The organism is Mesorhizobium sp. P2_B11, from assembly GCF_056404855.1.
Window position 1 is genome coordinate 1 of record NZ_JBFUDF010000014.1, and the last position, 95,976, is coordinate 95,976.

Annotated in this window: 71 protein-coding genes and 1 riboswitch; of the genes, 25 read left to right on the top strand and 46 right to left on the bottom strand. The window is 64.1% G+C overall.

From position 1 onward, the window contains the following. Window positions 1-2,015 (bottom strand): DUF5801 repeats-in-toxin domain-containing protein (locus AC1DYJ_RS30255; RefSeq protein ID WP_477426355.1); only part of this gene is annotated, 2,015 nt, incomplete at its 3' end. 334 nt (window positions 2,016-2,349) lie between these two features. Next, window positions 2,350-2,874 carry a response regulator transcription factor gene (locus tag AC1DYJ_RS30260; protein ID WP_477288754.1) on the bottom strand — a complete coding sequence of 175 codons (525 nt, stop codon included), beginning with the start codon at window positions 2,872-2,874 and terminating at the stop codon, window positions 2,350-2,352. Window positions 2,875-3,338: 464 nt separating this feature from the next. Here AC1DYJ_RS30260 and AC1DYJ_RS30265 point away from each other — a divergent pair, with 464 nt between their 5' ends. Together AC1DYJ_RS30265 and AC1DYJ_RS30270 are read left to right on the top strand one after the other, a co-directional pair. Further along, on the top strand, window positions 3,339-4,448 hold the full coding sequence (locus AC1DYJ_RS30265; RefSeq protein ID WP_477288657.1) for an OmpA family protein: 1,110 nt from the start codon (window positions 3,339-3,341) through the stop codon (window positions 4,446-4,448). A gap of 40 nt (window positions 4,449-4,488) precedes the next feature. Then, on the top strand, window positions 4,489-5,721 hold the full coding sequence (locus AC1DYJ_RS30270) for a caspase family protein (RefSeq protein WP_477288756.1): 1,233 nt from the start codon (window positions 4,489-4,491) through the stop codon (window positions 5,719-5,721). Window positions 5,722-5,742: 21 nt separating this feature from the next. On the opposite strand, the gene AC1DYJ_RS30275 is transcribed toward AC1DYJ_RS30270, so the two are convergent. Continuing rightward, window positions 5,743-6,315 carry a DUF6931 family protein gene (locus tag AC1DYJ_RS30275; protein WP_477288659.1) on the bottom strand — a complete coding sequence of 191 codons (573 nt, stop codon included), beginning with the start codon at window positions 6,313-6,315 and terminating at the stop codon, window positions 5,743-5,745. Window positions 6,316-6,633: 318 nt separating this feature from the next. On the opposite strand from AC1DYJ_RS30275, the gene AC1DYJ_RS30280 reads away from it, so the two are divergent. Beyond that, window positions 6,634-7,170, top strand: coding sequence for an OmpA family protein (locus AC1DYJ_RS30280; RefSeq protein ID WP_477288661.1), 537 nt, complete (start codon window positions 6,634-6,636; stop codon window positions 7,168-7,170). Between the two features lie 87 nt (window positions 7,171-7,257). On the opposite strand, the gene AC1DYJ_RS30285 is transcribed toward AC1DYJ_RS30280, so the two are convergent. The 8 genes from AC1DYJ_RS30285 to tagH (AC1DYJ_RS30320) form a co-directional block, all read right to left on the bottom strand. Beyond that, window positions 7,258-8,910 (bottom strand): caspase family protein, encoded by a 1,653-nt coding sequence (locus AC1DYJ_RS30285; protein ID WP_477288663.1) that lies wholly within the window; start codon window positions 8,908-8,910, stop codon window positions 7,258-7,260. A gap of 233 nt (window positions 8,911-9,143) precedes the next feature. Then, window positions 9,144-11,540, bottom strand: coding sequence for a M23 family metallopeptidase (locus tag AC1DYJ_RS30290; protein WP_477288665.1), 2,397 nt, complete (start codon window positions 11,538-11,540; stop codon window positions 9,144-9,146). Next, window positions 11,537-11,995: a DUF1036 domain-containing protein gene (locus AC1DYJ_RS30295; RefSeq protein WP_477288667.1), complete on the bottom strand. Its 459-nt coding sequence runs from the start codon at window positions 11,993-11,995 to the stop codon at window positions 11,537-11,539. The genes AC1DYJ_RS30290 and AC1DYJ_RS30295 overlap by 4 nt, the downstream gene beginning before the upstream one ends. Window positions 11,996-12,006: 11 nt before the next feature. After that, window positions 12,007-14,304: a serine/threonine-protein kinase gene (locus AC1DYJ_RS30300; protein WP_477288669.1), complete on the bottom strand. Its 2,298-nt coding sequence runs from the start codon at window positions 14,302-14,304 to the stop codon at window positions 12,007-12,009. Next, window positions 14,301-15,059: a PP2C family protein-serine/threonine phosphatase gene (locus tag AC1DYJ_RS30305; protein ID WP_477288671.1), complete on the bottom strand. Its 759-nt coding sequence runs from the start codon at window positions 15,057-15,059 to the stop codon at window positions 14,301-14,303. The genes AC1DYJ_RS30300 and AC1DYJ_RS30305 overlap by 4 nt, the downstream gene beginning before the upstream one ends. Window positions 15,060-15,210: 151 nt before the next feature. Beyond that, complete coding sequence (gene tssM, locus AC1DYJ_RS30310; RefSeq protein ID WP_477288673.1) at window positions 15,211-18,729, bottom strand: type VI secretion system membrane subunit TssM; 3,519 nt, start codon at window positions 18,727-18,729, stop codon at window positions 15,211-15,213. Then, window positions 18,726-20,258 (bottom strand): type VI secretion system protein TssL, long form, encoded by a 1,533-nt coding sequence (gene tssL, locus AC1DYJ_RS30315; RefSeq protein ID WP_477288675.1) that lies wholly within the window; start codon window positions 20,256-20,258, stop codon window positions 18,726-18,728. The genes tssM (AC1DYJ_RS30310) and tssL overlap by 4 nt, the downstream gene beginning before the upstream one ends. Before the next feature lie 244 nt (window positions 20,259-20,502). Then, the gene (tagH, locus tag AC1DYJ_RS30320; protein ID WP_477288677.1) at window positions 20,503-21,525 is read right to left on the bottom strand and encodes a type VI secretion system-associated FHA domain protein TagH; all 1,023 of its coding nucleotides are present in this window, start codon (window positions 21,523-21,525) and stop codon (window positions 20,503-20,505) included. Between the two features lie 373 nt (window positions 21,526-21,898). Between tagH (AC1DYJ_RS30320) and AC1DYJ_RS30325 the strand changes: the two genes are divergently transcribed. From AC1DYJ_RS30325 to AC1DYJ_RS30335, 3 genes are read left to right on the top strand one after another with little or no spacing between them, the layout of a single operon-like run. Further along, a complete protein-coding gene (locus AC1DYJ_RS30325) occupies window positions 21,899-24,232 on the top strand; it encodes a type VI secretion system Vgr family protein (protein ID WP_477288679.1) in 2,334 nt (777 codons plus the stop codon). A gap of 8 nt (window positions 24,233-24,240) precedes the next feature. Next, window positions 24,241-24,666: a DUF6484 domain-containing protein gene (locus AC1DYJ_RS30330; protein WP_477288681.1), complete on the top strand. Its 426-nt coding sequence runs from the start codon at window positions 24,241-24,243 to the stop codon at window positions 24,664-24,666. Next, a complete protein-coding gene (locus AC1DYJ_RS30335; protein ID WP_477288682.1) occupies window positions 24,666-25,739 on the top strand; it encodes a HEAT repeat domain-containing protein in 1,074 nt (357 codons plus the stop codon). Before AC1DYJ_RS30330 ends, AC1DYJ_RS30335 begins: the two co-directional genes overlap by 1 nt. Window positions 25,740-25,835: 96 nt before the next feature. On the opposite strand, the gene AC1DYJ_RS30340 is transcribed toward AC1DYJ_RS30335, so the two are convergent. From AC1DYJ_RS30340 to tssA, 17 genes are read right to left on the bottom strand one after another with little or no spacing between them, the layout of a single operon-like run. Next, window positions 25,836-26,675: a hypothetical protein gene (locus tag AC1DYJ_RS30340; RefSeq protein WP_477288684.1), complete on the bottom strand. Its 840-nt coding sequence runs from the start codon at window positions 26,673-26,675 to the stop codon at window positions 25,836-25,838. A gap of 16 nt (window positions 26,676-26,691) precedes the next feature. Continuing rightward, window positions 26,692-27,738 (bottom strand): PAAR-like domain-containing protein, encoded by a 1,047-nt coding sequence (locus AC1DYJ_RS30345; protein ID WP_477288686.1) that lies wholly within the window; start codon window positions 27,736-27,738, stop codon window positions 26,692-26,694. 10 nt (window positions 27,739-27,748) lie between these two features. Next, entirely contained in the window at window positions 27,749-28,756 is a 1,008-nt protein-coding gene (locus AC1DYJ_RS30350) for a hypothetical protein (RefSeq protein ID WP_477288688.1), read from the bottom strand. Beyond that, on the bottom strand, window positions 28,753-29,841 hold the full coding sequence (locus tag AC1DYJ_RS30355; RefSeq protein WP_477288690.1) for a DUF2169 family type VI secretion system accessory protein: 1,089 nt from the start codon (window positions 29,839-29,841) through the stop codon (window positions 28,753-28,755). The genes AC1DYJ_RS30350 and AC1DYJ_RS30355 overlap by 4 nt, the downstream gene beginning before the upstream one ends. A gap of 16 nt (window positions 29,842-29,857) precedes the next feature. Then, on the bottom strand, window positions 29,858-30,400 hold the full coding sequence (gene tagF / locus AC1DYJ_RS30360) for a type VI secretion system-associated protein TagF (protein WP_477288692.1): 543 nt from the start codon (window positions 30,398-30,400) through the stop codon (window positions 29,858-29,860). Beyond that, window positions 30,382-33,921, bottom strand: coding sequence for a type VI secretion system membrane subunit TssM (gene tssM, locus AC1DYJ_RS30365; RefSeq protein WP_477288694.1), 3,540 nt, complete (start codon window positions 33,919-33,921; stop codon window positions 30,382-30,384). Before tssM (AC1DYJ_RS30365) ends, tagF begins: the two co-directional genes overlap by 19 nt. 1 nt (window position 33,922) lies before the next feature. Then, entirely contained in the window at window positions 33,923-35,254 is a 1,332-nt protein-coding gene (icmH, locus tag AC1DYJ_RS30370; RefSeq protein WP_477288696.1) for a type IVB secretion system protein IcmH/DotU, read from the bottom strand. A gap of 4 nt (window positions 35,255-35,258) precedes the next feature. Continuing rightward, entirely contained in the window at window positions 35,259-36,593 is a 1,335-nt protein-coding gene (tssK, locus tag AC1DYJ_RS30375) for a type VI secretion system baseplate subunit TssK (RefSeq protein ID WP_477288698.1), read from the bottom strand. A gap of 58 nt (window positions 36,594-36,651) precedes the next feature. Continuing rightward, window positions 36,652-37,104 carry a type VI secretion system lipoprotein TssJ gene (gene tssJ, locus AC1DYJ_RS30380; protein ID WP_477288700.1) on the bottom strand — a complete coding sequence of 151 codons (453 nt, stop codon included), beginning with the start codon at window positions 37,102-37,104 and terminating at the stop codon, window positions 36,652-36,654. A 3-nt stretch (window positions 37,105-37,107) separates the two neighbouring features. Continuing rightward, entirely contained in the window at window positions 37,108-38,592 is a 1,485-nt protein-coding gene (gene tagH / locus AC1DYJ_RS30385; protein ID WP_477288702.1) for a type VI secretion system-associated FHA domain protein TagH, read from the bottom strand. Further along, entirely contained in the window at window positions 38,589-39,632 is a 1,044-nt protein-coding gene (tssG, locus tag AC1DYJ_RS30390) for a type VI secretion system baseplate subunit TssG (protein WP_477288704.1), read from the bottom strand. The genes tagH (AC1DYJ_RS30385) and tssG overlap by 4 nt, the downstream gene beginning before the upstream one ends. Continuing rightward, complete coding sequence (tssF, locus tag AC1DYJ_RS30395; protein ID WP_477288706.1) at window positions 39,596-41,470, bottom strand: type VI secretion system baseplate subunit TssF; 1,875 nt, start codon at window positions 41,468-41,470, stop codon at window positions 39,596-39,598. Before tssF ends, tssG begins: the two co-directional genes overlap by 37 nt. 1 nt (window position 41,471) lies before the next feature. Further along, the gene (gene tssE / locus AC1DYJ_RS30400) at window positions 41,472-42,227 is read right to left on the bottom strand and encodes a type VI secretion system baseplate subunit TssE (RefSeq protein WP_477288758.1); all 756 of its coding nucleotides are present in this window, start codon (window positions 42,225-42,227) and stop codon (window positions 41,472-41,474) included. Then, window positions 42,214-42,663, bottom strand: a complete 450-nt coding sequence (locus tag AC1DYJ_RS30405) for an Hcp family type VI secretion system effector (protein WP_023673716.1) — start codon at window positions 42,661-42,663, stop codon at window positions 42,214-42,216. The genes tssE and AC1DYJ_RS30405 overlap by 14 nt, the downstream gene beginning before the upstream one ends. A gap of 56 nt (window positions 42,664-42,719) precedes the next feature. After that, on the bottom strand, window positions 42,720-44,228 hold the full coding sequence (gene tssC, locus AC1DYJ_RS30410; RefSeq protein WP_477288708.1) for a type VI secretion system contractile sheath large subunit: 1,509 nt from the start codon (window positions 44,226-44,228) through the stop codon (window positions 42,720-42,722). Window positions 44,229-44,231: 3 nt separating this feature from the next. Continuing rightward, window positions 44,232-44,771 (bottom strand): type VI secretion system contractile sheath small subunit, encoded by a 540-nt coding sequence (gene tssB / locus AC1DYJ_RS30415; RefSeq protein WP_477288710.1) that lies wholly within the window; start codon window positions 44,769-44,771, stop codon window positions 44,232-44,234. Window positions 44,772-44,777: 6 nt separating this feature from the next. Continuing rightward, a complete protein-coding gene (gene tssA, locus AC1DYJ_RS30420) occupies window positions 44,778-45,956 on the bottom strand; it encodes a type VI secretion system protein TssA (RefSeq protein ID WP_477288712.1) in 1,179 nt (392 codons plus the stop codon). A gap of 325 nt (window positions 45,957-46,281) precedes the next feature. Between tssA and tssH the strand changes: the two genes are divergently transcribed. Further along, complete coding sequence (tssH, locus tag AC1DYJ_RS30425) at window positions 46,282-49,098, top strand: type VI secretion system ATPase TssH (protein ID WP_477288761.1); 2,817 nt, start codon at window positions 46,282-46,284, stop codon at window positions 49,096-49,098. Here the strand turns inward: tssH and AC1DYJ_RS30430 are convergent, their stop codons facing one another. The 6 genes from AC1DYJ_RS30430 to AC1DYJ_RS30455 form a co-directional block, all read right to left on the bottom strand. Then, the gene (locus AC1DYJ_RS30430) at window positions 49,099-50,334 is read right to left on the bottom strand and encodes a VWA domain-containing protein (RefSeq protein WP_477288714.1); all 1,236 of its coding nucleotides are present in this window, start codon (window positions 50,332-50,334) and stop codon (window positions 49,099-49,101) included. 2 nt (window positions 50,335-50,336) lie between these two features. Continuing rightward, on the bottom strand, window positions 50,337-52,589 hold the full coding sequence (locus tag AC1DYJ_RS30435; protein ID WP_477288716.1) for a DUF5682 family protein: 2,253 nt from the start codon (window positions 52,587-52,589) through the stop codon (window positions 50,337-50,339). A 4-nt stretch (window positions 52,590-52,593) separates the two neighbouring features. Then, window positions 52,594-53,673: an ATP-binding protein gene (locus tag AC1DYJ_RS30440; RefSeq protein ID WP_477288717.1), complete on the bottom strand. Its 1,080-nt coding sequence runs from the start codon at window positions 53,671-53,673 to the stop codon at window positions 52,594-52,596. A gap of 19 nt (window positions 53,674-53,692) precedes the next feature. Then, window positions 53,693-55,132, bottom strand: a complete 1,440-nt coding sequence (locus AC1DYJ_RS30445) for a DUF5691 domain-containing protein (RefSeq protein WP_477288719.1) — start codon at window positions 55,130-55,132, stop codon at window positions 53,693-53,695. After that, the gene (locus AC1DYJ_RS30450) at window positions 55,129-56,538 is read right to left on the bottom strand and encodes an SWIM zinc finger family protein (RefSeq protein WP_477288721.1); all 1,410 of its coding nucleotides are present in this window, start codon (window positions 56,536-56,538) and stop codon (window positions 55,129-55,131) included. Before AC1DYJ_RS30450 ends, AC1DYJ_RS30445 begins: the two co-directional genes overlap by 4 nt. A 95-nt stretch (window positions 56,539-56,633) precedes the next feature. Next, entirely contained in the window at window positions 56,634-57,173 is a 540-nt protein-coding gene (locus tag AC1DYJ_RS30455) for an Lrp/AsnC family transcriptional regulator (RefSeq protein WP_023709951.1), read from the bottom strand. 48 nt (window positions 57,174-57,221) lie between these two features. On the opposite strand from AC1DYJ_RS30455, the gene AC1DYJ_RS30460 reads away from it, so the two are divergent. Together AC1DYJ_RS30460 and AC1DYJ_RS30465 are read left to right on the top strand one after the other, a co-directional pair. After that, on the top strand, window positions 57,222-58,400 hold the full coding sequence (locus AC1DYJ_RS30460; RefSeq protein WP_477288723.1) for an MFS transporter: 1,179 nt from the start codon (window positions 57,222-57,224) through the stop codon (window positions 58,398-58,400). A gap of 73 nt (window positions 58,401-58,473) precedes the next feature. Beyond that, on the top strand, window positions 58,474-58,896 hold the full coding sequence (locus AC1DYJ_RS30465) for a GNAT family N-acetyltransferase (protein ID WP_477288725.1): 423 nt from the start codon (window positions 58,474-58,476) through the stop codon (window positions 58,894-58,896). 58 nt (window positions 58,897-58,954) lie between these two features. On the opposite strand, the gene AC1DYJ_RS30470 is transcribed toward AC1DYJ_RS30465, so the two are convergent. Next, the gene (locus tag AC1DYJ_RS30470) at window positions 58,955-60,070 is read right to left on the bottom strand and encodes an anhydro-N-acetylmuramic acid kinase (protein ID WP_477288727.1); all 1,116 of its coding nucleotides are present in this window, start codon (window positions 60,068-60,070) and stop codon (window positions 58,955-58,957) included. Between the two features lie 212 nt (window positions 60,071-60,282). Here AC1DYJ_RS30470 and AC1DYJ_RS30475 point away from each other — a divergent pair, with 212 nt between their 5' ends. The 6 genes from AC1DYJ_RS30475 (at window position 60,283) to AC1DYJ_RS30500 (ending at window position 66,104) form a co-directional block, all read left to right on the top strand. Then, the gene (locus AC1DYJ_RS30475; protein WP_477288729.1) at window positions 60,283-60,966 is read left to right on the top strand and encodes an SDR family NAD(P)-dependent oxidoreductase; all 684 of its coding nucleotides are present in this window, start codon (window positions 60,283-60,285) and stop codon (window positions 60,964-60,966) included. Between the two features lie 414 nt (window positions 60,967-61,380). Further along, on the top strand, window positions 61,381-62,235 hold the full coding sequence (locus AC1DYJ_RS30480) for a MetQ/NlpA family lipoprotein (protein ID WP_477288731.1): 855 nt from the start codon (window positions 61,381-61,383) through the stop codon (window positions 62,233-62,235). 83 nt (window positions 62,236-62,318) lie between these two features. Next, the gene (locus tag AC1DYJ_RS30485) at window positions 62,319-63,410 is read left to right on the top strand and encodes a methionine ABC transporter ATP-binding protein (protein WP_477288733.1); all 1,092 of its coding nucleotides are present in this window, start codon (window positions 62,319-62,321) and stop codon (window positions 63,408-63,410) included. Next, on the top strand, window positions 63,391-64,047 hold the full coding sequence (locus AC1DYJ_RS30490) for a methionine ABC transporter permease (RefSeq protein WP_477237284.1): 657 nt from the start codon (window positions 63,391-63,393) through the stop codon (window positions 64,045-64,047). The genes AC1DYJ_RS30485 and AC1DYJ_RS30490 overlap by 20 nt, the downstream gene beginning before the upstream one ends. 146 nt (window positions 64,048-64,193) lie before the next feature. Further along, window positions 64,194-65,213 carry an isopenicillin N synthase family dioxygenase gene (locus tag AC1DYJ_RS30495; protein WP_477288735.1) on the top strand — a complete coding sequence of 340 codons (1,020 nt, stop codon included), beginning with the start codon at window positions 64,194-64,196 and terminating at the stop codon, window positions 65,211-65,213. Between the two features lie 489 nt (window positions 65,214-65,702). Then, window positions 65,703-66,104: a hypothetical protein gene (locus AC1DYJ_RS30500; RefSeq protein ID WP_477288737.1), complete on the top strand. Its 402-nt coding sequence runs from the start codon at window positions 65,703-65,705 to the stop codon at window positions 66,102-66,104. Window positions 66,105-66,157: 53 nt separating this feature from the next. Here the strand turns inward: AC1DYJ_RS30500 and AC1DYJ_RS30505 are convergent, their stop codons facing one another. From AC1DYJ_RS30505 to mtnK, 6 genes are all read right to left on the bottom strand, one after another. Further along, window positions 66,158-66,778: a helix-turn-helix domain-containing protein gene (locus AC1DYJ_RS30505; protein WP_477288739.1), complete on the bottom strand. Its 621-nt coding sequence runs from the start codon at window positions 66,776-66,778 to the stop codon at window positions 66,158-66,160. Window positions 66,779-66,785: 7 nt separating this feature from the next. After that, window positions 66,786-66,965, bottom strand: a complete 180-nt coding sequence (locus AC1DYJ_RS30510; RefSeq protein WP_477288741.1) for a hypothetical protein — start codon at window positions 66,963-66,965, stop codon at window positions 66,786-66,788. 200 nt (window positions 66,966-67,165) lie between these two features. After that, on the bottom strand, window positions 67,166-68,230 hold the full coding sequence (gene fba, locus AC1DYJ_RS30515; RefSeq protein WP_013532928.1) for a class II fructose-bisphosphate aldolase: 1,065 nt from the start codon (window positions 68,228-68,230) through the stop codon (window positions 67,166-67,168). A gap of 164 nt (window positions 68,231-68,394) precedes the next feature. Beyond that, entirely contained in the window at window positions 68,395-68,862 is a 468-nt protein-coding gene (locus AC1DYJ_RS30520; RefSeq protein ID WP_477288743.1) for a 6,7-dimethyl-8-ribityllumazine synthase, read from the bottom strand. A gap of 76 nt (window positions 68,863-68,938) precedes the next feature. Next, window positions 68,939-69,083, bottom strand: a riboswitch (FMN riboswitch). A gap of 289 nt (window positions 69,084-69,372) precedes the next feature. Further along, window positions 69,373-70,467, bottom strand: a complete 1,095-nt coding sequence (mtnA, locus tag AC1DYJ_RS30525; RefSeq protein ID WP_477288745.1) for an S-methyl-5-thioribose-1-phosphate isomerase — start codon at window positions 70,465-70,467, stop codon at window positions 69,373-69,375. Further along, complete coding sequence (gene mtnK / locus AC1DYJ_RS30530; RefSeq protein WP_477288747.1) at window positions 70,464-71,738, bottom strand: S-methyl-5-thioribose kinase; 1,275 nt, start codon at window positions 71,736-71,738, stop codon at window positions 70,464-70,466. Before mtnK ends, mtnA begins: the two co-directional genes overlap by 4 nt. A 137-nt stretch (window positions 71,739-71,875) precedes the next feature. Here mtnK and AC1DYJ_RS30535 point away from each other — a divergent pair, with 137 nt between their 5' ends. The 3 genes from AC1DYJ_RS30535 to AC1DYJ_RS30545 all read left to right on the top strand — a co-directional run bounded on the left by AC1DYJ_RS30535 (window position 71,876) and on the right by AC1DYJ_RS30545 (window position 75,550). Continuing rightward, window positions 71,876-73,387, top strand: a complete 1,512-nt coding sequence (locus AC1DYJ_RS30535) for a sugar ABC transporter ATP-binding protein (protein WP_477288749.1) — start codon at window positions 71,876-71,878, stop codon at window positions 73,385-73,387. Window positions 73,388-73,453: 66 nt separating this feature from the next. Further along, a complete protein-coding gene (locus tag AC1DYJ_RS30540) occupies window positions 73,454-74,449 on the top strand; it encodes an ABC transporter permease (RefSeq protein WP_477288751.1) in 996 nt (331 codons plus the stop codon). Between the two features lie 48 nt (window positions 74,450-74,497). Further along, window positions 74,498-75,550, top strand: a complete 1,053-nt coding sequence (locus tag AC1DYJ_RS30545; protein ID WP_477288752.1) for a substrate-binding domain-containing protein — start codon at window positions 74,498-74,500, stop codon at window positions 75,548-75,550. A 258-nt stretch (window positions 75,551-75,808) separates the two neighbouring features. On the opposite strand, the gene AC1DYJ_RS30550 is transcribed toward AC1DYJ_RS30545, so the two are convergent. The 3 genes from AC1DYJ_RS30550 to AC1DYJ_RS30560 all read right to left on the bottom strand — a co-directional run bounded on the left by AC1DYJ_RS30550 (window position 75,809) and on the right by AC1DYJ_RS30560 (window position 80,209). Further along, a complete protein-coding gene (locus AC1DYJ_RS30550; protein WP_477286675.1) occupies window positions 75,809-76,879 on the bottom strand; it encodes a D-alanine--D-alanine ligase family protein in 1,071 nt (356 codons plus the stop codon). Window positions 76,880-77,101: 222 nt separating this feature from the next. Continuing rightward, a complete protein-coding gene (locus AC1DYJ_RS30555) occupies window positions 77,102-79,156 on the bottom strand; it encodes a bifunctional aldolase/short-chain dehydrogenase (RefSeq protein ID WP_477286677.1) in 2,055 nt (684 codons plus the stop codon). Between the two features lie 93 nt (window positions 79,157-79,249). Next, a complete protein-coding gene (locus AC1DYJ_RS30560) occupies window positions 79,250-80,209 on the bottom strand; it encodes a sugar-binding transcriptional regulator (RefSeq protein WP_477286679.1) in 960 nt (319 codons plus the stop codon). A gap of 190 nt (window positions 80,210-80,399) precedes the next feature. On the opposite strand from AC1DYJ_RS30560, the gene AC1DYJ_RS30565 reads away from it, so the two are divergent. From AC1DYJ_RS30565 to AC1DYJ_RS30595, 7 genes are all read left to right on the top strand, one after another. Further along, window positions 80,400-82,040, top strand: a complete 1,641-nt coding sequence (locus AC1DYJ_RS30565) for an acyl-CoA synthetase (RefSeq protein ID WP_477286681.1) — start codon at window positions 80,400-80,402, stop codon at window positions 82,038-82,040. A gap of 471 nt (window positions 82,041-82,511) precedes the next feature. Then, the gene (locus AC1DYJ_RS30570) at window positions 82,512-83,117 is read left to right on the top strand and encodes a TetR/AcrR family transcriptional regulator (protein WP_477286683.1); all 606 of its coding nucleotides are present in this window, start codon (window positions 82,512-82,514) and stop codon (window positions 83,115-83,117) included. A gap of 57 nt (window positions 83,118-83,174) precedes the next feature. Then, window positions 83,175-84,314: an efflux RND transporter periplasmic adaptor subunit gene (locus AC1DYJ_RS30575; protein ID WP_477286685.1), complete on the top strand. Its 1,140-nt coding sequence runs from the start codon at window positions 83,175-83,177 to the stop codon at window positions 84,312-84,314. Between the two features lie 252 nt (window positions 84,315-84,566). Continuing rightward, window positions 84,567-87,707 (top strand): efflux RND transporter permease subunit, encoded by a 3,141-nt coding sequence (locus AC1DYJ_RS30580; protein WP_477286687.1) that lies wholly within the window; start codon window positions 84,567-84,569, stop codon window positions 87,705-87,707. A 113-nt stretch (window positions 87,708-87,820) separates the two neighbouring features. After that, on the top strand, window positions 87,821-88,162 hold the full coding sequence (locus AC1DYJ_RS30585; protein WP_477286689.1) for a DUF2147 domain-containing protein: 342 nt from the start codon (window positions 87,821-87,823) through the stop codon (window positions 88,160-88,162). Between the two features lie 248 nt (window positions 88,163-88,410). Further along, entirely contained in the window at window positions 88,411-89,904 is a 1,494-nt protein-coding gene (locus AC1DYJ_RS30590; RefSeq protein ID WP_477286691.1) for an aldehyde dehydrogenase family protein, read from the top strand. Between the two features lie 130 nt (window positions 89,905-90,034). Continuing rightward, a complete protein-coding gene (locus tag AC1DYJ_RS30595; protein WP_477286692.1) occupies window positions 90,035-91,390 on the top strand; it encodes an LLM class flavin-dependent oxidoreductase in 1,356 nt (451 codons plus the stop codon). Between the two features lie 57 nt (window positions 91,391-91,447). Here AC1DYJ_RS30595 and AC1DYJ_RS30600 read toward each other — a convergent pair whose 3' ends face one another. After that, on the bottom strand, window positions 91,448-93,157 hold the full coding sequence (locus AC1DYJ_RS30600; protein ID WP_477286694.1) for an APC family permease: 1,710 nt from the start codon (window positions 93,155-93,157) through the stop codon (window positions 91,448-91,450). Between the two features lie 253 nt (window positions 93,158-93,410). Then, window positions 93,411-95,780 carry a DUF1989 domain-containing protein gene (locus AC1DYJ_RS30605; RefSeq protein ID WP_477286696.1) on the bottom strand — a complete coding sequence of 790 codons (2,370 nt, stop codon included), beginning with the start codon at window positions 95,778-95,780 and terminating at the stop codon, window positions 93,411-93,413. Between the last annotated feature and the right edge of the window lie 196 nt (window positions 95,781-95,976).

A 95,976-nucleotide genomic window follows, 5' to 3' on the forward strand; every position in this document is an offset into this window, starting at 1 on the left:
TGATCGAGGGTGACGCTGCCCCCAGCGCTGACGGAGACGGTGAACACGAGGAGGTTGGTGGTGGCGGTGCGGCCTTCAACGACGCCGCCAGTGAGCGAGAGGACAACCGCCTCATTGGTCGCGGTGTCGACGAGGCCGGTCGCGCCCGCCGTTATGCCGAGCGCATAGGTCAGCGTGCCGGCGCCGTCGGCGCCGAAGGCCGAGCTGAAGTTTGCGGCGACGCTCTGTGTGTCGTTGGTGGCGAGCACCGACTCGTCGACGGTCAGCGTTGGCTCCACACCGGTCGTGGAGATGCTCGGACCATCATCCCTAAAGTTGAGATTCTGGCCGATGTTGAGCGTGGCCGCCTGGTGGTCGCCGTCCTTGTCGGTGATGGTCGCGGTGAGCCGGACAAGATTGTCGTTGGCGAGCGTCTTGCTTTCGTCCGCGTCGTTGGCGTTCGGGTGGACCACCGCCCGGATCTGGTTGAGGGTGACGTTGCCCGAGGCATCGACGGAGACCGTGAACACCAGGGCGCTGGTGGTGGCGGTGCGGCCTTCAACCACGCCGCTGCCGTTGACCGACAGCACGACCGCCTCATTCGTCGCGGTGTCGACAAGACCGGTCGCACCTGCGGTTATGCCGAGCGCATAGGTCAGCGTTCCGGCGCCGTCGGCGCCGAAAGCCGAGCTGAAGTTGGCGGCGAAGCTCTTGGTATCGTCGGTGGCGAGCACCGACTCGTCGACGGTCAGCGTCGGCTCCGTGCCGGTCGTCGAGATCGATGGCCCGTCATCGTCAAAGTTGATGAAGGAGCCGACCTCTTCGCTGTAGGCGTTGGGGGTCGTCGTCGTGAAATGGAACTCGGTGATGTCGCACCCTTCGTTTGCATCGACCCCCTTGACCGTCATCCGATCCATCGGGCCGCTGGTGGTGATATCCACGGTGGTGATGTTATCGAGCCCGGTGATGGTGACGACGCCGGTGCCGAGCCCGCTGACGATGACGTTGCCGCTCCCCGTGGCATAGGTGCCATTGGCGACGATTGTGGACGCAAATCCCGATGTACCCGTCAACTTGAGGCTGGTGATGTTCACGGCGTTGGTCGCGGTGCCGTCGAAGAAGTCCGTGCCTTGCTCGTTGCCGGTATTGTTGAAGGCGCTGATTTGGACGTCCACCCGCTTGTCCGGATTGGACGGCGTGATCTGGTTGATCGTGAACCCGGCTTGCGTGATGGTCTCGACATGGCTGCCGTACTGGATTTGCGAGGCTGTGCCCGCGGCCAGGTTGCCGCCGGTCACAAAATCGACCTGCAGCGTTTCGTTCGGATTGATGCTTTGGTTGTTGACGCCGAAGCCCTGTGTGCTGACGTTGGCGGTGCCGCCGTTCAAACCGATTACCAGAAGCTGCTTGGAAGCGTCATTGGGCGAATTGATCAGGTAGAAGTCATGATTGCCGGGAGCCGCGTTCTGCCCCGAGAAACTGACCGTGGTGGTCCCCGAGACCGAGGCAAACACCTTGTTGGTCAGGTCGATGCGGTCGTCCGCGTTGTTCGCGTCCGGATGCTGCAGCGGCACATATTCCACCGTGTAGAGATCCGCATTGGTGGTGCTGGTGCTGACCAGCCCAATCGAGAAGGCGAGCGGCCCGTTCGCGGCGGGCGCGGCGGCTGCATCGGAGGTGCCGATGACGCCGATCACGACGTTTGCATGCGTTGGGTCTTGGAACAGCCAGACATAATTGCCATCGACCGTCTTGATGCCGCTGTTCACGCCGACGGTGGTGGAAAACGGGGTTCCGGAGGCGTTCTGCGTGAGAACGACCGAGCTGATGGTTTCCCCCGCGCTCGCTGATGCCACCACGAAGTTGGTCTTGAAGGCGACCTCCGGCGAGGCCAGTCCGCCCACGGCGTCGAGGCCCAGGAGATATTGCAGCGTGGTGTTGGTGCTGTGTGGCGGGACGGACGCGTTGACATCATTGTCCTGAAGACCGGTGGTTTCGTCGACGACGACGTCTTGAGTTGTGATGTCGAGTGCCATGGAGATTCTCCCCTTTTTGAACGCATCAAGAAAGAGGATTCACCCCCCTCTGATGGCGCATGCCTCTACCCCGAGTGCATCCGCTGGCGCGCAGAATTGCGGCGTTTTATCCTCCATTGTGCCGCCGACGCTGAGTACGCGTCCATTCGCGGTTCGATAGTGTTATGGTGAATGCCCCTACCTGATCGAACGATATACATCCTTCGACAGATCGAGCCGCGACAGGCGCTCGCAGGCAAGCGTGTCGGTTTGGTGGATCGATCGATATGTCGCGGGGTTTCCGGCGTGTTGCCGGTATCCTGTCGACGCAGTGCCAACTGGCCGAAGGGAGGGATCAAAGCCCGCTTTTGTGACTTGGTCTCGGATGGTCCGGACGTTCGCCAAAAGTCGCCCAGGCGAGTTCCGCCCTGCTGCCGAGACGCAGCTTCTCGTAGACGTGATGCAGATGCATCTTCACCGTGCCTTCGGACACATGCAGCCGCTGCGCGATGATCTTGTTGCGCAGGCCGCGTGAAACAAGGCCGGCGACTTCCGTCTCGCGTCCGGTAAGTTTTGGCTCGGGCTGAGGCAGCGGTCTCGGCGTCAGCATATGCTGGAGGATGTGGTCGTCGACCCACTTTCGGCCGGCTGCCACCGCATTGACGCATTCGACAAGGTAACCGTGGCTGATGCCGTCCATCAGCAGGCCGTCGGCATCGAGTTCCGGGATTTCGTTGAAGTCGAATCCGCCGTTTGGCTGCAGGATATAGATGATGCCCAGAGGGCTGCTGGTGGCTCTCAGCCTTGCGGAAAGACCGGCTGCCTGCCGGTCCGCAACATCCAACCCAATGATGACAAGATCAGGCCGGTGGCGCTCCACCAAGGGGAGAACCTCAATCGTGTGGTGGCATTCTGCGACAACGCTATGTCCCGCCTTACGCAAAACCCACTCGAGACCGGCGAGATAGACCCCCCGCGGGTCCGCTACAACCAGGGTCGACATGCGAACACCGTCCGTAAAAAACGCAACGAACTTTGTTTAATATGTCAGGAAATCAGAGCTTCGGTCGGTTGTCAAGAAGTTGCTAATATTATAATATATTCAAGGCTATGAATGGCATTTTCTGCGCGTTCGACAGGCGCCGTCGAAACGCTCGTGGATGCGCAAGGTGCCTCTGGATTTTGACGCTGTTCAGCCGCCGGTGATGACAGATTTTTGACCGGTCTTCTCCCGAGCAGACCGGCGGAGCTACTCGCTAACCCCAATCAGATGCTCTATGCTTGCCAAGGTACGGCGTGCGACCGCCGTGATCGCAACTGAAATATGTTATCGCGGGGGCGTGCATGTTCGGGGCCGTCGAATTCGTTCGGCATGAAATGTCGATTTCCAAGCGCTGGCGCCTGCCGGCCGTGGTGGTTGCGTTGTTCGGCCTGTTGCTGCTTGCGCCGGAAGTGGCGAATGCGAAGCCGAACTGGACGCTCGATCCGGCGAATTCGACGCTCACCTATCAATCGGTAAAGAAGAACACCATCGTCGAAACCAACAAGATCCGGAACCTCTCCGGCACGCTGACGGCTGATGGCGCCGCAAAGGTCACGTTCGACCTCAACTCGGTCGACACCGGCATCGATCTTCGCAACGTGCGCATGCGCTTCCTGTTCTTCGAGACTTTCAAGTTTCCGACGGCGGAAGTGACGGCGAAAGTCGATCCCGCCGCCTTCGCCGATCTCGCCACCAAGCGGCGCATGAACGCGCAGATCCCGTTCCGCCTCAGACTGCACGGTGTCGACAAGGACCTTCAGGCCAATGTCGTGGTCACCATGATCACCGACAGCATGGTGTCGATCGCCTCGGAGGCGCCGGTCGCTGTGCATGTCGAGGATTTTGGCCTGCTGCCCAACATCGAAAAACTCCAGCAGGCGGCCAATGTCAGCAGCATCGTGCCGACGGCTTCGGTGTCTTTCGACTTCGTCTTCACCGCCGATGGCGCGAAGCCGGCGGCGGCGCCTGCCGTTGCGGCCGCAGCCCCGGCCGATGCCGGGCCAGTCGCCACTGATGCCGGCAAGACGTCCTTCAGTGACGATGAATGCCTGAACAGGTTCGAGGTGCTGTCGCGCACGGGCGCCATCTATTTTCGCCCGGCCAGCGCCCGCCTCGATGAGAAGAGCCGCCCGTTGCTGGCCGAGGTGGTTGGCGTCGTCGGCAAATGTCCGAAACTGAAGGTCGAGGTGTCGGGCCATACCGATTCCGACGGCTCGCCGGCGGCCAACAAAACCCTGTCGGAACGGCGCGCCAGGGCGGTCGCCGATGCGATCATCGCGGCTGGCATTCCATCGGCGCAGATCACGGCTTCCGGCTATGGCGAGGAAAAGCCGGTGGCGCCGAACGATACGCCGCAGAACAAGGCGTTGAACCGGCGGATCGAGTTCTCCGCCACGCCGCTCGCCAACTGATCCGGCCCGCTAACCGAAAAGGAACCCGGTGCATTTGGATATGATTGCAAGTTGCGGCAAGTTCATGCGCGGCATCGGCCTGGCCGTGCTGGCGCTAGTGTTGAGCGTGAGCGCGGCCAGTGCCGAACGCCGCATCGCTTTGGTGCTTGGCAATTCCCACTACCAGAATGCGCCCGTGCTGCCCAATCCGGTGAACGACGCGCAGGCAATGTCCGATCGCCTGAAGGGCCTTGGCTTCGAAATCGTCTCCGGCCTCGACCTCACCAAGGCGCAGACGCAGGAAAAGATCGCGCAATTCGCCAAACAGGTGCGCGGCGCCGATGTCGCGCTGTTCTTCTATGCCGGTCACGGGTTGCAGGTCTCCGGCAGGAACTACCTGCTGCCTGTCGATGCTGCGCTGGAGGACGAGACCTCGCTCGACTTCGAAGCCGTGCAGGTGGATTTCATCCTGCGGCAGATGTCGCGCGAGACCAGCATCAGGCTGGTGTTCCTCGACGCCTGCCGCGACAACCCGCTCGCCGATGTGCTGGCCAAGGAGACCGGCGGCGACAGCGCCGCAAGCAGCGGCCTTGCCGAAATTCCGATCGAGAATGGCGGCGCCGGCACGCTGGTCGCCTTCGCCGCCAGTCCCAACCAGCTGGCCTATGACGGGTCGGGCGAACACTCGCCGTTTTCGGCAGCGCTGCTTTCTCATATCGGCGAGGCCAATGTCTCGATCACCGAAGCGATGAACCGGGTTACGTCCGATGTGTTCAAGGCCACCGCCGGCCGCCAGCGGCCCTGGATCAACGTCTCGCTGACCACCGACGTCGTGCTTCACAAGGTCGATCTCAATGCGCCGCTGATCGTCGGCGATTCCAACGCGGCTGCGCCCGAAGGCGATTCGCAGACGCGCACCGGCGCCGCCATCAACCCGCCGGGCACCGACGCTGGCGAGCAGGCGCTGGAAAAGCTGCGTGAGGAAATTCCGAAGCTGGGCTCGGACGCGCCCGTCCTTTTCGATGTTCCGGTCAACTTTGGCGACCCGGCGATCGACGGCAAGAGCATCGCCCAGCTGATCCAGGGAAAGCCGCACTTCAGTCCGGTCGAAGGCCTGCAAAAGTCGGTCTGGGACAATCAATGCAGCAACTGTCATCAATGGACAGAGGAGCGGCTGTGCGACCAGGCCAAGACCTACGTCACCAATGACGTCTCGGTGCTGCGCCTGCAACATCCACTCGGCACACGCTTCAAGGTGGCGCTCGGCAGATGGGCGCAAAACGGCTGCAAATGAAACCGCTGCAAGTCAGAGCAATCAGGCTCTGCGCAGCGCTTCGGTTTCGGCCAGATGGATGCCCATTTCGACAAAGGCGGTGAGCACCGAGAAGCGATCCGTCACCGCAACCCGCGCCAGTCCGGCCAGAATGCCGGCGTTGACGGCATGGGCAGCGGGCAGCGGTCGCAGCCTCGACGCGTTGGCCTGATCGGCCGCGCCATTGACATGCCGTTGCACCGCCAGCGCGATCCAGCCGGCAGGAGTCTGCTGCCGCGCCATCGCCGCCTCTGCGATAGCCGCCCGGCGGCTTGCATTGCCGGGTTCGCCGACCCAGTCCTGGATCAGCGCCAGCGTTTCGAGATCCTGCTCCTCGAGCAGCTCGGTCAGATGGCCCAGGCACTCATGGCCCCACCAGATCGCTGCCCGGTCGGGAAGCAGGTAGGCGCAAAAGGTGATCGCTTCCTCGGGAATGCGCCCGGCCATCAGCCGGCGGCAGAACTCGAGCGAGGGCTGATCGGTGGGAACGGCCGTCATGTCCCGGGCAACAGCAGCGTTCGCGGCGAAGAGATCGCGTGCGGTCTGGAATCGAAGCCCGTTGACCATCGCTGCCATTGTCCTCCCCCAGGGCAGCTCTCACTCAACGCGCCTGCGAGGCGCGGGTCAAGCCTGTCGACCGCCACATGTCCATGACGTTGTTCACAGACAAACGCGCCACGCTTTGGTATATTCCACAATCAGACCCACGACTCCGAAAAAAGGCGAAGCCGGCTTTCGGAGAGAGATTCAGGGTCAAACGGAACATGGAGCCTGGCCGTCTTGGTCCGACGGATCGGGCTTTGGTGACATCGGAAGCTCAGAGCAATTCAAGGAAGAAGCGGCTTTCCGCCCGGAATTGTGTCGAAACAATGAGTCAGAGCAGGAGTAACCGTTATGCAGCGGGGCATTTCAGTCTTAGCGTTGGCAACCGTGCTTTTTTCGACGCACGCCTACGCCGACCCACTTCAGAAATCGGAAGACATTGTGAAGTTTTTTTCCGGCGCGATCGACCACGGCGCGGCGCGCGGAATCTGCGTCGGCACCGAGGATGAGTGCAAGAGCAAGACCGACCAGAAAGATAAGTCGTCGGAGAAGACCGGCCTCGATATGCTGATCAATTTCAGCCTGGATTCGTCCGAGCTCGATGCCAAGGCGCGCAGCGAACTCGACGAGTTCGCCAAGGCGCTGAAGGACGATCGGCTGAGCAAGCTGTCCTTCGTCGTCGAAGGCTATACCGACGCGTCCGGTTCAGCGAACTACAATGAGGGCCTGTCGCAGCGCAGAGCGCAATCGGTGACGGCTTTCCTGGAATCCAACGGCATCGAGTCCACGCGCATCACCGCGGTCGGGCGGGGCGAGGCCGATCCGCGCAACCCCGACCCCTACAGTCCCGTCAACCGCCGGGTCGAGATGCGGATCAAGGCGCAGTAGCTTAGCGGGCTGCGTCTTTCGACCGTGATTAACAAAACGCCGCGCGTCCAACGGACACGCGGCGTTTTTGCTGTTTGATGTAATCGATCAGTTCTTGAGCACGCCGCCGACCGCCACGCCGGTGCCGAAGATCAGCGCCTTGGTCAGGAAATCATTGTTGTCCTGCGGCGGCGGTTCGTCCTCGCGCACGACCTCGCGGTTGCGCCTTTTCTGCACGAGCTGCTGTTGTCCGCGCGGCTTCTGGGCATACTGCTTCTTGCGCGGTTTCTCCGCCACCGGCTTCAGCGTGCGGGCCTTCTGCACCTGCTTCTTCGGCTTGTCCACGCCAGCCTGGTCGGCCTGATGCTTGGCGCGCACGGCCTCCATCATCGGATCGGTCTGGATCTCCAGGAAAGCCAGTTGCTCACGCGTCAGGAAAGTGGTCGGCGGCAGCCCGTTCTCCTCTTGCCAGTCGCCGATCGCTTGCCGGGTCTTGGCGCCGATGTTGCCGTCGACGCGGCCGAGCTCATTGCCCAGCGCTTCGATACGCAATTGCAGGTCGATACGGCCCTGGCGGTCGAGACCGATGGCGTTCTCGGTCGCCTCGGTGCCGAGCACCTTCTTCATGTCGTCCGAAATGCCGACCGAGGTGCGCACGGCAGAGCCGGAGTTCGCCTCATCCGCATCAACCGCCGCGACCTGCCGCTCCTGGGCTTTCGGATCCTTCAGCGCGTCGATGTTCAGCCGCGCCACCGTGGCGAAGCGGCCATTCGGGAACTGCTCGAGATAAGCTTCGTAGAACGGCGCGGTGTTGCGCTTCGAGGCCTCGTCCCACAGCCGCTGTTCGACCTCCCAGGACGGAGGCTCACCAACGACCAGGGCGGGAGCTGCTACGGCCGCCGCGCCGGCTGCGTCGGTGGCTGGCTTTGCTGCGGGCGCCGCCGCCACGACGGGCTTTCCAATGAAGACCTCGCGCCCCAGCGATGCGTTGTGCCAGGGCCGCTGGCGGCCTTGGGTGGTCTCGGTCACTTCGCCGCGCACCCGGGTCAGCGCGCTCTGGATCTCAATCCCAGGTTCGGTCAGGTGCCTGGCGAGTGCGGTGGAGTAGGGGCTGTTGACACCGTTGCCGTCGAAGGCGATAGCGCCCGGATCCGTCGCATAGGCAATCAGGATGCCACCTGTGCCGACACCTTCCGATTTTGCTTCGATCGGCGCCAGGCCGGAGCCCAGCGAGCGCGTCTTCGGCAGCGAGGCAGCCAACGTCCGTGCCAGCGGATTGTCGCGGCAGGCATCGAGGATGATCACGCCGACCGCCGGGTCGGACGGCAGTGCCGCCATGAATTCGTCGATCTGGACGGTGCGGGTCTTGAGATAGGCCGGCGACGTCAACTCGGCGTCGACCGGGATCAAAAAGTTCTTGCCGTCGACCTGCATGCCGTGGCCGGCATAGAAAATGACGGCGAGGTCGGCATCGTAGGACTGCTCGGTGAATTTGCTGATCAGGCTGTGCATGCCGGCGTTGTCCTGGTCGACGCCCTCGATCACCTCGAAGCCGGCATTGCGCAGCGTCGATGCGATCAGGCGCGCATCATTGGCCGGGTTGGGCAACTCGACGGCATGGACGTATTTGCTGTTGCCGATGACCAGCGCGACGCGTTTGGCGCTTGGTGCGCCGGCATCCGGCGCTGCAGCCTGGGCGGTGCCAAGCGCGGTCAGCATCAACAGAAAAAATCCGCTCAAAAGGACGGCAAACGCTTTCATGGGATCGGCCCTCCGCCCCAATGGGGCGCGTTATTGATGTCTGCGCATGCTAAATTTCACCTGCGACACAGTCGCTTCTGCCAAAATGGCTGTTGGGTGTATGTGATCCCAACCACAGTTTTGGTTCACGACGGACCCAAAAAACTTTGTCCAAATATCCGCTAATATACCATTCGCTGGCCTCAAAACCAATCGGCCTGGCGAAAACCGGGGTGGCTGGGCACTGAAACTGGTTAACCCGGCTCAAGGCTGTTCTGAAGCGAACCGACCAGGGCCGTGATGGCCTGCTTGTATTTTTCGAACTCCGGCGATGTCTGGCGGACTTCCGTCGTTGTTGTCTGGCCTGCATCGGTCGTCGCAGGCGTCGGCAGTTTGCGGCCCATTTTCCGTTCCGCCCAGTCGACGACGTAGCTGGCGGTCTTGCCGGTAAGAAATGGGTTGGCCTGGATGACGGCCGAGCCGAGCACCGCGCTCAACTGCGCCGATCCCGGCGACGCCAGCACCTGATGGGCGCCTTCCATCCCGAGGAAGTGGCAGAGATAGAGCCGACCGGCGGTGATCTGGTGGCCGCGCGCCTTGAGATAGGCCTCGCCCTCCCTTGCCAGATTGCGCACCATCTCGCGCGAGATGGTGGCGTCGTAGCGTAGCGCCAAAAGGTCGGCGGTCGACAGCGAGCGCGCCAGTTCGGGACGATAGGTGTTCATCATCCGGATCCACGTCTTGGAGATGAACTGGCCGGCGCCGGTTGCCGAAGACAGCGGGTTCTTGGCCCGCGCGCTGCCGCCCGATTCGACATGGACGATGCGGTCGGTCAGTGTTTCGACGGCGGGATCGCTGGACGTCGCGGCGATCGCAGCGGTCGCGGTGCCCAGCGGATCGATCGCCTCGCCGCTTTGATAGAGTTCGAAATGCAGATGCGGCCCTGTCGACAGGCCGGTGGTGCCGATATAGCCGATGATGTCGCCGGCCTTCACCTTGGTGCCGACACCGCTGGCAATGGCGAATTTCGACATATGCGCATAACGCGTCTCGCGGCCGCCGGAATGCGCGATCTTGACCACATTGCCGTAACCGCCGCCGTCGCCCTGGAAGGTGATCTCGCCATCGAAGGCGGCGGAGATCGGCGTTCCCACAGGTGCCGCCCAGTCGACGCCCTTGTGGATGCGGACCACGCCCAGGATCGGATGCTTGCGCGGCCCGAAGGTCGACGTCATGACGCCGCTGACCGGCGTCACCATGCCGTTGGCCACGGTCAGCGAGCGCACCTGATCGTCGCCCGAGACGCAGGAAAACTGGCCGTCGCTCTGCTGGAAGACGAAACACTCGAGGCTTTTTTGTGCGCCCTGCACGCCGACATAGAGCACCCGTCCGTCGGTCTCGTTCTTGCCGCGCGGCGTTTGCGAATAGATCAGCACCAGGCGCTGGTCCTCGCTGGCAAAGGCGTCCAGATCCTGTCCGCGCGACAGATACATGATGGCTTCGCCGATGATGCCGCTCGGCACATTGTTGCGCGCAGCCGTCGAATAGATCGCGTCGAGCAGACGGTATTGCCGTTTCTGCGTGCCTTCGGTCTCGGCGCCCGAATAGTTGAACAGGTCCTCGCGCACCCACGGGTCGACACCCGACACGAAGGCGCCGGCCGCATTGCGTGTCAGCGTGCCGACAAAGACATTTTTGGCGTAGATCGAGACCTGCATCAGCGACATTGTCGTGGTCTCGCGGGTCGGCCTGAAGCCGCGCATCGCCACGACATAACCGGGCTGCAGGCCGTCCTTGTCGAACAGCGCCTTCAGCGCTTCGCCGGCAAGCTTTGCGTCCTCGGCGGAAAAATGTGCATCGAGCGCAACGCTGTCCAGGCTGCGATCGTTGAGGATTTTCACGAACGTGTCCTCGGTCGCCTCGAAGCGCTGGTATTCCGAGGTGACGATGGCAACGCTGGTGTTGTTCTCGACCGATGTCTTCTGAAAGGCGGGCAGTGCTGCTTCGCCTTCATCGATGGTCTCGCCCCAGCCGGCTTCGGGGTCATCGGCTGCCGCCGAGGCGCCCGGAGCGGCCTGTGGATCAGGAGCTGGGCCTGGAGCCGCCGGGGCTTCGTCCGCGCCGGGCAAGGGTTGAAGATCGTTCTGCAGGTCATTCTGCGGATCGCTGGGTTCGGTCGGCGCAACCGCTGTCTTTCGCTGCGCCTGGAAAAAGGCGAAATCCTCCTGCGTCGACGGGATCGTCGTCATGAATTTTTCGCTGGCGCTGAGCATCACGTCGGACAGGACTTCGATCTCAGGCGAGATGCCGGCCTGGTCGAGCTCCGCCGGGCGCGGCATCGCGCGGCCCTTGGTTGCAGCGCCGGCCTCGGGCGCCAGCGTGATCCACATCGGGTCGCCCGCCAGATCGATGATGGCCGGCACATAGACCGATGCGTCGGCCGGCACGTCGTCCGAGCCTTCGACGGCGTGCAATTCCTCGTCCTCGTCGCCAAACGACCAGTAGTCGGCGGTGAGGTAGAAGCCGGTGGCGATCGCGGCAAGGACGACGACCCCTAGACCTACCGCCAGCCCGAGCCAGATCCTGCGCCTGCGCAGCGCGGCCCGCGCCTGCTTCTTTGCCTTGAAGCTGGTGTCGATGCTGTGCGTCACGGCGCGCTTCCGGTCAGGAAGAAGGTCCAGCGCACCTGTTCGAGCGTATCGACTTCGAGAAACTTCGCGGCGATATGGCCGCGTTGCCAGCACTCAGTGATGCCGCGGATCGAGAACCGCCGCCGCTCGATGCACATGTCGGTGGAGCCTGCCAGGATGGCATGGCCGAAGACATCGGTTGCGTAGATGTAGATGTAGCGGTTGGTCAGCTCCTCACGGATGACGTTGACGCATTGATTGGCGCCGATGGTCCACCAGCCATCGGTCTGGTCGGCGTCGTCGACCTTCTGGCCGACGGCGAGATTGACGACGTCGAGCGTCTGGTTGCAGACGGTGAATTCGGCACGCGCTTGCCCAGTGGACAGAAACGCCAGCAAGAGCGTCGCACCTGCGATCGTGGCAAGCTTCACGCGCGTTCGGGCAAACAGGACGGGATCACGGCGACGGCGTTCCATCGGCGTCCGTGCTACCCGCCGAGGCGGAAATATTTGGCGGTCGCCGAAAATTCCGAGCTCCTGGCGCCGATCTCGTCGAGGATCCTGGGCAACAGCGCCGAGGCCGGCGTCGGCGTCGAAAAATCCGCCGCCTTGATCTCGTCCGGACCGGTGATCACCATGATGATCTGCGGCAGCGCCTTGCCGCCCGCCTTGTCGGCGGCGCCGAGCGCGATCGGGATCGAGAAAGTCGCCTTGTCGGCTTGTACGACAACCCGGTCGTCGAGGTTGAAGGCAATGCCCCTGTGGTCGATCAGGATTATGCTGGACACCAGCCCGCCACGCGTCACCAGCGTGCCGTCGATCGGCGAACCGTCCGGCACCGATGTCTGGTCGAGCACGAGCTGCGGTCTGTCGGCCGTGCTTGCCCCCATGAACCGCAGGAAGTCGGTGATCCCGCATTGCGTCGGCTGGATAAGGCGGACGCTGATGTCCGGCTCGACATGGAACTTGGCCTGGAATTGCCCAAGCAACTGTTCGAAGGGCGGCACCGACGTGCCGAAACCTTCAATCGCGACACCTTTGTCGGTGGCCGCTGTCACCGTCGCATAGAAACAGTCGCCACCATTGAAGGCGCTTACCCAGGTGACCCGCTCCGCGGCCGCACCCGTGGGCGGCGGCACCTCTGGTTTGGGCACATTCATGGCAATATCGGGCTGGCTTGGCTTGGGCTCCACGGTTGGTTCCGGCGCCTGCGCCTTGGGCGTTTGAGCGGTGGGTTCCGGCGTCGGCGCTAAGGGTTTGGGTGCCTCAGTCGTTGGTTCAGGTGTTTGCGTGGCCGGCTCGGGTGCGGTTGCCTTGGTCTCTACCGGCGGGCTGGTAGGCTCGGGTTTCTTCGCGACATCGGGCTGCGTCGGGATGGAAGGCGGTTGCGATGAGACCGTTTTCTCGGTTGGTTCGGCTGGCTGCGGAGTGTTCGACGCGACCGGCTGCGGCGCGACCGGCGCTTTGGCTTGATTTTCCTCTGCCGGTTGCGGCTTTGGCTCTTCCGCCGGCGCAGTGTCCGCAGCCGGCTTGTCCGCGACGATCGGCTTGGTCGGTTGGAGCGGTGGTGTCTTGCCGGTGTCGGAGGCGCGAGGTCGGTCTCCGAAACCCACGATGCCCGATGCATAGAGCCCCCCCAGCGATGCCACGACCACCGCTGCCAGCGCCGCGATCGTCAGGTTTCGGCCTGTGGTAGCAGGCTTCGTCGGTGTGCTTGCCCGCTTGGGAATTTCAGCTGCCGGCTTCGGTTGCGTCAGAAGCGCCGGGCGCACGTGCGGCACGAAGGATGGCTCTGCCGCGCCGCTCGCGGGAGCCGCACCGAACTCTTGAGCCTGCGAACCCTCGACCTTCGAGCCCGACCCGGTAGTCTGCCCGGTTCGCGGCAGACCCGGCCGCGGCGCAAGCGAGGCCGGCGGCAAGGTGGCGTCGTCATCCTCGCGCGTCAGCCGGGCGATTTCGGCCATGCTGGCCGGCCGGTCCTGCGGGTCAGGCTGCAGCATCGCTTCGACAATGTCCCTGAAATCGGCATCGATGCCGGAGAGATCAGGCACGGTCCGCCGCTTTTCGACGATCTCGTATTGCGAGCCGCCCATGTCGATCGGCTTGCCAAGCAGCGCCGCTGCCAGCACCAGTCCCAGGCTGTAGATATCGGACTGTTCGCTGACTTCGCCGCCGTAGAGCCCGAGCTGCTCGGGAGAGACATAGTTGTATTTCCCGGCGAACTTGCCGCCGATCAGCGTCTCGCCGCCGACCGCCGCCGATCGCGCAATGCCGAAATCGATGATCTTGGCGCGATCGACCCGGCCGCCCGGCAGGATGATGTTGTCGGGCGAGAGATCGCGGTGGATGGCGCCGGCCTGGTGCACGGCGCTCAGGCCCGACGCCAGCCGGTGGCACAGCCTGCGCACATCCTGCGTCGCCATCGCGCCGCCGCGCATGACGTCATACAGCGACTGGCCGTCGACGAATTCCATCGCCAGATAGGGTCGCGCTATACCGGGGTCGATGGTGAAGACGTGGTAGCGCACGACAGCGTCATGCGACAAATGGTTGAGGATCGAGGCTTCCTTGCGAAACAGCGACAGGATCGTCTGGTCGCGGGCAAATTCCGGCAGCACGATCTTGATCGCGACGTGATCGCCGGTCTGGATGTTGTGGCCGCGATAGACCTCGCCCATGCCACCCGAGGCGATGCGTTCGTCGAGCTCGTAGATGCCGCTGAGCTGCGTGCCGACGCTGGTATCGGCCATATTGGGCAACAGGCGCGTCTTGTCGTCGGAGCTCATCGGTTGTGGCCTCCTGCTTGGGACAGGCCATTGCCTTTGTCTCTGATCTTGACCAGCACGATGGTGACGTTGTCGGTGCCGCCGCGCTCAAGCACCATGGACAGCAGCTTTTCGCAGGCAGCCTGTGGCGCGGCCGAGAGCACCGCTGCTGCGATCTCGGCGTCGCTGACATGCGCGGTCAGCCCGTCCGTGCTGAGGATGAAAACATCGCCGGCCAGGGTCTCTCCTTGCTGGAAGTCGATGTCGATGTCGTCGTTGACGCCGATGGCGCGCGTGATGACGTTGCGGCGCGGCCAGTTCTGCGCCTCGGCCGCGCTGATCACGCCGCTGTCGAGAAGTTCCTGAACCTCGGTGTGGTCGCGCGAAATCTGCGAGATCGCGGCGTTGCGAACGAGATAGACGCGGCTGTCGCCCGACCACAGGCAGGCGAACCTGCCGTCCATGGCCAGAAGGGCTGCAACGGTGGAGCCGATGGTCACGCCGCGCGAGCGTGCGATCCGGCGGATATCGGCATGCGCCCGGTTCAGCCGGTCCTCGAAGCGCGCACGCAGATCCGGCGCCGAGCTGGCGATGCCGATCGTCGCCAGATGCTCGACGATACTCGCCGACGCGACCTCTCCGGCCTCGTGCCCGCCCATGCCGTCGGCCACGACCCAGAGGCCGATCTGCGGCTCGACCAGGTAGCTATCTTCATTGTGGTCGCGCACGCAGCCCTTGTGGCTGACGCCGTAGCTCTCAAAGGCGGCACCGCTCACTTGCCTACCCTCCGCAACGCCTTGTCGCCTGGCCAGTCTGCCACAGCCCCATCCATTAGCGTATCGAAATCTAGGCCGCAGGCGATGGACGGCATGATGCCGCCGCTCTCGCTCCGCCCCGCAATCGCCGATCCTGCCATGCAATTCCCCATCAGAAGGCCTTTGGACAGCTGAAGGCGGAAAGCGCCGGCAGCGTGAAGGGGTTGCCGTCCTCCCCGGTCTTGATCGTGTAGGCGACATCGCGCCCGCCGATGACGAAATGCGCTTCGAGACTGTCGCCATTGGCGGTGACCTGGCCCTTGTCCAGCAATCGTTTCAACGCCCAGGGGCCGTCGAACTTGATTGCGGACTCGCGTCCCGGCAGCTCCGGCGTCAGGCTGAGACTGGCCGAACCTGTCTTGCCCGGCCACGGAATCAGGCCCGGCGTGTTGCCGGCCTGGGTGGCCTGCAGCACCTGGCCATCGATATTGAGCAGCGCCATGTCGGCGTCGCCATGCAGCGACAGCGGCGTGAAGGTGATGTTGATCGACGGCGCTGGCCCGCCGAGCGGAAAGAAGGCCGCGCGTATCTGTGCCGCAAGCTGAAAATTCCTCAGCGTCGATTTCGCCAGATTGCGGCCGAACTTGGTGTCCTGTTTCCAGTCCCAGTCCTGGCCGCTCATGTCGACCAGCGACGCCAGGTTCTGCGCGAAGAACCGGTCGAGCACCCCGCCCGGAGAAAACAGCCTGGCAAAATCGGCCATCGCGACATCGTCGGTGCCGGCAGGGGCGAATGGAAAGCGCCCGGCAATCACCTCTTCGCAGGGGCGGCCGACCGTCTCTTCCAGCATTTCATTGAGATGCGTGGTTGACGTTTCGGCGACAGTGCCCTCGAAATCATCCGCAGCCGCACTGACCATCCTGGCTAGCGCCTTCGGCAGCCGCGAGGCGTTGGCGCGCAGCGTCGAGATCTGCAGCTGCAGATTGGCGTTGGCCTGGTCCGTCTGCGCGGGGACATCGGCCGCCAGCCGCACGCTTTGATAGATTTCGCGGAAATTCTGGGTCAGGGCATCGAGCGGGCGCTGGCCGGGTGCGCCGGCTACCAAAGCCTGAACGGAGCGGAACTGGGCTTCGATGTTGGCGCCCGGATCCTGGCTTTGCGTGCTGACAAAGGCGGTCCCGGCCCGGCTTTGCGATTTGCGCGCGGCGAGCTCGATGCCGATGCGGGCGAGGCCCTTGGCGCGCGCCGCGGCTTCCTGGTCGCTGTCCTGAGGCGCGGCCGGATTGCGCTCTTGCGTCAAAGCCGTTTCGCGCGCGATCGCCTCGAACAGCTGCATCAGCGGCGAGTTCGGCGAGCCGGCTGCGGACAGCGCCAGATATTGCGGCTTGTCGGCGGCCATCGCCTTGAATTTCAACCTGTCGAGCACTTCGTTCCACGCCGCCGCAAAACCCTTGCCGTAGCGATCGAGAAGCTCGGGGCCGAGCTTCAGCAACTCCTGGTCGAAGCCGCCTTGCTCGCCGCCGCTGCCGATCACCCATTGATCGTCGACCAGCGCCTGCGCCACCCTGGCGAGCTGCGCCAGATAGAAGTCGAAACCGGCATGGGTGAAGAGCCCGGGGACGCGAAGGCCGGCAAGGTCGTTGGCGTCAGTGCGCTCGAACAGCACCGGTGCTTCCGCGCCGGCCTGCTGCGACACCGAGAAATCGTCCAGCGCCGCCGCATAGGTGGCCGACTGAATGAGCGCGGTGGCGCGGTCGGCGAGCGTCATACGGCCGAGCGAGCGCTGGGCGGATTCGACCAGCGAACGGTTGAGTTCGAAGGTGGGGTCCTGGTCGTCGTCGAGCGCCAGCATGGCTCGCAAATGCTTCTCCAGCTGCGCCCGCCCGTCGCGATTGTGGGCGCCGGGGTAGCGGTTCTGCTCCCAGTCGCGCTTCAGCCAGGTGACGACCAGCTCGTCATCCACTTTCGGCGCCTTGCCGCCCAGCATCAGGTAGATCTTCAACGGCTCGTACAGCGCCATCGGATCGGCCATTTTGGCCTCGATCGTGCGTTCGAGCTGGAACAGCAAGCGTGAGCGGAACATCCGCTCCAGCCCCTGCCGGTAGGCGGTCTCGGAGGCCGACAGGATACGCTCACGCTGGCTGAGGCCGAACGTCGCCTTGGCCGGCGTCGGCTGGTCTTTTGCGTCATAGCCGGCCGGCAGGCTGCGCAGCGCATCGAGCGCGCCGATGACGGTTTCGAGGTCCGCATCCGACACCGTCGTGTTGCTGAGCAGCGGGGCTGCTGTCTGGCGATATTGGCCGGCCGCCTGGCTGGTGGCGGCGACCAGCGATTTGTTTGTTGAATAGCTCAGGCCGAGGACGCCAAGCCCGGCGATCGCTGTGGCCGCGATCGCCGCCAGGCCGGCATAGCGGGCGATGGTCACCCGCCTGTCGGCTGCCTTGTCATAGGACACCCAGCCGGACTCGGCGAAAATCACGCGGCTCAACAGATCGTGCAGGAAGAAGCTTTTGCCGGTGCCGGAAAGATGCGCCTGGGCGTTCTTGCCGAAACTGCGGCCGATGCTGCCGAGCAGCTGGTCGATCGGTGTGCCTTCTTGCGTGCCGGAGGAAAAATAGAGGCCGCGCAAGGGCGCGTTCAGCTGCTTGCGCGTCGGCTCGAATACGCCGTCGAGGAAATGCACGATCCGACCCTTCAGCGCGCCGAGCTGCGCGGCGAAGCCGAAAATGGCGATACGGGCGACGGGATCGGTCTCCGCCTGCAGCCGCTCGCTCATCTCCTCGCTCAGGCGCTTCACCAGCGCGTCGAATTCGGCCGGCGCCTCGCCGACCAGGTTCAGGCCGCGCTCCGCGGTCTGGAAGGTAGCGCCCCAGACTTGGCGCCGGCGCGCTTCGTCGAATCCGCCGAAAGTCTCCATGAAGCCGGAGACCAGGTCCGCCTTGGTGAACAGCACATAGACCGGAAAGCGGACCTTCAGAACCGTGTGAATTTCCTGCAATCGGCTGCGTATCTCGGCGACATGGGCGGCCTGCTCGCCGTCCGCCATCAGGTCGGAGAGGCTGATCGCCAGGATGACGCCATTGATCGGCTGCCGCGCCCGATGCCGCTTCAGCAGCGACAGGAAGGCGAGCCAGCTTTTGCTGTCGGTTCGGGCGTTGGAATCCTGCGTCGTGTAGCGCCCGGCCGTGTCGATCAGCACCGCCTCGTCGGTGAACCACCAGTCGCAATTGCGCGTTCCGCCGACTCCTGCCACCGGCTGCGCCTGACCCGACCCGGCAAGCGGAAAGTTCAGCCCGGAATTGACCAATGCTGTGGTCTTGCCCGCTCCCGGCGGGCCGATGACGATGTACCAGGGGACATCGTAGAGGAAGTTGCGCTTGCCGCTCGACTGCCTGAGCGTCGCAACCGCCTCGTTCATGCGGGTTTCCAGCAGCTTTGCGTCGCTGCCGTCATCCTCGGCGCTGGCCATGGCGGCCTCCAGCGCCTTTTGCGCCTTGCGCCTGCGCCAGAACCGGATTGCATAAATGACCGCCACCGTACCGACGACGACGCCGATGATCACGGCGCGCAGCCAGACGGGGTCCAGCGGCCGGGCGCCGGCGAAACGGATCAACGGCCCGGCGAACCAGACAGCGGCGGCAAAGCCGGCCAGCGCGAGCATGCTGAAGATGCGCAGCAGCCAGCCGGTCACAGCGTCTCCTCCCGCGGGATCATCACATCGACACGGCGGTTTTTGGCGCGGCCCTCGGGCGTTGCGTTGTCGGCGATCGGCTCGTCCTCGCCCTTGCCCTCGACCTTTGTCCGCGACGGATCGCTGAAATGTGCGGCGATCATCTTGTCGACCGATTGCGCCCGGGCGACGGAGAGGTCGAAGTTCGACTTGAAGGCGCTCGTCTTCTTCGGTTTGACGTTGTCGGTGTGGCCGACGATCCGGATCGGCCCGCGCTCGGCATTGAGAGCCGCCGCGATGCTGATGGCCACGGGTTCGAACTCGGCTTTGACGTCTGCTTGTCCGGACTGGAACAGCAAGGCGTTGCTGATCTCCACGACGATGAAATCGCCCTTGGTGCCGACACTGACGCCGCCGGCTTCGATCTCCTTGCCAAGTGCTGCGCGGATGCGGTCGACCTGCGCAATCGTGGCTGGCGCTGCGACGACTTTCACCTCCTCGGTCAGCGGCACGAAGCCGGTGCGCTCGATGGTGACCGGCGTCGCCGGATTGAGCGCCAGCAATTCGCCGGCGACGGCCTCTCCATCATTGGTGATGAGCACCCGCAGCGTGAAAAAGGCTGCGGTCAGAACCGCCGCCGTCGCTGCGGCGATGGCCCAGAGCGGAACCCGCCTGGAGCCTTGCGCCGACGTCAGCGACAGGCCTTGCCAGCGCAGCGAGATGTCGTCGTCGCCGTGGGCGCGGAAATAGGCCAGCGTCTCGTAGACGTCGCGGCGGACACGCTCCAGGCCCTCGCGCGCCTGGCCGCGATACTGGCCTTCGAAGCCAAGCGACAGGCAGACATGCATCAGCTCGATGAGATTGCGGTGCGGTTCCGGTGTCGCCAGCACCGTGTTCAGCGCCTGGAAGAAACCGGCGCCGGTGGGTTTGACCTGGAAGAAGTGCTGCAGCATGGCGTGCTGCGACCACGCATCCCGGCCGGAGCCGGGCAGATTGGCGATGATATCGTCGGCGGTTTCGCAAAGCACATAGCTGGCAATGCGCGCATCCTCTTCCGAAGTATCGGTCCTGGCGATCTTGCGGTCGAACTCCTCGATCAGGCCGGCGACATGCTCGGCCAGCGGCTCGGCCTGTCTTTCGATGGCCACCAGCCGCAAGTGGCCAAGCAGCATCAGCAAGGGTGCCGCGGCAGCAACGATCGGGTTGGCCGTGCCATAGTCGACGCTGTCGCTGGCGCCGAGCAGCGCATCCCACGGCGTTGTCTCTGCCGTTGCGGCCGAACCATGAAACGACGGATCGGCGGGCGCTGCGGTGAAGGGCGCGCCTTGATAGATCACTGTCCCCGTGACATCGGCCTGCGGTGGCGGCGGGCGGCCGGCGTTGGGATCGAAAACCGTCGATTCCGGGATGCCGGCAGGGGCGATCACGGTGCGGTTGGGCGCCGGCGCATCGCGGGCGAGAACCGTCTTTTGCTTGCGGCCGGGATTGAGGCGGCTGGGGCGGATGACGGTCTTGCCGGCCGGATCGAAAGGATCGTCCTTTGAGCTCATCGTCGATCGTGCCCCGACGCGCGCGCGGCAGCGCGACGCACAGCGCCATGTCCGCGCCAACGCGGAGCACAGGACGCTATCTCGTCGTGACGTGACATGTGCCGCAGACCCCCGAGGTCGACCAACCGTACCCGCGTGCTCAATCGTCGTATGTGATCGTAGTCTCAGAAGGTTGCGATTGAAACCCGGCGCAATTTTGGTCGCCGGCCGGTCTGCGGATCGGCTTCATGGCAGGCTAGGTCGGTCAGCCCTTGCCTGTCGGTTTCTGTTTGGCGGCCTTGGCATAGGCTTCGCTGAAATAGGTGAGGAATATGTCCAGCAGGCCGTTTTCGTGCGCTTCCTCCTTGGCCCGCCACGTTGCGACCATCGCATCCCAGGCGTGCGTCTTCCTCGAGCCAAAGGAAGACGGCGGCAGTTTCTTGGCGATCGCCTCGGGCGACAAATCGTCCAGCAGCCGCGCCAGCGCTGCCTGCATGGCGGCGAAGGTGGCGAATTCATGCGTCTTGAGGTCGTGGAATGCGTCTTCGATGCTATGCCTGGCGCCGAGATAGCCGGCCCTGCGCCGCGCAAACATGATGTCGAGGATTTCGTCGGTCCCGGGCACGAACTTCAGCGGATTGTTGTCGGCGGAATTGATCATGGTTCGATCGCTGGTCTTGGCTAGGACTTTTGCCGCGGCGCGCGCCTTCAACAGCAGCACCAGCTCGTCGACGACGATCCGCAGCACCGCGCCGATCTCGCCGGCAACCTCATGCGGCTGGCGCAGCAGGAGCACTTCCGGCGGAATGCCGGCGCCGGCCGCAATCGCGCGCAGGATCTCGTCGGCTTGCTGTGGCCGGCCGGAGACCGAAGCCGGTGGCGCGGTCGGCGACCGGGGCACTGCGACATGGTCCGGAAAGGATCCGGCGGGCATCTGCCGTTGAGTCGAGCCATGGCCACCGAAGGCTGCGTTGCCGTCATCGATCGATACCGACACGATATAGCGGCCGATCCGGAGCCGGTCGCCCTGGGCAAGCCGGTGCGGGCCGGCCAGGCGCTGGTTCGAGCCGTTGACGAAGGTGCCGTTGCGCGAGACGTCGTGGAGAAAGAAAGCGCCGCCTTCATAGCGGATTTCGCAATGCCGGCCGGAGATGAATTTGTCCGGATCGGGCAAGGTCCAGGCGCAGTTCTCGCGCCCGATCTCGAAGCCGCGGTCGCGTGATGCGTAACCGGGCGGCAGCCCGGCAGGCAGGACATCGACATTGCTGATCTGCAGACTGATGAACATGCAATATGGCCTGTCGACCGCTGGCCTTCCCATTGATCCGATGCGCCGCAGTCTAGCAGTTTGCGGGCACTGCGGGAGAGCGGCGTTTCACACTGGCGAAAGCGGCGCAAACAGGACCCGCCTGCCGCTTGTCCTCGTTGGTCTGCCACAGAACATGTGGTAGGCTCAACATGGCTCTGGGTGGCAAATTCAGAAAAGTCCCTGAACGTGAGGTCGTTAACACAAGAAGGGCTTCGAACCTGCCACACTAGAGCCTGTTCCATCCCGACAAGTCGGGATGGGCTCTATTTCTTTGTTCGAGCATGATCTTTTCCGAAAACCGGACCCACTTCTAGGGATCATGCTCCGGCCGCGTCCAGGAGGGGCACGACCCATGCCGAGTGAACAACGCGCCGCACTTGTGCAGACGCCGGTCGGCGCCGAGCTGCTGACCTTCACGCATCTCGTCGGCCGCGACGAGATCAGCCGCTGTCTTGCCTACACCGTGGGATTTGTCAGCACCAATGCGGATATCGATCCGCTGAAGATGCTGGGCGGCGTCGTTTCGATCGAAGGCGAGTCCGATCCCAAACGCTGGTTCAGCGGCCTCATCGCCGAGTTTCGCCTTACCCGCATCGAAGACAGGATGGCCTACTACGAGGCGGTCGTCAGGCCATGGCTGTGGTTCCTCGGCAATACCACCGACTGCCGCATCTTCCAGGACAAGACCGCCGTCGAGATCGTCGAGGAGATTTTCTCCAAATATGGCGGCATCGCCAAATTCGAAAAGCGCCTGCAGGGCTCCTATCCGCCGCGCGAATATTGCGTGCAGTACGATGAGAGCGACCTCGATTTCGTGCAGCGGCTGCTCGAGCACGAAGGCATCATGTACTTCTTCGAGCACGCCGAGGGCGAGCACAAGCTGATCCTGGCCGACGCCATGAGCAAGCTGAAGCCGGCGCCGGGCTATGAGACCGTGCTCTATCAGTTCGAAGGACAGGGCTCGCGCCGCGACGTCGAATACATCACGGAATGGATCCCAGGCAGCGCCGTGCGCCCGGGCGCCTATGCCCACACCGACTACGATTTCGAGAAGCCAGCCGCCGATTTGATGGCGAAGTCGGCACAGCCCTTCGGCCACAAGCAGGCCGCCGGCGAGAACTATCGCCACCCCGGCGCGCATCTGGAGGTCGGCCGCGGCGACAGCCTGGCGGCGATCAGACGCGAGGAAATCCAGGCGCCGCATATGCGCATTGCCGCCGTCGGCACCGTGCGCGGCCTGTTTTCCGGCTGCACCTTCAAGCTCGACGGTTTTCCGCGCAAGGACCAGAACAAGGAGTATCTGGTCGTCAGCGCCGAATATCGGCTGTTCGATCCGGGCTACCGCGCCGGCGTCGACACCGACGGCGAGAATTTCAAGGTCGTGCTCGGCGTGGCGCCGACCTCAGTGCCTTACCGGCCGCCACGGATCACGGCGCGGCCGATCATGCGCGGGCCGCAGACGGCGACGGTGGTCGGTCCGTCCGGCGAGGAGATATTCACCGACAAATATGCCCGGGTGAAGGTGCAGTTCCACTGGGACCGACTGGGCAAGAAGGACCAGAAGAGCTCCTGCTTCGTGCGCGTGTCGCAGACCTGGGCCGGCAGCGGCTGGGGCTTCATCCAGATTCCGCGCATCGGCCAGGAAGTGATCGTCGATTTCATCGAAGGCAATCCGGATCTGCCGATCATCACCGGCAGGGTCTACAACGCCTCGCAGATGCCGCCCTACGGGCTGCCCGGCAACGCCACCCAGTCGGGCTGGAAGTCCAATTCGTCGAAGGGTGGCGGCGGCTACAACGAACTGATGTTCGAAGACAAGGCCGGCTCCGAACTGGTCAATTTCCAGGCGCAGAAGGACCATCACCTTCTGATCAAGCACGACCGCAACAAGACGGTCCAGCACGACCAGTCCGACCGCATCGACCACGACGCCAAGCACTCCGTCGGCCACAACCTCGACGAGGACGTCGGCAACAACAAGACGGTCAAGGTCGGCGTCGATCAGACCACCAATATCGGCAACAATGACACAGAGACGGTCGGCGTCAACCGCTCGCTGACTGTCGGGTCGAACGAGACGATAGGCATCGGTTCGAATTCGACGGAGACCATCGGTGCCAATCACACGCAGACCGTGGCGATTGTGCAGACGATCACGGTCGGTGCGGCGCGCATCGATACCGTTGGGGCCTCCGAGACCCGAACCGTGGGCGCGGTGCAGACCAATACTATCGGCGCGACACGCTCCGTGACGGTAGGTATCAGCCAGGACCATTCCATTGGGGCCGGTGATTCCTGGACCATCGGGGCAGGACAAGACATCAGTATCGGCGCCGGACAGACCGTTGCGATCGGCGCATCGCAAGCGACCAGTGTAGGCGCTTCGCGCAGCGCCACCATTGCCTCCAACGATGCCACCGATGTCGGTGGGGGTCATATGCTCAAGATCGCCAAGGGCAGCAAGATCGATGTCGGCGAGAGCGGCGTCATAGATGTCGGCAAGACTTTTACACTCGATGCCAAAGAATCCATCACGCTCAAGACCGGTAGCGCGCAGATTGTGATGAAGAAGGATGGCACGATCATCATCGAGGGCAAGGATATCACCGTCAAGGGCTCGGGCAAGATCAACATCAAGGCCTCAAGCGACGTGATTATCAAAGGCTCGAAGATCAACGAGAACTGAGGGCGACAATGAGCAGGCTCAAGACGAAGATCGACGGCGTTGTCATCGGCGCCTTCCTTGGGTTTGGAGAAGACGCCCCGCTGGTCGTTTTTCCCGGCAATCCCGAGAAGACGGCGTTGCCTGCTCGCAGTCTGTGCGAACTGTCATCTGACATGATCGGCTGCGACGTGGCCCTGCTGTTTCAGGAAGGCAATCCACGCAAGCCGCTCATTGTCGGTCGCATTGTCGAGCCAAGCCGCGCCAAGGCAGACCCACACGTCGTCCGCGACGGAAAGCGTGTACGAATCACCGCCGACGACTGTCTGGAACTGAGATGCGGCAAGGCGACGATCCTGATGGAAGCGGATGGTCGCATCACAATTCGTGGCGCTCACATCACCAGCCATGCCAGCGGCGCGCAACGCATCCGTGGCGGATCGATCAATCTGAACTGATGGCGTCGGCAGGCAAACAGCTCTTCGTCCCGGCGGCGCGACGCATCGCGGTGGAAGCTGTGCGCCAGCACGTCGAGCAGGCGGCGTTTCTATGGGCACAGCGGGACAGCTGGGGCCAGGAGGATCCGCCGGACGAGGCGGTGATCAGCGAGATCGGTGAACGCATCGATGTCAATCTGGATGGTCTGCGGATCGCCGGTACGGCCGCATGGCCGGCAGCCGAACGTCAGCTCGACGACTTTCCGGACAAGGGCGAGTTTTTTGTCATTGGCTGGATGGCGGTCGAGCAAGGCGACTCTTCGCGCATGGAGGAGGTCGTGGCGGCGGCAAAAGAAGTGGACGAACGCCGCGGTCTGATCGGCGCGCTGGGCTGGCACAAGCCGGCCAAAATAGCGCACCTCGTTCGCGATTGGCTGGTGGCGCCAGACGCGTACAAGCGTTATCTCGCGGTGGGCGCCTGCCTGGAGCATAGCGTCGATCCCAGGCAGTTGCTTGATCGACTGGTCAACGACCCCGAAGCGACGACGCGTGCATTCGCCTTGCGTCTGGCCGGGCGACTGAAGCGAGCCGATCTCGCGCGCGATATGGCGTCGGCGCTGGGGTCCGAGCACGCCGTCGTGCGGCTTTGGGCTGGATGGGCGCTAACGGAACTGGGTTCCGGCGATCTGGCGCGAGCCGAATTGCGCAAGGCGGCTATCGCCGGAGGGCCCGAAGCGCTGACCGCTTTGCGTGGCGCCATCAAGGCTGGTCCCGCCAAGGACGTGCGTGCCTGGATGGGCGGGTTGATGAAATCGGCCGCCACCGCACCACTTTCGGTGCGGGGTGCAGGTATGCTGGGTGATCGTGCGATCCTGCCATGGCTGATCGAGCGGATGAGGGAGCCCCATCTCGCCGTCGCAGCTTGCGCGGCATTTCTGGAGCTCTTTCCAGAAGCGCGCGCCGAGACGAAGATGTTCACAGTCGACCCGACGGATTTGGGACCGGCGTTTGCAGAGTTTTTCGATGATGAGGTGGTGGGCGTCGCTGTCCCGGATCGGGTGGACTCCTGGCGGGCTCAAAACTGCGTGGTGTGATCCCAAGCAATTCCAGGAAAAGTGTGAGCGGTTTTCCGCCGGGAATTACTCAGAAAGAGATAGAGCGGATCACTGTTGCTGTGAAACAGTAAAACGCTATGGTAGGATCGGATGGCCAAAGAAGTAGCGCTGCCCGGGCTGATATTTTCCTCGTGGGTTGCCGTCGAAGAATTCCTCGAGAATGGCCATGATGGCTAGGCGGTCTGGACGCCCCAGTTCATTGAAGAACGAAGAACAATTCACGCCGGTATTCGCTTCGAATATCAGCCTGCCACGATAAAACCGCTCGCTCTGCAAATTTCCGTTCGCCGCCTGCGCCAATAGACGCGTTGCGAGCCTTACGACATCGAACGTCTCGCTTTCGAACACTTTTGTCCCTTGAACCGAACGGGAGAGCGCGTCTCGCAAGGGCGCTGCAAGATTCACGATACGCTGATGCTCGATTTCGGCGGCGCCGCCACCGAATATCTCCTTGTTTGCCGCTTCCAGCAAATAGGAAAGCTCACGCAGCGTCTGATCCCCGTCCTCCTCTGGGTCCGTGCAGCGCCCGTATATCGTCAGCAGCGGGTCGACCGCGCGCAGGTCGCAGGACAGCCCGAGCAATAGCGACATATTGTACCGAACCCACGGTGTGTCCATGCGTTCCTGAAAGACACCTAGCGCTTTCTGTACATCTTCCCATCTGCCGGCAGACGCGATGATGTTGATGCCCGCCGACCAGATCAAGCTTTCAGTATTGCGCACGAGAATTGGAGCTACGTGGCGCGTTTTAGAGAAGTCACCCTGCCGGCAGAGTAGATTTACGGCGTAAATCCGCTGCCAGTCGGAACCCTGCACGATCGGCTTGGCGTCAGTCAGCCCGTTATTTTCTTCAATGAAGAATCCGAGAGCCAACGGCCGGAACGGCTGATCGGAAGCGAAACTCTCTTTTGTCAAACGCCAATCCTCGCTCTCAGACCAGACTGTTGGTGCCGACCTCAAGATCGCTCTGCAGATCCTCGATCTGTTGGCATTCGGGGCCACCCATCATGTTTTCCGGGACCACATTGTTCGGGTCGTTGCATCCGCCGGCCTGTTTCGGTGTAATATGATTTCGCGACGTGCCGCCCACCGCCGGGGTTCCGGTTTTCGCCGACCAAACCGCATCGATGCGCATCTTCTTTGCATGTCCAAAATCCTTTGCGCACAGCCCGGATGTCGTCAGAACACTGCCAGGATTGTCCGGGTCTGGATGTCGTTTGCCTTGCGGTATCTCGAAATGGATGGCGCAACCACTCGTCTCACTAGGATGGACGTTGTTGCAACCAGCCCCTCCGGCGCGACTGTTGGCGCGTGCCGCGCTTTTCGCCATCACGAAATCCTTGAATTTCGCCTCCATGTTGGTCTTGTTTGCGCCTGCCGGCAACCGATCGACACGTGATTGCCAGAACTCCGTTGAAGTGACTGCCTTGTAAGGCTTCTTGGGCGTTTCAGTGCTGTCCGGATCGCGCTGCCACTCATGCAACGCATCGCCGCAGCAAGGACAAACACCGTTGTCGATGGCATATTGCGAATCGGCGAGGTTCTGCATTTCCAGCGACACAAGCGGTGCGGTCGTGGTCGCCGCCGAAGCATGGTTGCTGGTTGTAATGTCGAAATGCCGGCAGACATTCTTGTCTTCGAACTTAACGTCCATGCACCAGGCCTGAAAGAACGTTTTGCCGGTGATCTGATGCGTGACGACGTTGGCGCCGAAGGTGCGTGTCGCCGCCTCGTCGCCGAGCATAGGTTCCTTGTAGTAGGATTTCTGCGCCAGGGCGGCGCCGTTGCCGCCGATCTTCACGGTGCTGGAGCCAGATTTCAAATTGTTGGAAAACGACGTATCCGGATAGGGGATCGGGATCGGCCCTGCCGGCGGCGAAGGCGGCGACATGCAAACGTCGGGGAACCGCGCGATCGATTTGTTCATGCCGTTTTCGGCGGCGATTTCCCACATTCCGGCGAAGACGTTCTTGGTCATTTCGCCCTCCTCAAGCCGAGACGATGGCGGCGGCACGTCCGCCGAAGGCCATTGAGCTGCCATGCAGAGCTGCTAACCCGCCAGGGGCGTAGTTACGGCTGAAAGCCTGCTCCGCCCATGCAAGCTGGATCAGCCCCGCGGCCGCCCCGGTGTCGCCGATGCAGTCGGCGGCGTGCCAAACTGGTTGTTCCGGCCGCGACTGGCGCATGTTGCGCATCTGCGCGATGACGAGTTCCTCGAAAGCATAGGATTCACCCGCCACGTCACTGAGGCGGAAGGCGACTTCGTGCATTTCGGTGCGCGCCTCGGCGAGCGCCGTCCTCAAAGCGCCGGCCAGCCCGTTGGCGCGGAAAGGCTCCTCGCTGATCGCGGTAGCGGTTTCCGCGCCAAGCGCCAGACCGCGAACGGTGACATGGCTCGGCGTTAACGGACGGTGGCTGACGACCGCCAGGCATGCGGCCTCGCCGGGGATCAGCCCGTCCGTCGTCACGCTCGTCTTAAGCCGCATGTAGCGATCAAGCCACGCTAGTGTGCGTGCGTCGACGAGGCAGTCGATCGCAAGGACAATGCATGCCGGAGCGCCTTCGTCGAGCATCTTGCGCGCCTGCATCAGCGCTGCGAAGGCGGCGGGCTGGCCGGCTGCAATATGCGCCGTGCGCCTCTCGTTCACCGCCGAGCCATCGGGAAAATGCAGGTCGGCGAACATGCCGTTCAGCCGCGCGCCTGGCGTTTCCTTCTCGCGGGTGCAAAGGATCAGCGGCATCTGCGCCCAGGGCAGCACCGCTCCGATGTCGGGTTCGATGTGTTCCAGCACCAGACGCGCAAGCATGCGCAGGCGCTCACGCCCGCGTCTGGACGGCGCGATGGCGTCGACGCGCGCACCGCGGATCGGTATCGCCATGCGGTCGCGATAGTCGAGTTCCTCGAACGCTGCGATGCCGGCCCGCAGCGCCGCGCAGGTCGCGGCGGCGGTGTAGCCGACCGGCGAAACGAGGCTGACGCAGCTGACGACCGTCATCGGCGTCGACCTCGCAGCTTGGAGAGCGCAGCAACCGCCTCGCCAAGGCCGGCATAGTGCGGCTTGACCGCAAGCTCTTTGGGCGTCGACCCTACCTGGACCTGCTGGAGCCGCACGAATTTGCGCGGTAGCGTCACTGCAGCGCGACCGACCAGCACGATCTTGCCTTCATGCGGGATCAGATTGAGCGTATCGGGGTTCACGACCTTGTGCTCTGTGTGATCGTCATACATGAATCTAATGGGCACCCCGAACATCGGTACAATGACCTTGAACCGGCCCGACTCGTTCATGTTCACGCAGCCGAAAATCGTTCCCGGGCTAAGCTTATCCAGCCACTGGTCTTGCGGCGCGGCCTGAAAATACCGGTCGTCGAAATCCTGCGGCAGGAATGGCAGCACGTTGTCCATCCAGTGTTTGTCATAGGTGCCGGCATAACGGGCGCGCTCCTTGGCAAAGCGCGGCACGGGACCAAAGCCGATCGGTTTTGGTCGGTCGTTCCAGATGCGCATTCGGGATTCCGGGCGCTCGACACACGGCAGCGGGGTTCCATCAATGTCACTCTGGCCGACAAGGTAGCCGCTGCCGATCGGGTTAACGGGGTCGCTGCGATGCTTCGCCGGATCGGGATCCGTTCGGTCGGTGCCGCCAAAGGTGAGGTGCCATGCCAGGGGCATTGAAACAAAGGGTGTCGGCCGCGAAGCCTGAATGCCCAGCCCGCCTCTGAACCAGCGCCTTTGGCCAGTGACCACCGCGCGCTTGTCCAGTCCCGGCCCAACCAGACGAACTTCGACCGCCTCCGCCTGCCTCCCTTTCGGAGCGACCGCCATGGCATCGAGCAGGACCTCGCATTTGGGTTTGACGGGGGCAAAGTCGGTCTCGACGTGAATGGACGTGACTTCCGGATCGCCGTAGTGGGTATCGGCGTAGACGAAAGGTGACTGCGTCTTGCTGGGCGTGCAGTTGCCTTGCTCATCGACATCGTATGTCGCGCGAACGACCGCGACGCAAAACTTCACGCAATGCTTATCCTGATAGGGAAAAGTCTCCGCGAGAAACGGGGTGGTGTTCTGGCTGACGAACATCAGAGTTGCGCTCCCATCAGTTGGTCTCCCAACTGCCGGCAAGGATTGTCTCCAGCGTCGCTTGCGGTGCTTGCGGATCGATGTCGAAAATGTCGGAGTATCGGGTCCAGATCACCATGTCGGCGATCAGCTCCTCGCCTGGCTCGACCGGTGGTACAGACAGTTCGGCGAGCGTTGCATAGAGTTCGTCGGGCGTCAGTTCACCCTGTCGGGCGGCGCTTGCCGCCTCTTCGATCCCGGCAAACCAGGCTTCGGCATGCGTGAGCGTAACTGGGGCTCCAGGCAGTTGCGCGACAACGCTCAGCGGAAATTTCCGGCCAACCTTGTCGGCGCTTTGCAGGATGATGCCCGCCGACGCGCCGAAGGAATTCGGGCCGGCCAGAAACCGCAACGCCGTGCTGGGGGCCCAGATGTCCTGTCCAAACAGCGGCACCAGATGCTGCGCCAGCCAGCGATCCCAGCCGCGCACGAACTCGCCCGTCAGCCGCCGCGTCACGAAATCGCCGGTGGCTGGCATTTTGCCGTAAAAGCCGGGCAGGATTAGATCTGCGGCGGACATGAGAATTTCTTGAACATCTGGAGGTTGTAGGGATTTTCGACGCTCGCCGCCTTGAGCTTGAAGTCGGCGTACATGCCTTTCGTTCCCAGCCGCAGGCTATAGACGTCGGACAGCGAGGTGCCGGTGAAACGGCCGCCGCGCAGCATCCGCAGCCACGCCCAGCTGCCGGTCTCGTTGAGCATGATTTCCGGCGAGCCATCGATTGGCTGGAAGGCGAGCGAGATGACGCCGGTGCCGTCCTTGCCGGGCCAGGTCATCGGCTGCGGCCGCGTCGCATTGTTGAAATAGACGAGGTTCTGGCCGTCGAGATTGAGCGTCACGCGGGTGACGTTTGGCGACAGGTCGGTCGGTTCGAGCGTGAAGGCCATCACTGGGCCTTGGCCACCCGGGAAGAGATCGTCGCGGATGCGCCGCGCCTGCTCGAAGGCGGCAAGTGCGGATGGGTCGAGGCCGAAATCGGCGCGCCATTTCCACGGTTGTGCCGAAGTGTCGACATAGCTGATCAGATGGTCGTTGATGAAGCCGTCGATCATACCAGCCGGTCCGAACAGGCGGGCGAAGTCGCGCACGTTGACGTCGACGGCGCTGTCGGGGCTGAATGGATAGCGGTCGTTGAGCGCGGCCTGGCAGAAGGGCAGGATGTCGGCGCGCCAGATGGCGTTGAGCTCGGAGGCCACGGCCTTCTGCGTCAGCCCGCTGGTGTCGCCGGCAATGCCGGAGAGCCAGGTGTTGACCGGGTCGGGCAGGATCTGCGCCTGCCTGGCAACGGCGCCGGTCAGCTCGGCCAAGCCGCCCTGTTTCTTGATCGCGTCCTGCGGGTCGGGATTGGCGGTCACCGTCTGCAGCACATTGGACAGCGCCGTCAGCGCCACCACCGCGGCATCGAGCGCCGGCGGCTGGCCGTCGACCTCGGCAATCGTGCTCTTGAGCGGCTTGAAGTGCTCGGCCACCAGCGTGCCGGTCAGGTCGACTTCGCTGGCTGAGCCGGCGCGCGGCAACAGCTTGGCGCCGGTCTTGACGATCTTGCCAAGCTTGCCGAGTTTGCCCAGCAGTTTTGAGCCGCCCTTGGCCGCCGCCTTGTCGTCGGTCGCCGGCGCCTCGTCGGAACGGGTGAGGTCGACCTCCTGAACCACCGCCGTCAGCAGCCGCTTCAGCGCGGAATCGGCGCTCGACAGGTCCTTCAGATTCTCTGAGGCAATGTTGAGGTCGCTGAGCGGCGCCAGCCGCATGTCACGCAGGAAACTGTCCCACTGCGCGATGTAGTCGTCGTAGTAGAGCTTCAGAATGTCTTCCGACAGCGCCGACACTGACGTTTCGGAATTTTCCGAACAGCCGCCGGCAAACACCGCGCGATCGAGGGCAGCCTGCGCGGCGACATCCTCGACCCGGTCGAGGATCGCATCGTGGAAACCGTCATAGGTGAAGGCGCCTGATATGCCGACACGCAGCGTCTTGTCCGAGCGCCGCGAAAACACCTTGGCGCCGTTTGGGCCGGCGAAATTGGCGGGGATCCATTCCTTCAATCCGGCCACCGCCGGATCGGCCAGCAATTGCTTGTAGGCGCGCGCCGGCAGCGAGATCGTGCAGACCGTCTTCAACGCTTCGGCGACCAGCGCCTGGTCGGGCGCGATGTAGCTGTCATCGACCGCCATGCGGCGGATCGCAGCCAGCTGATGCTCTTCGGCATCGGCGGTCGGGAAGGGAGCGGCCGGCGCGAATTCCGGCAGGTCGTTCACCCACCAATTCTGCACGAAATCCGAATCCATCTGCGACAGGCCGGTCATCATGCGGTAGGTCTTGAGCGCGCCCAGCATGAAATCCGGATCGCGGATCTGCCGCCACATCGTCGCTTCGAGCAGTGCCACCATGCGTGGCTCGAGAACGTTGCGCAAAGCGTGGTCGTAGGTGTCGGTCTGCGCCCGCATCAGCTCGGCGGAAGCCGATGGCCCAAGCAAATCCTGCGCCTTGTCGGGCGGCGCAGTCCGGGCATTGGCGACCTCGTCCATGGCGTTGAGGGCAACGTCCATCGCCGGCTGCTGCACCGAGGCGGGCGTTGTGGCCGTCGAGGTCAGCGGCGCCTGCAGTGCCTCGAACTGGCCGGCCTGCGCGGCAATCGCATTGCGGTTGTCATAGTAGGACCAGGTGAACAGCGAGCCGGCCAGGATGGCGGCGGTCGCGCAGGCGGCGGCGGCACCGCGCCAGATCCAGCTGCGGCGGCGCTGCGCTAGCGGATCGAACGTGCCGAGCCCGGCCTCCTTGAAGATCACTTCGGTCAAAAGGTTCTTCAGGAAGAAGCTGCGCTTTTCAAAACGCTGCGCCGGCATCGAGCGCCGCGCCGGCAGGCCGAAGGAGGAGGAGAGTGCGGCGGTCAGCCGGTCGATCGGCGCGCCTTCCTGCGTCGCCGAGGTCAGATAGAGGCCGCGCAGCCAGGCGGCTTCCTCGTAGCGGCTCTCGCCGAACATCGCCTCGACCAGCACCTGGATCGGCTCGGACAAGCTTTGCAGCTGCGCCGGGAAGCGGAAGATTTCGGCGCGTTCGGCAAGCTTGTCTTCGTCTTCCAGCCGCGGCACCAGCCGCTTTTCGAGCTCCCTCGACAGTGTCGAGATTTCACCCGCGATGGTCTTGGCGTCGACACGCGCGTCGAGCGGGAAGGTCGTGCCCCAGACCTGTTCGCGCGCCTGTGTCGACAGGCCGCCGAAGAAGGCCTCGAAGCCTCTGATGAGATCGGCCTTGGTCAGCATGAGATAGACCGGCAAGCGGATTTCCAGCCGCTCCTCGAGCTCGGCCAGGCGCCTGCGGATCTTGCGGCCATGCGCCTTGACGGCTTCGTCGCCCTCGGAGAGCGCATCGATCCCAAGCGCGACGATGACGCCGTTCAGCGCACGCCGGCCACGATGCTTCTTCAACAGGTCGAGGAAGCCCAGCCATTCTGCGGCGTCGACATCGGGCTGGCTCTCCTGCTGGACATAGCGTCCGGCCGTGTCGATCATCACCGCGTTTTCGGAGAAGAACCAGTCGCAGTTGCGCGTGCCGCCGATGCCTTGCAGGTCGTCGGTCAGGTCGATCGGAAAGTTGAGGCCGGACTGGCGCAAGGCCGTCGTCTTGCCGGTCGCCGGCGGGCCGACGATGACATACCACGGCATCTCGCGCAGGAATTTGCGGTTGCCGAGCTTGCGCCGCCTCAGCTCGACCATCACGTCCTGGAATTTGGCGCCGACGGCAGCGACATTTTCCTCGCCGGGGGTAAGCCGCTTTTCCTCGACGGGTGCTGCGATCTCGGCGACGAACATGCGGTTGGCGCGGATCGCCCGGCGCTGGGCAACGATCAGCCAGATCAGCCAGAAGATCACCAGCAGCGCGATGATGACGATGCGCACCGTCTCCGACGCCATCGGCACGTAATCGCCGACCCGCACGATCGGGCCGAACACCCAGATGATCAGCGACAGCAGCGCAAGGCCGATCAGCGTCCACAGGAAACGCGAGGTCAGGACAGCCCAGAGGAAGCGCAGGATGAACATGTCACAGCCTCTTCTCGACCAGCACTTCGACGCGGCGGTTGAGCGCACGGCCTTCCCGCGTGGAGTTGTCGGCCACCGGATCGCTTTCGGCGCGGCCTTCGGAAGAGATGATTTCCTTCGGCACGCCGGCCTGTACCAGAAGCTCGGCTATGGTTTCGGCGCGGGCTTCCGACAGGCGTTGGTTGCTGGCAAGCGGGTTGGACTTTTGCAGGCGCACATTGTCGGTATGGCCAACCACTGTGATCTTTCCGATCAGGTCCTTGTTGTCGAGGATCACCTTGGCGATGGACTCGACCAGCGGCTCATAGCCCTGGGTGAGTGTCGGACGCGACGATTGGAAGAGTTCGGGGCTGGAAGCCTGGATAACGAGCTTGGCCAGCGAGACGCTCTCCGTGCCGCTCAGCGCTTTGCTCGTGTCCGCCGGCGCTGCCTTCTGGAATTCCGGCAGCAGCGCGTAGTCGACGGCAACCGGCAGAGGCGGCGGAGCGTCGGCCTTGGGGGCCGCGCGCGTGACATCGGCGCGCGTCGGCGGCGGCAAAGCGCGCACCAGCGTCGAAAGCTCGACTGCCTGGCTGCTCAGCCCCATCGACAGGCCAATATGGATGGCGGTCGCGATGACCGCGGCGGCCACCACCATCACCCAGATCGGCACGATGAAACGCTGCGGTTCGTCCGACGCGATCACGCCCTTCCAGTTGGGCGACAATGGTGCGCCTTCGGCGTCGCTGTCGCGCAGGAAACGCGCTGCCGCGACGCGCACGGCATTGAGCGAACGGTCGCCGGAGCGGCCGGGCACGCGATATTTGCCGCGGAAGCCGAGCGCCATGCAATGATACTGCAGTTCCAGCATTTCGCGGTCGCGGTTGGGATGGCGCTCAAGGTCTTCGAGACGGGCAAAGAATTGCGCGCCGGCATCGACGTCGCCGCGCAGCATCACCACCAGTGGCTGGCGCGGCCAGGCGCTGGCGCCGCCCCACGGCGTGTTCAGCGCCAGGTCGTCGAGCAGCGCCGCCACCAGCCATGCCGCCTGGTCGGCGCGCTCGAGCGAAGAGCCTTGCGCCATGGTGGCGTCGCGGCAGCGCACGAGTTCATCGAGCAGCCTCGTACGCAGCGCTTCGGGATTTTCCGGCGGCAGCGCGTTTTCCAGCTCGGGCGCAAATTCGAGCAAAGGCGCGAACGCGTTGACGAGTGCGTTCGGATGCGCGCGCGACGAGCGCTTTGCGATGACGCCCGACGCCGGCAGGGGCATGGCGCGCGGCGTCGGCGCTCCGCTCAGACGGATGCGCGTGCGCTCCCGATCCTCGGACAGTCCGAATGGATCGTCCCTGCTCATCATCTCACCTGTTGACCGAGTAGCAGTCGACCTGCGGTTCGCTGGGCAGCACGCCCGAAACGCCGATCACAAAACCGGGCGCTTCGAGCAGCGAGGCCCAGTGCTCGCTTTTCTGGTCGAGTTCGAGGCACAGCCGGTCGCCGTCATAGGGAATTTCGCGCGGTTGCGAATGCAATGGTTTTAGCGGAATGCCGGGCAGGCGCGACTTCCACAACCCTTCGAATTCGCTGGCCGATCCCACAGTCGCCTGATTGACGAAAATCTTGCGCAAGGCATCCTCCGACAGTTCGGAGCCGATCCGCACCACGATCCGGCTCGCCACCAGAAGTTTCGGGTTGTCGATGCGGATCTTCCACACATTGGTGGCATGCCGCATGACCGGCAGCGCGCGCGATTTCGGCTCGATGTAGCGCAGGCTGAGGATCAGCGAGCGCAGCGCGTCGGCCAGCGCCGAATAGGCTGGCCCCGGCGCCATGTGGTCGTAAACCGGCAGTTCGCCGAGTCGCCTTGCGCTCGAGCCGTAGGTGGCCATCGAGCCGGCGAGACCGGCAAGCTCCATATAGACCTCGGCCGGATGGAACACGTCCTGCGCCAGCATGTGCGCCAGCCGCGGCCGCGCGGCGTTGACCAGGTTGAGGATCAGAAGATCCTCGACGCTGCGGCCCGGGCCGCCCAGCACCATCTTGCCATGCGCTTCGGCGATCTGGTCGAGGCCGGTGACCACCTCCTGCAGCAGGCGGCTGTACCAGGACGCCGCGCCGATGACCAAGGTCGGCGGCAGGAACGTGTCGTCCAAGGCCACGCCGCCATCGGCGCGCACTCCCTTGAGTTCGCCCACCGGCAGGGCCGTGTAGCCGCCGACAGCCGTGCCCGGCGCCAGCAACAGCGCCTGCGGCCGCGCAATCTCGATCTCCTCGGGATCGGAGCCGCCATGCACGGCGTCGCGCACCGACACGATCCGGCCGCGATAGCGTGCGCCCGAGGGCTCGGCGTGGGCCGGGTCGAAGCCGACGCCGCCGGGCGGTTCGAGCGGCAGCGCTATCAGCACCGGTCCCGCGCCCATCTCCGGCGTCACCGCCAGAGGCCGCGGCGCATCCATCGTCTCGGGGATCGCAAACGGCGTCCCGTCGGGAAAGATGCCGCGCGCCGAAAGCACCGAGATCTGGCCGGCATCGAGCTGTGCCTGGTCGAGCGTCAGCGTTCGAAAGCCGAACGTATGCAGATGCCCGGCCTGCAAGGCGCCGCGCACCGTCGCCTCGAAGAAGCGGTCCTGTTGCTGGAAATGCTGGGTGCGAAGGAAAAGCCCCTCCGACCACAGCACCCTGTTTGCATCGCTCATGCCGGCACTCTCTGCTTCCTGCTCATCACTCTGGCGCGGCTTTGCGGAATTGCCGCCGCTAGGCGGAAATGCCGCCGCTGCCGAGCGTCACATTGATGGTGAACTTCGATCCCGGCGAAACCGACTTGGTCGTGCGCCAGCTGCGTCCGGTGGGGTCCCTGATCAGCGCGACGAAGCCAAGTGCGGCCACTTCCGGTTCGACCGTGATCGTCTTCGACGCGGTCTTGCCCGGCCCGACCGAAATCGTATCGGAGCCGATCAGATCGCCGCCAAGTGCCGCGCCAGCACCGCCCTGCAGAGCAAAATAGTCGGCCGAATTGAAGGCGCCGGTGCTCTTCAGGCGCAGGATCATGACCGTCACCGGCCTGTCGCCGCCGCCCGGTCCCGGATTCATGCCGGCGCCGCCGGCAAGATTGACCGTTATGACGGAGGGCTTCGGCGGGCCGCTCTGGCAAGCCGTCAGCAATCCTGTCGCGCCCAAGGCAAGAATGAAGTCGCGTCTGTCGATCATGTCCTAGTCCTCCTCATATGCATCCCTAAAATCAGCGCCGATCTCGCCCAGAAAACGCGTCTCCGCGCTGTGAGCGATTTCACGGTGGCGTTTCTGGTACAGTTCCCAGAGTTTTGCGCCGCGCCCGCCGGTCAGCAGATTGCCGATCGCCGAACTCGACTTCAGTTCCTGTTCGATCGCCGCCGGATCGAAGCGGTCGATCATGCGTTTCAGCGCGCCCTGCACGCCGCGCCAGGCGCGAACGTGGTGCTGCGCCAGATCACGCACCGCGTCCCTGATCGCCGCATCGGCGCCGAGGAAGCCGGGGCTGCGCTCGGCCAGAATGGTCACCAGCGCATCGTCGACCGAGGGCAGGAATTTGAGCGGGTTGACCTCGGATGCGCCAACCACGGTCTGCGCGACGCGGGCGTTGCCCTTCTCTTCGGCGCGCTTGCGCAGAAGCTGCATCAGGCCTTCCATCATCAGCCGGTATTCGCGGCCGAATTTTTCCATATCGGCCACCGGATCGCGGCCGGGAAAATCGGCTTCGTCCATGCCCATGCCGCGCAGGAAAGCAGCGCGCAATTCGGTGTCCGACGGTCCGGCCGACGGCCGCGCCGCGGCTTGCCGGACGGGAGCGCGCGGCGGTGGCGGAGACGGAGCTGGCGGTGGCTGCCGCGGCGATGGCTCGGCTGCGCGGGCGGGCAGATCCCACGGCGCGGGAGAGGGGGCAGGGGAGGGCGCTTCGCTTGCGCCGCTATTCGTTGCGCCGGCGTCGAGGCTGGTGGACTCGGCGGGGCCAAAACCGAACCCGTCATCGAAGGCCGGTGGCTGCCCGGAACTGGATCTGCTCGGCTCTCTCGACAGCGGGGCGGAGTCGAGGCCGAAAGGATCGGCGAACGATGGCCTGGCGCCGTTTCTGTCATTGGGCTCAGGCGCCGGCGTCGCCACGGGATCGAGGCTGAACGGATCGTCGAACGCCTGCGAGCTGCGTTCGTTGGACTGCGCACGTGCGAACGCGCCCGGCACCGGCTTCTCGAACGGATCGGGCAGGTCGGCGGGTCGCGGCCGTCCCGGCTCTTCTTGCGTCGTGGACGAAAAGAAATCATCGCCGCCGAGGCTGACCGGCGCCCGCGACGCCGCCGGATTGCTGGCGGGCGCCGAGGGTCTGTGGGCCGGCGCTTCGGTCTTGGCCGTCTGCAGATCGACCCACACCACATAGTCGCCCAGCCGCAGCCGCATGCCGCTTTGCAGGCGCGCCGTATTTCCCGCGCCGAGCGGGCTGGCGGCATCGTCGATGAACAGCCCGCTGCTGGAGGTGTCGGTGACAAAATAGCCGCCCTGCTGGCTGGTGATCTTGCAGTGGGCGCGCGAGACGAACATGTCGGGATCGTTGATCTGCCAGTCGGCGTCGGCGCTGCGGCCGATCACCAGCTCACCCTCGTCCAGCCGCGCCTGCCGCGTGACCTGCGCGCGTGGTCCCTGTTCGAGCGTCAGCAGCAGGCTCATGCCGCCACCTCTTCCCGCCAGCCGACAATGGTCCGCAGCCGCATGTCGTCGGCATCTCCCTTTTCGACGGGCCGTTTCAGCCAGGTGGTGCGGCCAAGCTGGACGGTTCCGAGCTTCGCCGGCGGCACTGCCTTTGCTGCAAGCACGATCCTCAGATCGACATCGATGGTCTCGCCGATCAGGTCGCGCACCGCTTGCTTCAACAGCGTCAGCCGCTCGCCGCCCGGCAGGAAGGCCTTGTAGTCCTTGTAGCTCAGCGCGCCGATGCGCAGCTCGATCCGGCTCTGCCGGGAGAAGCTGCGCGGGCCAATGGTGGCGCTGCGGCCGAGCGTGGCATAGCTGCCGGCAAGCCGGCTCTGCAGCGCCTTGGGGATGGTCATCCAGGCGGCGACGAACTCCTTCAGCACCACCGGCACCTTGAAGGCTTCCGCAATGAACAGCGTCAGCCGTTCGGGGCCGTCGATCTGGCTGGCGAGCGAGGCGGCCTGGCGAAGTTTTACAGCATCGAGTTCGGCATCCTGCGTGCCGGGCAACCCGATGCCGGCCATCGCTTCCAGCATGGAGCGGACGCGGCCGCCGACACCGCGTTCGACCTGCACCGCCGGATGCGCATCCGCCCAGGCGCGGTAGTAGAGCGCGATCATCCGGTGCTGCAGGATGTTGACGAAATCGACGAAGGTCGTGTCGCTCGTCTGCCGTGCCTCCGCACCCGCATACCAGCGTTGCGACAGGCGATCGAGCACCCAGCGCGTCAGATGCAGCGGCATCGGCCCTTCGGGTCCGAGCAGGCCGAGATTGTTAATGGTGACGCGTGCCGGCGACTTGTCCGTTGGCTCGCGGAAATCCACCACGTCCTGCACCGCGAAGGAGAGGCGCACATTCTGGCCGAGCCTTGCCGGCTCGCGGTCCGGCCGACCGGAATGGCCGAACAGGCCGCCTTGCCGTTCCAGCCGGCGCAGCAGCTCGAAGAAGTCGAAACTCTCGGATAGCGTTGCGGCTCGCTCTAGATCAGGTAGCGATTGCCGGGCGTCATCGGCCATGGCACATCCTCCTGTTTCTGGAGCAACCGCGTGCGGGTGCGCACGAACCCGTTTATCCCGGCATGGCGGGCAAACAGCCGCGACAGCAGGCCCGACAGCAGCAAGGTACTTTGTCCTGCCAGCACCGACTGGTCGACATGCAGGGTCACTTCCGTGCCGCGGCCGAAACACATCGGTCCGTCGATTGCCAGCCGCTCGATCACCGCGCGCGAGTCGATGCGCACGATCGAGCGCACATTGCGGGCAAGCCCGGGATCGCCGCGCTCGGCGTAGAGATCGAGCAGCGCGTGCAGCGGATCGACACCACGGCCTTCCTTGGCCAGGCTGAGGAAGTTGAGCGCCAGCTGCGACACCAGCCGCCAGGCGAGATCATCGGCGCGCGACTCGCCGTCGGCGCCGGCTGGCAGCGCTGCCGGAATGGCCGGCTGCGGCGAACGCAGCGCGCCAAGCAGCCGGACCGCCTCCACCGGGTCGCCGGCTTCCAGCGTCAGGTTAGGCGTGTCGTCGAGGATGGCGAGGTCGCGGTTGGTGCACAGCGCCACGATGTCGACGCGCTTCAGCGGCCGGTTGGCCTGGCTGTGGACCGGGCGCGAGATCGCCAGGAAGACGTCGTCGCCGGCATAGGAGGTGCGCGTCACGCCCTGGCTGCGCTCGTCCTCGGTTGGCCGGCGCGGCCGCCGCTCGGTCGAATAGACCCAGCCGCTGCCACGGTTTTGTCCGAGGCTGAAGAGCTCCGGTATTTCCGCATCGGGACCTTCGGCGTCAGCATCTTCGACGCGGGTCACGCGGTAAATCTCAAAATCGCGCGCGCGCGTGCGGTCGGCGTGCAGCACCTGGCGCGTCTTGCGGTGATCGAGCTCGATGACGTTGCACTCGCGCTCGAAGAGATTGATGATCGGCGTCGCGAAAAGTTCGAAATCCGCCGGCGACAGATCGGCGAGTTCGGGCACCGGACGCCTGAACAGGAAGATGATCTCTAGCCCCGCCTGGCATTTGCGCACCACCGGCTGCAAGCCGGTTACACGCGCATAATGGAAGCGCTCGGGCATCATGAAATATTCGCGCAGCAGGCGGTAGCCTTCGAAGGTCGGCCGCGTGCGCGGCATCATCGCCTCGGCATCGGCGATGCCTACCATCTCCGGTGCCGGCAGGGGCGACAGCGGATTGGTCTTGCCTTCAGGTCTTGCGCCGATGCCAGAGCAGACGCCGAAGATCGCGTCGAATGTCAGCGGCGCCTTGGTGCGGTTGGCGAAGTAGAGGTCAAGCCGGTCGAGCGCCAGTTCGCCCAGTTTGACCTTTCCGGTCGGGGCAAGCGTGATGCGCAGTGCGGCTTCGCCGCCCTGGCCGCCGATCGGGCCAATGCCGGCGGCGGCCAATGCGCTGCGGTCCTGGAAATAGCCGACCGAACTGATCGCGATCGGAAACAGCGTCATGTCCTGCGCAGTGGTGAATGTGCAGCGTGTCGACAGGCCGGCCTGCAGGCTGGAGACCAGCCGCGTGCCGCGCTTGACGACATGGCCGGCAAGCATGGTCTGCACCTGCTGGCCGGGCTTCAGCACCACCATGGCGGTTGCCGGCGCCGGCGTGACGAGATCGGGATAAAGCACGTCGAGGATGGCGCGCGAAAACCGCGAGCGTTCGGCGTCCACCTTCAACCGCGTGCGTGCGGCGAGAAAGGCGACGCCGTCGAGCAGCCGCTCGACATAAGGGTCTGGACACGGCACCGTGTCCAGCGACAGATTGCGCGCGACGGCCGGATGCATGTCGGCGAACTCCGCCGCCAGCCCGCGTATGTGGGACAGTTCTTCCTCGTAATATTCTACGAAGACCCGGTCCATCTCAGGCTTCCCTGAACTCGGTGCGCGCCACGCCGTTGTCGAGATTGATCGTCGTGCGCAGGCGCATGCGCTCTGGCGTCGGCGTCATGATAAGCACCGCATCGATCTCGATTTTCAGGCCGGTCTTGTCGCCAAGATTGACTGTGACCTTCGTCGCGCTTTCCTTCAGCCGAGGCTCGAAGGTGGCGAGCACGGCGCGAATCTCACGCGCCAGCTCATCGCGGTCGAAGTCGCGCGACGAACGGCCCGAGAAGGCCGGCACGCCATAATTGACGACACTGCGGCGCACCTCCGGAAAGTCGTCCAGCGCTGTCGGACTGTCGGTCATCTGCTCGGCCTCGAGATCGGAAAGCATGGGCGCCGACTCGAAGCGTTCGGTGTTGAACAACGCCTCGATGTCGCGCCGCACGGCCTCGCGCAGCACGTCGGGCGACACCACGATGCCGCGGCTTTCGAGTTCGCCGCGGTGCCGGTTCTGAAACGCCAGCCTGTGCAGCCGGCGTTTCTGATCGGGGTTCAATGCGTCGTCGGCGTCGATCCGCCTCGGTCCGTCCGCCAGCAGCTCGTCGAGACGCTGCTCGCCGAGTTCGTCGTGCAGAGCCTGCCTGAGCCCGTCTATCTCGGAACTCAGGCCGGGCAAATCGTTGACGAGGCGGTCCCAGAGCGAAGGCTGTACTGCCTCGCGCTTGGCCCGTGAACCGCCCGCCTGTGCCTTGTCCGCGGCAGGGCGCTTTGCACGCCCCTCACTTGCCGACATAGACATCCATTTCGGCTTCGTCATTGTCGTCATAGACGAACTTGATCTTCTTGTAGGCGAAGGAGACCTCCTCCTGGATCAGGTCGGCTTCATCGTCGGCCTGCGACATGTCGTATTCCATGATCGAGGCGTCGGTCAGGGTGACGACCAGATAGTCCTTGCTCTCGCCGTCGATGGTCCGGCGCGCCGAGAACTTGACCTCGTCCAGCGCCTTGTTCTCGAACAAGGCCTTGGCCAGATAGGGCGAGGCCTTGTCATAGTGCTTGGTGAACTTGATCATGCCCATCGACACGCGGCCGCGGCGCGAGAGGGAATTGGGGTCATAGGGCGCGACCATCTTGTAGTCGACGCCATGGATTTCGATCTCGTCGTCGTGGCCGTCGCGCGTGCTGGGGCCCTTGATATCCGGAACTTTCAAAAAACCGTCGATCTTCATTGTGGGCATTTTCGTTCTCCACCGCTTTCAAACAAAACAAGGTTGGTTGCTGCAAATCAGGTCTTCACGGACGGCAATTCCGACACCAGCCGGAGCGAGGCGTTGATGCCTTCCAGCTGGTAGTGCGGGCGCAGATAGAAGCGGGCGTTGTAATAGCCCGGCCGGCCCTCCACGCTGTCGACCTGCACCTCGGCGGCGGCAAGCGGACGCTTGGCGCGTGCCTTGTCGTCGGCGAAGGCCGGGTTGGCCAGCACGTACCGGTTGATCCATTCGGTCAACCAGATCTGCATGTCGGAGCGTTCTTTGAACGAGCCGATCTTGTCGCGCGCAATAGCCTTGAGGTAGTGCGCGAAACGGGAAACAGGGAACAGATACGGCAGGTTGGCGGAGAGCCGTTCGTTGGACTGGGCGTCGGGATCGACAAGGCGTCCGGCACGCGTCTCGTCGTCCTGCAGCGAGTGGGCGCCGATGAAGGCGGCCAGATCGGTGTTCTTGCGGTGCAGGATCGGCATCAGGCCGAGCTTGGCCAGTTCCGCCTCGCGCCGGTCATCGATGGCGACCTCGGTCGGGCATTTCATCGCGATCGAGCCGTCATCCGTCGGGAAAGCGTGCACCGGCAAATTGAGCACCGTGCCGCCGTTCTCGACGCCGCGGATCTGCGTGCCCCAGCCATAGAGCTTGTGGCTGCGGTTGATGTTGACGCCCATCGGGAAGGCGGCGTTCATCCAGACATATTTGTTGTGGTCGCCCTGAACCTCCTCCTCGAAGGAGAAGCCCTTGACCGGAACGGTCTCGGAGCCATAGGGCAGACGCGCCAGCACGCGCGGCATGGTCAGCCCGATATAGCGGGCGTCCTCGCTCTCGCGCAGCGACTGCCACGAGGCATAGGCCGGATTGCTCACGATCATCTGCAGGTCCTGCGGGTTAGGCAGTTCCTGCCAGCTGTCCATGCGGAACAGCCGCGGCGAGGCGGCGGCGATGAACGGCGTGTGCGCCGAGGCGCAGATGCCGGAGATGTTGCGCAGCAGGCCGACGTCGCGCGGATGGTTCGAAAACTCGTAGGCGCCAACGATGCAGCCGATCGGCTCGCCGCCGAGCATCGAATACTCGTCCGTGTAGACTTTCTTGAAGATCGGGCTCTGGTCCCACATCTGGCCTTCATAGTCTTCAAGCGTGTCGGCCAGTTGCTCCTTGGAGATGTTCATCACCCGGATCTTGAGATGCTTGGCATCCGTCTCGGTGTTGTTGATGAGATACCAAAGGCCGCGCCATGTGCCTTCCATCTCCCGCACTTCCGGGGCGTGCAGGATTTCGTTGACCTGCGTCGTCAGCATCTTGTCGATGCCGGCGATCAGCGACTTGATCGACTTGATCGAATTCGACGAAATCGTCGTCGTCTCCGAGCGCGACTGCGCCGCCAGCGCCAGGTTGCGCACAAGCTGCTGCAGCTTCTCGCTGTCGTCCTTCTTGACCTTGAAGTCTTTTTCCAGCAGCTGGCTGAACTCTCCCAGGTCGACGGCCCCGGCCTCGGCGACGGATGCTGCGGTCTTTTGCTGTTCGGCCATGATTTATTCCTCGCCCTTGTCGTCGTCGGACATCGCCTGGCTGGCGATCTGTGCCAGCAGCGGCTGATTGTTCAGCAGCTGGGCGATGCGCTTTTCGGCATCGACGCGACCGTCCATGAAGCCGAGCAGTTCCTCGAGCTGGCGCCGCATCTTGAGGATCTCGGCCAGTTGCGGAACCTGTTCAGCGATCTTGTCAGGAGCGAAATCGCCCATCTTGGTGAAGGTCAGGTCGAGTGCGAGCTCTTCGTCGCGCTCCTGGCCTTCGGCCTGCGGCAAGGTGTTCTTCACCCGCGCCTTGACCCTGGGCCCCATTGCTTCCATGAATTTGGGGAAGCGGTTGGCATCGGTCTCGACAAAGGAACGGTCGAGCACCGTCTTTGCCGCTTCCCTGGTCTGCGATGCGCCCGACAGGTCGGCCATCACGCCCATGACGAACGGCAGTTCGATCGTCGTCGGGCTGCCGTAGGTTTCGACATCGTAGGCGATCTGCACGCGCGGGGCGCGATTTCGCTCGATGACCTTCGCTTTGCTTTCGGCTGGCATGTGTTGCTACCTTTCATCCTTCTGGGCAGTCTTCTTGGCGTCGGGAACGCCGGCGAGCAGCCGGAATTCCTTCAGCCCCGACGGGGCGAGATCTTCCATCAGTTCAACAAAATCCATGTGCACCATCCGGCGCACCCGGCGGGCGAGATGCGGGATCGGGCTCGACGGCTCGGTGCGGTCGTAGAACGCCACCACAAGGTCGAGGCACTTCACCACATCGTCGCGCGAGGAAATCCTGTCAGGGAGCCCTGCACCTGGCTCTGCGTAGCTTGCCATCGTCTCGGCTCCATGACCGTTTCTGGCCGGCATTGCCGGGCTTGCCGTGGCAGGCGCCGGGCTGGCTGCGCCATTCGTCGCCGCCGCGGCCGTCGTTTCCACCGCCGTGTTGCGTTCCAGCGTCGTCAGCAAACGCTGCAGGAACCGCTTTAATTCCGGAACGGCAGCGCCACTGCCTTCAAGGCGGGCGTTCAGCGCCGTATCGACCGAGTCGAGCGCTTCGATCGCGCCGTGAGCATTGGCGATCAGTGCCGTCATCTGTTCACCGGCCTGATCCAGCTGCGCGGCGCATCCGCTGCCCACCCGGTTCAGGAGCTGCCCATGCGCGCTGACCAGCGCCGCCTTCTCGGCGGCATTCAATCCCGAAGCCGCTTCCTGAAGCATGACGCGGTCGTCAAGCGCGCCCTGTTCCAGATCGCGTCCTGTGATCGGCCCCATGGGTCGTGGCGCGAAGAAAACCATCTGCCTGAGGTCCGCCAGCAGCCCGTCCTGGCCATTCTGCAGGTCGGCCAGCGCGTTGAGGCGGCGCAAGGCGGCCTCGCGCGGCGTCGGACTGGGCCGCAGCGCCGGGTGCATCGTCTCCCAATGCGCCTCAAAAGTCCGCGCGATCAGTGTCAGGCCCTGCGCCAGCCCGGCGAGTCCCTCTTCATTGGCGAGCGCCCGGGCGACGATGACAAGCAGGCGCAGGTCGCGGCCATGTGAACGCAATTCCTCGGCCTTGCCGAGAACGGCAGGCCAATCGACGGGTATCGTCGATTGCGCGGCAGGCTTGTTGCGCCCGTCATGGACAACCTTGACCTGCGGCTCGGTGAGGCGCTCGAGCTCGTGAAAGACCGGATCGTTGCGCAAGTCTTCGCCTGACGGATTTTCACCGTCCAACGGAGCAAGCCAGAGTGCGAGATCGATCACAGCTACCCCCAGCGACCGGCTCTAAAACCGTACGTGACCCAACGTTAGCACACGGTTGCACCCTACCACAATTCGGCAAACCGCTCAAAAGTTAACGGGCGCTACCGCGAGCCAGTGCAACTGCATCTCGAATGGCGCAATCTATGGTCTGCTTGCCCGGCCCCGTATGTGAAGCGCATCGCATAGAATTGGAAAAATTCGTGGTTGTCTGCATTTGGTGGCGCGGGACTTTCCACAAAGGGAAGCGGCCGGCTGAATGACGCGCTTTGTCAAGCGGCTGCTTATGTGGCAGGCTGTCGACGGGCAGATTGCAGGAGCACGTTCGATGGAACAGCGCCGGTCATCGCAGGGTTTCAAACGCAAGGAACTGGTAGGCAAGCTCAATCCGGTCTGCCTGCGCGCCTTCAAGGCCGCAGCCGACAGCGCCAAGCTGCGCGGCAATCCCTACGTCGAACTTGTCCATTTCATCGAGCAACTGGTGCTGTCCGAACGCTCGGACGTGCAGATGATCATTGCCGATGCCGGCATTGATGCCAGCCGGCTGACCAGCGACATGACCCGGGCCGTCGACAAGCTACCTTACGGCGCCACCTCGATCGAGGAGTTTTCCGACCATATCTTCCACGCCATCCAGGAAGCCTGGAACCTGGCGACGCTGGAATTCGGCATGGAGGAGGTGCGCAGCGCCCATATCGTGCTCGCCTGCCTGAAGACGCCGGTGCTGGAAGGCCTGGTGTCGAAAATCAGCGGCGAGTTCGACAAGATCGACGCCGACGCGGTCATCGCCCGCTTCGCTGAAGTGGTGGAAGGCTCGCTTGAAGCCGGCGCTGCGGCCGCAGCTACTCCCGCCGCCGAGGCGCCGCGGCGGGCTCCGGGCGGGGATTCTGCGCTGGCCAAATACGCCACCGACCTGACCCAGCGCGCCCATGACGGCAAGATCGATCCGGTCGTCGGTCGTGACCCGGAAATACGGCAGATCATCGATATCCTGATGCGGCGCCGGCAGAACAACCCGATCCTGACCGGCGAGGCCGGCGTCGGAAAAACGGCGGTGGTCGAGGGCTTTGCCTTGCGCATCGCCCAGGGCGACGTACCGCCGCCGCTGCAAGGCATCAGCGTGCGGATGCTCGATGTCGGCCTGATGCAGGCTGGCGCCAGCGTCAAGGGTGAGTTCGAGAAGCGCCTGAAGGCGGTCATCGACGAGGTTCAATCCTCCGAAAAGCCGATCATCCTGTTCATCGACGAGGCGCACACGCTGATCGGCGCCGGCGGTGCCGCCGGAACCGGTGACGCCGCCAATCTCTTGAAACCGGCGCTGGCGCGCGGCGAGCTGCGCACCATCGCGGCCACCACCTGGGCCGAATACAAGCAGCACATCGAAAAGGACCCGGCGCTCACCCGCCGTTTCCAGGTGGTCAAGATCGATGAGCCGTCGGAAGCAGTGGCCGTGCTGATGCTGCGCGGCGTTGCCGGCGTGCTCGAACAGCACCACGAGGTGCAGATCCTGGATGAGGCGATCGAGGCGGCGGTCGGCCTGTCGCATCGCTACATCCCGGCGCGGCAATTGCCCGACAAGGCGGTCAGCCTGCTCGACACCGCTTGCGCCAGGGTCGCGGTCTCGCAGCACGCGACGCCGGCCGAGGTCGAAGACATATTGCGCCGCCGCCAGGCGCTGGAGGTCGAAAGCGGCATCATCGGCCGCGAAGCGGCGATCGGGATCGAGGTGGCCGATCGGCAGGCGCGGGTCGACGCCGGGCTTACTGAGACCGAGACGACGCTGGCCGCCGCCGAGGCGCGCTGGGAGCGTGAAAAGGCGCTGGTTGCCGAAATCCTCGAATTGCGGGCGCGGCTGCGCGGCGACGGCGTGCCGCTCGATGAGGTAGCGACCGCTGAGGCCGACGCCGAAACGGCAGCGCCGGATCCGGAAAAGACCAAGGTTCCCAAGGCCGAGCCGCCCAAGGCTGAAACACCTAAGGCTGAAAAGCCCAAGGCCAAAACGTCGAAGGCGAAGGTCGAGGCCGAGACACCGGCTGCCGAACCAGCGCCGTCAGATCCGGCCGCCGATCTCGCGCGACTGCGTGAATTGATGGCCGAGCTTGCCACGGCACAGGGCGAGACGCCGCTGATCCTGCCGTCCGTCGACCGCAATGCGGTCGCTGCCGTGGTCCAGGACTGGACCGGCATCCCGACCGGACGCATGCTGTCCAGCCAGACCGAGAAGGCGCTGAAACTCGCTTCGACGCTCTCCGAACGCGTCGTCGGCCAGGACCACGCTATGGAGATGATCGCCAAGCGGGTGCAGACCAGCCGCGCCGGGCTCGGCGCGCCGGAAAAGCCGGTCGGCGTGTTCCTGCTCTGCGGCCCCTCCGGCGTGGGCAAGACCGAGACGGCGCTGGCGCTCGCCGAAACGCTCTATGGCGGCGAGCAGAACCTGATCTCGATCAACATGTCCGAGTTCCAGGAAGCCCATACCGTCTCGACGCTGAAGGGCGCACCGCCCGGCTATGTCGGCTACGGCAAGGGCGGCATCCTGACCGAGGCCGTGCGCAGAAAACCCTATTCGGTGATCCTGCTCGACGAGGTCGAGAAGGCGCATCCCGACGTCCACGAGATATTCTTCCAGGTCTTCGACAAGGGCATGATGGATGACAGTGAGGGAAGGCGCATCGACTTCAAGAACACGCTGATCCTGCTGACCTCCAATGTCGGCTCCGAAGTCATCATGGAGCGGACCGGCAACGGCACGGTGAGGGCAGGGCTCGACGGCCTCGACGCTGCGTTGCGCGGCCCGCTGCTGAAGGTCTTTCCGGCGGCCTTCCTCGGCCGTGTGGTGACCATCCCTTACTATCCGCTGTCGGATTCGATGATCGAGGCCATCACCCGCCATCAGTTCGGCAAGATCGCAAAGCGGCTGCGCGCCAGCCACGACGCCGAACTGGTGATCGGCGACGGCGTTATGGCGCTGGTCAAGGCGCGCTGCACCGAAATCGAGTCCGGCGGCCGCATGATCGACGCCATCCTGACCAACACGCTGCTGCCGGAACTCAGCCGCGGCGTGCTGAACCGGTCGCTAGACGGCGAGAAGATGACCAAGGTGACCGTCAGCGCCTCTGCCGACGGGTTCGCCTATTCGTTCGAATAGTCAGGTCTGACTGCTCGTTTCCGCCTCGGCGCGGATCAGCTTGATGTCGGCGCCAGCCGCCCAGGCGCCGATATCCTCGCGCCGCAACGCCGCCGCCATCATGTCGGGAAACAGGTCTGGCGTGCAGGCAAAGACCGGAATGCCGAGTGCGGCGACCGAGGCTGACATCGCGGGATCGTAGCCCGGCCGGCCCTGATCGGTCAGCGCCAGCAGCACCACGACATTGACGCCGGATCGCACCAGCGCCGCCAGCCGCCGCAGCAAGTCCTGGCCGTTGCCGCCTTCATAAAGGTCGGTGATCAGCACGAAATGCGACTTGGTCGGCCGCTCGATGCGGTCGGCGCAATAGGCGACCGCCTGGTTGATATCGGTGCCGCCGCCGAGCTGCACGCCAAACAGCACTTCGACCGGGTCGCTGAGCTCTTCGGTCAGGTCGACGATTGCCGTGTCGAAGCAGACGAGCTTGGTGCGCACAACCGGCAGCGAGGCCATCACAGCCGCGAAGATCGAGGCGTAGATCACCGAGCTCGCCATCGAGCCGGACTGGTCGACGCACAGAACCACCTCGTCGAGGTCGACCAGCCGGCGCTGCTTGCGCATGAAGCCGACCAGTTTTTCCGGCACGATGGTTTTGTGCTCGGGCTGATAGTGGCGAAGATTGGCCGAGATGGTGCGCGGCCAGTCGATATCGCGCTGGCGCGGGCGGTTGGTGCGTCGCGATTTGTCGAGCGCGCCGCGGATCGCTTCGGCGGTCTTCTGCTCCAGCCGCTGCATCAGCTTGGCGACGATGTCGGCGATGATGGTGCGGGCGATGTCCTTGGTCTTGGCCGGCATCACCGAGCGCAGCGAAATCAGGTCGGTGACGAGGTTAACGTCGGCCTCGATCGCCTTGAGGAATTCCGGCTCCATCAGCATCTGCTTCAGGTTCAGCCGTTCGAAGGCATCCTTCTGCACGATCTGGACGACCTGTGCGGGAAAGAACGACCGGATATCGCCCATCCATTGCGCGACGCGCGGCGCCGAGCGGCCAAGCCCGCCGCGCCGCTTGCGCGGGTCGGCATCGGCATTGGTGCCGTCGCCGTAAAGCGCATCGAGCGCCGACGACAGTTTCTTGTCGTCGGTCGAAAGGGCCGAGGAGGCCTCGTCATCGGCGCCGATCGCCAGCCGCCAGCGGCGCTCGCGCCCGCCGTCGCCAGAAGGTGCGGCGGAGGTATCCATGTTTGTCTCGTCCCCCATCGTCATGCTCCGCCCGCCAGCAAGGGCCCAAGCCGCTCCAGGTGCCTGCGCCAGGCCTCGCCACCATCCGGCGCCGGTGTCAGGCCGGCAGGCAGCCTGGCGGCGCGGCCGAGCACCGCCTCGATCAGCCGCCGGCGCTCCATCGAGTCCAGATTGGAGAAGACGCGGCGCAGCAGCGGCAGATGCGCGATGAAGGCGTCCTCGTCGAGCGATTTGAGCCACGCATCGACGGCGCCGCGCAGGCCCTCGTCATAGATCAGCCGCTGGCCGGCGGTGCTGAAGAAGCCTTCGAAGAACCCGGCTGCCTGCGCCACCGGCGTTCCTGGCGACAGCCTGCGCCCGAGCAGTCCGGCAGCGTCCTCGGCCGACAACTGGCCGGCTTCGTAGAGGAGGTGCGCGGCGCAACCCGCGAGCAGCGCCGTCGAGCGCTGTCCTTCCAGCACGCCGGTCAGGCCGTTGCGCCAGGCGTCGAGCACGTCTTCGCCAGGCTCGACCAGGCGGATCGCCGCATCGGCTTTGCGCACCGCGCCAACCAGCGTTGTCGCCGCCTGCTCGTCGAGGTCGCGCACCGCATAGGGCAGCGCGATTGCGCCTTCGACGATCAGCCGTTCGAGCAGGCCGGACAGCCGGCTCGTCTCAGTCTTGCGCGCCTCGCCGTAACGGATGATATCGGCTAGCGGCGGTACCGAGGCCAGCATCTCCAGGCATTCGCTGCTGTGCGCCGCGCGCGCCTCCAGCGCCGCAAGACCGGCGCTCGAGGCCTCCGACAGATCCGCCGTGATGGCGCTCTGGACAAGGGCTGCGAGCGTGTCGAGGCTGGCGGCTGCACCGAGCATCTGGGTCAGGCGGCCATTGGCGGCCTTTTCGATGGTCGGGCCATAGACCAGGTTCTCGACCAGGCGCACTGCATATTCCGGCTCCCAGGCCAGCGTCCACTTTTCGCGAAACGTACCGCGGCTGCGGCCGGCATCGGCCAATTTGCCCCACTGCACGCCGAGCACGTTGAGCCGGTGCAGCAATGTCGAGCGAAACAGGCCGCTGTCGCTGCGCAAATCGACGGACAGTTCGCGCTCCAGCGCTTCCGGCTTCAGCCGCGCCGCCTTCTGGTTGCGCTGCAGATCCTCGATCAGCGGCGCCAGCGGGGTGTCCGGCGGAATCTCGCCGACATCGGCGCCAAGCAGCAACTCGGCTTCGACCAGCGACCACAGCACCGCTTCGCCGTTGAACAGCGCCGCGATCGCGGCATCGCGCAATTCCTCGAAGCCGGGTTTCGGCCGCTCGCGAATGGCGGCCAGCGTGCGGGCGAGCCGCTCGGCTTCGATCAGCGATGCCGTCGAGACCAGATGGCCTTTCGTCCGCAGCACCGCCGCGATCATCGCCAGCCACAGCGTCGCGGCATCGCGCCGCTCGCGTGTGCGCCACAGATGCTTGCACCAGCCGGGCGCAACCACGCCGGCACCATAACCGTAGCCCAGCGCCAGACGCGGTCCCGTCCATGGCGCCCATGTCATGGTGCTCTTGCGCCGGGCAATGCCCTTGATCAGCGCCAGATCGTTCTTCTGCGTGTGCGCGGCCTGCAGGGCCGGCACGTGCCATGCGCCGCAGACGACGGCGATCGGTCCGTCGAACTCCTTGCGCGCTGCAGCGATTTCCAGCCGCATATGCGCTTCACGTTTGGCCTCGAACGGCGCGATCGTGCCTTCGCCGTCGCGCAGCGTCGTCATCGCATCGGCGATGGCCGCGAAGATTGGGCCGGGCTGCGGGTTCTGCTCGATGATGTCGGCCCACCAGCTTTCACCGTCTTCATAGCCGGCCGCGTGCGCCAGCGTGCCGATCGGATCGCGATGCGAAGCCGGCTCGCCATCTTCATCGGCTTCGTCCTTGGGCTCGGTTTCGTCACCAGCCTCCGTCTCGTCAGGGCTTTCCTTCGCCGGTGCAGCAAACCGCGCCGATGACGGCAGGTCGATGAACCTGAGCGCTGCCTTGTTCTCCACCGCCCACACCGCCGCCTGGTATTCGGGCGAGAACTCGGCGAATGGCCAGAAACTTGTCGCGGCCGGATCGTCCTCGGGGTAGCACAGCAGCGCCACCGGCGGCTGCATTTCTGGACGCGCCAGCAGCGGCAGCAGCGCGGACGCATCGCTCGGCCCCTCGATCAGTACGGCAACCGGCTGCAGATCCCGCAGCGCCTGCACCAGGCTGGCGGCGGAGCCCGGCCCGTGATGGCGGATGCCGAAATAGACGACGTCGCTCATGACCTCAGATCGCTGCGTTCAGCGCCGCGTAATAGCCGGCATAGTCGGGCCGCTTCTTCAGCACCGTTTCGAGATACTCCTCCAGCACCACCTTGTCCTGCACCGGGTCCTTGATGATGGCGCCGACAAGGCTGGCGGCGAGGCCTTCGGCGCCGAGCTTGCCGCTGTCGAACCACGCCGCCTGGCTGAGGCCGCCGACCATGGTGGCGATCGCCTCGGCGGTCGACAGCGAGCCCGAAGGCGTCTTCAGCGTCACCTTGCCGTCGGCGGTGGCGCCAGAGCGCAATTCGCGAAAAATGGTCAGCACGCGGGCGATCTCCTCGCCGACATTCTTCGGCACCGGCAGGTCGAGCCCGCCGGCCATCTCGTCGACCCGCTTGGAAACGATCGCCACTTCTTCGGCCATGTCTTCGGGCAGCGGCAGCACCACCACGTTGAAGCGGCGCTTCAGTGCGGAGGACAATTCGTTGACGCCCTTGTCGCGGTTGTTGGCGGTGGCGATGATATTGAAGCCGCGCTGGGCATAGAGCGAGGTGTTGAGCTCCGGGATCGGCATCATCTTTTCCGACAGCACGGTGATCAGCGTGTCCTGCACGTCGGAGCCCATGCGCGTCAGCTCTTCCAGCCGGCAGAGCTTGCCGCTCTCCATGGCGCGGTAGAGCGGCGTCGGCACTAGTGCCTCCTGGCTCGGGCCCTTGGCCAGCAGCTGCGCATAGTTCCAGCCATAGCGGATCTGGTTCTCGTCGGTGCCCGCCGTGCACTGCACGATCAGTGTCGAGTCGCCCATGATGGCGGCGGCGAGATGTTCCGACACCCAGGATTTCGCCGTGCCGGGAACGCCGAGCAACAGCAGCGCGCGGTCGGTGGCGAGCGTGGCCACCGCGGTTTCCATCAGCCGGCGGCGGCCGACATACTTTGGCGAAATGACGGTGCCGTCGCTTGCCTTGCCGCCGAGCAGATAGGTCAGCACGGCCTTCGGCGACAGGCTCCATCCCGCCGGCTTCTGGCGGTCGTCATTGAGCGCCAACGCCTGCAGTTCGGACGCATAGGCCTGCTCGACCGGGAGACGGATGGCTGCGTTCATGGTGCTGTTCTCCGATTGCTCATGTGTTGGGTCCAGGCCCGGCCAGGGCTGCATTGAGGCGCAGAAAAGCGAGCGAGGCTGCTGCCGGCGGCATGCCTGCCGCGACAACGTCGCCGATCAGTTTTTCGGCCGTCGCCGCTGTGCCAAGAAAGCCCATCGTTTCCAGTATGTCGTCGATGGTCCGCTTCATGGCGTCGTCATTACCGGCGACAGCGGAGCGCAATGCCGGCAAGATCTGGCTGTTCGCCAGATCGGGCCATTCCAGCCAGCTGGCTTCGACGCCTTCGGCAAGGTTGAGCGCGCCAAGATATTTCGTATCTTTCAGGATCAGCCTGACCAGGACACGCTTTCTGCGACTGTCCAGGCGCGGCATGAGGTGAAGGACGAAAGGCGCCGGCTTGCCGCCCTCGGCGACAAGCGTATCGGCCATCTGCGCCACCGCTGTGTCACTTCCGGAAGCGGCGACCATTCGTGCGATGTAGATGTCCGCGGTGCTGTCGCTTCCGAACTGCCAGGCTGCGATGAAATCGGCCTCGCTGGCACCGAAGCGCGCGGCGAGATCGACCAGGTTACAGGTCTCGAAGAGTTCGGCGCGACGCTTTTCCTGCGCCGGCGATTTGAGCTTTGCCGGCATGTAGGTGGTGCGGCGGCGGATGAAGCCGGACTTGCCTTCCGCGATGAAAGCCGCGAGTTCGGCGACGGGATCGTCGGCTCCGCCATCGCCAACACGACCGTGCTCGCCCAGCCTTGCCAGCAGCCGTCCCGCCAGCTCCTGCACCTTGCCGGAGCGGTCGGTGGCGAGGCTCTTCAGGAACGGTGCGTCGGCAGGCGTCAGGCCGAAATGCATGAGTTCGATCAGCGCCAGCCGGACTTCAGCCGGTTCGCCCGGCGCCTTGGCTTCCATCAGGCTGCGGGCCACGGCCGGGTCGCGGCGTCGCATTTCGGCCAGCGCGATGCGCCGCGCGGCGGGATAGAAATCATCCCAGTTCTGCACCGTCAGCTGCTCCTGCGGGGCAATCTTCAGCCCCTCGACGCTGGCCTGCCAGTCGATCCAGGGGGCGTAAATGTCAGGGCTGTTCTGGTCCGATGCCGGCGGCATCCAGTCCATCGGATGCAGCACATAGCCACGGCTGGCGACAAGCGTCGCAACGCGCGCCTTGCGCCGCACATCGGCGGCATTCTTGAGGGCCGCCCGCAACAGCGGCCGCAGCCGTTCCGGCAGCAGCGGCAGGCCAAGCCTTGGCAGCGGCGGACGCCGCTTCAACGTCTTCGGCGCCGCTGGCCGCAAGCCGACATCGAGCGCCTGCGCGGCGATCGCCAGCAACAGCCGTTCGCGCTCGTCCGGGGGTGCACCGGCGGCGATGTCCTTCCATGCGGCCGGGGCCAGATCGAATGTCGTTCCACCGGTGATCCAGCAGTCGCGCATCGTCGCCAGGCCGGTCAGTTCGAGCTCGTTCATGACAGATCGAGCCTCCCGAAGCCGCTTTGCGCGGCCAAGAGATCGAGCCGCGCCCCATTCCACAGAGCTGCCGTGGCTGCGAGATCGAGCCCGAGCACAGTCTGATCGACGGTGCCGGCGACGGGCAGGGCGATCCCTTGCGGGTCGTGCGCCGCTTGCCACCAGGCGGCGCCGCGCTCATCGAGCAGGATCGCGCCTGGCGGCAGCATCAGCGGACAGTCGGTGGACCAGGGTGCGGCGTCCTGCTGCGATGCATGCGCGGCCAGCGGATCCTTGATTGCGCCAGGGCCGAAATCCGGCCAGGCGCCGGACGCGACATCGCCCTTGCGCTCCGCCACCAGCGCCCGCAGCGGCTGGCGCGACGGGTAAAACACCAGCCTTGCATCGAAGCGGTCGCCGGGCGTGAACGCCGCCGAGCGGCGGCCGGCCGAGGCCGGAAAAAAGTCGAGCAGCAGCGCAAATTGCGGCGTCGGGCTTTTGAGATCAAGCAGCCATGTCGAATGGCTGACGAGACCGTCGCGGCGGGTCTCGATCTTCTCGCCGATGACTTCCCACTGGCTGTCGACCTGTTTGGCCTCGGGATTGGCCAGCACCTGGTCGCGGGTTTCGGACGCCGACACCAGCCGCTTCAGCTCGGGATCGTCGGGCGCCGAGCGCCAGGCTTTGGCCAGCAGCACCAGCTTGCCGAGTTCGCGGATCGCCGCGTCTGGCCGCTCCTCGCTGCGCAGCGCCATCAGCCGCGCCGGTATCTCGTCTATGCGCCCGGCAAGCGCCGTTGCCTTCATGTCGACCAGTCTAGCTGCAATGCGGCGGCAGCGCTCGCTGCTGGCATCGGCAAAGGCGGAAAGGCCGAGCCTCAGCTGGTCGGCAATCCACTGATCGAGTTCGTCCAGCGCGCCCGCCACCGCAGCCCGCGTGTCGTCCGCCCGCTTGCGCTGCGCCGCCTCACGGCGCTCCGCCGCGGCAGCATCTTCGACGGTGCTTTCCTCTGGCTGTGCAGCCTCACCGATGCTTTTGCCGGACGCGCCGGCTCCCGCGCCCGGCGTTGCAGTGGCTGGCTGGGCCGTCGTCTTCCTGCGCCGGCCGAGCCAGTCATTCACCCATTCCGGCGTCGATTCGGCAGCGGTGAAGTTGGTCGGCGCGGTGGCGGCGATCCACATCAGCGCCAGCGTGTGCTTGCACGGAAATTTTCGCGACGGGCAGGTGCATTTGTAGCCGTGGTCGCCGGTGTCGACCACGGTGCGGTAGGGGTTGGAGCCGGAGCCCTGGCATTCGCCCCAGATCAGCGCCTGCTGCTCGCTCTTCTCCAGCCGCGGCCAGTTCGAGCGCTTGGTCAGCTTCGAGGCGGCGCTCAGCGACGCCTGATCGGGGGCCAGCGCTTCGATGGTTTTCAGGTCGAATTCCAAGCCGCGCCTCTCGTACCCCGACAATCGCAATCGCCACTATAGGGTGCCGTTTGTGAAGGATTGTTGGGCCTCCGGCAAGACGAAGATGGCGCAGATCAGTACAGCGGCGTGGCCATATGCCGGGGCGTTGGCCATTGCGCCGTGATCTCGGGTTGCACCGGCCGTTCTAGATAGGTCGACAGCACGACATAGCTTCGCGTCGAGGTGACGCCGGGCGTTTCGTAGAGACGAGCCAGCAGGCCTTCGAGCGCCCTGGTGTCCTCGGTGCGAACCTTGAGCAGCATGCAGGTGTCGCCGGCCACCGAATGGATCTCCTCGACCTCGGGATATTGGGAAACGGCCATCAGCTCCGGCGTCTTGCCCCAGCCCTTGGTATCGATATGCACGAAGGTGAGCAGCGGCTTCTTCACCGCCTTGGGGTCTATGATCACCGCTGTGCCGCGGATGGCGCCGCTGCGCCGCAGCCGCTTGACCCGCTCATGCGCCGCCGGCGGCGACAGGCAGACCCGTTCGCCAAGTTCGGCGTAACTGATCGTTGCATCCTCGACCAGCACGCCTAATATTTTTCGGTCGATCGCGTCGAGCTCGCGGGCGGCTACCTTGTTCTGCAGAACACCATCTGTTTCTTCATCCATAGCGAAATTCCTTGTTGTCGCAGAATTTAATTCGGCCACTATGCCGATATGACGAACACACATCAAGCCACAACGCTCCCAGCAACAGCGCCCATCCCGGCGCTGGCCTATCTGCTGACCGGCTGTATCGCCGTCATCGGTTCGAATTCGCTGGTCCTGGGGCCGATCGCCCCGGCGGTAGCGGCATCCTTCGGCGCCAGCGTGCCCGCAGTCATGGCCGCGTCGGCTGCCTTCGGCCTCGGCACCTCGGCCAGCGCTTTGTTTCTCGCCCGCTACATCGATGGCGTCGGCGCCCGTCGCATGCTGCAGGGTGCGCTGCTGTTGCTGGCGGTTGCGCTTCTCGCCAGCGCGCTGGCGCCGACGGTGTTCGCGCTGGTTGCGGCCCAGGCCGTCGCCGGCATCGCCGCCGGCGTCGCCATGCCGGCCATCTATGCCAGTGCAGCGGCGATCGCGCCGCCCGGCCGCGAAAGCGGCACCATCGGCGTCGTGTTGACCGGCTGGACGGTGTCCATGGTGGCCGGCGTGTCGCTGTCGGCCGTGCTTGCCGATCTCGTCCATTGGCGCGCCGTCTTCGCAGCGGTTGCGGTGCTGTCCGCCATTGCGCTCGCCGCTCTGTCGATGACCTCGCTCAGTGACGTCAGGAAGAGCGGTCCGGCACCGACACCGTTCGGTGCGCTGGCCATTCCCGGCATCGTGCCGCTGCTGATCGCCTGCACCGCCTTCATGACCGCCTTTTACGGCGTCTACGGCTATCTCGGCGATCATCTGCACCAGGACCTCGGTGAACCCGTCAGCGCCAATGCGCTGGCCGCACTCGCCTACGGCGCCGGCTTCGGCACGGCGGCTTTTCTCGACGGCGTCATCGACCGCATCGGCGCGCGCCGCGTCATGCCTTTCGCCTATCTGCTGGTCGCCGCCGTCTATGTCGCGATCGCGCTCGCAAGCAGCAATTTCGCGCTGATCCTGGCCATGATCGCCATATGGGGCCTTGCCAATCATTTCGGCCTGAACGTGCTGGTGATGCGCCTCACCGCGCTCGATCCGTCGCGCCGCGGCACCATCATGGGCCTGAACAGCTCGGTCACCTATCTCGCCGTCTTTATCGGCACCACCAGCTTCGGGCCGCTTTATTCGTCCTTCGGCTTCGCCGTCTGTGCGCTGGTCGCCGCCGTGCTGATGCTGATCGCGGCCGCTGCGGGGACCTGGCGTTCGCCCATCAGATCGTAGGCCGATGCGGCAAAGCTTGCGTCCTGATCCCGTCCTTCGCTAGAGCTTGGCGCGCCACGCGAGCCGCGCCTAGATGAAAACGACGCTTGAGACCACCGCCGATCCCTTGGCCGAGGACCTCGCCTTCCTGGCCGAGCGGCTGACGGCGTTCAATGACAGCGATGTCGGCCATTCCGGCCGCAAGCCGATCGCCATCTTCGTGCGCGACGAGGAGGGCGCTGTCGTCGCCGGCGTTTCGGGCTATACCGCCTGGGGCTGGCTCTACGTGCAATGGCTGTGGGTCGATGAACGCCTGCGCGGCCAGCATGTGGCCGGCGACATGCTGGACGCCGCCGAGCGCGAGGCGCTGACGCGAGGCTGCCATGGCGCCCTGATCGACACCTTCAATCCCGTCGCGGCCAAGGTCTATGAGCGGCAGGGTTACCGGCGCTTCGGCGAACTGCCGGACTTTCCCGTCGGCCGCAGCCGCATCTTCCTGCAGAAGAAACTCGGCTAGCAATTCCAGGAAAAGTGCGTAGCGGTTTTCCGTCCGGAATTGCGTGGAAACAAAAACTCTAACCCGCTAGCCGTCCGCCTTGCATCGGTTGCGGCGCGCCGGTGGTGCTGGGAAAACTGATCGGCAGGCCGCGCAAGACGCGCACCGCCAGGAAGGCAAAACATTCGGCTTCCACCGCATCGCCCTTCCATCCCAGCGTCTCGGCCCGGACGACCTCGACGCCGGCGCGGTTCGCCAGCATCGCCATCATCGTCCGGTTGTGGCGGCCGCCGCCGCTGACCGCCAGCCGCTTCGGCCGGCGCGGCAACAGGTCGAGCGCCTTGCCGACGGCCGAGACGGTGAAGGCCGTCAGCGTCGCCGCACCGTCCTCGACGCCGAGCCCGTCGGCCATTGCTGCGGTGAAGTCGAAGCGATCGAGCGATTTCGGATAGGGTTTTGTCAGATACGGATGCTGCAGCAACTTCGCCAGCCGCGCTTCGTCGACTTTGCCGGCCGCACCCAGCCTGCCGTCGCGGTCCATTTCGCCCAGCCCATGCGCCTTGATGAAATCGTTGAGCGGCGCGTTGGCCGGACCGGTGTCGAAGGCGACGATGTTGTCCTTGCCGTCCCACCAGGTGATGTTGCCGACGCCGCCGAGATTGAGCACGGCGGTGTCGCCGCTGGCGTCGGCCTCCTTCAAGAGTGCGGCGTGATAGGCGGCCGCAAGCGGCGCGCCCTGGCCGCCGGCGCGCACATCGGCCGAACGGAAGTCGTAGGCGACCTTGGCGCCGAGGATCGAATGCATCAGCTCGCCGTCGCCAAGCTGCCGCGTGTCGCCGCGCCGTCCCGGCTGCGGGGCGCGATGCAGCACGGTCTGGCCGTGGAAGCCGACGACCCCGATATCGGCCATGGTCAGCCCGTAGCTTTCGACGAGATCTTTCACCGCCGCCGACTGCGCCCGCGTCAGCGCCTCTTCGGCCTCGCGAAAAATCGCCGGCTCCGGCCCGTCGAAATTCCACGCCCTCGCCTGGCGCAGCGTCTCTTCCAGCAAGGTGCGGATCGATTGCGGGTAGGGGGCCAGCGTATAGGTGCCGAAATCGGCGATGCGCTCGCCATCGGTCTTGATCAGCGCGACGTCGATATTGCCGTCAAGCACGGTGCCGGTCATCAGGCCGACGGCCCAGATTGGTTCCATGGTCGATTCCCTTGCGAGACCGTCTGCGATTCCAACGGAGACCACCTGTCGGACGGATTGGCTCGCCAGGCAAGACCTTGGCTGACGTCGATTGCTCCGAACACGCCGGCAGCGTTTTTCACCGAACGGCGAAAATCGAGCAACGCCGTTCTTGTGTCTGGCCGCTCAAGACGCCAGCTATGTGACGAACAAACCATCAAGGGAGAAACCACATGCCATCCGAAGTCGCAGTGATCGCCGGCGCGGGCGCGGGCCTGAGCGCCTCGCTGGCCCGCCTTCTGACCCGGGAAGGTTTTGGCGTGGTGCTGGCCGCCCGCAACACCGCCAAGCTGGCGCCGCTGGTCGAGGAGACCGGTTCGCTCGCCGTCGAAACCGATGTTGCCGACCCGGCCTCTGTCGCCAGCCTGTTCGAGGCGGCCGACAAGCAAGGTCCGCTGGCGCTTGCCGTCTTCAACGCCAGCGGCCGCACCCGCGGCCCGATCGCCGAGCTCGATGCCGATGCGGTCAAGCAGGCGCTGCTCGTCGGCGCCTATGGCGGTTTCCTGGTCGGCCAGCAGGCGGCGCGGCGGCTGCTGGCGCGCGGCTCCGGCTCGATCCTGTTCACTGGCGCCTCCGCCAGCATCAAGGGGTTTGCCAACTCGGCCGGCTTTGCCATGCCGAAATTCGGCTTGCGCGGCCTCGCCCAGTCCATGGCGCGCGAACTCGGGCCCAAGAACATCCATGTCGCGCATTTCATCATCGACGGCCAGATCGAGCCGGTGGGGAAGAAGCCCGAGCGGCCGGACAGCCAGCTGTCGCCCGATGCGATCGCCGAGACCTATTTCGCGGTCCATCGCCAGCATCGCAGCGCCTGGAGTTTCGAGGTCGAGCTGCGGCCATGGGTCGAGACGTTCTGATCGGTCGGAGCCTGTTTGGAAAGTCTACTCCGGCGGCCATCTGATGGCGTTTTCTGCGCTTACTACAGCGCCGCGCGTCCTCGGACGCGCAAAGGACGCTGTAGCACTTTAATTTGCACATGATCCTTTCCGAAATCGACATCGATTTCGGGGTCATGTGCGTGCTCACGGACCAAATGTCCGCTGCGCTACGGTTCTCGAAAACACCACCATATGACTCGCCGGAGCGAATTTCGAAACAGGCTCTCAGGCAGGGCCGTTCTCGCAAGTGCGAAATCTTTGAGAGAATATTCCCGGCTTCGTGTTTGAGAAGAAATGCGGTTCTTTGATCCGGCAGGCAGCATTGCCGATGATGTCGTCAAGGCTTGGTATTCCACCAAGCCGCAATGACTTCAGGATTACGAGGGATCGACAATGTCCGAACGCGGAAACGCTTCCAATTCTCTTCTTTTTTCGGCCATCAGCCGGCGAGCTGCCCTTGCGGCACTTTTCGCCTCGGCCGTGACACTTGTCGGCCTTGCTCAGCCGACGCCGTCCTTCGCCGAGGACAAGACGGCGATCAAGGTCGGCATCATCAGCGGTGAGGATGAGGATGTCTGGCGTGTCGTCGTCGCACAGGCCGCTAAAAAAGGTCTGACCGTCGAGACCGTGGTGTTCAACGACTACACCCAGCCCAACGAGGCGCTTGAGCGCGGTGAGATCGACGCTAACGCCTTCCAGCACCAGCCCTATCTCGACAACCAGATCAAGACCCAAGGCTATCATATCGTGCGCGTCGGCTACACCGGCGTCTGGCCGATCGGCCTTTACTCCAAGAAATACACCAAGGTCGCCGACCTGCCGGAAGGCGCCGTCATCGGCCTGCCTAACGACCCTTCCAATGAAGGCCGTGCGCTGCGCGTCCTGCAGAACGAAGGTGTGATCAAGCTGAAGGACGGCACCGGCATTCTGGCGACCACCGCCGACATCTCGGAGAACCCGAAGAAGGTCGTCATCAAGGAGCTCGACGCAGGCATTGTCGGGCGCTCGGTCGAGGATCTCGACGCTGCCGTCGTCAACACCGACTGGGCGCTGAAGAGCGGTCTTGGCCCGGACAACCGCATCGCCCAGGAGCCTGTGGCCGACAATCCCTACCGCAACTTCATCGCCGTCAAATCCGGCAATGAGAACGAGGCCTGGGTGAAGACGCTGGTCGCCTCCTACCAGAACGAGGCGGTCAAGGCCGAGTTCGACAAGGTCTACAAGGGCACCGGGATCAGCGCGTATTGATCGGCGCCTGGTTATCAGGAGCAGGCGGCCCGCTTTTGAGCGGGCCGCTGTTGCATTTGTGCAGCGTTGAAACGGACAGTGAGATGAACCAGCACGTCACGGCCGAACTGGCCGATCCGGTCCACATAGCTGCCGACGGGCAGGAAGATGTCGTCCGCCTTGTCGATCTCAAGCGGCGCTTCGGCGCGACGCCGGCGCTCGACGGCGTTTCGCTGACGGTGAAGAAGGGCGAGATCCTCGGCATTATCGGCCGCAGCGGCGCCGGCAAGTCGACGCTGATCCGCTGCCTCAACGGGCTGGAGCGGCCGGATTCCGGCGACGTCTTTATCGAAGGCCGCGAGATCGGCCGGCTCGGCGAGCGTGAGTTGCAGCCGCTGCGCCGGCGCATCGGCATGATCTTCCAGCACTTCAACCTGTTGTCGGCCAAGACCGTCGAGGAAAATGTGGCGCTGCCGCTGAAGATCGAGGGCCGCCCGAAAGCCGAACGGTTGACGCGCGCCGCCGAACTGCTCGATCTCGTCGGCCTGTCGGAGAAGGCGAAAGCCTACCCGTCTTCGCTGTCGGGCGGCCAGAAACAGCGTGTCGGCATCGCCAGGGCTTTGGCCGCGCGACCTGCGCTGCTCCTGTCCGACGAAGCGACCTCGGCGCTCGACCCGGAGACCACGCGCTCGATCCTGGCTCTGCTGAAAGACATCAATCGGCAGCTCGGCCTGACCATACTGCTCATCACCCACGAGATGGAAGTGATCCGTTCCATCGCCGATCGTGTCGCGGTGATCGATGCCGGGCGCATCGTCGAACAAGGCCCGGTGTGGTCGGTCTTTGCCGAGCCGCATTCCGAAATCACCAGGAGCCTGCTCGGCGCCATCCGCCCGCAACTGCCGGTCGAAATTGCCAGCCGGCTTGTTCCGGGCGAGGGCGCCGAGCTCATCCTCAGGATCGACGTCGCCGGCGAAGCCGCGCGTGGCCCGCTGCTGTCCGATCTCGCGGTGGCGGTGCCCGGTCCGTTCCGTCTCGTCCATGGCGGCATCGACCATGTCCAGCAGCAGCCTGTCGGCACGCTGTTCGTGGCGGTGGCCGGCGACGATGCAGGCCATCTCGCTGAAGTCATCGAATTCCTGAGAGCCCGCGACGCGCGGGTGGAGGTGCTTGGCCATGTCGCCGGTTCTGTTTGAACTTCTGCTGCGCTCGATCTGGGAGACGGTCCTGATGACGGCCGCGTCGGGCCTCATCTCGCTTGTCTTCGGCCTGCCGCTCGGTCTGGCCTTGATCGCCACCGAGCGTGGCGGCATCGCTGAAAACATCTGGGTGAACCGCGCGCTCGGCGCCGTCATCAACGGCTTCCGCTCGGTGCCGTTCATCATCCTGCTGGTCGCGCTGATCCCGGTGACGCGGCTGATCGTCGGCACCTCGATCGGCACCTGGGCGGCCATCGTGCCGCTGTCGATCGCCGCCACGCCCTACTATGCCCGCATTGCCGAAGTGTCGCTGCGCGAGGTCGACCGCGGCCTGATCGAGGCGGCGCGCGCCATGGGCGGCAACCGCTGGACGATCATCCGCGAGGTGCTGGTGCCGGAGGCGCTGCCAGGCATCGTCGCCGGTTTCACCGTGACGCTGGTGACGCTGATCGGCGCCTCGGCCATGGCGGGCGCGATTGGCGCCGGCGGGCTTGGCGACCTTGCCATCCGCTACGGCTACCAACGCTTCGAGACCAGTGTCATGGTCGCCGTGGTCATCGTGCTGATCATCCTCGTCTGCGGCATCCAGTGGGTTGGCGACCGGCTGGTCGCGAAGCTGGATCGCCGCGGATGAGCGGCCGCGAACATTCTTTGCCAGCCGGCTGCAAAAGGCAGCGCCGGCTTTCTGCATTCGCCTCGAGATTGGATTGCGCATTGCTTTGATTGGACCAGCCTGCGTGCCACCGTGACAGCGGGGCCGGCAAACAAGGAGCTTGACCCATGCCCAGGATCGTACCCGTGCTTGATCTCAGCCGCCTCGAACAGGGCGCCTCGGAGCACCGAACGTTTCTGTTCGACCTGCGCACGGCCGCACGCGACGTCGGCTTCTTCTATTTGACCGGGCATGGCATATCGGCTGCGGATACTTCCGAGGTGCTCGACGCCTCGCGCCGCTTCTTCGCTCTGCCGGAGGCCGACAAGCTGGCCATCGAAATGGTCAAGTCCTCGCAGTTCCGTGGTTACACCCGCGCCGGTGGCGAACTGACCAAAGGCAAGGCCGACTGGCGCGAACAGCTCGACATCGGCGTCGAACGCCCGGCCATCGCGCAGGGCCCCGGCGTGCCCGCCTGGACGCGGCTGCAAGGGCCGAACCAGTGGCCGGCGGCACTGCCCGAACTGAAGCCGGCGCTGCTCGCCTGGCAAACCAAGGCGACCGCGGTGGCGATCCGGCTGCTCAGGGCTTTCGCCCTGTCGCTCGACCAGGCCGAGGACGCCTTCGATCCGATCTACCGCAATGAGCCCAACCACCGCATGAAGATCGTCCGCTATCCCGGCCGCAACGCCACCGGCGACGACCAGGGCGTCGGCGCGCACAAGGATGGCGGCTTCCTGACGCTTCTGCTGCAAGACGAGAACAAGGGCCTGCAGGTCGAATATGACGGCAGCTGGGTCGATGTCGATCCGCTGCCTCATACGCTGGTGGTCAACATCGGCGAGCTGCTCGAACTGGCCTCGAACGGCTATCTCCGCGCGACCGTGCATCGTGTGGTGACGCCGCCGGCCGGCGTCGAGCGCATCTCGGTTCCCTTCTTCTTCAGCGCCCGGCTCGACGCCACCATCCCGCTGCTCGATCTGCCCGAGGAACTGGCGGCCGAGGCGCGCGGGCCGGCCAGCGATCCCGACAATCCGCTGTTCCGCAATGTCGGCACCAATGTGCTGAAAAGCCGCTTGCGCTCGCATCCCGACGTGGCGCGCCGGCACTATGCCGATCTCTTGGAGACCGGCGCCTCGCCGGTCTGAGGGCAGAAGTCTGGGATGAAAATTTCCGACAGTTATCGACTTTTAGAAAGTCATTCGTCGCAACCGGCCGCAAATAAGCCCATATAGAAAAAATCGTTCGGTGGTTTCCTCCCATTCCACTGAACGGTGTTCCCCTCTGAAGGTTCTTGACCTTCTTTTTGGCCGGGCCGTATTCGAGCCCGGCCATTTTTCATCCGGCGTCTTGGTTTGGCGCGGTTGCGGGCATTCTAGAGTCGGCGTCTGGCTTGCAAGCCTGTTCCAATTTCATCCGTCGAAATGGTCGTTCGTGCTCAATTTTTGATCATTCAAGGCATGAACGAGCGTTCTGGGCTCACGTTTTTCCGCTGCCAATGACATTCCCTCCGTTGCAGCGGAGGAAAGCGAAACGGCCTCCGGATTTGCCGTTGCCGCCAGGGGAATCCGCGGCGTAGAGGTCCGCCATTGACGGCCTGCCGTTGCGGGACGTCCCTAACCCAGACGGAGCAGACCATGAACCCCGCAATGCAGATGCAGCCGATGCCGATGATGAACATGCCGATGATGAACCCGATGATGATGTCTGGCCCGATGATGTCTGGCATGATGCCGATGATGATGAACGGCATGAACCCGATGATGATGGGCGGCATGAACCCGATGATGGGTGGCATGATGCCGATGATGAACGGCATGCAGATGAACCCGATGATGCAGGGCATGATGCCCGCCATGATGTGCAAGATGACCTGCAAGATGACCGCCAACGGCATGGTCTGCGAGATGATGCCGATGGACGACGCTTCCAAGGACATGTTCATGGAATGCTGCAAGCGCATGATGGCCATGACTGGCGCCGGCATGCCGATGATGATGATGTGCGGCGGCATGATGATGATGGGCTCGATGGCCTGAGCCTCATCGCCCGTCGAATTTGAAGGGGTCGGTTCACCGGCCCCTTTTTCGTTTCAGCCTACGGTTTCGACGTAGGTCATCACGAGATAGGCGACGGCCTCGCCATCGCCCAGGTTTCTGTAACTGTGCGGCACATCGGCTTCGAACAGGATCGCATCGCCCTCTGTCAGCACATGCGCAGCTTCCTGGCCGGCCCTGATCTCCAGCCGGCCTTTCGTCAGGATGAGGTTTTCGATGGTTCCGGCGGCATGCGGCTCGGCGTTTTCAGTGTGTCCGACCGCGAAGCGAAGCTCGTAGAATTCGACCTTCCGCTCGCCGTCAAAGGGAAACAGCGCGCGTGAGGTGAAATTGCCGTCGATCGAGGTCAGGATTTTCGCCTGCTCGCGGCGCAGCACCAGCGTGCCCTGCACCTTCTGGCTGTCGAGCAGCGTCGCAAAGGGAACGCCCAGCGCCGTCGCGATCTTCCACAGCAGGCTGATGCTGGGCGCGCTCCGGCCGGTCTCGATCTGGCTCAGCATGGCGCGGCTGACGCCCGACAGTTTTGCCAGCCGTTCCAGCGAGTGACCTTGCCGCGTCCTCAGCCGGCGCAGGTTGCGCCCGAGAACCAGCGGCAATTCATTGGCGATGTCGCCATTGTCAGGGAGGTCAATGACGTTCGAGAGAGCGTCCGCCATGGCAGCGTCAATTCAGCGTTGGCGGCGTTCCGACCCAGTAGACGGGCATGAACCAGACGGGAACCCAAGCCATCGGCGCCATGACCGGCATCATCGAAACCGCCTGCTGCGGATGCGCTGCATGCTGGGCATTCCGTGCATGACGGAAAGCCTCCAGACTGACGACCTTTGCTGACTGCGCGGACATTCTCGTGTTCCTGCCGGTTTCCGGTTCGATGCCTGATCTTACTCGCGGCATGGCAGGTTGAGAGCGCGCTTCGTTCCATTTTTCGCGCCGCCTGGGAGTTTTAAATACCAAAGCGGGCTGGCAGGTGAGCATGGTTATACAGGCAGGAGCTTTGTCTGCTCCTGCCTGATGATTTCAGTTGTTGTGGACGTTAGTCGGCCTTAACCAAACTTCGGATCGAGGCTGCCCGACTTGTACCGCTTGGCCATCTCAGCGACCGGCAGCGGCTTGATCTTCTGGGCGTTGCCTGCGGTACCGAACTGCTCGAAGCGCTCCTTGCAGAGCTTGCGCATCGCAGCCATTGCCGGCGTCAGGTATTTGCGCGGATCGAATTCGCTTGGGTTTTCCGTCAGCACCTTGCGGATGGCGCCGGTCAGCGCCATGCGGTTGTCGGTGTCGATGTTGATCTTGCGCACGCCATGCTTGATGCCGCGCTGGATCTCTTCGACCGGCACGCCCCAGGTCGGCTTCATCTGGCCGCCATATTTGTTGATGATCTCCTGCAGATCCTCCGGCACCGAGGACGAGCCGTGCATGACCAGATGCATGTTGGGCAGGCGGCGGTGGATTTCCTCGATCACATTCATCGCCAGCACCGCGCCGTCCGGCTTGCGCGAGAATTTGTAGGCGCCGTGGCTGGTGCCCATGGCCACCGCCAGCGCATCGACATGGGTGTCCTTGACGAACTCAACGGCCTGTTCCGGATCGGTCAGCAACTGGTCGTGGCTGATCGCGCCTTCGACGCCGTGGCCGTCTTCCTGTTCGCCGCCGCCGCTTTCCAGCGAGCCGAGCACGCCGATCTCGCCTTCGACCGAAACACCGCCCCAATGCGCCATGTCGACGACGCGCTTGGTGATGCCGGAGTTATAGGCATAGTCGGCCGGCGTCTTGCCGTCTTCCTTGAGCGAGCCGTCCATCATCACCGAGGTGAAGCCGTACTGGATGGCGGTGACGCAGGTGGCTTCGTTGTTGCCGTGGTCGAGATGCATGCAGACCGGAATGTCGGGGTGGATTTCGACCAGCGCGTCGATCAGCTTGGCCAGCACCACGTCATTGGCATAGGCGCGGGCGCCGCGGCTTGCCTGCAGGATGACCGGCGACTTGGTCTCCTCGGCGGCCTCCATAATGGCAAGGCCCTGTTCCATATTGTTCATGTTGAAGGCAGGTACGCCATAGCCATATTCGGCGGCGTGATCGAGCAATTGTCTCAGTGTTATGCGAGCCACCCAATAGTCTCCCGTATCTGGTTTCAAGCGCAACGTTGCGGGGCCGGCCGGTTGCCGGCCGGCCCCTGATGCTTCTGGCCAAATTTCACGCCAACCGCAACCGTCAGCGGCCGCTTGCGCCGCAATTCTTGTTGCAGGGCTGAAATCCGGGCATTTTTGATGGGTCAGGCGGCGATCGACGCCCGCGCCGCCAGGATCTGGACGCAGGCATTGGCCGCTTCCTTACCCTTGACCGTAAAATGCTCGAAGAAGAAGCGGTGATGCTCGGCGCTGTCGTGATAATTGTGCGGCGTCAGCACCGCCGACAGCACCGGCACGCCGGTCGACAGCTGCACATTCATCATGCCGTCAAGCACCGCGCTGGCCACGAAATCGTGGCGATAGATGCCGCCATTGACGACAAAGGCGGTGCCGAGGATTGCGGCGTAGCGGCCGGTCTCGGCCAATGTCTTGGCGTGCAGCGGGATTTCATAGGCGCCGGGCACGTCGAAGACATCGACGGCAAGGCCGCCGAGCGTGGCAAGCTCCGCCTCGAAAGCCTGTACGCACTGGTCGACAATATCGGCGTGCCAACGCGCGCGAATGACGGCGACGCGGGTGGTTTCGTAGTTTTTCGGGGTATGCTGATTCATGGGTCCATCCTTCCGTTTCGAACCAGAATCAGGACGCACGACGCAAAAACCGGCCCGCGAGCGAGCCGTCCTTTGCGATCGTTCTCTTCCATCCGGACTGTAACCGTCGGCTCCGGAATCACACCGGATCTGCTGACCCTCCCGTTGCCGGAAGGCGCTCGCGGGCTTGGGCCGAAACCCTTACCGCCGGTGGGGACTTTCACCCCGCCCTGAGAACATTAACGGGGGAGATATGGATGGGGCGGAGGGGGCTGTCAATTGGCGACTGGCCAATCTCCCCCCTCGTGGGGGTTGAGGAGTGGTCCGCACAGCGGACGGAAAGCCAATTGCTTGGCTTTCCGAACGACGAAAGCCCGGCAGGGCAGAGGGGGGCGCGAAGGAATGCGGCCTATTCGTTCGTAAAGCCGGCGGATCAGAAAGTTGGCGGGCCAATCCCGGTGCTGATAAGTCGGCGGGACAGCGCCCCTCCTCTGTCCTGCCGGACATCTCCCCCACGAGGGGGGAGATCAGCTAACCCCGTTCCGGAAACATCGCCTTCAACCCTTCGCGCGACGCCTTGGCCACACCGCGCTCGGTGATCAGCCCCGTCACCAGCCGTGCCGGCGTCACGTCGAACGCAGGATTGGCCGCCGGCGTCGCTTCGGGCGAAACCCGCACCTGTGCAATCTTGCCGTCCGCCGTCTTGCCCCAGACCAGCGACACTTCATCACCCGAGCGTTCCTCGATCGGGATTTCGGCCAGCCCGTCGGCCACCGTCCAGTCGATGGTGGGCGAGGGCAGGGCGACGTAGAAGGGTACGTCATTGTCGGCGGCGGCGAGCGCCTTGAGATAGGTGCCGATCTTGTTGCAGACATCGCCATTGGCCGTCGTGCGGTCGGTGCCGACGATCACCATGTCGACTTCGCCATGCTGCATCAGGTGGCCGCCGGCATTGTCGACGATCAGCGTGTGCGGCACGCCATGCCCGGCCATCTCCCAGGCGGTGAGCTGGGCGCCCTGGTTACGGGGCCGTGTCTCGTCGACATAGACATGGACCGGAATGCCGGCCTCGACAGCGAGATAGATCGGCGACGTGGCGGTGCCGTAATCGACGGTCGCCAGCCAGCCGGCATTGCAATGGGTGAGGATGTTGACCGGCTCGCCCGGCTTCTTGCGCGCCGCAATCTCCTTGATGATTTTCAGGCCGTTCTCGCCGATGGCGCGGTTTAAGCCCACATCCTCGTCGGCAATTTCGGCAGCGCGTTTGTAGGCGGCGTCAGTGCGTTGCTCTGGCGCGAGCGGCTTCAAGGAGCGACGCATCTCGTCCAGCGCCCAGCGCAGATTGATCGCGGTCGGCCGGGTCTTGTTGAGCGTCTCCCACACCGTGTCGAGCGCGGCGTCCGACGGATCGTCCGCCATCTGGATGGCGACGCCATAGGCGGCGGTGACGCCGATCAGCGGCGCGCCGCGCACCCACATGTCGCGGATCGCCGTGGCGATGCCGGAGACGGTTCCGATCTTTTCGATGCGGAATTCATGCGGCAGCCAGCGCTGGTCGATGATCTCGATCGAACGCTTGTCGTCGCTCAGCCAGATGGTGCGATAATGGCGCTCGCCAACGTTCAAATCCTGCTCTCCCGTTCGATCAGCGCGGCGAGGTTGTTGACCTCGTCCATGCTGTAGATCTGGCGCCGGTTGACGGCGATGTGACGGCCGAATTTCAGCGCCTTGGCCTCGCAGGAGGCGCGCAGGTCCTCGTTCTCGATGGTCTCGAAATCGGCATTGTGGGCGAGGCCGAGGATGCGCCGGTGCACCTCGATGCCGGCAAAGCCGAGCAGGTCGGTCCAGATCTGATGCAGCACATGGTCGAGCGCTTGCTCCGAGGCAAGGATGTCGCCCTGATCCTCGAACAGGCTTTTCTGATAGAGCATGCCGGTGCGCTCCGTGCGCCACAGGGCCGAGAACTCGGCGCGGAACACCGACCAGGTCTCGTTGGTCACCCCGAGCAGATAGGCGCGCATCGCGTCGCGCTTGCCGTTCTGTTCATGGCCGCGCTGCGAGAAGAAGGACATCCAGAAATTGGCGAGCAGCATGCCGACGTCGAAAGCCATCGGACCGTAGAAGGCGAACTCCGGATCGATCATCCGCGTCTCGGTGTCGGTGACCATGATCGAGCCGGAATGCAGGTCGCCATGCAGCAGCGTTTCGGCGTTGGCGGCAAACAGATGCTTCAGCCGCTGCGCCTCGACCTTGAGGTCACGGTCGGCGCGCAACTCGGCGACCAGGCCGTCGAGCTGCGGCGAGGTGTGCCGGTTCAGCTTGGCGTCGAAATAGGGGTCGGAAAACACCAGATCCTCGGTGATGCCGCAGAGTTCGACATTGTCTGCGAACAGCGCCAGATCGGCCTTGCGGTCCTTGGTCGGCATCGAAAAATCGGAGCCGCGGAACAAGGTGCGGGCCATGAACAGGCCGATATCCCTGGCGATGTTCGGCAACTGGCGGCCGTCGATCAGGGCGCGGCGCAGGATGATATGCGGCGGCGCCAGATACTCCATGATGATCAGCGCCTGGGCCTCATCGAAATGGTAGATCGCCGGCACCGAGCCGGGCGCGCGGGCTTCCTGCCTCGTCAGTGCGTGATATTCGAAAAAGGAACGCTTCAGCGGCAGCGGCCAGCTGTCGCCGACGAGGCGGACATAGGGCAGGGCCTGTTTGACGATCGCCCCGCCCGATGCGCCCTCGACGATGAAGACGAGGTTGAGATTGCCGTCGCCGACCTCTCGCACCTTCCAGGCGCTCGTGTCTTTGCCAATCCTGGCGCACAGCGCTTCGTTCGTACCGAGGCGCGTAGCAAGCGTCTCCACCGACAGTGCTTCGAACGGCAATTTCCCAGTCATTCCTCACCCTCGCGCTTGGTCGCTCCGATCATAGAGGAGCGATGGCGGCGGGGCCAAGCTAGGAAGCTGTCTGGCAATTGTCAATCGAGTTGACAATTGATGATATAGCCCATAGCGTCATCGTCAGGGAGGAACGAATGGGCAATGATGCCGTGTTCCGCGTGGACGGGCTGAGGAAGTCCTTCGGCCATATCGAGGTGCTTGGCGGCGTCTCGCTCGAATTGCATGCCGGTGAGATCACCGTGCTGATGGGCGCCAATGGCGCCGGCAAATCCACCCTCGTGAAAATCATCAGCGGCGTTTACGACCATGCCGGCGGCACCATGCACCTCGCTGGCGAAAACTTCGCGCCGAACACGCCGGCCGAAGCGATCCGCGCCGGCGTCGTCACCGTGCATCAAAACATCAATGACGGCGTCGTCGCCGACCTCGATGTCGCCACCAATCTGACGCTCGACCGGCTGAGCGGCAAAGGCGCGCCGCTGCTGTTCAACCCCGGCCGTGTGCGCCGCGAGGCGAGGGCGGTCGCCGAGCGCATGGGGCTCGCCATGGATCTGAAGGCGCGCGTCAGCGATCTGTCGCTGGCCGATCGCCAGATGGTTGCCATCGCGCGCGCCATGGCGCACCAGCCGAAAGTGCTGATCCTCGACGAACCGACCTCGTCGCTCTCCAGCGCCGAGGCCGACAGGCTGTTTGCGCTGCTCGACCGGCTGCGCGAGCAGGGCGTCGCCATCCTCTACATCTCGCACCGCATGTCCGATATCAGGCGGCTTGCCGACCGCATCGTGTCGATGCGCGACGGCGTCATCTCTGGCGCCTTCGACACCAAGCCGCTCGACTACGAAGGCGCGGTCAACGCCATGCTCGGCCGCAAGATCCACCTCGACCGGATCGAAGCCAGAAGCTCCATCAAGCCGGTGCTGACCATTGAGGGCCTGCGCATCGCACCCGGCAGCCGGCCGATCTCGCTGGCGCTCGGCGACGGCGAGGTCGTCGCTATCACCGGTCTCGTCGGCGTCGGCAAGACCGCATTGGCCGAAACACTCTTCGGCCTGCGCAAGCCGCTGTCAGGCACGATGACTTTGAACGGCAAGCCGTATGCGCCTGATACAACAGGCGATGCCATTGCCGCCGGCGTGTTCCTGGTCGCCAAGGACCGTGGCGAAAACGGCATTGTCGGCGGCTTCAACATCCAGGAGAACATCAGCCTTCCCTTCCACAAGCGCATGTCGCGCTTTGCCGTTCTCAAGCGCGGCCTCGAACGTACGACCGCGCGTCGCCAGATCGAGGACCTCGGCATCGTCTGCCGCTCGGAGAGGGACGAGATGATGACGCTGTCGGGCGGCAACCAGCAGAAGGTGATGGTTGCGCGCTGGATGGCGCAGGCAGCGACACTGTTCATCCTCGACGAACCGTTCCAGGGCGTCGACATCTCGGCCAGGCGCGACATCGCCGCCAAGCTGAGAGCAAGCGCCAATGGCCGCGCCACGCTTTTGTTCGTCACCGAACTCGACGAAGCACTGGAGACGGCCGACCGCATCCTGGTGATGTCCGAACAGACCATCGTCGGCGAGCACCGCAACGCCGATGTCGATCTCGATCGCCTGCTGGCCGAAGTCGCCGGCGGACCGCTGCACAGTGCGGCCTGAGCAAAGAAATATGAGATTTGGAATGAAGCGCATGGGTTTGAGTTCTTTGGAAATGGCGGGCGCTGAATGACGCTGCGCGACTACGCCATCCGTTATGGGTTCATCGTACTTCTGTTCGGCCTGATCGCGTATTTCGCCATCGCCGCCGACGGGTTCGTCTCGCCGCAAAGTGCCGTCTTCATTTTCCAGTCGGTCGCCATCACCGGCGTGCTGGCGCTCGGTGTCACCGCCACGCTCGTCGTCGGCGGCTTCGACCTGTCGATCGGTTCGGTCGCGACGTCGGCCATGATGGCGGCGGCCTATGTCATGGTGGTGCTGGAGCAGAATGTTGTCGTCGCGGTCGTCGTTTGCCTGCTCATCGGCGCCATTGTCGGCCTGATCAATGGCTGGCTGATCGTCTACATGCGCGTGCCCGATCTGCTGGCGACGCTCGGCATGATGTTCCTGCTGGTGGGCCTGCAGCGCATCCCGACCGAGGGGCGCTCGATCGCCACGGGCATGACCATGCCCGACGGCTCGGTCGCCAACGGCAAGTTCGCCGATGCTTTCCTGGCGCTCGGCCGCCATCGCTTCGACTTCTTCATTCCGAACCTCATTCCGGTGTCGGTCGTGGTGCTCCTCGTGCTCGCCGTGCTGATCTGGTTCTTCCTCGAATACACACGCTTCGGCCGCATGATGTACGCCGTCGGCTCCAATGAGCGCGCCGCCGAACTCGCCGGTGCGCCTGTCAAGGCATACAAAATCTGGGCCTATGTCATTTCAGGAGTTTTTGCCTCGATCGGCGGGATTTTGCTCGCCGCACGGCTTGGACGCGGTGACATCGCCTCGGGTAATAATCTGCTGCTCGATGCGGTTGCCGCGGCGCTGATCGGCTACGCGGTGCTCGGCGCCGCCAAGCCGAACGCCTTCGGCACCGCCGTCGGCGCGCTGTTCGTCGGCATCCTGCTGCAAGGCCTGACGATGATGAACGCGCCTTACTACACGCAGGATTTCGTCAAGGGCGTGGTTCTGGTCGTCGCCCTTGTCTTCACCTTCGCCCTGTCGGGCAGGGGTCGGAGATAGTTTTGGCCGGAACAGGAATTTTTTGAGTTCAACAAACGGAGGAAAAACGTGAACATCACAAGACGACTTCTGGGGAAGGTCGCGCTCGGACTGGCCGGCGCAACAATGCTGATGCAGGTCCCGGCCTTTGCCGCCGACAAGCCGGCGCCGTTCGACAAGCCGGGCGTCAAGATCGCGCTGGTGCGCTATCTCTCGACCGGCGATTTCTTCCAGGCTTATCTCTCGGGTGTCGAGTCGCAATCGAAGGCCCTCGGCATCGATCTGCGCGTGCTCGACAGCCGCCAGGATGCGGCCCTTCAATCCGACATGGTCGACCAGGCCATCGCGCTTGGCGTGCAGGGCATCATCATCCAGCACGGCCTGACGGAATCGATGAAGGACGCCGCGCAGCGCGCGGTCGATGCCGGCATCAAGGTGGTGGCTTTCGACGTCAACGTCGAAAACCCGAAAATCCCGCAGATCGAACAGTCCGACAAAGACCTCGCCCGCCTCGCGCTCGAGCAGGCGGTCAAGGACAATGGCGAAAGCTGGAACGCCGGCTATGTCTATGTCGCCGGCATCGCGCCGCTTGACCGCCGCAACGAGACCTGGGTCGACGTGAAGAAGAAATATGCCGGCATCAAGGAAGTCGCGATGTTCGGCACGCTCGACAACCCGATCGCCAACTCCGTCGCCAACCAGGCGCGCTCGGTGCTGCAGGCGCATCCGGACATCAATGTGATGTTCGCGCCCTATGACGAATTCGCCAAAGGCGTGAAGATCGCCGTCGACGAGGCGGGCTCGAACAAGAAGATCAAGATCTATTCGGCCGACATCTCGACCTCGGATATTGCCGCGATGCGCGAGACCGACAGCGCCTGGGCAGCCACTGCCGCTACCAACCCGGCCGTCGTCGGCCAGGTCTCGGTGCGCGCGCTGGCACAGCTGCTCGCCGGTGAAGATCCCGGCCACAACGTCATCGTGCCGCCGACGCTGATCACCCAGAAAGACCTGATCGACAAGGACATCAAGAACATGGAAGACCTGTCGGCCAAGCTGCCGCAGTTCGCCCATGCCGATGTCGCCATGCCGGCCTGGATGCCGAACCCGAACGCGAAGTAGGGTCTGATAAAAGCGAAAGGGGAGCCGTCGACCCCCACTCCGTCGAGCTTCGCTCGACACCTCTCCCCCGATCGACGGGGGAGAGGAAAGGCGCGAGCATATGCAGGCTGGCTCCCTTCCTCTCCCTCCGGAGGGGGGAGAGGTGGTGCCGCGAAGCGGCGACGGAGTGGGGGAAGGCGCTCCTGAAACGCGCACTCGCCGAAAAACAGGCACAACCCAGCAAGCACGAAAACTCAGGCAAGCAGTTAAAGCCGACCTTCAGCCCGACCGCCCGGCACGCGCCAACCCATGCGCGACCAGCCGGTCGATCACCTCAGGATAGCTGATGCCACTTGCCGCCATCGCCTTGGCGTACATGCTGATGTTGGTGAAGCCGGGGATGGTGTTGAGCTCGTTGATCAGGAATGTCATGTCCGGCATCAGGAAGAAGTCGACGCGCGCCATCGCGTCGCAACCGATGGCTCGGAAAGCTTTTGCCGCCATGGCGCGCATGGCTGCCTCGACCTCAGGCGGCAGCTCGGCCGGCACGATCAGGGCCGCGCCATTCTCGTCGATGTATTTGGCGTTATAATTGTAGAAGCCATGGCTTTCCGCCGGCACGATCTCTCCCGGCCGCGAGACGAAGAGTTCGCCTGCGGGGCTTTCCAGCACGCTGTACTCGATCTCGCGGCCGCGAATGAATTCCTCAGCCAGTAGCTTGCGATCGTGCTGGAAGGCTTCGCCAAGTGCCCGCTCGAATTCCTGGCTGCCATTGACCTTGGCGACGCCGACCGACGAGCCTTGCCGCGCCGGCTTGATGAAGATTGGCAGGCCAAGCTGGTCTTCCAGAGCGGCGAGCGAAGGCGCCGCACCGTCCTCGATGGTCACCGATCGCGCGACCGGCACTCCGGCAGCTTTCAGCAGCCGCTTGGCGATGTCCTTGTCGAGCGCGGCGGCCGAACCCAGTATGCCGCAGCCGGCGAGCGGTACGCGCGCCACCTCGGCCAGCCCCTGCACGGCGCCGTCCTCGCCATGCAGGCCGTGCAGCACCGGAAACAGGATGTCCATGGCGGGCAGGTCGTGGGGCGCACCGCTAGCGGGGATCGCCAGCATCCGCCCATGTCCGCCAGGCACCAGGCAGAGCTGCGCCCCGTCAGACGGTGTCGCCAGCGCGCCGTCCTTGAAGTGGCTCAGCAGCCATTGCCCCTCACGGGTGACGAAGATCGGAACGGCATCGTATTTCGCCGGATTCAGCGCGGCCATGACATTGGTTGCCGACAGCAGCGAAACCTCATGCTCGGCGGAGCGCCCGCCAAAGAGCACGCCGATACGAAGTCTTTTCGCGGCCATAAACAACTCCACCAAGGATCAGGGTTGGAGCTCGCATGCGAAACACATGGCACCCCAGAAACTGGTCGAGCAATAAGCGAAGGATTGGAGTGGGATTTTGACCGGTTCGAGCAGTTTTTCAGCACGAGGCGCAAAAGCGATTTTCCGCCTGGAGTTCGCCCAAGACCGGAAGGTCGAGCGGTTCGCCGTTTGATGAAACGATGAACCGCTCCAGACCTATGTTCAGCGAAGCGCCGCCGCGATGTTGCCGCCGTCGACCGTGGTGACATCGGCGGTGGTGCGCTCGGCCAGGGCATGGTGCAGGAAGGCCTGCGCCACGTCGTCGGCCGTCACTTCCTGTCCAAGCAGATTGCCGGACATGTATTCCTTCTCCGACACGCCGCGCGCGCCGGAGCGGCTGGCGATCATGGCGTCGGTCAACAGGCCGGAGCGGATACGGTCGGCGTTGACCGCATTGGAGCGGATACCATAGGCGCCGTAGTCGAGCGCATATTGCCGGGACAGGAAAAGCGTCGCCGCCTTCGGCACGCCATAGGCGCCGAATTTCGGGCCGGGATTGACCGCCTGCTTGGAGGTGTTGAACAGAAGCACGCCGCCCGTGCCCTGTTCCAGCATGATGCGCACCGCGTTCTGCGCCGCCGACTGGTGGGCGAAGAAGTTGAGCTCGAAACTCTTGCGCAGCAGCGCGTCGTCGAGTTCGCCGATGCGGCCTTCCCAGGCGGCCCCTGCATTGGAGACGAGAATGTCGACGCCACCATAGACGGCGACCGCCTTGTCGAAAGCGGCGCGCAGCTCGACAGGGTTGGTGATGTCGGCGCCGACGCCGATCGAATTGTTGCCGGCCGCCTTTGCAGCCTCGGCTGCCTTTGCCGCATCGAGATCGACAACCACGGCATGCGCGCCATTGGCGGCGAACAGCTTGGCTGTCGCAGCACCGATCGCACCGGCGCCGCCGGTGATCAGCACCACCTGGCCGCTCAGCGGCTTCGGCTTGTTGGAGGCAAGCTTGGCCTGCTCCAGCGACCAGTATTCGAGCGGGAAGAGATCGGCCTTGGACAGCGGATGGAAGCTGCCGACAGCCTCGGCGCCGCGCACCGCCTCGATCCACATCTCGCCGACATCGGAGGCGATCTTCGCATCCTTCAGCGTGCGGCCATGGCCGAACATGCCGAGGCCGGGAACCAGCGTCAGCCGCGGCATCGGGTCGAGCATGGTGCGCTTGACGTCGTCCAGTGCGTCATTGGCTTCGAAATAGGCGCGGTAGTCCTTGGCGAAGGCGTCGACATGGCTCTTGATGACGGCCTTGTAGTCGCCAGCCTTGTTGGCGTCCGGCGCCGGCACCGCCATCGGCCCGGTCTTGATGCGGATCGACAGGTCGGGCGTCGACACGCCACGCGCGGCGTAGTCGGCAATGCCGGCCGCGTTGATGAAATCGACAATCGCATCCGAGGTGCGGAAATCGCTGATCATGCGGTCGAAGCGGCCTTCGCCGCGCGATACCGCGACAGCGCCGCGCAGCGCCGGTGCGATGGAGGCCGGTGTCGAAAGCTTTGCCGGCAGCGCGGCCTTGGCCGGCTGCGGCTTGCCGTGCTTCGCCACATAGTCCTCGGCGACGTTCACATAGTGGATCATCCGGTCGTAGGCCTGCCTGGCATCGTCGCCGAAGGTGAAGATGCCGTGCTTGTCGAGGATCAGGCCCTCGACGCTGGGATCGGCGTCGTAGACATCGGCCGCCACCTTGGCGAGGTCGAAGCCCGGTTTGATGTAGGGCACGTAACCCATCTTGTCGCCGAACACGGTTCTGATCAGCGGCTTGCTGTCCGCCTGGTCGACAATGGCGAGGATTGCGGTCGAATGGGTGTGGTCGACGAATTTGTGCGGCAGGAAGGCGTGCAGCAGCGTCTCGACCGAAGGGTTGGGCGAGGCGGGGTCGATCAGGTTCGCCCGCTGCAGCGCCACCATGTCCTCGTCGGCGAGGCTGGCCAGCGCGCGCGCTTTCAAGAGCGCGCCCATCTTCACCGCCGGCAGGCCTTGCGGCTCGATGACGCCCATGTCCCAGCCGCTGCCCTTGACGCACAGCACATCCCATTCGTCGCCGACGAGATCGGTCGCCTTGGTCTTGCAGGAGGTGTTGCCGCCGCCATGCAGAACCAGCCGCGGCTCGCCGCCGAGCAGCCGGGTCGTGTAGACGCGCAGCGCGAGGTCGCGGGCCACGCCCTTTTTCGCATAGTCGGCAACCAGCTTCTCCGCGTCGCCATCATTCCAAAGGTTCTTCATGTCGCTTTGTCCGCTTTGTGTTTGTTGTGTTGGTGTGAACAGGAATGGCACGACGCCTTGATGACAATGCGCCGGCTGCAGGGATTTCGTTGATCAGGAAGCCTTTTGCGCTCCCGCATGGTCGAGCAGCCGACGCGCCATGCTGGCACCGACGACCAGATGCGTGCAAAGCCCGCCGGCGAGTGCGGCGAGCAGCGGTTCGAACTTGCTCTCTTCCTGCACCACCATCAGCCGCTTTTCGATCTGCCGCAGTGACGACAGGGATGCCGAGATGACGCGCCTGTTATAGCTGCAGTCGAGCGCCTTTCCTGAGGCATCGATGATCTGGCCGGCGATGACGCCGGCGGCACCCACCTCGCGCAACAGGGTCATCTCGCCGGGGCTCAGCGCGCCGCATTTGACGACATGGCTGTCGCCGTCGACCGTACCGACCGAATAGAGCGCCAGATCGCAATTGCTGATATCGGCCAATTGTTCGCGGATCACCGGCTCGGCGCGCAGGCCATGCGCCAGCAATTCCGTCGTCAGCACCAGTGGCGCGTAGAAATTCAGGCCCTTGGCGTTGAGCCGCCGGGCGATTTCCATCGTGCATTGGTCGGGGCGGTAGGAGTAGGGCGCGCCGAGATTGCCGCAGAGCTGCACCACGGTGACGTCCTGCAGGTCGGCATAGGACATGACGTCGGCGATTGTGTAGACGGTACGGCCCCAGGCGACGCCGATGCGGTCGCCCTTCTTGACCAGTTCGAGAAAGACACTTGCCGCCAGCACCGCAATGTCGGTCGACGGGTCGAGGACGTAGTCGTTCTCCGGCGCGATCCACACCGCATCGAGCTTCAGCGCGTCCTCGAGCTGGCGCGCCAGCACGTCGTCGGTGAAAAGCTGCGTCGAGGTCGAGATGTTGACGATGCCGGTTTCGCGCGCCTTGCGCAGATACATGGCGACCGAAGCGCGGGAAATGTTAAGTTGGCTGGCGACCTGGTCCTGGCGCAGACCATGGGCATAATAGAGCCAGGCGGCCTTATGGATAAGCTGTTCTGCCGGTCGGATCGCCATGCCGTCTCCTCGGCTGACATTATTCACGGCTCTCGACAAAAGTCAAATTCGCCTGGGTACACTGTACCTTCTTGCCCACAGAATCTGGATGATCCTTGCGCCAAATGCGCCCGGTCGGGAATCGCTGATGGTGACGCGGCCCGAACCTGTGGTTAGAAGTTCTCAACAAAGAAAATTCGGGGAGAACGGGATGGGCAATGCCTACGATCAGGATCTCGGCAAGAACGCCGCCAATCATCAGCCACTGACGCCACTCACCTATCTGGAGCGGGCGGCAAAGACCTATCCCGATCATGTCGCCATCATCCATGGCGGCCAGCGCATCACCTATCGCACCTTCTGGCAGCGCTCGCTGAAGCTCGCCTCGGCGCTGTCGAAGCACGGCATCGGCAAGGGCGATACCGTCACCGTGATGCTATCCAACACGCCGCCGATGCTGGAGGCGCATTTCGGCGTGCCGATGACCAGGGCGGTGCTGCATTCGCTCAACACCCGCCTCGATGCCGCCGTCATCGCCTTTCAGCTCGACCATGCCGAGACCAAGGTGCTGATCGTCGATCGCGAATTTTCCTCCACCGTGAGGGACGCGCTGGCGCAGGCCAAGGTGAAGCCGCTCGTCATCGACTATGACGACCCGGACTACGCCGCCGATGCGCCCTATCCGAAGGGCGAGCGGATCGGCGCGGTCGACTATGAGGCGTTCGTCGCCGGCGGCGACGCGGACTATGCCTGGTCGATGCCGGACGATGAATGGGACGCCATCTCGCTCAACTACACCTCTGGCACGACAGGCAATCCCAAAGGCGTCGTCTACCATCATCGCGGTGCTGCCCTGATGGCCTACACCAACACCATCCATGCCGGCATGGCCAAGCACGCCGTCTATCTCTGGACGCTGCCGATGTTCCACTGCAATGGCTGGTGCTTTCCGTGGACGCTGGCCGTCCAGGCAGGCACCCATGTCTGCCTGCGCTGGGTGCGGCCGAAGCCGATCTACGATGCAATCGCCGATCACGGCGTCACCCACCTGTGCGGTGCGCCGGTCGTCATGTCGGTGCTGATCAACGCCAGGGAGGAGGACAAGCGGACCTTCCCGCAGACCGTCACCTTCAACACCGCGGCAGCGCCGCCGCCGGAAGCCGTGCTGTCGGGCATGGCCGACGCCGGCTTTGCCGTCACCCATCTCTATGGCCTGACCGAGACCTATGGCCCGGCGGTGGTCAACGAATGGCACAGCGCCTGGGACGACCTCGACAAGGGAGCCAAGGCGCAGAAGAAGGCCAGGCAAGGCGTGCGCTATGCCGCGCTCGAAGGGCTGACGGTGATGGACCCCGAAACGATGCAGGAGACGCCGGCCGACGGCGAGACCATCGGCGAGGTCATGTTCCGCGGCAACATCGTCATGAAAGGCTATCTGAAGAACAGAAAGGCCACCGACGAAGCCTTTGCCGGCGGCTGGTTCCATTCCGGCGACCTCGGCGTCATGCACCCCGACGGCTACATCCAGCTCAAGGACCGCTCCAAAGACATCATCATCTCCGGTGGCGAGAACATTTCGTCGATCGAAGTCGAGGACGCGCTCTACAAGCATCCATCTGTGGCATCCTGTGGCGTGGTGGCCCGGGCGGACGACAAATGGGGCGAGGTGCCGGTCGCCTATGTCGAGCTGAAGCCCGGCAAACCGGCGAGCGAGGCCGAGATCATCGACCACTGCCGCGCGCTGCTTGCCCGCTTCAAGGTGCCGAAGGCGGTGATTTTTGCCGAGATCCCGAAGACGTCGACCGGGAAGATCCAGAAGTTCCGGCTAAGGGAAATGGCGAAGATAGGGTGAGCGGGCACCATTGGTGCTCTCTTGCGGCTATGACATTTTTGGCTACCACATTCGTGGTTAGTCCGAGCCCTCCGCGACTTCGTCATCCTAGGGTGGAGCAGTCGCGAAGCGACGTCGCGGAAACCCTAGGATCCATGCCGTGACCTTGCGGCAGTGCTCCGGCAGTCGAGAATGGCTGCGTGGGATGGCAGGCCGTCGATCGGCGTAACGTCTTGATACCGCTGCATTCTTCGACATGCGTCGCGGCATGGATCCTAGGGTCTGCGCCGCGTCGCTGCGCTCCTTGCTTCGCCCTAGGATGACGAATTCTGGGGGCGGTCGCCAATCGCGACTTGTCGGCTTCGACCACCACCTCATGTCACCATCTGTCACCAATTATACACGTACGTCGATTCTGCGTTGACACCTCTCTCTTTTCGATTTACGACTGACGAAAATTGAAATTCGTCACTCGTTAATTGACAGAGAGCCATGTCCGAAGCCGCCAGCATAACGGTCGACGCCGCCCGCCAGGAGAATGTCACCCGCATTCTCGACTGCGCCGAGCGCCTCTTCCGCCACTATGGTTATGGCAAGACCAATGTTGCCGACATCGCTCGCGAACTCGGCATGTCGCCGGCCAACATCTACCGTTTCTTCGCCTCCAAGGTCGAAATCCACCAGGCCGTCTGCGGCCGCATGCTGCTCGCCAGCTACAATATGGCTTACGCGATCATGCACCTGCCGTTAGGCGCCGAGGAGCGGCTGCGGCGCTATATCCATGCGCAGTACAAGATGACGCTGGAAGTCATGCTCGACGACCAGAAGGTCCACGAGATGGTGATCGTCGCGCTCGAGCGTGACTGGGGCGTCATCGACAAGCATATCGACAGCATTCACGACCTGTTTGCCGAGGTGATCCGCGAGGGCATCGAGGCCGGCGAATTCAGGGACCAGGATCCGGTCATCGCATCGCGCTGCTTCGGTGCTGCCACCGTCATTCTGTGCCACCCGCAAATGGTGGCGCAGTGCCTTGCCAAGACCAATCGGGCGATGCCCGACGACCTCATCGATTACGCGATCAAGGCCCTGAAATAATAGCCGCGCCCGCCGGGCGCCGGTGTCGACCGTTCATCTCCAGTCGGGAGTACGAAAGTGTCTTTGTCCAGTTCCATCCTCCGCAAGCTGCCGGTCGCCGGCCTGATCGTCGCCACGCTCGGGCTCGCCGCCTGCAGCCAGGAAAAGGCCGAAGTCCAGGACATCATCCGTCCGGTCAAGGTGGTCGAGATCGGCCAGGCGCAAAACAGCCGCGAACTTGCCTATTCCGGCTCGGTGCGCGCCCGCACCGAAATGAATCTCGGCTTTCGCATCTCGGGCAAGGTCACCCAGCGCCTCGTCGATATCGGCCAGCATGTGACCTCGGGCGATGTGCTCGCCCGTATCGATCCCACCGACTACGAGCTTTCGGTCAAGAGCGCCAAGGCCAACCTCGATGCCGCCGAGCGGCAGGTCGAGACGGTTGACCTGTCCCGCAAGCGCGCCGAGCAGCTTTTTGCCAAGAACTTCACCTCGAAGTCGCAGCTCGAACAGGCGACGCTGAGCTACAACCAGGCGGTGGCGAGCCGCGATGCCGCCCGCTCCACCCTTGCCCAGGCGCAGAACCAGGTCGTCTATACCGATCTCAAGGCGAGCGAGAATGGCATCGTCACGGCGGTCTCCGCCGATGTCGGCCAGGTGGTCGGCGCCGGAACGCCCGTCATGACGGTTGCCGTCGACGGCGAAAAGGAAGTGCTGATCGCGGTTCCCGAAATGGACATCGCCGCCTTCAAGCCGGGCAAGGATGTCACGGCGAGCTTCTGGTCGGACGATGCGCTGAAGCTCTCCGGCAAGGTTCGCGAAGTCGCCGGCAGCGCCGACCAGCAGTCGCGCACCTTTGCCGTCCGCGTCTCGCTGCCCGACGATCCGCGCGTGCTGCTCGGCATGACCGCCAACATCGAGGCTTCGGTGGCCAAGAAGCAGGAGATGGTGTCGATCCCGCTCAGCGCGCTGGCGGAAAAGGATGGCCGCAAGATTGTCTGGACCGTCGACCGCGCCGGCGAGACTGTGCATGAGCGCCCGGTCAAGGTTGCGGAGTTTACCGCCGACGGCGTGAGTGTCACCGATGGGCTGAAGCCGGGTGATGTCGTCGTTGCCGCCGGTACCCAGTTCATGACCGAGAATCTCAAGGTCAAGCTGACCGGCGACGCGGTGCAGGCCGCCTCCGCGGAAGGCGACGCCGCAAAGGCCGTGCGCTGACGGCAAGGCGCATGAGGCCGGCTTGATCGTCGCTTCGGCGAAACGGGCTGGCGAAGCATTCAAGGTTTCCGGGCGGCGAGCGCCCGATGGTCGAGACGCCAAGGTCGAGTTCCCCCGCATCGATCCACGCGTCCCACCGCGATGAGAGTCTCTCCGCTCGGAAAGCCTCGCCGCCCGGAAGCCAGCATCGGAAATCCTGAAGCCGCATGCCGAGGGTGTGCGCAGACGATCAACGAATTGGACTTAACGCCGATGACCACCACCGACAACAGTGAAAAGCGGCCCTTCAATCTTTCGCGCTGGGCCATCGGCCATCCCTCGATCGCCCGCTTCCTGTTCGGCCTGATCATCATTGCCGGCGGGCTCGGCCTGATGCGCATGGGCCAGAAGGAAGACCCCGATTTCACCTTCCGCGTCATGGTTGTCCAGGCGATCTGGCCGGGCTCCTCGATCCAGGAGATGGAAGACCAGGTCGTCAACAAGATCGAGCGCAAGCTGCAGGAAACGCCGCATCTCGATTTCGTCCGTTCCTACACGCGCGCCGGCAGCGCCATCATCACCGTCCAGATCAAGGGCGACACCAATGCCGAGGAGGTGAAGGACGCCTTCTACCAGGTGCGCAAGAAGGTCGGCGATATCTCGGGCGACCTGCCGCAAGGCCTGCTCGGCCCCTATTTCAACGACGAGTTCGGCGACACCTTCATCACCCTGCATTCGATCAGCGGCGATGGCTACTCCTATCCCGAGCTGAAGAAGTTCGCCATCCAGGCGCGCGACATGCTGCTGACGACGCCGGGCGTCGAGAAGGCCGTCATCATCGGCGACCAGCCGGAGAAGATCTATATCGACATCTCGTCCAAGGCGCTGGCCGAACGCGGCCTGACGCTGACCGACCTGCAGAACGCCATCAAGGGCCAGAACAATGTCGATCCGGCAGGCTCGGTCGACACCGGCCTGCGCTCGGTGCGCATCTCGGTCGAAGGCGATGTGACCAAGGCAGCCGACATCAGGGAATTGCGCCTGCGCGCCGGCGGCCAGGTGACGCGTCTCGGCGACATCGCCACCGTATCCTCCGGCCTCGAGGATCCCTATCAGCGCAAGTACCGCTTCAACGGCCACGAAAGCGTCCAGGTCGGTGTCGTCATGGCCAAGGGCTTCAACGTCACCGATGTCGGCAAGGATGTCGAAGCGACCTACAAGCGTTTTGAGGAGGCGCTACCTTATGGTGCTTCGGTCGACCAGATCTCCGACCAGCCGGAAGTCGTGCGCGATGCGGTGAAGGAGTTCATGGAGGCGCTCGGCGAAGCGCTGCTGATCGTGCTTGCGGTGTCACTGCTGTCGATCGGCTGGCGCTCCGGCCTGGTCATCGCCATCGCCATTCCGCTGGTGCTCGCCGCCACCTTCGCCATCATGTACGAGCTCGGCATCGACCTGCAGCGCATTTCGCTCGGCGCGCTGATCATTGCGCTGGGTCTCCTCGTCGACGACGCCATGATCGTCGTCGAAATGATGGAGCGCAAGCTGGAGGAGGGGCTGGTCAAGATCGAAGCGGCGAGCTTCGCCTATTCCTCGACCGCCTTCCCGATGCTGACCGGCACGCTGATCACCACCGCCGGCTTCATCCCGGTCGGCTTCGCCGCCTCCACGGCCGGCGAATATGTGCGCACGCTGTTCTATGTCGTCGGCATCGCGCTGGTCGTGTCCTGGTTCGTCGCGGTCTATTTCACGCCGTGGCTCGGCTACATGATCCTCAAGCAGAGGAAACACGCCGGCGGCGATCATCACGACGCCTTCGACACCGGCTTCTACCGTCGCTTGCGTGCGACGGTCGGCTGGGCGGTGCGCCATCGCATCATCGTTCTGGTGATGACGCTGGTGACGTTCGCCACCAGCCTGTGGGCGTTCCAGTTCATTCCGCAGAACTTCTTTCCGCAGTCGTCGCGTCCTGAAATCCTGGTCGATCTCTGGCTGCCTGAGGGAACCTCGATCAAGGAGGTGGAGACGCAGGCCAAGGCGCTGGAAGCCAAGATGATGGGCGACACCGACAAGCGCTTCATCGCCACCTATATCGGCGAGGGCGCGCCGCGCTTCTTCCTGCCGCTCGACCAGCAATTGCGCAACCCGAACTATGCGCAGCTCCTGGTGATGGCCAATGACGAGCCGGCGCGCGAGCGGCTGATCCTCAAGCTGCGCTCAATCCTGGCGCAGGATTTCCCCTCGATCCGTTCCAAGGTCGACCGCCTGTTCCTGGGACCGCCGACCGGCTGGCCGGTGCAGATGCGCGTCATGGGTCCGGACCGCCAGGAGGTGCGCCGCATAGCCGACCAGGTGAAGGCCAAGTTCACCGAAAATCCGCTGCTCGCCGCAGTCCATGACGACTGGCTGGAGCCGGTGCCGGCGATGAAGCTGGTCATCGATCAGGACCGGGCGCGAGCGCTCGGCGTCACTTCGCAGCGCATTCGCCAGATGCTGCAGGCGTCCATGTCCGGTGCGCCGCTGGACGACTTCCGCGACGGCGAGGAGACGGTGTCCATCGTCGCTCGCGAACCGGATGCCAGCCGCAACCTGCTGTCGTCGGTCGACTCGGTCTATATCCCGACCGATTTCGGCGGCTTCGTTCCGCTGTCGCAGGTCGCCAAGGTGGTGCCGGTGCTCGAGCAGGGTGTCGAATGGCGGCGCGACCGTCTGCCGACCATCTCGGTGCGCGCAACGCTGCCCGACGGCGTCCAGTCGAACGATGTCGTCACCAAGCTCTACAACGACATGCAGGGCATGCGCGCCGGCCTGGCGCCGGGCTACAAGATCGAGATCCAGGGCGGTGCGGAGGATTCCGCCGAAAGCCAGGCCTCGATCGCCGCCAAGGCGCCGGTCATGCTGGCCATCATCGTTGTGCTGTTGATGATCCAGCTGCAGCATTTCGGCAAGGCGATGCTGGTGCTGGCCACCGGTCCGCTCGGAATCATCGGCGCGGCGGCAGCATTGCTGATCAGCGGCGCGCCGTTCGGCTTCGTCGCCATCCTTGGCGTCATTGCGCTGCTCGGCATCATTATGCGCAACTCGATCATTCTGGTCGATCAGATCGACCAGGACATAGCCCGAGGCATGGACCGATCGGAGGCCATCATCGGCTCGGCCGTGCGCCGTTTCCGGCCCATCGTGCTCACCGCAATGACGGCGGTGCTGGCGCTGATCCCGATCTCGCGCGCCGTGTTCTGGGGGCCGCTCGCCTACGCCATGATGGGCGGCATCCTGGTTGCCACCGTGCTCACCATCCTGGTGCTGCCGGCCGGCTACGCCCTGTTCTTCGGCCGTGAGCCGAAGAAGGCCAAGGAGCCGGCGGGCGAGGCGGTGCAGGACAATGAGCGGCCGCAACTGGCCCTCGCTGCGGAATAGGCCTGAACGGAAACGGTGAAGCGCTCCGGATTGCGCCACGGCGGGCGCCGTCCTAAGAAATGGTGTCGGCACCATTGCCGCGATGTGCCTCGCTGATTTTCCCGGGAGCTTTTATGAGACTGCTGCATTTGCCTGTCGTGATGGCCGTGCTGGTGGCGCCTGCCGTTGCGCGGGCCGATTCCATCGAGGGGGAGTGGAGGACGGCTGACACATCCATCGCCCGTATCCATGCATGCGGTGACCGTTTCTGCATTGTGATGAAAACCGGGGACTGGCCAGGGAAGGAGATCGGTCGCCTTCAGGCGCAGGGGTTTGGCAACTATCTCGGCACTGTCACCGATCCGCGTGACAACAAGACCTATTCGGGACGCGCCACCCTGGTCGGCAACACGCTCAAGCTCGTGGGCTGTGCGCTCAAGATCTTCTGCCAGACGGAAGTCTGGTCTCGACGCTAGAGCAATTCCAGGAAAAGTGTGAGCGGTTTTCCGTCCGGAATTGCGTCAAAACAATGAGATAGAGCGATAGCTGGAGCGTTATTTCCTTCCGGGAGGAAAGCGCCGCGGCGCTGGCAGCCGTGTACATCCTGCTGGCGCATAGGCTGCGCCTTTGGAAAAATGCTAGAACGCCGTACCTTTGATATCAGGCGTTCTGGCCTTCTCCTTGCGGGTTGGCCATGTGCCGGCCTGTTGCGTGGAGGATGATCATGACCCTGGCCCAGACCTCGATCGCCCTGCGCCTGCCGATCGACGGACGCCATCGCCAGATGTTCATCGACGGCGCCTGGGTCGATGCCGCCTCGGGTCGGACCATGGAAACCCGCAATCCGGCGACTGGTGCCGTCATCGCGACCGTGCCGCGTGGCGACCGTCAGGACATAGATATTGCAGTGGCCGCGGCGCGGAAAGCCTTCGACGGGCCGTGGAGCCGGTTCAAGCCCTATGAGCGGCAGGTGCTGCTGCTGAAGATCGCCGATCTCTTCGAAAAGCACTGGGAAGAGATCAGCCGCTCCGACACGACGGACATGGGCATGCCGATCGTGCGCACCCGCGCCAACCGCAACCGCGTCATAGGCATGCTGCGTTACTACGCGGGGATGGCGACGGCGCTGCATGGCGAGACCATCGACAATTCGCTGGCCGGCGAGATCGTCTCCTTCACCCGCAAGGAGCCGGTCGGCGTCGTCGGCGCCATCATCCCCTGGAACGCGCCGACCGCCGCGTCGATCTGGAAGATCGGCCCGGCCCTCGCCACCGGCTGCACCATCGTTCTGAAACCGTCGGAAGAGGCGCCGCTGACGCCGCTGCTGATCGCCGACATCATGAGCGAGGCCGGCGTGCCCGCGGGCGTCGTCAACATCGTCACCGGCACCGGCGCCGAGGCGGGTGCAGCGCTCGCAGAACATCTGGGCGTCGACAAGATCGTCTTCACCGGCTCGACCGCGACCGGCCAGTCGATCGTGCGCGCCTCGGCCGGCAATCTGAAGCGCGTCTCGCTGGAGCTCGGCGGCAAGTCGCCGGTCATCGTCTGCGCCGATGCCGATCTCGACAAGGCCGTGCCGGTGGCGGCGATGTCGGTGTTCGCCAATTCCGGCCAGATCTGCATTGCCGGCTCGCGCCTGTTCGTTGAGCGCTCCATCCATGACGAGTTCGTCGGCCGGCTCGCCGCTTACGCAGAAAGTCTCAAGATCGGCGACGGCATCGACCCGGCAACGGAGATCGGCCCGCTCGTCTCACTGCGACAGCTCGAACGGGTGACGGGTTACCTTGAAGCCGGATCGGCGGAAGGCGCACGGCTGGTGACCGGGGGTACCCGCCTCACGCAAGGCACGCTCGCCGCCGGCAATTTCGTCGCGCCGACCGTCTTTGCCGGCGTCTCCGACGACATGAAAATCGCGCGTGAGGAAATTTTTGGCCCGGTCATTTCGGCGCTACCCTTCGACACGCTGGATGAGGCGGTCGAGCGCGCCAACAACACGCCCTACGGCCTTGCCGCCGGGGTGTTCACCCAGAACGTCGCCACCGCGCACCAGCTGTCGCGAAAAATCCGTGCCGGCTCGGTCTGGGTCAACACCTATCACGCCATCGATCCGGCGGTGCCCTTCGGCGGCTACAAGATGAGCGGCTACGGCCGCGAGGGCGGCGCCGAGCACCTTGGCGAATATCTCAACACCAAGGGTGTGTTCATCAAAATAGATTGAACGGCCTCCGGTTGGAAAATGCTCCGCAACAAGGGTTTTGCAAAACGGAATTCCTTTCCAGGACGGCAAAGCCGTCCGATCCTGCCTAAATATGGAGCGATAAAGCTCGTCGACCTCAGGTGATCATCCCATGGCAGACAAAAAACAATTGCGGCTCGGCGCCTTCATGCGCCCCGTCAGTCTTCACACCGGCGCCTGGCGCTATCCCGGTTCTTATCCCGACGCCAATTTCAACTTCGCCCATCTGAAGCGCTTCGCGCAGACGCTGGAAGCGGCGAAGTTCGACGCCTTCTTCATGGCCGACCATCTGGCCGTGCTCAACATGCCGATCGAGGCACTGCGGCGCAGCCACACGGTGACGTCGTTCGAGCCGTTCACGCTGCTGTCGGCGCTCGCCGCCGTCACCGACCATATCGGCTTGGTCGCCACCGCCTCGACGACCTTCGACGCGCCCTACCACATCGCCCGCCGCTTTGCTTCGCTAGACCATATCAGCGGCGGCCGCGCCGGCTGGAACATCGTCACCACGTCCAATCCCGATGCCGCACTGAACTTCGGCCTCGACGAACATGTCGAGCATGACGAGCGCTATCACAATGCGCGCGAATTCTACGATGTCGTGACCGGCCTGTGGGACAGCTTTGCCGATGACGCCTTCATCCGCGATGCCGAAAGCGGGCTCTATTTCGATCCCGCCAAACTGCATGTGCTCAACCACAAGGGCGAGCATCTCTCTGTGCGCGGCCCGCTCAACATTGCCCGTCCCGTGCAGGGCTGGCCGGTCATCGTTCAGGCCGGCGCGTCGGAGGCTGGGCGACAGCTGGCGGCCGAAACGGCTGAAGTGATTTTTGCTGCTCATTCCGATCTCGCCGCCGGGCAACGCTTCTTTGCCGATGTCAAAGGCAGGGCCGAAAAGCTCGGCCGATCGCGCGACGATATCAAGATCCTGCCCGGCGCCTTCGTCATCGTCGGCGACAGTGTCGAGGAGGCGCAGGCCAAGCGCGCCAAGCTCGACAGCCTGGTCTACTACGAGAGCGGCATTGCCTCGCTGTCGATCGCGCTCGGCCACGACGCATCCCATTTCGATCCGGACGCGCCCTTGCCTGAGATACCCGAGACCAATGCCTCGAAGAGCGGCCGCGAGCGCGTCATCGAACTCGCGCGGACCGAGAATCTCACCGTCCGCCAACTGGCGCAGCGGCTCGGCGGCTATTCCGGCCTTGCCTTTGTCGGCACGCCGAAAACCATTGCCGACGCAATGGAGGAATGGCTCGTTGCTGAGGGGTCCGACGGCTTTAACGTCATGTTCCCCTATCTGCCCGCCGGGCTAGACGACTTCGCCGAGAAGGTGGTGCCCGAGCTGCAGCGGCGCGGCCTCTTCCGGCGCGAATATGAGGGCACGACCTTGCGCGAGAATCTCGGCCTGAAGCGGCCGCCGAACCGGTTCTTCGAAGGCGAGGAAGCGGCGATCCGCAAGGCTGGCTAAGGTTGCAAAAGAAATGGGCGCGCCGAAGCGCGCCCATTCCTTTTCAAACCATCGTCGTCAGATGACGAAGTACCAGTTGGCCAGCAGCATCACCACCACGCCGGCGACCAGTGTCAGATAGGGCAGCATGCCTGCCTTCTTGACTGAGAGGTCAGCGCCCGCCATCCCGAGATCGGCCAGCATGTGGTCGGGGAACTTGCCCTTGTCCTGGATGTAGTGGCGGAAGCAGAACACCGGGATGATCAGCGCTGCGGTGATCAGGCCGGCCCACAGCGCCATCGGGTTCCACACCTTGGCGCCGGCGCCCATGAAGATGGCGTTGACATAGGCGAAGATGGCGCCGAGGCCGAGCAGCCAGCTCGGCGCCCGCCACGGCCGGTTGATGTGGCCGTTGTCGATGCGGTGGATCCAGCCGGCATTGAGGTTGAGGAAGTTGAAGATGATGTAGCCGCAATTCGACACGGCGAGGATGAAGAAGAAGCTCGTCGCATCGGCCGAGGCGATGGCCAGCACGATCAGGTTGAAGCAGAGGTCCGTCCACATCGCCCGCGTCGGCGCGCCGTGTTCGTTGACATGGCTGAGATAGCGCGGCAGCCAGCCGTCGACTGAGCCCTGGTAGAGCGTGCGCGAGGAGCCCGCCATCGCCGTCATGATGCAGAGCACCAGCGCCAGGATCATCAGCATGACCAACAGGCTGTGGATCAGTGCGCCGCCGCCGACCATGCCGGCCAGTGCGTCCGCAACGCCCGAGCCGTCGACGATCGGCGTCGCCAGCATGCCGTTCAGGCCAAGCACGCCCTGGAAGGTGAAGGGCACCAGGATGAACAACAGCATGCAGAGCAGGCCGGAATAGAAGATCGCCTTGAACGTGTCGGTGCCGGGGTTCTTGAACTCGGAGGTATAGCAGACGGCCGTTTCGAAGCCGTAGGTCGACCATGCGGCGATGAACATGCCGCCCAGCACCAGCGTCCAACCGGCAATGTTCCACGAGCCGGGCTCCGGCGCGTAGGCGGCGGCGAGCGGCACCAGCGGCGAAAAGTTGGCCCAGTTGATCTGGCCGGTGACGATCGGCACGACGCCGACGATCAGCATCGGGATGATGACCAAGAGGCCGATATATTTCTGCACATTGGCGGTGCCGAGAATGCCGCGATGCTGGATGGCGAAGATGATCAGCATCAGCACCGCGCCGATGAAGAAGGTGGCGTTAAGCGTGAACGAGACCGGGCCAAGTGTGTGGCTGAACAAGGTCCAGGTGCGGATCGCTGGCGTCGCCGCGGCTGCCACTGCGGCAATCGCATCGGCGGGCGCCGTGCCGACATGCGCGGCGATGTAGGCGACCACTTCCGGCGAGGTCTCGGTGAAGATCGGCACCGGCGCCAGCGCGTTGAGGATGTAGGCGGCGGCGATCGAGCAGCCGAGCGACAGCACCGGCGACCAGGCGAACCAGTTGCACCACACCGACAGCGGCGCGATGAATTTCGAATAACGCAGCCAGGCGGTGGCGCCGTAGATCGAGGCGCCGCCCGACTTGTTCGGGAACAGGCCGGCGATCTCGGCATAGGTGAAGGATTGCAGGAAGCCCATGATCATGGAGGCGATCCAGATCCCGAAGGCCAGCGTTCCGGTGGTTCCGGCAATGCCGCCGATCGAAAACAGGACCAGCGCTGGAACGCCGCTCGCCACCCAGAAGGCGCCGCGCCAGTCGATGTTCCGGTGCAGCTTGCCTTCCGCAGGCTGCTCCAGGGCCGTGCTTATCGTGCTCATGTCAGTGAATTCCCCTTTTTTGTGTTCCCGGCCGGCGATGCCTCGGCTTCGCGAAGCTTGTTCCCCGGCAAATGACTGCACGACTCCGGTGTTTCCACTCAGTCGTATTTTTTTCTTAACAGTGAACATTGATCCGGCGCGCTTTCGCGTCAAGCGATTTGTGATGTCGTGCACATCACGCTTGCGAAACACGGCTTCAGCCGACACCAACAGCAGCCGGCGAAGCTGTTCCGTCCGCGCTTGAAGGCATCGATCAGGAGCGCGGCTTGGTCTTCTGCGGATCGTAGTGAGCGAAGGCCACCACCCGCGCCGGCAGCCGCTTGGCGTGGCCGTCGAGCTTGCCGATCTCGACCTCTGTGCCGATGGCCGCGTGGGTGACGTCGAGCCTGGCCAGCGCGATGTTCTTGTTCAGCACCGGCGAGCGCATGCCCGAGGTGACGACGCCGATCTGGGCGCGGCCGACATGCACGCAATCGCCATGTCCCACAGCGACATTGCTGTCGATGTCGAGCCCGACCAGCTTGTGCTGCGGATGTTCCTTGCGCCGGATCAGCGCCTCGCGGCCGATGAAATCGTCGGTCTTGGTTTTCAGCGGCACGGTAAAGCCGATGCCGGCTTCGAACGGGTCGGTCTGGTCGGAGAATTCGTAACCGGCGAAGATCAGCCCGGCCTCGATGCGCACCATATCGAGCCCCTGCAGGCCCATCGGCTTCAGCCCGTGCGGCTGGCCGGCCTCCCAGATGGCATCGAAGACTTTCTCGGCGTCGCGCGGGTGACACCAGATTTCGTAACCGAGTTCGCCCGTATAGCCGGTGCGCGAGACCACGACCGGAATGCCGTTGCCGCCGCCGATGCGCGCCACCGCGAAACGGAACCATTCGAGCTCGTCGATCGAGGGCTGCACGGGCGAGGTCCAGATCACGTCGCGCAAGATGTCGCGGCTCTTGGGCCCTTGCACGGCGACATTGTGCATCTGGTCGGTCGACGAGCGCACCAGCACGTTGAGGCCAAGTTTTTTTGCCGTCTCGCGCAGCCATTCGCCGGACAGGTCGTCGCCGCCGACCCAGCGGAAATTATCCTTGCCGAGCCGCAGCAGCGTGCCGTCGTCGATCATGCCGCCATGCTCGTAGCACATGGCGGAATAGACGACCTGGCCGACGCCGAGTTTCTTGACGTCGCGGGTCAGCGTGTATTGCAGCAGCGCTTCGGAATCCGGGCCGGTGACTTCGAACTTGCGCAGCGGCGACAGGTCCATGATCACAGCATCCTGCCGGCAGGCCCAGTATTCGGCGATCGGCCCTTCCTTGGCGAAGGAATTGGCGAGCCAATAGCCCCTGTATTCGGCGAAGTTGCGGGTGTGCTTGGCGAAGGATGAGTGGAAAGCGGTCTCGCGGGTCATTTTCGGTTCCGAATCGGGCGTCATGCGTCTGGCGATCGCTCGCGAGAATTTGTGCTGGCCGGAATAGGAGCGCACGTGGATGTCGGTGAGGTCCCAGCCATTGGCGGGCGTGGTGTCGTCGGGGCAGGCGGAGGAGACACAGACGATGTCGGTCAGCGCTCGCAGCAGCACATAGTCGCCGGCCCGTGACCATGGCTCGTCCGACACCATGACGCCATGCGCGTCGATCGCCGTGTTGAAGAAGAAGTTGATCGCCATCCAGCCGGCGCGGGCATTGACGCCCTTGTCGGCCAGCGCGCGGTTGAAGTTCTCCGAGCAGTTGGTGTGGCCGGGATAGCCGATGTCGTCATAATATTTCGCCGCGCAGGCCAGCGCGAAGGCGTCGTGCCGGCCGCATGTGTCCTGCACCACTTCGACCAGCGGCTCCATGTCCTGGTCGTAATATTTCGAATGCAGGCCAGGCATCGGATAGCTCGACCCCATCAGCGTGCGCGTCGTGGTCACGTCGAGCGGATGGTCGAGGCCTTTGTCCAGCTTGCGCGCCGAGAAGCATTGGAAGTCGGTGCACTGGCGGCCGTCGACATCGATGATCTGCAGATAGTCGCCCGCCTTGACGAAATAGGATTCGGCGGTTGCCGAATTCACCCTGAGATCGAGCACCGGATCGGCGAGCGGGTCACTGAGCTGCGACTTCGATTTCAGGCGCACCGTGGCACGGCGCACGATCACGGTGAGCGGCGTGGCCGTGTCGTGGCCGTCGACCAGCATCGGCCCGCCGGGGGCGGCGATCAGCAAGCCGCCATCGCGCGCGACAGTGAATGCCTGCTCGGTTCCGGCCGGCGTTGCGCCGCCGAAGACGCGCACCGCCTTGGCCTGGTCGAGCTGCACTTGCCGCCGCTCGAGCCCGCGTCGCACGGAGGCGAGGCTGTCATCGCTCTCGGCCAGCAGCGCCTTGATGCCGGCTGCGTTGCTGTTGGATTTCTCGCCGAAGATGGAAGGATCGGTAGCGCCCGACTTGTCCCAAGCCAAAAGCTCGCAAGCCTGCCCGCCTTCGACATTGCGCACGCTGACCATATCGCCGGCCTCGACCTCGATCAGCACCGCGCCATTGCCCTGGATGGTATAGCGCTCCATGCCGGGCGGCAACGCGATCTGACCCGGCCTCAGGATGAGGCTGGGGCGCGGCGGTCCGGCTGTGATTGTGGGGTAGGGCGACTGGCTCATCTCAACTCGGGTTTCGAGAAACAAGTTTGCCTGTGTGTGAAATTATTTTAGCTGTAAGAATAGCAGCGCGGTTGGGTTTGGCAAGGCGAAGGTGACGTAAGCTCCCCCTTCTCCCCCTGTGGGAGAAGGTGTCGCCGAAGGCGACGGATGAGGGGTGTTCCAGAGACCGCCAACGTCTCACTCCGCTGGAACACCC

What these genes read in the sequence shown, in the direction of transcription:
- AC1DYJ_RS30265 (WP_477288657.1), top strand. Translation starts at nt 3,339, where the DNA reads ATGTTCGGGGCCGTCGAATTCGTTCGGCATGAAATGTCGATTTCCAAG.
- AC1DYJ_RS30270 (WP_477288756.1), top strand. Translation starts at nt 4,489, where the DNA reads ATGATTGCAAGTTGCGGCAAGTTCATGCGCGGCATCGGCCTGGCCGTG.
- AC1DYJ_RS30275 (WP_477288659.1), bottom strand. Translation starts at nt 6,315, where the DNA reads ATGGCAGCGATGGTCAACGGGCTTCGATTCCAGACCGCACGCGATCTC.
- AC1DYJ_RS30280 (WP_477288661.1), top strand. Translation starts at nt 6,634, where the DNA reads ATGCAGCGGGGCATTTCAGTCTTAGCGTTGGCAACCGTGCTTTTTTCG.
- AC1DYJ_RS30285 (WP_477288663.1), bottom strand. Translation starts at nt 8,910, where the DNA reads ATGAAAGCGTTTGCCGTCCTTTTGAGCGGATTTTTTCTGTTGATGCTG.
- AC1DYJ_RS30295 (WP_477288667.1), bottom strand. Translation starts at nt 11,995, where the DNA reads ATGGAACGCCGTCGCCGTGATCCCGTCCTGTTTGCCCGAACGCGCGTG.
- AC1DYJ_RS30300 (WP_477288669.1), bottom strand. Translation starts at nt 14,304, where the DNA reads ATGAGCTCCGACGACAAGACGCGCCTGTTGCCCAATATGGCCGATACC.
- tssL (WP_477288675.1), bottom strand. Translation starts at nt 20,258, where the DNA reads ATGAGCTCAAAGGACGATCCTTTCGATCCGGCCGGCAAGACCGTCATC.
- tagH (WP_477288677.1), bottom strand. Translation starts at nt 21,525, where the DNA reads ATGTTCATCAGTCTGCAGATCAGCAATGTCGATGTCCTGCCTGCCGGG.
- AC1DYJ_RS30325 (WP_477288679.1), top strand. Translation starts at nt 21,899, where the DNA reads ATGCCGAGTGAACAACGCGCCGCACTTGTGCAGACGCCGGTCGGCGCC.
- AC1DYJ_RS30330 (WP_477288681.1), top strand. Translation starts at nt 24,241, where the DNA reads ATGAGCAGGCTCAAGACGAAGATCGACGGCGTTGTCATCGGCGCCTTC.
- AC1DYJ_RS30335 (WP_477288682.1), top strand. Translation starts at nt 24,666, where the DNA reads ATGGCGTCGGCAGGCAAACAGCTCTTCGTCCCGGCGGCGCGACGCATC.
- AC1DYJ_RS30345 (WP_477288686.1), bottom strand. Translation starts at nt 27,738, where the DNA reads ATGACCAAGAACGTCTTCGCCGGAATGTGGGAAATCGCCGCCGAAAAC.
- AC1DYJ_RS30350 (WP_477288688.1), bottom strand. Translation starts at nt 28,756, where the DNA reads ATGACGGTCGTCAGCTGCGTCAGCCTCGTTTCGCCGGTCGGCTACACC.
- AC1DYJ_RS30355 (WP_477288690.1), bottom strand. Translation starts at nt 29,841, where the DNA reads ATGTTCGTCAGCCAGAACACCACCCCGTTTCTCGCGGAGACTTTTCCC.
- tagF (WP_477288692.1), bottom strand. Translation starts at nt 30,400, where the DNA reads ATGTCCGCCGCAGATCTAATCCTGCCCGGCTTTTACGGCAAAATGCCA.
- tssM (WP_477288694.1), bottom strand. Translation starts at nt 33,921, where the DNA reads ATGTTCATCCTGCGCTTCCTCTGGGCTGTCCTGACCTCGCGTTTCCTG.
- icmH (WP_477288696.1), bottom strand. Translation starts at nt 35,254, where the DNA reads ATGAGCAGGGACGATCCATTCGGACTGTCCGAGGATCGGGAGCGCACG.
- tssK (WP_477288698.1), bottom strand. Translation starts at nt 36,593, where the DNA reads ATGAGCGATGCAAACAGGGTGCTGTGGTCGGAGGGGCTTTTCCTTCGC.
- tssJ (WP_477288700.1), bottom strand. Translation starts at nt 37,104, where the DNA reads ATGATCGACAGACGCGACTTCATTCTTGCCTTGGGCGCGACAGGATTG.
- tagH (WP_477288702.1), bottom strand. Translation starts at nt 38,592, where the DNA reads ATGAGCCTGCTGCTGACGCTCGAACAGGGACCACGCGCGCAGGTCACG.
- tssG (WP_477288704.1), bottom strand. Translation starts at nt 39,632, where the DNA reads ATGGCCGATGACGCCCGGCAATCGCTACCTGATCTAGAGCGAGCCGCA.
- tssF (WP_477288706.1), bottom strand. Translation starts at nt 41,470, where the DNA reads ATGGACCGGGTCTTCGTAGAATATTACGAGGAAGAACTGTCCCACATA.
- tssE (WP_477288758.1), bottom strand. Translation starts at nt 42,227, where the DNA reads ATGTCGGCAAGTGAGGGGCGTGCAAAGCGCCCTGCCGCGGACAAGGCA.
- AC1DYJ_RS30405 (WP_023673716.1), bottom strand. Translation starts at nt 42,663, where the DNA reads ATGAAGATCGACGGTTTTTTGAAAGTTCCGGATATCAAGGGCCCCAGC.
- tssC (WP_477288708.1), bottom strand. Translation starts at nt 44,228, where the DNA reads ATGGCCGAACAGCAAAAGACCGCAGCATCCGTCGCCGAGGCCGGGGCC.
- tssB (WP_477288710.1), bottom strand. Translation starts at nt 44,771, where the DNA reads ATGCCAGCCGAAAGCAAAGCGAAGGTCATCGAGCGAAATCGCGCCCCG.
- tssH (WP_477288761.1), top strand. Translation starts at nt 46,282, where the DNA reads ATGGAACAGCGCCGGTCATCGCAGGGTTTCAAACGCAAGGAACTGGTA.
- AC1DYJ_RS30430 (WP_477288714.1), bottom strand. Translation starts at nt 50,334, where the DNA reads ATGGGGGACGAGACAAACATGGATACCTCCGCCGCACCTTCTGGCGAC.
- AC1DYJ_RS30435 (WP_477288716.1), bottom strand. Translation starts at nt 52,589, where the DNA reads ATGAGCGACGTCGTCTATTTCGGCATCCGCCATCACGGGCCGGGCTCC.
- AC1DYJ_RS30440 (WP_477288717.1), bottom strand. Translation starts at nt 53,673, where the DNA reads ATGAACGCAGCCATCCGTCTCCCGGTCGAGCAGGCCTATGCGTCCGAA.
- AC1DYJ_RS30445 (WP_477288719.1), bottom strand. Translation starts at nt 55,132, where the DNA reads ATGAACGAGCTCGAACTGACCGGCCTGGCGACGATGCGCGACTGCTGG.
- AC1DYJ_RS30455 (WP_023709951.1), bottom strand. Translation starts at nt 57,173, where the DNA reads ATGGATGAAGAAACAGATGGTGTTCTGCAGAACAAGGTAGCCGCCCGC.
- AC1DYJ_RS30460 (WP_477288723.1), top strand. Translation starts at nt 57,222, where the DNA reads ATGACGAACACACATCAAGCCACAACGCTCCCAGCAACAGCGCCCATC.
- AC1DYJ_RS30465 (WP_477288725.1), top strand. Translation starts at nt 58,474, where the DNA reads ATGAAAACGACGCTTGAGACCACCGCCGATCCCTTGGCCGAGGACCTC.
- AC1DYJ_RS30470 (WP_477288727.1), bottom strand. Translation starts at nt 60,070, where the DNA reads ATGGAACCAATCTGGGCCGTCGGCCTGATGACCGGCACCGTGCTTGAC.
- AC1DYJ_RS30475 (WP_477288729.1), top strand. Translation starts at nt 60,283, where the DNA reads ATGCCATCCGAAGTCGCAGTGATCGCCGGCGCGGGCGCGGGCCTGAGC.
- AC1DYJ_RS30480 (WP_477288731.1), top strand. Translation starts at nt 61,381, where the DNA reads ATGTCCGAACGCGGAAACGCTTCCAATTCTCTTCTTTTTTCGGCCATC.
- AC1DYJ_RS30485 (WP_477288733.1), top strand. Translation starts at nt 62,319, where the DNA reads ATGAACCAGCACGTCACGGCCGAACTGGCCGATCCGGTCCACATAGCT.
- AC1DYJ_RS30490 (WP_477237284.1), top strand. Translation starts at nt 63,391, where the DNA reads ATGTCGCCGGTTCTGTTTGAACTTCTGCTGCGCTCGATCTGGGAGACG.
- AC1DYJ_RS30495 (WP_477288735.1), top strand. Translation starts at nt 64,194, where the DNA reads ATGCCCAGGATCGTACCCGTGCTTGATCTCAGCCGCCTCGAACAGGGC.
- AC1DYJ_RS30500 (WP_477288737.1), top strand. Translation starts at nt 65,703, where the DNA reads ATGAACCCCGCAATGCAGATGCAGCCGATGCCGATGATGAACATGCCG.
- AC1DYJ_RS30505 (WP_477288739.1), bottom strand. Translation starts at nt 66,778, where the DNA reads ATGGCGGACGCTCTCTCGAACGTCATTGACCTCCCTGACAATGGCGAC.
- AC1DYJ_RS30510 (WP_477288741.1), bottom strand. Translation starts at nt 66,965, where the DNA reads ATGTCCGCGCAGTCAGCAAAGGTCGTCAGTCTGGAGGCTTTCCGTCAT.
- AC1DYJ_RS30520 (WP_477288743.1), bottom strand. Translation starts at nt 68,862, where the DNA reads ATGAATCAGCATACCCCGAAAAACTACGAAACCACCCGCGTCGCCGTC.
- mtnK (WP_477288747.1), bottom strand. Translation starts at nt 71,738, where the DNA reads ATGACTGGGAAATTGCCGTTCGAAGCACTGTCGGTGGAGACGCTTGCT.
- AC1DYJ_RS30535 (WP_477288749.1), top strand. Translation starts at nt 71,876, where the DNA reads ATGGGCAATGATGCCGTGTTCCGCGTGGACGGGCTGAGGAAGTCCTTC.
- AC1DYJ_RS30540 (WP_477288751.1), top strand. Translation starts at nt 73,454, where the DNA reads ATGACGCTGCGCGACTACGCCATCCGTTATGGGTTCATCGTACTTCTG.
- AC1DYJ_RS30550 (WP_477286675.1), bottom strand. Translation starts at nt 76,879, where the DNA reads ATGGCCGCGAAAAGACTTCGTATCGGCGTGCTCTTTGGCGGGCGCTCC.
- AC1DYJ_RS30555 (WP_477286677.1), bottom strand. Translation starts at nt 79,156, where the DNA reads ATGAAGAACCTTTGGAATGATGGCGACGCGGAGAAGCTGGTTGCCGAC.
- AC1DYJ_RS30560 (WP_477286679.1), bottom strand. Translation starts at nt 80,209, where the DNA reads ATGGCGATCCGACCGGCAGAACAGCTTATCCATAAGGCCGCCTGGCTC.
- AC1DYJ_RS30565 (WP_477286681.1), top strand. Translation starts at nt 80,400, where the DNA reads ATGGGCAATGCCTACGATCAGGATCTCGGCAAGAACGCCGCCAATCAT.
- AC1DYJ_RS30570 (WP_477286683.1), top strand. Translation starts at nt 82,512, where the DNA reads ATGTCCGAAGCCGCCAGCATAACGGTCGACGCCGCCCGCCAGGAGAAT.
- AC1DYJ_RS30580 (WP_477286687.1), top strand. Translation starts at nt 84,567, where the DNA reads ATGACCACCACCGACAACAGTGAAAAGCGGCCCTTCAATCTTTCGCGC.
- AC1DYJ_RS30585 (WP_477286689.1), top strand. Translation starts at nt 87,821, where the DNA reads ATGAGACTGCTGCATTTGCCTGTCGTGATGGCCGTGCTGGTGGCGCCT.
- AC1DYJ_RS30590 (WP_477286691.1), top strand. Translation starts at nt 88,411, where the DNA reads ATGACCCTGGCCCAGACCTCGATCGCCCTGCGCCTGCCGATCGACGGA.
- AC1DYJ_RS30595 (WP_477286692.1), top strand. Translation starts at nt 90,035, where the DNA reads ATGGCAGACAAAAAACAATTGCGGCTCGGCGCCTTCATGCGCCCCGTC.
- AC1DYJ_RS30600 (WP_477286694.1), bottom strand. Translation starts at nt 93,157, where the DNA reads ATGAGCACGATAAGCACGGCCCTGGAGCAGCCTGCGGAAGGCAAGCTG.
- AC1DYJ_RS30605 (WP_477286696.1), bottom strand. Translation starts at nt 95,780, where the DNA reads ATGAGCCAGTCGCCCTACCCCACAATCACAGCCGGACCGCCGCGCCCC.